This is a genomic window from Lichenicoccus sp., from assembly GCF_965277665.1.
Taxonomy (GTDB): Bacteria; Pseudomonadota; Alphaproteobacteria; order Acetobacterales; family Acetobacteraceae; genus Lichenicoccus.
In genome coordinates this window covers 2,167,652-2,277,309 of the sequence record NZ_OZ255835.1, presented here as the reverse complement: position 1 = coordinate 2,277,309, position 109,658 = coordinate 2,167,652, and the positions used below count along the sequence as shown (strand labels likewise).

General features: G+C 69.1%; 111 protein-coding genes, 1 other RNA gene and 1 pseudogene (1 of these 113 cut by a window edge). 57 read left to right on the top strand and 56 right to left on the bottom strand.

Features of this window, described 5'->3' with window-relative positions; translation table 11 throughout:
• Positions 1–37 carry the 5' portion of a tRNA guanosine(34) transglycosylase Tgt gene (gene tgt / locus ACQY4O_RS10470; protein ID WP_428376325.1) on the bottom strand. Its footprint begins 1,085 nt before the window's first position, so only the first 37 of its 1,122 coding nucleotides appear in the window; the start codon lies at positions 35–37; its stop codon lies off the left edge, out of view.
• Positions 34–1,167, bottom strand: coding sequence for a tRNA preQ1(34) S-adenosylmethionine ribosyltransferase-isomerase QueA (queA, locus tag ACQY4O_RS10465; RefSeq protein WP_428378166.1), 1,134 nt, complete (start codon positions 1,165–1,167; stop codon positions 34–36). The genes tgt and queA overlap by 4 nt, the downstream gene beginning before the upstream one ends.
• A 113-nt stretch (positions 1,168–1,280) precedes the next feature.
• Here queA and ACQY4O_RS10460 point away from each other — a divergent pair, with 113 nt between their 5' ends.
• The 4 genes from ACQY4O_RS10460 (at position 1,281) to ACQY4O_RS10445 (ending at position 3,010) form a co-directional block, all read left to right on the top strand.
• A complete protein-coding gene (locus tag ACQY4O_RS10460; protein ID WP_428376324.1) occupies positions 1,281–1,838 on the top strand; it encodes a hypothetical protein in 558 nt (185 codons plus the stop codon).
• A gap of 67 nt (positions 1,839–1,905) precedes the next feature.
• Positions 1,906–2,154, top strand: coding sequence for a FitA-like ribbon-helix-helix domain-containing protein (locus ACQY4O_RS10455; RefSeq protein ID WP_428376323.1), 249 nt, complete (start codon positions 1,906–1,908; stop codon positions 2,152–2,154).
• Positions 2,151–2,579: a type II toxin-antitoxin system VapC family toxin gene (locus ACQY4O_RS10450; RefSeq protein WP_428376322.1), complete on the top strand. Its 429-nt coding sequence runs from the start codon at positions 2,151–2,153 to the stop codon at positions 2,577–2,579. The genes ACQY4O_RS10455 and ACQY4O_RS10450 overlap by 4 nt, the downstream gene beginning before the upstream one ends.
• 239 nt (positions 2,580–2,818) lie before the next feature.
• Complete coding sequence (locus ACQY4O_RS10445) at positions 2,819–3,010, top strand: hypothetical protein (protein WP_428376321.1); 192 nt, start codon at positions 2,819–2,821, stop codon at positions 3,008–3,010.
• 51 nt (positions 3,011–3,061) lie between these two features.
• Here the strand turns inward: ACQY4O_RS10445 and ACQY4O_RS10440 are convergent, their stop codons facing one another.
• From ACQY4O_RS10440 to ACQY4O_RS10425, 4 genes are all read right to left on the bottom strand, one after another.
• Positions 3,062–4,117, bottom strand: coding sequence for an FUSC family protein (locus tag ACQY4O_RS10440; RefSeq protein WP_428376320.1), 1,056 nt, complete (start codon positions 4,115–4,117; stop codon positions 3,062–3,064).
• A gap of 142 nt (positions 4,118–4,259) precedes the next feature.
• A complete protein-coding gene (locus tag ACQY4O_RS10435; protein WP_428376319.1) occupies positions 4,260–5,849 on the bottom strand; it encodes a DegQ family serine endoprotease in 1,590 nt (529 codons plus the stop codon).
• An 88-nt stretch (positions 5,850–5,937) separates the two neighbouring features.
• The gene (locus tag ACQY4O_RS10430; protein ID WP_428376318.1) at positions 5,938–6,666 is read right to left on the bottom strand and encodes an SGNH/GDSL hydrolase family protein; all 729 of its coding nucleotides are present in this window, start codon (positions 6,664–6,666) and stop codon (positions 5,938–5,940) included.
• Positions 6,667–6,670: 4 nt separating this feature from the next.
• Complete coding sequence (locus ACQY4O_RS10425; protein WP_428376317.1) at positions 6,671–7,939, bottom strand: OpgC family protein; 1,269 nt, start codon at positions 7,937–7,939, stop codon at positions 6,671–6,673.
• 141 nt (positions 7,940–8,080) lie between these two features.
• On the opposite strand from ACQY4O_RS10425, the gene ACQY4O_RS10420 reads away from it, so the two are divergent.
• Entirely contained in the window at positions 8,081–9,166 is a 1,086-nt protein-coding gene (locus tag ACQY4O_RS10420; protein WP_428376316.1) for a P-loop NTPase, read from the top strand.
• A gap of 10 nt (positions 9,167–9,176) precedes the next feature.
• Here ACQY4O_RS10420 and ACQY4O_RS10415 read toward each other — a convergent pair whose 3' ends face one another.
• Entirely contained in the window at positions 9,177–9,374 is a 198-nt protein-coding gene (locus tag ACQY4O_RS10415) for a hypothetical protein (RefSeq protein ID WP_428376315.1), read from the bottom strand.
• Positions 9,371–10,309: an FAD-dependent thymidylate synthase gene (thyX, locus tag ACQY4O_RS10410; RefSeq protein ID WP_428376314.1), complete on the bottom strand. Its 939-nt coding sequence runs from the start codon at positions 10,307–10,309 to the stop codon at positions 9,371–9,373. Before thyX ends, ACQY4O_RS10415 begins: the two co-directional genes overlap by 4 nt.
• 95 nt (positions 10,310–10,404) lie before the next feature.
• Here thyX and ssrA point away from each other — a divergent pair.
• The 4 genes from ssrA to ACQY4O_RS10390 all read left to right on the top strand — a co-directional run bounded on the left by ssrA (position 10,405) and on the right by ACQY4O_RS10390 (position 13,566).
• Positions 10,405–10,739, top strand: a transfer-messenger RNA (tmRNA) gene (gene ssrA, locus ACQY4O_RS10405).
• Between the two features lie 146 nt (positions 10,740–10,885).
• Entirely contained in the window at positions 10,886–11,488 is a 603-nt protein-coding gene (locus ACQY4O_RS10400) for an SspB family protein (protein ID WP_428376313.1), read from the top strand.
• A 30-nt stretch (positions 11,489–11,518) separates the two neighbouring features.
• Positions 11,519–13,174 (top strand): fumarate hydratase, encoded by a 1,656-nt coding sequence (locus tag ACQY4O_RS10395; RefSeq protein WP_428376312.1) that lies wholly within the window; start codon positions 11,519–11,521, stop codon positions 13,172–13,174.
• Positions 13,174–13,566 (top strand): VOC family protein, encoded by a 393-nt coding sequence (locus ACQY4O_RS10390; protein ID WP_428376311.1) that lies wholly within the window; start codon positions 13,174–13,176, stop codon positions 13,564–13,566. Before ACQY4O_RS10395 ends, ACQY4O_RS10390 begins: the two co-directional genes overlap by 1 nt.
• A 162-nt stretch (positions 13,567–13,728) precedes the next feature.
• Here the strand turns inward: ACQY4O_RS10390 and ACQY4O_RS10385 are convergent, their stop codons facing one another.
• On the bottom strand, positions 13,729–15,480 hold the full coding sequence (locus tag ACQY4O_RS10385) for a hypothetical protein (protein ID WP_428376310.1): 1,752 nt from the start codon (positions 15,478–15,480) through the stop codon (positions 13,729–13,731).
• A 254-nt stretch (positions 15,481–15,734) separates the two neighbouring features.
• Between ACQY4O_RS10385 and ACQY4O_RS10380 the strand changes: the two genes are divergently transcribed.
• From ACQY4O_RS10380 to ACQY4O_RS10365, 4 genes are all read left to right on the top strand, one after another.
• Complete coding sequence (locus ACQY4O_RS10380) at positions 15,735–15,893, top strand: hypothetical protein (protein WP_428376309.1); 159 nt, start codon at positions 15,735–15,737, stop codon at positions 15,891–15,893.
• Positions 15,894–16,014: 121 nt separating this feature from the next.
• Positions 16,015–17,604, top strand: coding sequence for a glucan biosynthesis protein (locus ACQY4O_RS10375; RefSeq protein ID WP_428376308.1), 1,590 nt, complete (start codon positions 16,015–16,017; stop codon positions 17,602–17,604).
• Complete coding sequence (gene mdoH / locus ACQY4O_RS10370) at positions 17,580–19,748, top strand: glucans biosynthesis glucosyltransferase MdoH (protein WP_428376307.1); 2,169 nt, start codon at positions 17,580–17,582, stop codon at positions 19,746–19,748. The genes ACQY4O_RS10375 and mdoH overlap by 25 nt, the downstream gene beginning before the upstream one ends.
• Positions 19,749–19,756: 8 nt before the next feature.
• A complete protein-coding gene (locus ACQY4O_RS10365; protein WP_428376306.1) occupies positions 19,757–20,239 on the top strand; it encodes a TspO/MBR family protein in 483 nt (160 codons plus the stop codon).
• Here the strand turns inward: ACQY4O_RS10365 and ACQY4O_RS10360 are convergent.
• Positions 20,209–21,195: an NAD-dependent epimerase/dehydratase family protein gene (locus tag ACQY4O_RS10360; RefSeq protein WP_428376305.1), complete on the bottom strand. Its 987-nt coding sequence runs from the start codon at positions 21,193–21,195 to the stop codon at positions 20,209–20,211. The two genes, ACQY4O_RS10365 and ACQY4O_RS10360, sit on opposite strands and share 31 nt — an antisense overlap.
• A 119-nt stretch (positions 21,196–21,314) precedes the next feature.
• On the opposite strand from ACQY4O_RS10360, the gene ACQY4O_RS10355 reads away from it, so the two are divergent.
• On the top strand, positions 21,315–22,202 hold the full coding sequence (locus ACQY4O_RS10355; protein WP_428376304.1) for a LysR family transcriptional regulator: 888 nt from the start codon (positions 21,315–21,317) through the stop codon (positions 22,200–22,202).
• Here ACQY4O_RS10355 and ACQY4O_RS10350 read toward each other — a convergent pair.
• Together ACQY4O_RS10350 and ACQY4O_RS10345 are read right to left on the bottom strand one after the other, a co-directional pair.
• Positions 22,196–22,894, bottom strand: a complete 699-nt coding sequence (locus tag ACQY4O_RS10350; protein WP_428376303.1) for an NnrU family protein — start codon at positions 22,892–22,894, stop codon at positions 22,196–22,198. The genes ACQY4O_RS10355 and ACQY4O_RS10350 overlap by 7 nt on opposite strands.
• Before the next feature lie 28 nt (positions 22,895–22,922).
• Positions 22,923–23,948, bottom strand: a complete 1,026-nt coding sequence (locus ACQY4O_RS10345; RefSeq protein WP_428376302.1) for a PQQ-binding-like beta-propeller repeat protein — start codon at positions 23,946–23,948, stop codon at positions 22,923–22,925.
• Positions 23,949–24,108: 160 nt separating this feature from the next.
• On the opposite strand from ACQY4O_RS10345, the gene ACQY4O_RS10340 reads away from it, so the two are divergent.
• Genes ACQY4O_RS10340 through ACQY4O_RS10325 form a run of 4 tightly spaced genes read left to right on the top strand, consistent with a single transcriptional unit; the run spans position 24,109 to position 26,556 of the window.
• Complete coding sequence (locus ACQY4O_RS10340; protein WP_428376301.1) at positions 24,109–24,669, top strand: NifU family protein; 561 nt, start codon at positions 24,109–24,111, stop codon at positions 24,667–24,669.
• A gap of 9 nt (positions 24,670–24,678) precedes the next feature.
• Positions 24,679–25,353 carry a malonic semialdehyde reductase gene (locus tag ACQY4O_RS10335; protein WP_428376300.1) on the top strand — a complete coding sequence of 225 codons (675 nt, stop codon included), beginning with the start codon at positions 24,679–24,681 and terminating at the stop codon, positions 25,351–25,353.
• Positions 25,354–25,366: 13 nt separating this feature from the next.
• The gene (gene tsaB / locus ACQY4O_RS10330) at positions 25,367–26,101 is read left to right on the top strand and encodes a tRNA (adenosine(37)-N6)-threonylcarbamoyltransferase complex dimerization subunit type 1 TsaB (protein ID WP_428376299.1); all 735 of its coding nucleotides are present in this window, start codon (positions 25,367–25,369) and stop codon (positions 26,099–26,101) included.
• A complete protein-coding gene (locus tag ACQY4O_RS10325; RefSeq protein ID WP_428376298.1) occupies positions 26,101–26,556 on the top strand; it encodes a GNAT family N-acetyltransferase in 456 nt (151 codons plus the stop codon). Before tsaB ends, ACQY4O_RS10325 begins: the two co-directional genes overlap by 1 nt.
• 48 nt (positions 26,557–26,604) lie before the next feature.
• On the opposite strand, the gene ACQY4O_RS10320 is transcribed toward ACQY4O_RS10325, so the two are convergent.
• A complete protein-coding gene (locus ACQY4O_RS10320; RefSeq protein ID WP_428376297.1) occupies positions 26,605–26,832 on the bottom strand; it encodes a sulfurtransferase TusA family protein in 228 nt (75 codons plus the stop codon).
• 117 nt (positions 26,833–26,949) lie between these two features.
• On the opposite strand from ACQY4O_RS10320, the gene ACQY4O_RS10315 reads away from it, so the two are divergent.
• The 5 genes from ACQY4O_RS10315 to ACQY4O_RS10295 all read left to right on the top strand — a co-directional run bounded on the left by ACQY4O_RS10315 (position 26,950) and on the right by ACQY4O_RS10295 (position 31,016).
• Entirely contained in the window at positions 26,950–27,360 is a 411-nt protein-coding gene (locus ACQY4O_RS10315; protein ID WP_428376296.1) for a MucR family transcriptional regulator, read from the top strand.
• 137 nt (positions 27,361–27,497) lie between these two features.
• Positions 27,498–28,022, top strand: a complete 525-nt coding sequence (locus ACQY4O_RS10310; RefSeq protein ID WP_428376295.1) for a Fur family transcriptional regulator — start codon at positions 27,498–27,500, stop codon at positions 28,020–28,022.
• A 2-nt stretch (positions 28,023–28,024) separates the two neighbouring features.
• Positions 28,025–28,867 carry a GNAT family N-acetyltransferase gene (locus ACQY4O_RS10305; RefSeq protein WP_428378165.1) on the top strand — a complete coding sequence of 281 codons (843 nt, stop codon included), beginning with the start codon at positions 28,025–28,027 and terminating at the stop codon, positions 28,865–28,867.
• A 46-nt stretch (positions 28,868–28,913) separates the two neighbouring features.
• Entirely contained in the window at positions 28,914–30,434 is a 1,521-nt protein-coding gene (gene lnt, locus ACQY4O_RS10300; RefSeq protein WP_428376294.1) for an apolipoprotein N-acyltransferase, read from the top strand.
• 72 nt (positions 30,435–30,506) lie between these two features.
• Entirely contained in the window at positions 30,507–31,016 is a 510-nt protein-coding gene (locus ACQY4O_RS10295; protein WP_428376293.1) for a helix-turn-helix domain-containing protein, read from the top strand.
• A gap of 154 nt (positions 31,017–31,170) precedes the next feature.
• Here the strand turns inward: ACQY4O_RS10295 and ACQY4O_RS10290 are convergent, their stop codons facing one another.
• The 8 genes from ACQY4O_RS10290 to ACQY4O_RS10255 form a co-directional block, all read right to left on the bottom strand.
• Complete coding sequence (locus ACQY4O_RS10290) at positions 31,171–31,833, bottom strand: tyrosine-protein phosphatase (RefSeq protein ID WP_428376292.1); 663 nt, start codon at positions 31,831–31,833, stop codon at positions 31,171–31,173.
• A gap of 201 nt (positions 31,834–32,034) precedes the next feature.
• Positions 32,035–32,817, bottom strand: coding sequence for a succinate dehydrogenase iron-sulfur subunit (locus ACQY4O_RS10285; RefSeq protein ID WP_428376291.1), 783 nt, complete (start codon positions 32,815–32,817; stop codon positions 32,035–32,037).
• A gap of 71 nt (positions 32,818–32,888) precedes the next feature.
• Positions 32,889–34,724, bottom strand: coding sequence for a succinate dehydrogenase flavoprotein subunit (sdhA, locus tag ACQY4O_RS10280; protein ID WP_428376290.1), 1,836 nt, complete (start codon positions 34,722–34,724; stop codon positions 32,889–32,891).
• Between the two features lie 21 nt (positions 34,725–34,745).
• Positions 34,746–35,138, bottom strand: coding sequence for a succinate dehydrogenase, hydrophobic membrane anchor protein (gene sdhD / locus ACQY4O_RS10275; protein WP_428376289.1), 393 nt, complete (start codon positions 35,136–35,138; stop codon positions 34,746–34,748).
• Positions 35,139–35,161: 23 nt separating this feature from the next.
• Positions 35,162–35,602: a succinate dehydrogenase, cytochrome b556 subunit gene (gene sdhC / locus ACQY4O_RS10270; RefSeq protein ID WP_428376288.1), complete on the bottom strand. Its 441-nt coding sequence runs from the start codon at positions 35,600–35,602 to the stop codon at positions 35,162–35,164.
• A 276-nt stretch (positions 35,603–35,878) separates the two neighbouring features.
• Positions 35,879–36,910, bottom strand: a complete 1,032-nt coding sequence (locus ACQY4O_RS10265) for an aspartate-semialdehyde dehydrogenase (protein WP_428376287.1) — start codon at positions 36,908–36,910, stop codon at positions 35,879–35,881.
• Between the two features lie 96 nt (positions 36,911–37,006).
• Complete coding sequence (locus ACQY4O_RS10260; protein ID WP_428376286.1) at positions 37,007–37,891, bottom strand: helix-turn-helix transcriptional regulator; 885 nt, start codon at positions 37,889–37,891, stop codon at positions 37,007–37,009.
• A 329-nt stretch (positions 37,892–38,220) separates the two neighbouring features.
• Positions 38,221–38,982 (bottom strand): SDR family NAD(P)-dependent oxidoreductase, encoded by a 762-nt coding sequence (locus ACQY4O_RS10255; protein ID WP_428376285.1) that lies wholly within the window; start codon positions 38,980–38,982, stop codon positions 38,221–38,223.
• Positions 38,983–39,088: 106 nt separating this feature from the next.
• Here ACQY4O_RS10255 and ACQY4O_RS10250 point away from each other — a divergent pair, with 106 nt between their 5' ends.
• Positions 39,089–39,985, top strand: coding sequence for a LysR family transcriptional regulator (locus tag ACQY4O_RS10250; RefSeq protein WP_428376284.1), 897 nt, complete (start codon positions 39,089–39,091; stop codon positions 39,983–39,985).
• A 186-nt stretch (positions 39,986–40,171) separates the two neighbouring features.
• On the opposite strand, the gene ACQY4O_RS10245 is transcribed toward ACQY4O_RS10250, so the two are convergent.
• Genes ACQY4O_RS10245 through ACQY4O_RS10220 form a run of 6 tightly spaced genes read right to left on the bottom strand, consistent with a single transcriptional unit; the run spans position 40,172 to position 46,361 of the window.
• Entirely contained in the window at positions 40,172–41,203 is a 1,032-nt protein-coding gene (locus ACQY4O_RS10245; RefSeq protein WP_428376283.1) for a hypothetical protein, read from the bottom strand.
• Between the two features lie 29 nt (positions 41,204–41,232).
• Positions 41,233–42,006, bottom strand: a complete 774-nt coding sequence (locus ACQY4O_RS10240; protein ID WP_428376282.1) for an SDR family NAD(P)-dependent oxidoreductase — start codon at positions 42,004–42,006, stop codon at positions 41,233–41,235.
• Positions 42,007–42,024: 18 nt separating this feature from the next.
• The gene (locus ACQY4O_RS10235) at positions 42,025–42,849 is read right to left on the bottom strand and encodes a carbohydrate ABC transporter permease (RefSeq protein WP_428376281.1); all 825 of its coding nucleotides are present in this window, start codon (positions 42,847–42,849) and stop codon (positions 42,025–42,027) included.
• Between the two features lies 1 nt (position 42,850).
• The gene (locus ACQY4O_RS10230) at positions 42,851–43,798 is read right to left on the bottom strand and encodes a carbohydrate ABC transporter permease (protein WP_428376280.1); all 948 of its coding nucleotides are present in this window, start codon (positions 43,796–43,798) and stop codon (positions 42,851–42,853) included.
• A 5-nt stretch (positions 43,799–43,803) separates the two neighbouring features.
• Entirely contained in the window at positions 43,804–45,126 is a 1,323-nt protein-coding gene (locus ACQY4O_RS10225) for an ABC transporter substrate-binding protein (protein ID WP_428376279.1), read from the bottom strand.
• Positions 45,123–46,361, bottom strand: a complete 1,239-nt coding sequence (locus ACQY4O_RS10220; protein WP_428376278.1) for an ADP-dependent glucokinase/phosphofructokinase — start codon at positions 46,359–46,361, stop codon at positions 45,123–45,125. Before ACQY4O_RS10220 ends, ACQY4O_RS10225 begins: the two co-directional genes overlap by 4 nt.
• A gap of 187 nt (positions 46,362–46,548) precedes the next feature.
• Between ACQY4O_RS10220 and ACQY4O_RS10215 the strand changes: the two genes are divergently transcribed.
• The 14 genes from ACQY4O_RS10215 (at position 46,549) to ACQY4O_RS10150 (ending at position 62,148) form a co-directional block, all read left to right on the top strand.
• Positions 46,549–47,355, top strand: coding sequence for a DeoR/GlpR family DNA-binding transcription regulator (locus ACQY4O_RS10215; RefSeq protein ID WP_428378164.1), 807 nt, complete (start codon positions 46,549–46,551; stop codon positions 47,353–47,355).
• Positions 47,356–47,382: 27 nt separating this feature from the next.
• Positions 47,383–48,339, top strand: coding sequence for a dihydrodipicolinate synthase family protein (locus ACQY4O_RS10210; protein ID WP_428376277.1), 957 nt, complete (start codon positions 47,383–47,385; stop codon positions 48,337–48,339).
• Positions 48,339–49,754, top strand: a complete 1,416-nt coding sequence (locus ACQY4O_RS10205) for an FAD-binding oxidoreductase (RefSeq protein WP_428376276.1) — start codon at positions 48,339–48,341, stop codon at positions 49,752–49,754. Before ACQY4O_RS10210 ends, ACQY4O_RS10205 begins: the two co-directional genes overlap by 1 nt.
• A gap of 113 nt (positions 49,755–49,867) precedes the next feature.
• Positions 49,868–50,821, top strand: a complete 954-nt coding sequence (locus tag ACQY4O_RS10200) for a sugar-binding protein (RefSeq protein ID WP_428376275.1) — start codon at positions 49,868–49,870, stop codon at positions 50,819–50,821.
• 22 nt (positions 50,822–50,843) lie between these two features.
• On the top strand, positions 50,844–52,367 hold the full coding sequence (locus tag ACQY4O_RS10195; RefSeq protein WP_428376274.1) for a sugar ABC transporter ATP-binding protein: 1,524 nt from the start codon (positions 50,844–50,846) through the stop codon (positions 52,365–52,367).
• Positions 52,368–52,389: 22 nt separating this feature from the next.
• Positions 52,390–53,406 (top strand): ABC transporter permease, encoded by a 1,017-nt coding sequence (locus tag ACQY4O_RS10190; RefSeq protein WP_428376273.1) that lies wholly within the window; start codon positions 52,390–52,392, stop codon positions 53,404–53,406.
• A 125-nt stretch (positions 53,407–53,531) separates the two neighbouring features.
• On the top strand, positions 53,532–55,085 hold the full coding sequence (gene zwf, locus ACQY4O_RS10185) for a glucose-6-phosphate dehydrogenase (protein WP_428376272.1): 1,554 nt from the start codon (positions 53,532–53,534) through the stop codon (positions 55,083–55,085).
• Between the two features lie 190 nt (positions 55,086–55,275).
• Positions 55,276–56,127 carry an ABC transporter permease gene (locus tag ACQY4O_RS10180; RefSeq protein WP_428376271.1) on the top strand — a complete coding sequence of 284 codons (852 nt, stop codon included), beginning with the start codon at positions 55,276–55,278 and terminating at the stop codon, positions 56,125–56,127.
• Between the two features lie 28 nt (positions 56,128–56,155).
• Positions 56,156–56,896 carry an ABC transporter ATP-binding protein gene (locus ACQY4O_RS10175; RefSeq protein WP_428376270.1) on the top strand — a complete coding sequence of 247 codons (741 nt, stop codon included), beginning with the start codon at positions 56,156–56,158 and terminating at the stop codon, positions 56,894–56,896.
• A gap of 53 nt (positions 56,897–56,949) precedes the next feature.
• Positions 56,950–57,768 carry a diaminopimelate epimerase gene (gene dapF, locus ACQY4O_RS10170; RefSeq protein WP_428376269.1) on the top strand — a complete coding sequence of 273 codons (819 nt, stop codon included), beginning with the start codon at positions 56,950–56,952 and terminating at the stop codon, positions 57,766–57,768.
• Positions 57,765–59,042: a tRNA (N(6)-L-threonylcarbamoyladenosine(37)-C(2))-methylthiotransferase MtaB gene (gene mtaB, locus ACQY4O_RS10165; RefSeq protein ID WP_428376268.1), complete on the top strand. Its 1,278-nt coding sequence runs from the start codon at positions 57,765–57,767 to the stop codon at positions 59,040–59,042. The genes dapF and mtaB overlap by 4 nt, the downstream gene beginning before the upstream one ends.
• A 105-nt stretch (positions 59,043–59,147) precedes the next feature.
• On the top strand, positions 59,148–60,110 hold the full coding sequence (gene ftsY, locus ACQY4O_RS10160) for a signal recognition particle-docking protein FtsY (protein WP_428376267.1): 963 nt from the start codon (positions 59,148–59,150) through the stop codon (positions 60,108–60,110).
• A 3-nt stretch (positions 60,111–60,113) separates the two neighbouring features.
• Positions 60,114–61,151: a zinc-binding alcohol dehydrogenase family protein gene (locus ACQY4O_RS10155; RefSeq protein WP_428376266.1), complete on the top strand. Its 1,038-nt coding sequence runs from the start codon at positions 60,114–60,116 to the stop codon at positions 61,149–61,151.
• 13 nt (positions 61,152–61,164) lie between these two features.
• Entirely contained in the window at positions 61,165–62,148 is a 984-nt protein-coding gene (locus tag ACQY4O_RS10150) for an MDR family oxidoreductase (protein ID WP_428376265.1), read from the top strand.
• A gap of 6 nt (positions 62,149–62,154) precedes the next feature.
• On the opposite strand, the gene ACQY4O_RS10145 is transcribed toward ACQY4O_RS10150, so the two are convergent.
• On the bottom strand, positions 62,155–62,349 hold the full coding sequence (locus ACQY4O_RS10145; protein ID WP_428376264.1) for a hypothetical protein: 195 nt from the start codon (positions 62,347–62,349) through the stop codon (positions 62,155–62,157).
• Positions 62,350–62,382: 33 nt separating this feature from the next.
• Here ACQY4O_RS10145 and ACQY4O_RS10140 point away from each other — a divergent pair, with 33 nt between their 5' ends.
• Positions 62,383–62,823 carry a cupin domain-containing protein gene (locus ACQY4O_RS10140; protein WP_428376263.1) on the top strand — a complete coding sequence of 147 codons (441 nt, stop codon included), beginning with the start codon at positions 62,383–62,385 and terminating at the stop codon, positions 62,821–62,823.
• A 10-nt stretch (positions 62,824–62,833) separates the two neighbouring features.
• Here the strand turns inward: ACQY4O_RS10140 and ACQY4O_RS10135 are convergent, their stop codons facing one another.
• From ACQY4O_RS10135 to ACQY4O_RS10110, 6 genes are all read right to left on the bottom strand, one after another.
• On the bottom strand, positions 62,834–63,232 hold the full coding sequence (locus ACQY4O_RS10135; protein WP_428376262.1) for a hypothetical protein: 399 nt from the start codon (positions 63,230–63,232) through the stop codon (positions 62,834–62,836).
• Positions 63,233–63,249: 17 nt separating this feature from the next.
• Entirely contained in the window at positions 63,250–63,846 is a 597-nt protein-coding gene (locus ACQY4O_RS10130) for an NUDIX domain-containing protein (protein ID WP_428376261.1), read from the bottom strand.
• A 101-nt stretch (positions 63,847–63,947) separates the two neighbouring features.
• Positions 63,948–64,139: a hypothetical protein gene (locus tag ACQY4O_RS10125; protein ID WP_428376259.1), complete on the bottom strand. Its 192-nt coding sequence runs from the start codon at positions 64,137–64,139 to the stop codon at positions 63,948–63,950.
• Between the two features lie 76 nt (positions 64,140–64,215).
• A complete protein-coding gene (locus ACQY4O_RS10120) occupies positions 64,216–65,475 on the bottom strand; it encodes a phosphoglycerate kinase (RefSeq protein ID WP_428376257.1) in 1,260 nt (419 codons plus the stop codon).
• Complete coding sequence (gene gap / locus ACQY4O_RS10115; protein ID WP_428376255.1) at positions 65,475–66,494, bottom strand: type I glyceraldehyde-3-phosphate dehydrogenase; 1,020 nt, start codon at positions 66,492–66,494, stop codon at positions 65,475–65,477. Before gap ends, ACQY4O_RS10120 begins: the two co-directional genes overlap by 1 nt.
• Before the next feature lie 13 nt (positions 66,495–66,507).
• On the bottom strand, positions 66,508–68,568 hold the full coding sequence (locus ACQY4O_RS10110) for a transketolase-like TK C-terminal-containing protein (protein ID WP_428378163.1): 2,061 nt from the start codon (positions 68,566–68,568) through the stop codon (positions 66,508–66,510).
• Between the two features lie 134 nt (positions 68,569–68,702).
• Between ACQY4O_RS10110 and ACQY4O_RS10105 the strand changes: the two genes are divergently transcribed.
• Both ACQY4O_RS10105 and ACQY4O_RS10100 read left to right on the top strand, forming a co-directional pair.
• Positions 68,703–69,197: a hypothetical protein gene (locus tag ACQY4O_RS10105; RefSeq protein ID WP_428376253.1), complete on the top strand. Its 495-nt coding sequence runs from the start codon at positions 68,703–68,705 to the stop codon at positions 69,195–69,197.
• Between the two features lie 10 nt (positions 69,198–69,207).
• A complete protein-coding gene (locus ACQY4O_RS10100) occupies positions 69,208–70,242 on the top strand; it encodes a methyltransferase domain-containing protein (RefSeq protein WP_428376251.1) in 1,035 nt (344 codons plus the stop codon).
• On the opposite strand, the gene ACQY4O_RS10095 is transcribed toward ACQY4O_RS10100, so the two are convergent.
• From ACQY4O_RS10095 to ACQY4O_RS10060, 8 genes are all read right to left on the bottom strand, one after another.
• Positions 70,243–71,208, bottom strand: a complete 966-nt coding sequence (locus tag ACQY4O_RS10095; RefSeq protein WP_428376249.1) for a 3-hydroxyacyl-CoA dehydrogenase family protein — start codon at positions 71,206–71,208, stop codon at positions 70,243–70,245.
• A 12-nt stretch (positions 71,209–71,220) separates the two neighbouring features.
• Positions 71,221–71,976, bottom strand: coding sequence for a triose-phosphate isomerase family protein (locus ACQY4O_RS10090; protein ID WP_428376247.1), 756 nt, complete (start codon positions 71,974–71,976; stop codon positions 71,221–71,223).
• A gap of 6 nt (positions 71,977–71,982) precedes the next feature.
• Positions 71,983–73,713, bottom strand: coding sequence for a dihydroxyacetone kinase family protein (locus ACQY4O_RS10085; protein WP_428376245.1), 1,731 nt, complete (start codon positions 73,711–73,713; stop codon positions 71,983–71,985).
• Positions 73,714–73,720: 7 nt separating this feature from the next.
• Entirely contained in the window at positions 73,721–74,695 is a 975-nt protein-coding gene (locus tag ACQY4O_RS10080) for a sugar phosphate isomerase/epimerase family protein (RefSeq protein WP_428376243.1), read from the bottom strand.
• 118 nt (positions 74,696–74,813) lie between these two features.
• Entirely contained in the window at positions 74,814–75,749 is a 936-nt protein-coding gene (locus ACQY4O_RS10075) for a dihydrodipicolinate synthase family protein (RefSeq protein WP_428376241.1), read from the bottom strand.
• Positions 75,746–77,278, bottom strand: a complete 1,533-nt coding sequence (locus ACQY4O_RS10070; RefSeq protein WP_428376239.1) for a UxaA family hydrolase — start codon at positions 77,276–77,278, stop codon at positions 75,746–75,748. Before ACQY4O_RS10070 ends, ACQY4O_RS10075 begins: the two co-directional genes overlap by 4 nt.
• Before the next feature lie 97 nt (positions 77,279–77,375).
• Complete coding sequence (locus ACQY4O_RS10065) at positions 77,376–77,885, bottom strand: DUF5384 family protein (RefSeq protein ID WP_428376237.1); 510 nt, start codon at positions 77,883–77,885, stop codon at positions 77,376–77,378.
• Positions 77,886–77,894: 9 nt separating this feature from the next.
• A complete protein-coding gene (locus tag ACQY4O_RS10060; RefSeq protein ID WP_428376235.1) occupies positions 77,895–78,368 on the bottom strand; it encodes a hypothetical protein in 474 nt (157 codons plus the stop codon).
• Between the two features lie 319 nt (positions 78,369–78,687).
• Between ACQY4O_RS10060 and ACQY4O_RS10055 the strand changes: the two genes are divergently transcribed.
• Positions 78,688–80,190 (top strand): NCS1 family nucleobase:cation symporter-1, encoded by a 1,503-nt coding sequence (locus ACQY4O_RS10055; RefSeq protein ID WP_428376233.1) that lies wholly within the window; start codon positions 78,688–78,690, stop codon positions 80,188–80,190.
• Here the strand turns inward: ACQY4O_RS10055 and ACQY4O_RS10050 are convergent.
• From ACQY4O_RS10050 to cysQ, 5 genes are all read right to left on the bottom strand, one after another.
• Positions 80,158–81,798 (bottom strand): amidase, encoded by a 1,641-nt coding sequence (locus tag ACQY4O_RS10050; protein ID WP_428376231.1) that lies wholly within the window; start codon positions 81,796–81,798, stop codon positions 80,158–80,160. The genes ACQY4O_RS10055 and ACQY4O_RS10050 overlap by 33 nt on opposite strands.
• 22 nt (positions 81,799–81,820) lie before the next feature.
• On the bottom strand, positions 81,821–83,263 hold the full coding sequence (locus ACQY4O_RS10045; RefSeq protein WP_428376229.1) for an FAD-binding oxidoreductase: 1,443 nt from the start codon (positions 83,261–83,263) through the stop codon (positions 81,821–81,823).
• Positions 83,264–83,489: 226 nt separating this feature from the next.
• Positions 83,490–84,047 carry a hypothetical protein gene (locus ACQY4O_RS10040; protein WP_428376227.1) on the bottom strand — a complete coding sequence of 186 codons (558 nt, stop codon included), beginning with the start codon at positions 84,045–84,047 and terminating at the stop codon, positions 83,490–83,492.
• Complete coding sequence (locus ACQY4O_RS10035) at positions 84,044–85,051, bottom strand: L-threonylcarbamoyladenylate synthase (protein ID WP_428376226.1); 1,008 nt, start codon at positions 85,049–85,051, stop codon at positions 84,044–84,046. Before ACQY4O_RS10035 ends, ACQY4O_RS10040 begins: the two co-directional genes overlap by 4 nt.
• 97 nt (positions 85,052–85,148) lie before the next feature.
• A complete protein-coding gene (gene cysQ / locus ACQY4O_RS10030) occupies positions 85,149–85,919 on the bottom strand; it encodes a 3'(2'),5'-bisphosphate nucleotidase CysQ (protein WP_428376224.1) in 771 nt (256 codons plus the stop codon).
• Between the two features lie 120 nt (positions 85,920–86,039).
• On the opposite strand from cysQ, the gene ACQY4O_RS10025 reads away from it, so the two are divergent.
• Complete coding sequence (locus tag ACQY4O_RS10025) at positions 86,040–87,542, top strand: leucyl aminopeptidase (protein ID WP_428376222.1); 1,503 nt, start codon at positions 86,040–86,042, stop codon at positions 87,540–87,542.
• Positions 87,543–87,547: 5 nt separating this feature from the next.
• Complete coding sequence (locus tag ACQY4O_RS10020) at positions 87,548–88,009, top strand: DNA polymerase III subunit chi (protein WP_428378162.1); 462 nt, start codon at positions 87,548–87,550, stop codon at positions 88,007–88,009.
• Here ACQY4O_RS10020 and ACQY4O_RS10015 read toward each other — a convergent pair.
• The 3 genes and pseudogenes from ACQY4O_RS10015 to ACQY4O_RS10005 all read right to left on the bottom strand — a co-directional run.
• Positions 88,006–88,387: pseudogene (locus ACQY4O_RS10015) on the bottom strand (IS630 family transposase); the annotation flags it as partial. The gene ACQY4O_RS10020 and the pseudogene ACQY4O_RS10015 overlap by 4 nt on opposite strands.
• 752 nt (positions 88,388–89,139) lie before the next feature.
• On the bottom strand, positions 89,140–90,009 hold the full coding sequence (locus ACQY4O_RS10010; protein ID WP_428376221.1) for an alpha/beta fold hydrolase: 870 nt from the start codon (positions 90,007–90,009) through the stop codon (positions 89,140–89,142).
• Positions 90,010–90,636: 627 nt separating this feature from the next.
• Positions 90,637–91,104, bottom strand: coding sequence for a MarR family winged helix-turn-helix transcriptional regulator (locus ACQY4O_RS10005; RefSeq protein ID WP_428376219.1), 468 nt, complete (start codon positions 91,102–91,104; stop codon positions 90,637–90,639).
• Positions 91,105–91,221: 117 nt separating this feature from the next.
• Here ACQY4O_RS10005 and ACQY4O_RS10000 point away from each other — a divergent pair, with 117 nt between their 5' ends.
• The 6 genes from ACQY4O_RS10000 (at position 91,222) to ACQY4O_RS09975 (ending at position 96,467) form a co-directional block, all read left to right on the top strand.
• Positions 91,222–92,613, top strand: a complete 1,392-nt coding sequence (locus tag ACQY4O_RS10000) for an FAD-dependent oxidoreductase (RefSeq protein WP_428376217.1) — start codon at positions 91,222–91,224, stop codon at positions 92,611–92,613.
• A 225-nt stretch (positions 92,614–92,838) separates the two neighbouring features.
• A complete protein-coding gene (locus ACQY4O_RS09995) occupies positions 92,839–93,381 on the top strand; it encodes a carbonic anhydrase (protein ID WP_428376215.1) in 543 nt (180 codons plus the stop codon).
• A gap of 94 nt (positions 93,382–93,475) precedes the next feature.
• Positions 93,476–93,682 (top strand): hypothetical protein, encoded by a 207-nt coding sequence (locus ACQY4O_RS09990; RefSeq protein ID WP_428376213.1) that lies wholly within the window; start codon positions 93,476–93,478, stop codon positions 93,680–93,682.
• Positions 93,679–94,524, top strand: a complete 846-nt coding sequence (locus ACQY4O_RS09985; RefSeq protein WP_428376211.1) for an aldo/keto reductase — start codon at positions 93,679–93,681, stop codon at positions 94,522–94,524. Before ACQY4O_RS09990 ends, ACQY4O_RS09985 begins: the two co-directional genes overlap by 4 nt.
• 72 nt (positions 94,525–94,596) lie before the next feature.
• Positions 94,597–95,292: a DUF1223 domain-containing protein gene (locus ACQY4O_RS09980; protein WP_428376210.1), complete on the top strand. Its 696-nt coding sequence runs from the start codon at positions 94,597–94,599 to the stop codon at positions 95,290–95,292.
• Positions 95,293–95,309: 17 nt separating this feature from the next.
• A complete protein-coding gene (locus ACQY4O_RS09975) occupies positions 95,310–96,467 on the top strand; it encodes an MFS transporter (RefSeq protein ID WP_428376208.1) in 1,158 nt (385 codons plus the stop codon).
• 33 nt (positions 96,468–96,500) lie between these two features.
• Here the strand turns inward: ACQY4O_RS09975 and ACQY4O_RS09970 are convergent, their stop codons facing one another.
• On the bottom strand, positions 96,501–97,376 hold the full coding sequence (locus ACQY4O_RS09970) for a CDP-alcohol phosphatidyltransferase family protein (protein WP_428378161.1): 876 nt from the start codon (positions 97,374–97,376) through the stop codon (positions 96,501–96,503).
• 126 nt (positions 97,377–97,502) lie between these two features.
• Positions 97,503–98,195 (bottom strand): phosphatidylserine decarboxylase, encoded by a 693-nt coding sequence (locus tag ACQY4O_RS09965; protein ID WP_428376206.1) that lies wholly within the window; start codon positions 98,193–98,195, stop codon positions 97,503–97,505.
• 98 nt (positions 98,196–98,293) lie between these two features.
• Here ACQY4O_RS09965 and ACQY4O_RS09960 point away from each other — a divergent pair, with 98 nt between their 5' ends.
• Positions 98,294–98,758: a hypothetical protein gene (locus tag ACQY4O_RS09960; RefSeq protein ID WP_428376204.1), complete on the top strand. Its 465-nt coding sequence runs from the start codon at positions 98,294–98,296 to the stop codon at positions 98,756–98,758.
• A gap of 93 nt (positions 98,759–98,851) precedes the next feature.
• Here ACQY4O_RS09960 and ACQY4O_RS09955 read toward each other — a convergent pair whose 3' ends face one another.
• Together ACQY4O_RS09955 and ACQY4O_RS09950 are read right to left on the bottom strand one after the other, a co-directional pair.
• Positions 98,852–99,613 carry an SDR family oxidoreductase gene (locus tag ACQY4O_RS09955; protein WP_428376202.1) on the bottom strand — a complete coding sequence of 254 codons (762 nt, stop codon included), beginning with the start codon at positions 99,611–99,613 and terminating at the stop codon, positions 98,852–98,854.
• A gap of 29 nt (positions 99,614–99,642) precedes the next feature.
• The gene (locus ACQY4O_RS09950) at positions 99,643–100,830 is read right to left on the bottom strand and encodes an MFS transporter (RefSeq protein ID WP_428376200.1); all 1,188 of its coding nucleotides are present in this window, start codon (positions 100,828–100,830) and stop codon (positions 99,643–99,645) included.
• A 110-nt stretch (positions 100,831–100,940) separates the two neighbouring features.
• Here ACQY4O_RS09950 and ACQY4O_RS09945 point away from each other — a divergent pair, with 110 nt between their 5' ends.
• Positions 100,941–101,858: a LysR substrate-binding domain-containing protein gene (locus tag ACQY4O_RS09945; protein WP_428376198.1), complete on the top strand. Its 918-nt coding sequence runs from the start codon at positions 100,941–100,943 to the stop codon at positions 101,856–101,858.
• Between the two features lie 59 nt (positions 101,859–101,917).
• Here the strand turns inward: ACQY4O_RS09945 and ACQY4O_RS09940 are convergent, their stop codons facing one another.
• Positions 101,918–102,616, bottom strand: a complete 699-nt coding sequence (locus ACQY4O_RS09940; RefSeq protein ID WP_428376196.1) for a methyltransferase domain-containing protein — start codon at positions 102,614–102,616, stop codon at positions 101,918–101,920.
• Between the two features lie 121 nt (positions 102,617–102,737).
• Here ACQY4O_RS09940 and gloB point away from each other — a divergent pair, with 121 nt between their 5' ends.
• Positions 102,738–103,475 (top strand): hydroxyacylglutathione hydrolase, encoded by a 738-nt coding sequence (gloB, locus tag ACQY4O_RS09935; RefSeq protein WP_428376194.1) that lies wholly within the window; start codon positions 102,738–102,740, stop codon positions 103,473–103,475.
• A 39-nt stretch (positions 103,476–103,514) separates the two neighbouring features.
• Here the strand turns inward: gloB and ACQY4O_RS09930 are convergent, their stop codons facing one another.
• Positions 103,515–104,573 (bottom strand): NAD(P)-dependent alcohol dehydrogenase, encoded by a 1,059-nt coding sequence (locus ACQY4O_RS09930; protein ID WP_428376192.1) that lies wholly within the window; start codon positions 104,571–104,573, stop codon positions 103,515–103,517.
• A gap of 242 nt (positions 104,574–104,815) precedes the next feature.
• Here ACQY4O_RS09930 and phaR point away from each other — a divergent pair, with 242 nt between their 5' ends.
• The 4 genes from phaR to ACQY4O_RS09910 all read left to right on the top strand — a co-directional run bounded on the left by phaR (position 104,816) and on the right by ACQY4O_RS09910 (position 109,563).
• The gene (gene phaR, locus ACQY4O_RS09925; protein ID WP_428376190.1) at positions 104,816–105,487 is read left to right on the top strand and encodes a polyhydroxyalkanoate synthesis repressor PhaR; all 672 of its coding nucleotides are present in this window, start codon (positions 104,816–104,818) and stop codon (positions 105,485–105,487) included.
• A gap of 184 nt (positions 105,488–105,671) precedes the next feature.
• Positions 105,672–106,346: an aldehyde dehydrogenase iron-sulfur subunit PaoA gene (paoA, locus tag ACQY4O_RS09920; RefSeq protein WP_428376189.1), complete on the top strand. Its 675-nt coding sequence runs from the start codon at positions 105,672–105,674 to the stop codon at positions 106,344–106,346.
• The gene (locus tag ACQY4O_RS09915; protein ID WP_428376187.1) at positions 106,343–107,311 is read left to right on the top strand and encodes an FAD binding domain-containing protein; all 969 of its coding nucleotides are present in this window, start codon (positions 106,343–106,345) and stop codon (positions 107,309–107,311) included. Before paoA ends, ACQY4O_RS09915 begins: the two co-directional genes overlap by 4 nt.
• Positions 107,312–107,316: 5 nt before the next feature.
• Positions 107,317–109,563: a molybdopterin cofactor-binding domain-containing protein gene (locus ACQY4O_RS09910; protein WP_428376185.1), complete on the top strand. Its 2,247-nt coding sequence runs from the start codon at positions 107,317–107,319 to the stop codon at positions 109,561–109,563.
• The last annotated feature ends 95 nt before the right edge of the window (positions 109,564–109,658 follow it).

Below are 109,658 nucleotides of genomic sequence, written 5' to 3'. Positions count from 1 at the left end.
CGGCATCCGAGCCCGCGCTGCTCCAGGCGAAATTCATGCGTCGGCAGCCGGGTCGCGGTGCAGCAGGCAGGCGTCGCCATACGAATAGAACCGGTACTTCTCCCGCACCGCATGCGCATAGGCCTCGCGCATGCGGTCATGGCCGGCAAAGGCGCATACCAGCATGAACAGCGTCGAACGCGGCAGGTGGAAGTTGGTCAGCAGCAGGTCGGCGGTGCGAAACCGGTGCCCGGGCCGGATGAACAGCCTGGTTTCGGCTGCCATTGGCCGCACCCGGCCGGTCTCGTCCACGGCACTCTCCAGAAGTCGCAGGCTGGTGGTGCCGACGGCGACGATCCGGCCGCCAGCGGCCCGGGTGCGGTTGATCGCGTCCGCCGCCTCCGCGCTGACGATGCCGCGCTCGGGATGCATCGTGTGGCTGGCGACATCGTCGCCGCGCATCGGCAGGAAGGTGCCGGCGCCGACATGCAGCGTGACCGTGGTGCGCGCAATGCCGGCCGCCGCCAGCGCGTGGAGCAGCGCGGGCGTGAAGTGCAACCCGGCGGTGGGGGCGGCGACGGCGCCGTCATGGCGCGCGAACACGGTCTGGTAGTCCTGGCGGTCGGCCTCGGTCGGACCCGCCGGCCGCTCGATATAGGGCGGCAGGGCCAGCGCGCCGGTCTCGCGCAGGAAGCGGTCGAACGCCTGACCCGCGACCGAGAAGCGCAGCACCGCGCCGCCCTCGTCGTCGCGCGAGACGATGCGGGCGGTGACCGGAGCGCTTCCAGGGCTGGCTTCGAAGTGCAGGTCCTCGCCGGCCTGGGTGCGGCGGGCATTGCGCAGCAAAGCGTGCCAGCTGCCGTCCGGCAGGATACGGTCCAGCGTGATGCCGATGCGGGCGCCGGGAATGGCAAGGCCGCCCATCACGGCTGCGGCGCCCAGGCTTGGAGCCCGGCGGGCAGCGAGCTGCGCCGGGATCACCGCGGTGTCGTTGGCGACCAGCAGGTCGCCCGGTCGCAGCAGCCCGGAAAGGTCGCGGACCACAGTGTCCGACAGCCCGTGCGGCGACACCTCGAGCAGCCGCGCACTCTCGCGCGGTCGCGCCGGCGTCTGGGCGACCAGCGCGTCCGGCAGCGCGAAGTCGAAGTCCCTCGTCAGGAGGGTAGGTGACGGGACGGGATCGGGCATGGCGCGGACCATGTGCCGTCCGGGCACCCGGAAGTCGAGGGGCAAGTAGCGCTTGATCCGGTGGTCCCGTGCATGGTTTCTCGCTTCGGTCCGGCAACCGGGGATTGCGTGCCTTGATCCAGATGCGCGTGCGGAGCCTGTTGCTGTGCGGAGTGGTCGGCCTCGCCGGCTGCGCGGTCGATGATTCCGTGGTCGCGCACCGGGCGCAGCGTGTGCTGGTCGGGCTGCGCGAGGTCGACCTGGTCGCCTGCCTCGGCAGCCCCGACCAGCACACCAGCTTCCCGGGCACGGACGTGCTGACCTGGTACAGCGCCTCGAGTTCCGCCGTCAGCCTGGCGCCGCCCATCGTCGGCGGCATCTCGCTCTCCTTCGGCGGCAACTGCCACATCACCGCGCGCGCCGACGACGGCATCGTCACCAACGTGCTGTATTCCGGCGAGAAGAACGCGATCTTCGCCACCGACGCGTTCTGCGCGCCTTTGGTGACGACCTGCCTCGGCTATCTCGACGCACATCCGCCGGTGCGGCCGGCGAGCGCCCACCGCATTGGTGCTTCAGGCACCATGTCGGGTGCGCAGCCGGTCGCGGCCGGCGCCGTCAGCGCAGCACCACAGCCAGGCGTCTCGCACGGCTCGCTGCCCTCGAACACCCCGACCTCCGCGCCGAACTGATGCATCGTTTTGATTGTCGGTTCTGAGATCATCGATTAACTTGCAATCATTGATGACAGGACGACTGATGGCCAGTATCACGATCCGCAACATCGAGGATGCGCTCAAGTCGCGTCTGCGCGTCCAGGCGGCCTTCCATGGGCGCTCGATGGAGGACGAGGCACGCGACATCCTCCGCTCGGCCCTTAATCGAGAGCCGGCCCGGCCCGGCAGTCTCGTCGCTTCGATCCGCGCCCGCTTCAGTCATCTCGGTGGGGTCGAGCTGCCTGCGATGACGCGCGAGCCGATGCGCGAGCCGCCGTCCTTCGGACCGTGATCTTGCTCGACACCAACATTCTATCCGAGTTGATGCGTGTGGTCCCGAGCCCCGCAGTCGAAGAGTGGCTCGCAGGACAGCCGGACGCCAGCGTGTTCATCTCCGCGATCACCGAGGCCGAGCTGCTTTATGGCGTGGCGCTGCTGCCGGCTGGCAAGCGCCGCGCCGCGCTCACGGCCGAGGTCAGGGGAATGCTGGAGGAGGATTTCGGCGGCCGGGTCCTCCCCTTTGACAGCCTGGCAGCGCAGGCTTTTGCTGTCCTTGCAGCGGAGCGGCGGCAAGCCGGCAAACCCATCTCGCAAGCCGACGCCCAGACCGCCGCCATAGCGCGCTCACGCGGCGCTTCGCTTGCCACGAGAAACGTCTCCGATTTCCACGGCTGCGGCATCGAGATCATCGACCCGTGGAAAGCGGCCAACGGATGATCAGAATGACGCAGAATGCCCATCCACCGAAGCCTCGGGGTGGCACGGGCGTAGCTGCCGACCGCCTGAATGCGGCGATCGTCTGATGCCCCGCGTGACGCGCTCTCCGTCCCGCCGTGCTGCTACCACGGGAGCAGACCCCGCCGTTTCCACCAAAGACTACCGCCATAAGCAGGAAGCGGTAGCGCGCCCCGAAGTCGGAGCGGCGCCCCGGTTCCGAGCAAGGAAAGCTGGCACGAATGGCGTGCGAAGACGATCGCTACCTGATCACAGAGATCAAGGGCGCTGACTGGGAAGGCACTGCCGACATCAAAGCGCAGGCGGCGGTCCGCTGGTGCGCCGCGGTAAACGCAACAGGCCGCTTTGGAAAGTGGAACTATCTGCTGGCGCGAAATGGAAGCGAGTTAGTCGCCTACCTGAACTCGCTGTGACCAGCACCACCCCGCAAACCACAGGTTTCAACAGCGTCTCCCAACCAGAAATCAGGCAGCCACACCAATCGGTACGCCCGCAGCCCCCTCCTGGCCATCCTGCAGGATCGCGGTCTCCATGTCGTCGAGGTCGCGGCGCAGCATCTGCAGGGTGAAGCGCAGCGGCACCCCGGCGGTATCCCCCAGCGAGGCCAGCGTGTCGTCGAGATTGGCGATCTCGGCGGCACCGTCGCCCGGCGCCTGGACGCTGCGCGCACCCTGCTCGATGGCCTGGCAGCGCCGGGCGAGGCCGTCGAACACCTCCGTCAGCGCCTGGCTGGCACAGGCCAGGGTGTCACGCAGCCGGGTCGCATCGGGAAGCTCGTCCATCGCGCGGGTCACGAACAGCACGTCGCTCTGCAGCCGGCGCAGCATCGGCACCAGGCGGACCAGCAGCGGGTCGGCCTGCTCGAGCGCGCTGACATGCTCGCGCCGGGCCTCGAGCACCGCATCCGCGAGGCCGCGCAGGGCGGCGATGGCGGTGTCGTTCAGGGCGTCGCGCGTGGCCGCCGGGCCGCGGCCGCTCATAACCTCCTCGAGCAGTTGCCGCAGGACGCCCAGCATCTCGCGGGCACTGCCGAAGGCCTGCGCCCGCGCCCGCGAGCGGAACACCACGAACGAGACCACCAGGGACACCAGCGCGCCGGTCAGGATCGCCGCGACGCGGTCGATCGGCCGGTCGAACGGATGGCCGGGCGACGGAAACAGGAACACCACCACCAGCGTCACGCAGCTCAGCCGCAGCGTCGGCCGGGCGGCGGCCAGCAGGGCGAGCGGCGCCAGCATGACCCAGAACACCGGCATCCTCGGGTAGCCGAGCAGTTCGAGGCCAATGGCGCTGGCCCCGGCGGCCGCGCCGATCAGGGTGCCCGTGATCTGGTCGCGGCCGGCGGTCCAGGTGCCGGTGACGCTGCTCGAGGTGACGATGGCCGCGGTGATCAGCGCCCAGGGTGCCTCGCGCAGGCCGAAGAGTTGCGAGACTGCCGCGGACAGGAACACCGACACCAGGGTCCGCGCCGCCTGGCGCAGCCACGCCCGATGCTGTTGGCTGACAGCCTGGAAGATCATGTCCGGACCCCCCGGCAGGCTTAGCCCTAGAGCAGCATGACGTTAGTTGGAATCGCTCTGCGATGCCAACTAACTCATGAAGCTGCTCTATTTCACTCTCTAGCGGAGCATGATGTATGCATCATGCTCTAAGCTGATTTGGTCAGCCCTTATCCTTCAGGCCGCCGGACTTGCCGGACCCGACCGGCAGCGGCACGAAGCGGATCGCATCGCCATCCTGCACCAGCATCAGCACCGAGGCGCGCTTCGCCCGACGCGCGCGGTCGATCTGCTCCTGCAGGGCGGCCGGCGTCGCGACATCGGTCTGCTGCACCTCGACCACCACGTCGCCCGGCCGCAGACCGCGGTCGGCGGCAACGCCATCCTGCGACACGTCGGTGATCACCACGCCCTTCTGGCCATCGGAGAGCTGGTATTTCTGGCGCAGCGCCGGCGTGATCGGCGCCACCTTCATGCCGAGCGACGGCAGCGTCATCGAGGTGGCGGGCTGCGGCTTCGGGCTAGGCTTGCTGGCGGCCTGGGCCGGCTGCTCGGGGAACTCGCCGATCGGGATGGTCAGCGCCTGCCGGCGGCCGTCGCGCCAGATCGCGAACTGGCCGGCATCGCCGACCGGGGTCTCCGCCACCCGCCGCGGCAGGCTGCGACCGTCCACGTCCTTGCCGTCGAGCTGCAGGATCACGTCGCCGCTGCGCAGGCCGGCCTTTTCCGCCGGCCCCTTCGGCTCGACGCCGGCGATCAGCGCGCCGTGCGCGGTCTTCAGGCCGAGGCTGTCGGCGATGTCCTGGGTCACGTCCTGGATGCGCACGCCGATCCAGCCGCGCTTGGCATGGCCGAAGCGACGCAGCTGCTCGATGATCAGCCGCGCCTCGCTGGCCGGGATCGCGAAGCCGATGCCGATCGAGCCGCCCGACGGCGAGTAGATCGCGGTGTTGATGCCGATCACCTGGCCGTCCATGTTGAACAGCGGGCCACCCGAGTTGCCCTTGTTGATCGGGGCGTCGGTCTGGATGAAGTCGTCGTACGGGCCCTGCTGGATGTCGCGCCCGCGCGACGAGATGATGCCGGCGGTGACGGTGCCGGACAGCCCGAACGGGTTGCCGATCGCCAGCACCCAGTCTCCGACCCGCGACTTGTCGCTGTCGCCGAAGCTCACCGCGGTGAGCTTGTGGTCGGTATGGACCTGCAGCACGGCGAGGTCGGTGCGGTCGTCATGGCCGATCAGCTTGGCCTTCAGCACCGTGTTGTCCTGCAACGTGACGGTGATCTCCTCGGCGCCGCTGATGACATGGTTGTTGGTGACGATGATGCCGGACGGATCGACGATGAAGCCGGAGCCGAGCGCCTGCATCTTGCGCGGCGGCGCGTTCGGGCTGCCCTGGTTCTGGCGGTTCATGAAGTCGTGGAAGAACTTCTCGAACGGCGAGCCGGGCGGGAATGCCGGGATGTTCGGGCCCGGTCCGCCGCCGCCGCCGCCGCCTTGGTCGCCACCGCCGCCGCCGCCCTGGTCGTCATTGTCGTCGTCCGGGGTGTCGCTGGTGACCGTCTCGGTCGAGGAAATGTTGACCACCGCCGGCAGCAGGCTGGCCGCGAGGTCGGCGAAACTGTCGGGAGCGCCGCGCGCCACCGCCGGCGCGGGCAGCCCGGCCACGGTCGCCGCCGGCACTCCGGCCTGGAGCAGGGCCGCCGCGAGGCAGGCAAGACCCAGGCGGGCGGGACGGGGGGCAGGGCGCATATAACGGGTGTCCTCAGGGATCGGGAGGGCCATTCTCTAGCCGAAGCGGCGGCGTTTCCATAACGCCGCCGTCGTGGAAAAGCCGCAGTCACGCTGTCGCAGGGGCATCCGGGTGCAGCAGGGCGAGGCGGAGCCAGCCGGCCAGCGCCTCGCCCAGCAGCCGGTAGCCGGCATCGCCCATGTGCAGCCCGTCCGGCGACAGCCGGTCGCGATCCATGCCGGGCGTCATGCTCCAGCCCTGCATCATCTGGTAGCGCGGGAACACCGGCACCCCGGTCGCGGCACCCGCCTCGTGCAGCGCGGTGAGATAGGGCGGGAAGGCTTCGCACTCCTCCAGCATCCGGCAGAGCTGCTGGTCGACCAGCACGAGGTCGGCACCGGTGTGTGCGCGCAGCGTGAGCAGGTCCGCGCGGGTCAGCCGCGCGAACTCGCTCGCGGGAACCTCCTGCAGCGGGTCGTTGCTGCCGGTCTGGAACAGCACCAGGTCGGGCTCGCCCGCGATCACGTCGCCGAGCCGCGCATGCAGGTCGCGCGCATTGTTGCCGCCGACCCCGTGATTGGCGAGCGACACCGGCGCGATCCCGGACGCGACCAGGCTGGCCCGCATCACCTGCGGGAAGCTGTGGATCGGGGCGGACGCGCCGATGCCTTCGGTGGTCGAGGAGCCGAACACGGTGATGCGCAGCGTGCGGCCCGCCGCCACTGCACCCCGCGAGCGCGCGACATGGCCGGGCGACAGCCCGAACCCGAAGGCGCCAGAGAAGGCGGCGGAGTCGGTATCGTGGGCGCGGGCAGGATTCGGCGTGGTCTCGGGCATGAAGTCAGGATGCGGCGACGGGATCTTGATGGGAAGCGCCGCGGGCGCTCGCATCCGCCTGCTGGCGCTGCTCCGCCTTGCGTTCGGTCGTGCGTCCGGTTGTGCGTCCGGTTGTGCGTCCGGTTGTACGTTTCTGGGCCTGCTTGCGCAGGGCCTTGCGCCGGTCCAGCGCGCGCGCCAGCAGGTACAGCGTGCCCAGCCCGACCACGTTGATGCCGATCTGCAGCGCCCAGTGGGAGCCGAAGGTGGCGAACAGCAGCTTGGCGAGCAGGTCGAGCAGGGTGCCGGCGGAGAACACCTCCAGCGAGTGCCGGCCCAGCACCGCCAGCACCTGGCCGGCGCGGCCGGAGGCGAAGCGCTGCATCAGCGGGCTGCTCTGCACCAGGTAGAAGATCGAGAGCACGTCGATCAGGCGCAGCGGCGAGAGCGGCGTCTTCAGCGGCGGGTCGATGTCGAACGGCGCGAGGTTCGGCAGGTGCCATTGCGCCCACGGGAAGGCCTGCACGGCGCTGAAGCCGAGGTAGCCCCAGCAGAACGCCACCAGCAGGCGGTATCGCGGCAGGTCGCCGCCGCGCGCCTGGGTCACGCTCGCCGCGAGTGCGCCCAGCGTGAACAGGAACTGCCAGGCGAACGGGTTGAAGTACCAGCCGTCCGGGTCGAGCCAGTTCGGCAGGTTGAGCGCCGGATCGAGGTTGACCATCAGCCAGGCGCCGCCGCTGAGCGCCAGCGTCAGCCATCCGGAGCGCCGCGACACCCAGTAGATCACCGGGAACAGCAGCAGCAGCAGGATGTAGAGCGGCAGGATGTTGAGGTTGCCGGGCAGCGCCATCAGCGTCATCGCCCGCCACAGGCTGGTCCAGCCATGCGCCAGCTCCGGCTCCAGGAAGTCGACCGGCACCCAGTGGATCAGCCGCCACTGGGTGATGACGCCGATGCTCACCAGCAGCATGCCGACCTGGTAGAGGTAGAGCTTGCCGCAGCGCCGCAGCAGCCTGGACATCGCCGAGCGCACGCTCTCGCGGGCGAAGGCGCGGCCATAGGCCAGCATCGAGGCGAAGCCCGCGAGCAGCACGAAGATCTCGGCGGCGTCGCAGAAGCCGAGATTGCGCAGCGTGATCCGGTTGAGCACGTTGTCGGGGATGTGGTCGACGAACATCATCGCCAGCGCCACGCCGCGCAGGGCGTCGACCCGGTGATCGCGGCCCGGGCGCGGGGCCGCTCCGGGAGCGACTGCGGGCGCGCCGCCGGAAGCTGGGGCGCTGGATTGCGTCATCCGTTGTCCGGCTCCTGCATGCATCGCAACTCAGATAGGGAAGGCGGTGCGTCCGCTTCCAGTGCGTCGCTGGCCACCTTACCTTAAGTCACATCCGGCGGCCGGGTTGTTTCATCCGGCGCACCGCCTCAGGGGAAAAACATGGCCGAACTCGACGAGGCAACGGTGCTGCGCGCCCTTCAGGCGGTGATCGATCCCGCCAGCCGGCGTCCGCTGCCGTCCAGCGGCCGCATCGACAGCCTGGTCGTGCGCGGCGGCCTGGTGCATCTGGCGCTGCTCGCCGCGCGGGAGGAACAGCCCGCAATGGAGCGTGTCGCGGCGGCGGCCGAGGCGGCGGTGCGCGCGGTGCGCGGGGTCGTGAATGCGACCGTGCTCCTCACTGCACATCGCCCAGCGGCTGCCGCGGCTCCCGCTCCCTCGCATGCGCCGCTCAAGCTTGGCGCCGCCGCGCCCGAGGGCAAGCTGCTACCCGAGGTGAAGCGGATCGTGGCAGTCGCCTCCGGCAAGGGCGGCGTCGGGAAGTCCACCACCGCGGTCAACCTCGCGGTCGGGCTCGCCCGGCGCGGCCTCGCGGTCGGGCTGCTGGATGCCGACATCCACGGCCCGAGCCTGCCGCGCATGCTGGGCATCACCACGCGCCCCGAGCTGCAGGACAAGCGCATGCTGCCGATCGAGGCCTGGGGCATCCGGGCGATGTCGATGGGGTTCCTGGTCGAGGAACGCACCGCGATGATCTGGCGCGGGCCGATGGTGATGGGCGCGCTGGTCCAGCTCATCGGCGAGGTCGCGTGGGGTGCGCTCGACGTGCTGGTGGTGGACATGCCGCCCGGCACCGGCGACGCGCAGCTGACCATGGCGCAGAAGGTATCCTTGGCGGGGGCGGTGATCGTCTCGACGCCGCAGGACATCGCGCTGCTCGATGCGCGCCGCGGGGTGGCGATGTTCGAGAAGACCAACGTGCCGGTGCTGGGCATCGTCGAGAACATGTCGTTCTTCTGCTGCCCGGCGTGCGGCCATCGCACCGAGCTGTTCGGCCATGGCGGCGCGCGGCGCGAGGCGCAAGCGCTGGGGGTGCCGTTCCTGGCCGAGATCCCGCTGCTGCTCGACATACGCACCAGCTCGGATGCCGGCACCCCGATCATGGCCTCGGCGCCGGACAGCGACGCAGGCCGCGCCTACGCGGTGCTGGCCGGCAGGGTGGCGGCGGCGCTGCGGCTCGAGACCTGATCCCGCGCGCTCAGCGACTGGCGCAATCGACCCGCCCGCTGCCGACGCAGTCCTGGTAGTTCATGTACGACTTGACCATCGGGAACAGATAGAGGCCGAGCGCCATCAGCCCGAGCAGTGCCACAAGCACGATCCAGGGGGTGAAGTCCGGCAGCCGCCGCCCGGAGGTCAGCGGCGGCGGTGGCCGGCGTTCCGGATCGTCTCTCACCCGGGCGCCGGCGGGACCGCGGCCAGCACGGCCTGCATCTCGTCCCACTCGCGCCGGCTGAGGCCGCTCTGCGGCTGCGCCACCGTCTCGCCGGCGAGCTGGCGCCGCAGTACCGCCAGCATCGAGGCGGAGAACGTAAAGGCGCCGAGCCGGTACTCCTCGAACGCCGCGCAGGCGACCGGCACCCAGGCGCGGACGGTCTGCAGCATCGCCTCCGCATAGACCCGGATCTCGTACTGCGCGTGCGCATCGAGTCGCAGCGACAGGAAGCCGAGCAGATTGTGCAGGTCGGCCTTCCAGTACCACTGGGTATAGGTGTTGAGCGTCAGGTTCATGCGTGCCAGTTCGCGCGCCAGGCCGTAGCCGACCTCCGGGGCCTCGGGGGAACCGCCCTCGCCGAGCATCAGTTCGTAGTGGTCGTGGCAGCGGCCGGCATCCTCGCGCAGCAGGTCGAGCACTGCTGCGGCCGCGTCCCCTTCGAGCACAGATCCGCGGCCCTGGCGGTTGCTGACACTCTGGGCGGCGAGGTGCCGCGGCTCGGGGATGTAGAATTCGCGGTCCAGCACGGAGTAGCGCGCCGAGACCTCGTTCACGCTGGCCATCCGGTGGCGGATCCACTGGCGCGCCACGAAGATCGGCAGCTTCACATGGTACTTGATCTCGCACATCTCGAACGGCGTCGAGTGCCGGTGGCGCATCAGGTAGCGGATCAGCCCGGCATCCTCGCTCACCTTGCGGGTGCCGCGCCCGTACGAGACGCGGGCCGCCTGCACGATGGCGCCGTCGTCGCCCATATAGTCCACGACCCGCACGAAGCCATGGTCGAGCACCGGCAGCGCCGTCTGCAGCATGGCCTCAAGCGCCGGCACGGTCGCCCGGCGCGTCGGCTGGGTGGCGTCGCGGGCGTCGGCGGACAGGTCGTGGTCTGGCGTCATGGCGTCCGGTCTAGCATCGGGGCGTCCGGTCTAGCATCGGGGGCAGCGCCTCACCACGCCGGTCTGCGCGGCTGCTGCAAATCGGGGTTCGTTGAACCCTTCCCTATTGCACGGGACGCGCCTACATTCGAACCGTTGCGCCTTCGGGCAAGACTATGGCGATAAACGGTGCGTGGAATAATCGTTGTGGACCCGGGGGCAGTGCCCGGCGCCTCCACCATCTTACCTCCGGGATCGGGCAACCGGGCCGGGGATCATGGGGGCGACACAGGCTCGACACGCGTGGTAAAGACCCATCTTTTGCTCGGCATTGTACCGCCGTTATCGGGCTAAAACACAGGTGCCAACGATAACTTCGAGGCGCTCGCTGTCGCTGCATAAGTGACAAGCGCGGTACGGGGGGGCACCGGGCAACAGAAGCCCCCCCACTGTTCTTGCCGTCGTGAGAGGCTACGGCGAACCCCGGGGCTGTTGCGAACCCGGCCCCTTTCCTGGCGGGACCACCGGCCTTGTGGTCGCAAGGGGGGCATGGCAACAGATGAAGGTCCCGGAGCGGTAGCCACCACGGAGAGGCCGATGAGCGACGAATTCGACGGCGACGGCCCGGCCGGTGCGACCGGGGGCGAGGACGATCCGGGGCTGCCGCCGAGCCTGCTGCCGTACGAGCGCTGGGTCGAGGACGCCTACCGCCAGGTCATGGTCAACGCGCTGGCCTTCGCGCGCGACGAGGGGCTGCCGGGCCAGCACCATTTCTACCTCACCTTCCTGACCGCGGCCCCCGGCGTGGCGATTCCGGACCGGCTGCGCGCGCAGTATCCGCAGGAGATGACCATCGTCCTGCAGCACCAGTTCTGGGACCTCAAGGTGGATGCGGCGGACGCGGTGATGAGCGTCGGCCTGTCGTTCGGCGGCATCCCCTCGACGCTGGTGATCCCGTTCACCGCCATCACCGGCTTTGCCGATCCGCAGGTTCGCATGGTGCTGCGCTTCACCCCGCCTGGCGACGCGGCGGCATTGGTCAACGCCGGCTCGAAGCCGGCAACTTCGGCCGACCGCCAGCCCGAGCCGGCGCTGGTGCCGGCGGCCGAACCCGCGGACACCGAGGCAGCGGAGCCGGACGCGACCCCGCAGGTGGTCAGCCTCGATGCCTTCAGGCGGCGCGGCCCGACCGGCAGTTGAACCGGCCTGGACGAGGCCCAGGTGAATGAGATGAACGCGATACCGCCCCGGGGCGCCCCTCGCGACTTCGCCTACACGCCGATGTTCCCGCTGGCCGACGATGCGACGCCGTGGCGCCGGCTCGACCTCGCCGGCGTCTGCACGATGCAGGTGGCCGGCCGCACCGTGCTGCAGGTGCAGCCCGAGGCGCTGACCGAACTCGCGGCACAAGCGTTCCGCGACGTGAGCCACCTGCTGCGGCCCGGCCACCTGGCCCAGCTGCGACGCATCCTCGATGATCCGGACGCGTCGGCGAACGACCGTTTCGTGGCACTGGATCTGCTCAAGAACGCCGCGATCGCCGCCGGCGGCGTGCTGCCGATGTGCCAGGATACCGGCACCGCGATCGTGTTCGGCAAGAAGGGCCAGCGCGTCTGGGTCGAGGGCGACGAGGAGGCGGCGCTCTCGTACGGCGTGCACCGCACCTATACCGAGACCAACCTGCGCTACTCGCAGATGGCGCCGCTGACCATGTTCGACGAGGTCAATACCGGCAACAACCTGCCGGTGCAGTTCGACATCGCGGCGGCTCCCGGCGAGCATCATGCCGACGAGCTGCACCTGATGTTCATCGCCAAGGGCGGCGGCTCGGCCAACAAGACCTTCCTGTTCCAGGAGACGCGGGCGCTGCTGGCCTCTCCCGCGAAGCTGCTCGACTGGCTGGGGACCAAGATACGCACGCTGGGCACCTCGGCCTGCCCGCCCTACCACCTGGCGATCGCGATCGGCGGCACCTCGGCGGAACTCACGCTCAAGACCGTCAAGCTCGCCTCGACCAGGTGGCTCGACGGATTGCCGCGCGAGGGCAGCAAGCTCGGCCACGCCTTTCGCGATGTCGAGCTCGAAGCCGAGGTGCACCGGCTGACCCAGCGGCTCGGCATCGGCGCGCAGTTCGGCGGCAAGTATTTCTGCCACGACGTGCGGGTGATCCGGCTGCCGCGGCACGGCGCCAGCCTGCCGGTCGGCATCGGCGTGTCGTGCTCGGCCGACCGCCAGATCAAGGCCAAGATCACCCCCCAGGGCATCTTCCTCGAACAGCTCGAGGCCGACCCCGCGCACTACCTGCCCGAGGCGACCGACGCGGCGCTCGGCGGCGAGGTGGTCGCGGTCGATCTCAACCGGCCGATGCGCGAAATCCGGGCGCAGCTTTCGCGCCATCCGGTGAAGACCCGGCTGTCGCTCACCGGGACCGTCGTGGTGGCGCGCGACATCGCGCACGCCAAGTTCAAGGAGCGGCTGGATCGCGGCGAGGGCGTGCCGGACTATCTGCGCGACCACCCGGTCTATTATGCGGGACCGGCCAAGACGCCCGAGGGCATGCCGACCGGATCGTTCGGTCCGACCACGGCCGGACGCATGGACAGCTACGTGGCCAGCCTGCAGGAAGCCGGCGGCTCGTTCGTCATGCTGGCCAAGGGCAACCGCTCCAATTCGGTCAGGGAGGCCTGCCGGCGCTTCGGCGGCTTCTATCTCGGCTCGGTCGGCGGCGCGGCGGCGCGCCTCGCGCAGGACTGCATCCGCCGCGTCGAGACGCTGGAATATCCCGAGCTCGGCATGGAAGCGGTCTGGCGGATCGAGGTCGAGAATTTTCCCGCCTTCATCGTCATCGACGACAAGGGCAACGATTTCTATGACGGTTTGACCTGATGCGCTTCACCGTCGACCGCCTCGACCACATCGTCATCACCTGCCGCGACGTCGAGATCACCGCGTCATGGTACCAGCGCGTGCTCGGCATGGAGCGCGAGGAGTATGGCCGCAACAACCGGTGCGCGCTGAAGTTCGGTGGCCAGAAGGTCAACCTGCGGCCCTATGGCACCGAAGGCTGGATCACCGCCGACGACGCCATTCCGGGCTGCCAGGACCTGTGCTTCGTGACCGCGGTACGCACCGAGGACATCATCGAGCACCTGCAGATCTGCGGCGTCACCGTGACCGAAGGCCCGGTCGAGCGCCTGGGCGCGCTAGGCCCCACGGTGTCGGTCTATTGCCATGACCCGGACGGCAACCTGATCGAAATCTCCTGCTACGCCGGCTGAATCCATCTACTCGCTACTGGCCCCCAGGAGGCTGCTCGAAAACGCCTGGTGCTGGATGAGAGCGGCCGCTTGAGGCCGCGCCCGGCGTGACTTTCCGAGCACCGCAGCGGAGCGCAGGAAAGGCGCGTCGGATCGCCAGCAATAGGTGTTTGCGAGTAGCCTCTACTGGAACGGCAGGTAGCGGAAGCTGAGAAAGATCATGTTGTCGTCGGTGCTGGGGCTGCCGCCGACGCCTTCGAACGCGGTCTTGCGGGTGTAGGAATACTGGATGCCGGTCTGCATGGTGCCATAGTCGCCGCGCAGGAACCGCCACCAGGCGCCGAGCGTGCCCTGCACCACGCCCGAGGTGTTGGCGGTGCAGGGTTGCGCAAGCGGGCTGGTGATCGGCTGCTCGGTGTCGCAGCCGACATTGCTGTACAGCGGACTGCCGTAGCCGTACCCCTTCTTGCCCTCGGTGTAGCTCTCGCGGTGGGTGATCTGTTCGGTGCCGACATAGGCGTAGAGGTCGAACCGGGAGGCCGGGTGCGCCACCAGCCCGGCCAGCGCGATGATCTCCGGCAGCGGCTGGGGCGCCCCGGTACGCGAGAAGGTGGCGTCCGGTAGCTGCGCCGAGCCATACCGGCCGATGCCTTCGCCGGCCAGGACGCTGGCGGTCAGTTCGAGCTTGCCCGGGACCAGCGGCACGATCGCGTCGCCGCCGCCGCCGCCCGCCAGCACGGTGTGGTTGTCGCCGCTGCCGATCACGCTGGTGCGGTCGTGCAGGAAGCGGGCAAGCCCGTACAGCTCGTAGTGTCCCAAGCCCGGATCGGCCGTCGCCTTCAGGATCACGTCGGGCGCGATATCGTCGGAATAGCTGGTGTCGGGGTTCAGCGTGCCGCTGCCGGTGTTGGTGGCATCCACGGTGCCGTCGAGCGAGCCGGTGCCGTTGCCGCCGGTGAAGTAGCTCGCCTGCGGGCTCTCGAACGACAGGCCGAGATCGAACCGGTCATCGTCGAAGCCCTTGACGAAGCGGATGCCGACATTGCGGGTCCAGACGAAGCCGGGCACGAACTGGGCATCGATGGTGAGCGGCGTGTTCTCCTGGCGCGGTATGATGCCGATGCGGTTCTGCGTCAGCAGCGAATAGGACTGCCCGCCGAGCACGTAGAAGTCCCAGTCGTTGCGGGAAATCTGCGCGTAGAGCTGGCGTTCGCGCAGCACGTAGCTGTTGCTCTCGCCCGAGTTCGAGCTGGAGCCGGCGCCCTGGAAGTCCGCCTCCCAGTATGCGGTGAGCTTGGTCACGGGGTCCGCGTCGGCTTCGACCAGCAGCGAGACGCGGCTGGCGCGGCTCGACTCGCGGAACTCCGGCGTGTGGTAGTTCGGGCTGCTCGCGTACGGGATGGTGTTGTTGAAGTTGCTGGCGATGTCGAGGGTCTCGTTGCGCGACCGGATGATGCTGTCCGCGGTGATGAAGCCGCCGAGCGTCACCCGCACGCCCAGCAGCTCGAACTGGCCCCGGTTCAGCTTCGGGCCGGGATAGATCACCGGCGTGGGCACGCCGCCGACATTGACGTAGGGACCGTATTTCGGAATGCCCCCGGGTCCGGCCGGCCCCAGCATGTAGCCGGGCGGCGCCGATAGCGGCTGCGGCGCCAGCGGCTGGCCGGTGCCGTTGGTGATGCGTTGCGACACCGACATCGCCTGGCGGTTCGCGGCCTCGGCTTCCGCGCGGGCTGCGCGCACATCGGCGTCGCGCTTCGCCAGGCTGCGCTTCATGCGGCCGAGCTCGCCCTGCAGGTTGCGTATCTGCTTCTCGATCGCGCTGATTTGGGCACCGGTATCGTCGGCCCGGCTCGGAGCCGCATGCGCGAGCGCGGCGCCGGCCAGCGCAGCGCCGGCCAGCAGGGAGGCTCTCGAGGCGTTGTTTCTGCGCATACCGAAATCCACGGTGTCCGTATGTGAATGGGCCATTGAACAGCCCGGTCGACATTTCGTAGTCGGACCGGCGTCGATTTATCAAGACGTCCTTTCACGGCCGCGTGTCCGATGATGCAATAATGACACAGGACCAATGGAAATGGCGTTCGGCGGCCGATCGCGCGCGGTGGCGGCCGGCATGTCTGGACCGGCCTCGGCTTGTCGTTTTGAATGGCTGCACTGGAACCACTGGTTCCGACAGGAGAACCGCAGTGAAGATCGTTGCCTTGATGCTTGGCCTCGGCTTGCTTGCCGCGTGTACTCCGAACACGCCGCCGAGGCAGATCTCGAACGATCGGCTGCATAACGGCAACCCGCCGCTGACCGGCACGCTGCCGAACGGCGTGATCGGGGATAACGTCACGCATTAACGGTGTGGCGTCCGGCCTGGTGCCGGCCTCGCCGGCAAAACGTTATTCTTCGGCCATTGTGATGGCATAAGGCGGTGCGACGCTCGCGCCAGCGCGGTCCGGGCGCACCGGCCCGCCTCCGATGAAGGACGTCCGCTTGCCGCCTCTGCCGCCATCTCCGCTCGCCGCTCTGCTTCGTCGCCGCACCATCATCGCAGCAGGTGCCGGAGCGTCACTCGCCGGCGCCCTGGGCACCGTGCCCGCTTTCGCCGCCGATGCGTCCGCCAAGGCGGCGCATCCGCAGCCCGGGCCGTTCGATGCCGCAACCGTACGTCGGCTGGCGCAGGACCTCGCGCGCCGGTCCTACCAGGCGCCGGATACCAGGCTGCCGAAGCCGATCGATGCGCTGAACTTCGACCAGTATCGCGGCATCCGCACCCAGAAGAGCCGGGCGCTCTGGCAGGGCCTGAACCTGCCCTTCAAGGTCGAATTCCTGCCACGCGGCTTCCTGTACCGACCCCGCATCGACATCTTCGAGGTGGCGGGCGGCCGGGCGGAGCGTGTTCCGTACGACCCCGACCTGTTCAGCTACGATGACCAGTCGCTTCGCGTCACCGAGGATATCGGCTTCTCGGGCTTTCGCATCCACGCGCCGCTGAACCGGCCGGATTATTTCGACGAGCTGTGCGTGTTCCAGGGTGCGTCGTATTTCCGCGCGGTGGCGAAGGGGCAGGCGTACGGCCTGTCGGCGCGTGGCTTCGCCAACGGCACCGGGAGTGACCGCGGCGAGGAGTTCCCGCTCTTCACCGCCTTCTGGCTGGAGCGGCCGCAACCCGGCAGCCCGTCGGTGGTGGTGCACGCGCTGCTCGACAGTCCGGGCCTCGCCGGCGCGTTCCGGTTCTCGATCAGGCCCGGGGACGAGACCATCTTCGATGTCGAGAGCACGCTCTACCCGCGCCACGACCTGCATGAGAGCGGCATCGCGCCGCTGACCGGCATGTTCTATTTCGACGCCAACGACCGCTCCCGCGTCGATGACTGGCGGCCGGCGGCGCATGACAGCGAGGGGCTGTCGGTGTGGACCGGGCATGGCGACCAGCTCTGGCGTCCGCTGGTCAATCCGGTGGACCTGCAATTCTCGGCGTTCGATGCGAGCAGTCCGCACGGCTTCGGCCTGATGCAGCGCAAGCGCGCGTGGGCCGACTTCCAGGACCTGGCGCTGAACTACGAGCGCCGCCCCAGCCTGTGGATCGAGCCGATCGGCGACTGGGGCGAGGGCGCGGTGGACCTGGTCGAGCTGCCGACGCCGAACGAGGTCAACGACAACATCGTGGCGTTCTGGCGCCCCAGGGAGAAGCTGAACGCCGCCGGCGAATACGCCTTCACCTACCGGATGCACTGGTGCTGGGACAATCCGTGGGCCACGAAGCGTGCCCGTGTCGCGCAGACCCGGGCGGGAGCCGCTGACGATCATAAGGGCCGGATCGTTGCGATCGACTTCACCGGCGACGCGTTGAAGTCGCTGCCGCCGGATGCCAAGCTGCATGCCGAGGCCGGGAGCAGCGCCGGGTCGATCCGCAATGTCGTGGTGGAGCCGAACCCGGAGATCCATGGCTGGCGCATCATCTTCCAGTTCGACCCCGGCGACGCCAGGAGCGCCGAGCTGCACTGCACCCTGAACAGCGACACCGAATCACTGTCCGAAACGTGGCTGTCGCGCTGGGTACGTTAACCGTGGCAGGCCAGGCGCCGTTCCTGCCGCCGGCGGCGCCGCTGGCGATGCAGCCGCAGTCGCTCGGCCACGCGCCGCCCCGTCCGCCGCACCCGGCCACCGCGCCGCGGCTGATCGGGTTGCGACGGTTGCTGGTGATCGGCAGCGCGATCCTGCTCACCCTGGCCGCGGCCCGGGAGATGTATCTGGTGCTCAACGGCGCCGGGCCCTCGGTGCTCGGCATCGTCGTGCTGCTGCTGTTCGTGGTGCTGTTCGCCTGGATCGCGCTCGCCTTTACCAGCGCGGTCGCGGGCTTCGTGGCGCTGCTCGGGCGCGGCGGCGGCCTTGCTCTCGGAATCACCCGGGACGGGCCGCTGCCGGACCTCGCCGTGCGGACGGCGCTGCTGATGCCGACCTACAACGAGAACCCGGCGCGGGTGATGGCCGGCCTGCAGGCGATCATCGAGAGCCTTGACGCCACCGGGCGGCTCGACGCCTTCGACGTCTTCATCCTGTCGGACACCACCGACGCCGATGTCTGGATCGCCGAGGAGGCCGCCTTCCTGGGGCTGCGCCGGCGGATCGCCGTCGCCGGGGACCGGGTGTTCTACCGCCGGCGCGCCAGCAACACCGAGCGCAAGGCCGGCAACATCGCCGACTGGGTGCGCCGGTTCGGGGCGGCCTATCCGCAGATGATGACGCTGGACGCCGACAGCGTGATGGATGGGGGCACCATCGTGCGCCTTGCCGGCGCCATGCAGCGTCATCCCGGGGTGGCGCTGATCCAGACGCTGCCGGTGATCGTCAATGGCACCACCCTGTTCGCCCGCATGCAGCAGTTCGCCGGCCGGGTGTACGGCCCGATGATCGCCGATGGCATCGCCTGGTGGCACGGCTCGGAGGGCAACTACTGGGGCCACAACGCCATCATCCGCACCCGCGCCTTCGCCGAGCAGGCCGGGCTGCCGACGCTGCCGGGGCGAAAGCCGTTCGGCGGCCATATCCTGAGCCACGACTTCGTCGAGGCGGCGCTGCTGCGCCGCGCCGGCTGGGCGATCCACATGGTGCCCGGGTTGCCGGGTTCCTACGAGGAGAGCCCGCCCTCGCTCACCGACATCGCCATACGCGACCGGCGCTGGTGCCAGGGCAACCTGCAGCACGCCCGCGTGCTGCCGGCGCGCGGGCTGCACTGGGTCAGCCGGCTGCACCTGATGATGGGCATCGGCTCGTACGTGACCTCGCCGCTCTGGCTGGTGTTCCTGCTGTGCGGCATCGCGATCTCGGTGCAGTCGCACTTTGTGCGGCCGGAATATTTCGGCGCCGGCAAGTCGCTGTTCCCGAACTGGCCGCGGGTCGATCCGGTGCTGGCGCGATACGTGTTCATCGGCACCATGGCGATCCTGCTGATGCCGAAGCTGCTCGCCTGGATCGCGCTGCTGTTCGACCGGGCGGCCCGGCGCGGCACCGGCGGCGCGTGGCGAGCGCTGGTCTCGCTGCTGCTCGAGACCCTGATCGGCGGGCTGATCGCGCCGATCGCCATGCTGATCCAGACCGGCGGCGTGGTCTCGATCCTGGCCGGGCGAGACAGCGGCTGGAACGCCCAGCGCCGCGACGACGGCCGGGTGCCGCTCGGCGACGTGTGGCGGGCGTACTGGCAGCACATGCTGTTCGGCGTGTGCCTCACCGCGATCGCCTGGACGGTGTCACCGGCCTTGTTCCTGTGGATGACGCCGGTGCTGCTCGGGCTGGTGCTGGCGGTGCCGCTGGCTGCCGTCACCGCCGACCGCGCCCCGGGCCTGGGGCTGGCGCGGCTCGGCTTGCTGCGCATCCCCGAGGAGGTCGCGACACCGCCGATCCTGGCGCGGGCGAATGCCCTCGCGCGCGAGCTGGAAGGCTGCACTCCGGCCGATCCGCTTGAGGTGCTGCTGCGCGATCCGGCGCTGCTGGCGGCCCATCGCGCGATGCTGCCGCCGCCAAGGCAGCGGGGCGAAGGGGCGCCGGACGCCGATCTGTTGATGGGACTCGCCAGGCTGGCCGAGGCGGACACGCTGGTGGCGGCGCTCGCCGGGCTCGCGCCACGCGAGCGCGCGGCGGTGCTGGGCGATGCCGGTGGCCTCGACCGCCTGCTGGCGCTGCATCGCGCCCCGGCGGAGGCGCTGGTATAAGCCGCCGCATGCGCAAAGTCTCAGCCAGCCTGTTCTCGTCCAGCGCCGTCGCCATCGCCCAGATGAGCGGCCGCCGCTACAGCCCGACCCCCGACCACCCTCGCACCGCGGCCTGGTATGCGGCGCTGCGTAAACCGTCGGCGACGCCTCCGGGACCGGTATTCGGCGCGGTCTGGACCGGGCTCGACGGGCTGCTCGCCTATAGCGGCACCCGCCTGCTGGCCGCACCTCCAAGCCTGCAGCGCACCGTCGCACTCGGCTTCTGGGGCCTGAACGTCCTTGGCGTCGCCGGCTTCCCCTGGGTGCTGTTCGGCCAGAAGCGGCTCGGTGCGGCAACCGGGGTCACGGTGGCGATGCTGGGAAGCGCAGGTGGTGCGGTGACCACGGCAGCGGCCGTTGATCGCCGCGCCGCCTGGGCCGGCGTGCCGCTTGCCGCCTGGGTCGTGTTCGCATCGTTCCTTCAGGAAGAGGTCTGGCGCCGCAACCGCTGAGGCAAAGCGGGTTTCGCCGGGACAGCGGCTGCCGCGGCGAATGACTTGGCGGTCGCCGGGGCGCCGACCTCGAACGGGGTCACGTCGGACCAGAAGCGCCGCTCGAACTTGCGGGCGTCGATGATGTAGGGCCGGTTCCAGGTGAAGCCGACATCGGCCACCTCCTTCATGAAGCGGACGAAGATCCCGAACAGCGGCAGCAGCCGGAACGGCACCCGGGTCAGCCGCAACGGCCGGCCGATCGCCTGGGCTCCGAGGGCGAGGATCTCTCGCGAGGTGCGGGTCCGGGCGCACGGCATGTTCCATACCTGCCCGAAGGCATCGTCGGGCGCATCGAGCAGGGTCACCGCCGCGCGGGCGATGTCCGGGACGTAGGCGAAGTCGTGCGGCATGTCCGGCGGCACGACCATCAGCGCCGGCTTGCCGCGGGCCAGCCGGCCGAAGCTGGTGGCTCCGAGATGCGCCAACGGGACGTCGGGTCCGTAGAAATCCGGGCAACGCAGCGCCGCCACCCGAACCCGGTCGCGGGCACGCATCCAGATACGCGTCACCTCCGCCAGCACCGGCGGCTTGGCGCCGCGGCTGCTGAGCGGCATGTCCTCGTGCCGCGGCCGGTCCTGAGGTCCGAGCTGGTAGAGGTTGTCAATGAACACGATCCGCGCGCCGCTCGCGGCACACGCCTCGACGACATTGGTCATCGCGGCGGGCCAGGCGGTCCGCCAGACCCGCGCGTCGTAGGCGAAGCCGACCGCAAACAGGACCTGCGCGGCGCCGGCAACCGCGCGCCGCACTGCGTCCGGCTGCAGGATGTCGCACGCGAGGAAGTCGGCGCCGACCGGGAGTTCGGCCGGCCGCTTCCGCTGGGCGACGATGACGCGATCCCCGCGCGCCACGAGAGCCGCCGTGACCAGGCGCCCGACCGGGCCATAGCCGAAAATGACTGTTGCTGCGTGCATGTCTGCCTCCTGCCTTGGCCGCACCCCGGTTGGTGCCGGCTGCCTGGCGAGACCGAGGATCGTGGCAATGTATGCAAAAGAGAATTGCCTGGATATGTAGGCCCTCTATACGGAAATAGATGAACACGGATCCGGACTGGGGCCTCTACCGGAGCTTCCTCGCCGTGGTCGAGGAGGGCTCGCTCTCGGGGGCCGCGCGCCGGCTCGGACTGACGCAGCCGACCGTAGCCCGGCATGTCGATGCCCTGGAGCAGGCTCTCGGTGGCGATCTGTTCCTGCGCTCCCAGCGTGGGCTGATCCCGAGCGAGATGGCGGTCGATCTGAGGCCCTATGCGGAGCAGCTGGCGCTGACCGCGGCGGCCTTGCTGCGGACCGCTGGAGGCCGTCACGGCGAGGTGCGCGGCAGCGTGCGGGTCAGCGCCAGCGAGATGGTCGGCGCGGCCCACCTGCCGCCGATCCTGGCGGGCCTGCGCCAGCGCCATCCCGGTCTGGTGATCGAGCTGGCTCTGTCGAACGCCGTGCACGACCTGCTGCGGCGCGAGGCGGACATCGCCGTGCGCATGGTCGAGCCCACCCAGGACGCGCTGGTCGCGCGGCGGCTGCCGCCGATCGAGATCGGGCTGCACGCCCATCGCGCCTATCTTGACCGGCGCGGAACACCTGCCTCGGTGGCGGATCTCGCCGGGCACGACCTGATCGGCTTCGATTGCGAGACGCCGCCGCTGCGCGCCTTCGTGGCAAGGTTCCCGAGCCTCGGGCGAAGTGCCCTTGCGCTGCGGACGGACAGCGACGTCGCCCAGTTCGCGGCGATGCGCGGCGGGTTCGGCATCGGCATGTGCCAGGTGGTATTGGCCCGGCGCGATCCGGACCTGGTGCGCGTTCTCGCCGATACGGTGTGCATCGAGCTCGGCCTCTGGATCGTCATGCACGAGGACCTGAAGACCAGTGCGCGCTGCCGCGCGGTGTTCGACGCGATGGCGGCGGGGCTGGCAAGCTTGCGTCAGTAGGGCAGCGGGGAGACGCCGAACAGCCACGGGTGCGACAGCAGCAGCGCTACCCAGAGTGCCAAGCCGGCGACCGGCGCGATCCAGCCGATCTCGCGCAGCACCAGCCGGTTGCGTCCGGCGAGGATGGCGCCGAACGGCAGGATCGAGGTCGCCGAAGCGAGCCGGCCCCAGCCTGCCGGGTCGCGGGTCGCGAGCTTGCGGTCGATCGAGGGCATGCCGGCCAGCGCGGTGACGCCGAACGCGCCGAAGAACAGCAGCGATACTAGGTCGCCGTTTCCTGCGACATGCACCGCAGACCAGGTCGCGAACGACCACAGCATCGGATGGCGGGTGATGCGCAGCAGGCCGCGCGGCTCGCGATCGAGCAGCCGCTCGCCGCCGACGGCAGTCGGGTTCGGCGTGGTGGCCGAGCCGATCAGCAACACGAAGGCCGGCGCCATCAGCAGGACCAGCAGCCAGCCCAGCCAGTCCGGGATGGTCCAGAGCCGGACCGACCCCGCAGCGCGGGCGCTGCGATAGCTGATCACCAGGGCCGCGATCGCAACCACCGACAGCAACGAGAACAGCACCCTGAAGCCGGTATCGCCGATGCGCCGGGCCAGCGCGCCGCGCAGGGCGGTGCCGGCGATGCCGACATGCACCGCGACCCAGGCGCACGCCGCCAGCACGAGCAAGTCCAGCCCCGTGGTCATGCGTGTGTGCCCTCCGGTACCGGCCTGCCTAGCGCATGGGGGTTGCGGAACGACCTATCAGCATACTGATCCTCCGCCCGGGCAGCGCGGTGTTGAGCCAGATCCCGTGCGGCGAGCGGCCGGTGGCGATCGTGGTGTAGCGGCCCGAGGCGAGATCCAGCACCGCGACATGCTGGCGCCAGCGCAGCGTCGCCCACATGCTGCCATCCGGGCCGAACACGATATCGTCCGGGCCGCCGGGCAGGCGGTAGCTGCGCACCACGTCCAGGCTGTTCCAGTCGAGCTGCTCGATGGTGCCGGAGACGCGGCAGGTCACGTAGAGCCGCTTGTGGTCGGGCGTGATGAACAGGTTGTGCGGGCCGGCCGCCATGTGGATCTCGCGCTCGACATGGCCGTCCGCGGGATCGACGACGGCCACGAAGTCGGTGCCCATGTTGGCGACCAGGACATGCCCTTCGTGCCAGAGCACGCCGGCCGGCGTCGAGCCGACCTTGCTGTCCCACCGCACCCGGCCGGTCGCGGTCTCGATCGCCATCAGCCGGCCGCTATCCTGCAGGCTGACATAGACGGTCGAGGAGTCCGGGGCGTAGTTGATGTGGCTAGGCATCGCCTTTGCCGGCACCCGGTGCGCCAGCGTCATGCTGGCCGCGTCGTAGATGTCGACCTGGTTGCGGGCGAGGCCGGCGACTGTGAGCCAGCGGCCGTCCGGGCTGTACGAGATCTGGTACGGGTCGCTGACGGTGATGCGTCGCTGCATGGCGCCGGTGACCGGGTCGAGGAAGAACAGCGCGTTGCCGGCGGTATCGCCGACCACCAGCGAGCGGCCGTCCGGCGTGGTCGCCATGTGGTGCGGCTCGCGCAGCACCGGGATGCGCCGCACTTCCTGGCGGCTGTCGATGTCGATCTCGCTGATCGAGGCGTCGGCCGAGTTCAGCACGAAGGCGAGGCGCTCGGGATGCGGCGCCGGCTGTGCGCGGGCGCCCGGTGCCAGCAGAGTGGGTGCCAGCAGGGCGAGCGCAACGCAACTGGTGGCGACGCGAAGGATTCTGTTCATTTGCAACTCACTGCCAGCGCCTGCTTGGCCAGAGCATGAGCCGTGCTGTCAAATGGAAACAGCACTCCGACGCCAAGCACTTGCCTGCCGGGCGCTTCTTGCCACATGAGAACCCGACACGCTTGCCTCTCATCCGGCCCGTCACAGGATCGCAGTCAAAATGTTCATCGAGACCGAGGACACCCCGAACCCCGCCACGCTGAAGTTCATTCCGGGCGGCCGTGACGTGATGGGCACCGGCACCGCCGATTTCTCCGGCCCGGAGAATGCCGCGCGCTCGCCGCTGGCGGCCGCCCTGTTCGAGCTGGACGGCGTGGCGCGGGTCTTCCTCGGCGGCGACTTCATCACCGTCAGCAAGACCGACGCGGTGGATTGGCTGGCACTCAAGCCGATGGTGCTTTCGGTGATCGTCGATCATGTGGTGTCCGGCCGGCCGGTGATCGAGGGGCAGGGCGACCTCGCCGAGGAGGACGTGCTGCCGGAGGACAGCGAGGTGGTGGCGCAGATCAAGGAACTGCTCGACACCCGTGTGCGGCCGGCGGTGGCCAGCGACGGCGGCGACATCGTGTTCCGCGGCTATCGCGACGGCGTCGTCCGGCTGCACATGCAGGGTGCCTGCTCGGGCTGCCCGTCGTCCCGCGCCACGCTGAAGCACGGCGTCGAGAACATGCTGCGCCACTACGTTCCGGAAGTGCAGTCGGTCGAGCAGGTCGAGGCGTAACGGGCGGCCATGGCGGTGGGCACGGAGCCGTCCGAAACGATCCGGCTGCCCGCCGACGAAGCCGGCGAGGCCGCGCCGCCGCCTGGGCCGCCGCCTGCGCCCGGCGTCGACGAGGCGGTGCTGGAGCAGGTGTTCCGCACGGCGCGCACGCCGCGACGCTGGCGTGACATCCCTGTCGCCGAGGCGATGCTGCACGCGCTCTACGACCTGGTGAAGCTCGGCCCGACCTCCGGCAATTGCTCGCCGGGGCGGTTCGTGTTCCTGACCAGCCGGGACAGTCGCGAGCGGCTGCGGCCGGCGCTCTCGTCGGGCAATGTCGAGCGCACGATGGCAGCCCCGGTCACCGTGATCGTGGCGCAGGACCCGCTCTTCTACGAGCAGTTGCCGCGGCTGTATCCGGATGTCGAGGCGCGGTCGTGGTTTGCCGCCGATATCGTGCTGGCCGAAGAGACCGCGTCCCGCAATTCCAGCCTGCAGGGCGGCTACCTGATCCTGGCGGCCCGCATGCTGGGTCTCGACGCGGCCCCGATGTCCGGCTTCGACGCCGACAAGGTCGACGAGATCTTCCTCTCCGGCCAGGGCTGGCGCTCGAACTTCCTGCTCAATCTTGGCTATGCCGACGGCGAACCGTCGCATCCGCGTCTGCCCCGGCTGGCCTTCGACGAAGCCTGCCTGCTGCTGTAGCGCGCGTTTCGTCATGCACATCCTGGTGCTCGACGGCTCCGGTGCGGATGGCAGGCTGGCGCTGGTGAGCGCCGTCGCGGAGCGACCGGTTCTGCTGGGCGATCTGTGCGTTCCGGGACGCGGCGGGGCGGAGCGGTTGGCGGGGCAGTTGCGCGACCTGGTCGCCGGCGCAGGCTGGACCATGGCGACGATCGACCTCATCGCCGCCATCGTCGGACCCGGCAGCTTCACCGGCCTGCGCGCGACCCTGGCGCTGGCGCATGGCCTGAGCCTCGGCAGCGGCGGCAGGCTGATCGGGGTGACGACCGGCGAGGCGTTGCGGCGTACAGCCGCAGAGCAGGAGTTGCGGCGTACAGCCGCACAGCAGGCGTTACGGCATACTGCCGGGGCGCAGGCACCGCCAATATGGTGCGTGACCCAGGCGCGACGCGGACGCATCTTCCTCGACCGCGATCCGGGCGGACCCGTCGGCTGCATGCTGGCCGACCTGCCGCGGCCGGAGCGCGGCGCAGAGAGCGGTTTCGTGCTGCTGGCCGGCGACGCGAGCGAAACGGTCGCGGCAACGCTGGCTGCGGCAGGAGTGGCGGCGCAGGCACTCGGCATCGCGCATCCCGACCCGCTGGCGATCGCCGGCGTGGCACTCGACCGTCTGGCCGGCCGCCTGCCGCCGCTCGTCGTCCAGCCGCTCTATGTCGATCCGCCCGAGGCGAGGCCTCCCGCCAGCGGATTGCGCCCGGCGCCGGCGTGATGCGGGCAGGGATCGCCACTGTCGCCGGCCGGCACTGGGCCGCGATCCTGGCACCCCTGCATGCGGCCGCGTTCGCCGGCGGCGAGACCTGGGATGCGCTGGCCTTCGCCGGCCTGCTCGACCTGCCCGGCTGTTTCGCCGTCCTCGCGGACGCGGCCGGGCTGGCCCTGTTCCGGGTTGCGGGCGACGAAAGCGAGGTGCTGACCATCGGCGTGCGGCCGGCGGCGCGCGGCGCCGGGGTGGCGGGCGGGCTGCTCGATGCCGGAATGACGGAGTGCGCCGGGCGCGGCGCCCGCCTGATGCTGCTGGAGGTCGCGGACGGCAATGCGCCGGCGCTGGCGCTCTATCGCCGCCGCGGCTTCGTCGAGGTCGGTCGCCGGCGCGGCTACTACGCCGATGGCGCCGACGCCCTGCTGCTGTCGGGTGCGCTCGCCTGCAATAGAACATTGATATAGCGCAGCTTTAACCCAAACAGACCGGTTCGGTCTGTTTGGGTTGCTGCACTACAGGCGGCGGATCGATACCAGCCTGATCCCGTCGGCGCGCGGCTCGTCGGCGATCACCGCATGGCCGAGGCTGCTTGCGTTGCCGACCACGTTGCGGTGCGGCTCGCCGCCGGAGAGCAGCACATGCAGGACCTCGCCCGGAACGATGCGGTCCAGGGCCAGCCTGGTGCGCACGAACGTCATCGGGCAGGTCTCGCGGGTGATGTCGAGATGATGGTCAGGCATAGCGGCGGGGAAGCTCTTCGAGGTAGCGTTGTCAACGGAGTAAGGCGGAATACACATTGCGGGAATCGGAATAACATTTATATGGATTGCGAGTATTGGTGGCCAAGGGGCACGGACATGACCGATCAGGTGGGGCAACCGGGCGTGCTGGGACTGACCGCCCAGATCGTCTCGGCCCATGTGTCCAACAACCCTGTGCAGTCCGATGCACTGCCGGGCCTGATCGCCGACGTCTATCGCACGCTCGCCGATGTCGGCCGCGACAGCGCCCCGGTGGACAAGCCGCAGCCGGCGGTCGCGGTCAAGAAGTCGATCTTCCCCGACCACATCATCTGCCTCGAGGACGGCAAGAAGCTCAAGATGCTCAAGCGGCACCTCAAGACCGCCTACAACATGACGCCGGAGCAGTATCGCGAGCGCTGGAACCTGCCGGCCGACTACCCGATGGTGGCGCCGAGCTATGCGCGCCATCGTTCCTCGCTGGCCAAGCAGATCGGCCTCGGCACCAAGCGCCGGGTTGCGCGCTAAAGTCCGGGGCCGCCGCCGCCGCGGCGGAGTTCGGTCACGATTCGACAAGGTCGAGGGTCTTGGGATACGCCGCCTCAGATGAACGGTCGCCTTTATCTCCCGGACCGCCCTGGTGCAAAGGACGGGGGCGTGGTGCGATGGCATCCCGCATAGAGCGGCTGTGCGTCGATCGCGGCCTGAAAATGACCGGCCAGCGGCGGGTGATCGCCAAGGTGCTGTCCGAAGCGGAAGACCATCCCGATGTCGAGGAGCTGTATCGCCGGGCCGCCGCACTCGACAGCCGCATCTCGGTGGCGACGGTGTACCGGACGGTGCGCCTGCTCGAGGAGAAGGGCATCCTGGAACGCCGCGATTTCGGCGGCGGCCGGGCGCGCTACGAAGCCACCGAGCACGGGCACCACTACCATCTGATCGATATCGAGACCGGCCGCGTGATCGAGTTCGAGGATGCGGAGCATGAGCAGTTGATGCGACAGATCGCGGCCCGGCTCGGGTTCGACCTCGTCTCCCATCGCATGGAACTGTTCGGGCGCCGGCGGATCGCGGCCGGTGCTGCCGATCCCGCTCGCTTGCCGGAGGCGGCCGACACGGTCGCCGCGCCGGATCAGGATGGCGCGCGACATGAGGCACCTCTGCGCAACCGGGACGGAGCGATGCGGTGAGCCTGACCACTCCGATCGCAACGCCGACGCTGTCGGCGCCGAAGCACGATGGCGGATTCGGCGAACTGCGCGCCGGCAATCTCGGCGTCCGCATCGCCGTCAGCGCCGCCGAGCGCGATGCGGCGCAGGCGCTGCGCTATCGCATCTTCTACGAGGAGATGGGCGCGCAGCCCGACGACACGGCGCGGCGCCTGAAGCGGGACATCGACGCGTTCGACGAGGTCGCCGACCATCTGCTGGTCATCGACCACGCGCTCGGCTCGGGGCCGCGTGGCGTGGTCGGCACCTATCGCCTGGTGCAGAACGAGGGTGCCGAGCGGGTCGGCCGGTTCTACACGTCCGACGAGTACGACATCAGCCGCATCACCGGCTTTCCCGGACGCCTGCTTGAGCTCGGCCGGTCCTGCGTCGATCCGGCCTATCGCGGGCGCGCCGCCATGCAGCTGCTGTGGCGCGGCATCGCCGCCTACGTGTTCCTGCACCGCATCGACGTCATGTTCGGCTGCGCCAGCCTGCCCGGCACGGATCCGGACCGGCTGGCGCCCGAATTGACCTATCTCTACCACAACCACCTCGCCCCGCCGGCGCTGCGGCTGCGCGCGGTGCCCGAGCGGCATATCGAGATGCGCCGCTGCGATCCGGCCGGCCTCGACCACAAGCGCACGCAGCAGCAGCTGCCGCCCTTGATCAAGGGCTACCTGCGCCTGGGAGGCTTCATCGGCGACGGGGCCGTGGTCGACCGGCAGTTCAACACCACGGATGTCGCGGTGGTGGTCAAGACCGACCTCATCACCGACAAATACTACCGCCACTACGAGCGCCAGCTGCGCGACGCGCTCGACTGAACCGGCTCGCCGTCTGCATCGCGACCCTTCTGCAACGCTGCCCGCCATGCTGCTCGCAATCCTGCTCGGTGCCCTGTCGGCGCTGGCGCTGCCGCCGTTCGGCCTGACCGGCATCCTGTGGCTGACCCTGCCCTGGCTCCTGGCGCGGCTGGGCCGGAGCAATGTCAAGGGCGCCCTGCTGCAGGGTTTCGGCTTCGGCTTCGGCTACTACTGCGCCGGCCTCTACTGGATCACCAACGCCATCCTGACCCGGCTCGACCTGTTCTGGTGGGCGGTGCCGCTGGCGACCCCGCTCTGCGCCATCCCGCTGGCCTGCTGCACGGCGGTGCCGTGCGCGCTGGCCACCCTGGCGCCAGCCGGCTGGCGCCGCGTGGCCGCATTCGCCGGGCTCTGGACGCTGTCGGACCTGGCACGCGAGTTCCTGTTCACCGGCTTCCCCTGGAACCCGCTCGGCAGCAGCTGGGAATGGCCATCGCATGCCGGCGACGTCATGATCCAGCCCGCTTCGTGGATCGGCGTGCCCGGGCTGACCCTGCTGACCGTGCTTGCGGCCTGCCTGCCGATCCTCGGACGGCGCGGGGTTGCGGCCAGCCTGCTGCTGCTGGCGCTGTGGGCGGCGGCCGGCACGCTTCGCCTCGGCCACATCCGGCCGGTGGGAGCTCCCGGTCCGATCGTGCTGCTGGTCCAGGGCAACATCCCCGAGAGCGAGAAGCTCGACCGCGATACCGCCGTGCAGGCCTTCCGGACCACCCTGCGCCTGACTGCCGAAGGGGCCGCCGGGGCAAGCGCGCAGGCGCGTGTCGCGGGGCGCGCGTGGGTGTTCGCCTGGCCGGAGAGCGCCTTTCCCGGCCTGCTCGACGAGGACGCGCAGGCGCGCGCGATCATCATGGCGCAGGCGCCGTCCGCAGCGGCGGGGCTGATCGGCAGCGTCCGCTTCGGCGCCGACGGCCGTCCGCGCAACAGCATGGTGGCACTCCGGCCCGATGGCGGCATCGCGGCCCTCTACGACAAGGCGCATCTGGTGCCGTTCGGGGAGTACCAGCCCGCCGGCCTGCCCTTCCAGGTCGTCCCCGGCGGCGGCTTCGTGCCCGGCCCCGGCCTGCGCACCCTGCACCTGCCGGGGCTGGCCGGGTTCGGCACCCTGATCTGCTACGAGGTGATCTTCCCCGGCGCGGTGGTGGCGGCAGATGACCGGCCGCGCTGGCTGCTCAACATCACCAACGATGCCTGGTACGGCGACAGCGCCGGTCCGCACCAGCACCTGCAGTCGGCGCGTATGCGCGCGGTCGAGGAGGGGCTGCCGCTGGCGCGAGCCGCCAATACCGGCATCTCCGGCGCCTATGACGGCTATGGCCGACGGCTCGGCGAACTGGGATGGGGACGGGCCGGCAGCCTGGCGGTGGCGTTGCCGGCGCCGCTGCCGCCGACGCTGTTCGCACGCCTGGGCTTGTGGATGCCGCTGGTCGCAGCCCTGCTGGCTTGCAGCCTTGGGTTGAGGCCGTTCCGAGCCGCGCATCGCGGCAGGGCCCGGAACACCCCGAAAGTCAGCGACAAGTCTCAAGTATAACGCGAACCTGTTAAGCTTGACAGCTTAGGGTTGCGCGTTTACCTATCAAGACACCGTTAAGTCGAGGGATCCATGTCGCGAATCGCTGCTGCCCGAGACCCTTCCTTGCCTGCCGGCGAAGCCGGTGCCGGTTCCGGAGAGCGCGACTCGCGCCCGAGCCCGATCGATGTGCATGTCGGCAGCCGCATCCGGCTGCGGCGGACACTGCTCGGCATGTCTCAGGAACGGCTCGGTGACAGCCTCGGCCTGACCTTCCAGCAGGTGCAGAAATACGAGCGCGGCGCCAACCGTGTCGGCGCCTCGCGGCTGTTCGACCTCTCGCGCGTGCTCGACGTTCCGGTCAGCTTCTTCTTCGACGACCTGCCGGCGCCCTATGCCGCCAGCGGTGCCCGTTCCAGCCTGCAGCAGGCCACCGGGTTTGCCGAGAGCCAGGAAGGCTTCGGCGGCAGCGACGACCTGTTCACCCGCAAGGAGACGGTCGACCTCGTGCGCGCCTACTACCGGATCAGCGAACTGCCGGTGCGCAAGCGGGTGCTTGACCTGGTTAAGTCCATGGGGCCGCCCCCAGAACGCACAGAGTAGGAGGCTGTCTGCAAACGCCTGCTGCTGGCGATCCGACGCGGCTTTCCTGCGCTCCGCTGCGGTGCTCGAAAAGTCGCGCCGGCCGCGGCCCTGCGGGCCGCTCTCATCCAGCATCAGGCGTTTGCAAACAGCCTCTGATGCCTGACGAAGCACGCTATTCGCGGCGCAGCACTTTATCGTTGACGAAGCTCGCCAGGCTGCCGGAGACGAAGTCGCGTTTCAGGGCGGCCTCGTCATAGTCGTCACGCACCCAGTCCAGGAAGGACAGCCTGCCTTCCGCCTCGCGCTGGTAGCGCAGGAAGAACGCGTCCAGGATCCCGGTGCGTGAGCGGTTGAAGTGGCCGAACCGCCAGGACAGCTGTTGCAGCGCCTCGGCCGCGGTGCCCCCCTCGAACATGATCACCAGCCCGGAGGCGAGGCCGGCCCGGTCGGCGCCGGACTTGCAGTGCATCAGGATCGGGAACGCGACGCTGCGATAGATCTGCGCGAAGCGCAGGATGCGCTCGCGATGCGGCGCGCCGCGGCTTTCGAACGCCATGTCGACATGCGCCAGACCAAGCTCCCGGGCCGCCTCGCGCGAGAGCGCGTCGGAGCCGCAGCGGCGGTGCCCGCGCAGGTTGATCAGCGTGCGGATGTGGTAGCGCGAGGCGAGGTCGGAGAGCCGCGCCGGGGTCGGATGGTTGCAGCGATACACCCGCCCCGCCAGCACCGGCGCGAAGTTCGACCAGACGGTGCGGAAGATGCCGTGATCGACCAGCAGGCTATCGCGCCACGCCGCCTTGCGACCGGCGCGACCATTCAGAACGTCGTCAAACATGGCGCAACGATAGCACGCGGCGACCGTCGATCAGAGACTGCCTGAGAATGCGCTACGGCGAGTCAGAGGCGCCACCTTGGCGCCGGCCGGCGTGGCGTTCGAGAACCGGAGCGAAGCGGCCTTTTCGGCCGTGAGCACCGGAAGCGCAGAACGCCGCGCTGGATGACCGCCGTAGTAGCATTATCAGGCAGTCTCTCTCTCTCAGCCCTTCCGTTGGAGTTGCAGCTGCTTAATCTTGCCGATCGCCTGGGCCGGGTTCAGCCCCTTCGGACAGGTCTGGGTGCAGTTCATGATGGTACGGCAGCCATACAGCTTGAGCGGATCCTCCAGCGCGTCGAGCCGCTCGCCGGTGAACTCGTCGCGGCTGTCGGCAATCCAGCGATAGGCTGCCAGCAGGGTGGCCGGACCCAGATAGCGGTCGCCGTTCCACCAGTAGGACGGGCAGGCGGTGGTGCAGCAGAAGCACAGGATGCACTCCCACATGCCGTCCAGCACCGCACGCTCCTCGATGCTCTGCCGGCGCTCGCCGTCTGGCGGCGGCGCGGTGTCGGTCTTCAGCCACGGCTCGACCGAACGCAGCTGCGCGTAGGCCTGGGTGAGATCGGGAACCAGGTCCTTGACGACGGGCATGTGCGGCAGCGGATAGACGCTGACCGCCTTCTTGACCTCCTCGATCGGCTTCAGGCAGGCGAGCGTGTTGGTGCCGTCGATGTTCATCGCGCAGGAGCCGCAGATGCCCTCGCGGCAGGAGCGGCGGAAGGTCAGGGTCTGGTCGACGTCGTTCTTGATGTGGATCAGCGCGTCCAGCACCATCGGACCGATCGCGTCTAGGTCGAGCTCGTAGCTGTCCAGCACCGGGTTCTCGCCATCGTCCGGATTCCAGCGATAGACCTTGAATTCCTTGACCCGTTTCGCGCCGGCCGGAGCCTTGAAGGTGCGGCCGCGGCCGATCCTGCTGTTCTTCGGGAGAGTGAGTTCAACCATCGGCTTGGCTCCGGCGTAAGGCCAGGGCGCTGCCCTGGACCCGCTGGGGCCTTAGGCCCCAGACCCCAATTCTAATACACGCGCTTCTTGGGTGGAAACACCGACACTTCGTTGGTCAGGGTCTGCATCCGCACCGGGCGGTAGGTGATCGCGACGTCGCCCTTGGCGTCGAGATGCGAGACGCTGTGCTTCATCCAGCCGGCATCGTCGCGCTCGGGGAAATCGTCATGCGCATGCGCCCCGCGGCTTTCCTCGCGGTTCTCCGCACTCGCCATCGTCACGGTGCCGTTGGCGATCAGGTTCTCGAACTCCAGCGCCTCCATCAGGTCGCTGTTCCAGATCAGCGACCGGTCCGACACCGACACGTCCGAAAGTCCGGTCCAGAGGTTGCGTATCTTGCCGACGCCCTGGGTCAGGCTGTCACCGGAACGAAACACCGCCGCGTGCGCCTGCATGGTCCGCTGCAGCTCCTCGCGCAGCGTGGCGACCCGGGTGCCCCCCTCGGCGTGGCGCAGCTTGTCGAAGCGCTCGAGTGTCGCCTGGCCGGCGCCGGTCGGCAACGGCGCGATCGCCGCCCCCGGCTTGACGATGTCGGCGGCACGCAGTGCTGCCGCACGGCCGAACACGACAAGGTCGAGCAGCGAGTTGGTGCCGAGCCGGTTGGCGCCGTGCACCGAGACGCAGGCGGCCTCGCCGACCGCCATCAGCCCGGGCACGATCGCATCCGGGTTGCCCGGCGTCGGGCGCAGCACCTCGCCGTGATAGTTCGTGGGAATGCCGCCCATGTTGTAGTGCACGGTCGGCAGCACCGGCACCGGCTCGCGGGTGACATCCACGCCGGCGAACACCCGCGCGGTCTCCGAGATGCCGGGCAGCCGTTCGTGCAGCAGGTCAGCGCCGAGATGCTCGAGATGCATCATGATGTGGTCCGCATTTGGTCCGCAGCCGCGCCCCTCGTTGATCTCGATGGTCATCGAGCGCGACACGACGTCGCGGGACGCAAGGTCCTTGGCGGTGGGCGCATAGCGCTCCATGAACCGTTCGCCCTCGCTGTTGGTGAGGTAGCCGCCTTCGCCGCGGCAGCCCTCGGTCAGCAGGCAGCCGGCCGGGAAGATGCCGGTCGGGTGGAACTGCACGAACTCCATGTCCTGCGTCGGCAGCCCGGCGCGCATCGCCATGCCGCCGCCATCGCCGGTGCAGGTATGCGCCGAGGTGCAGGACTGGTAGGCGCGGCCGTAGCCGCCGGTCGCCAGCACCACCATGTTGGCGCGGAAGCGGTGCATCTGGCCGTCCTCGAGCGACCAGGCCATGACGCCGCGGCAGGCGCCGTCCTCGTCCATGATCAGGTCGAGGGCGAAGTATTCGACGAAGAACTCGGCGTTGTGCTTGAGGCTCTGCTGGTAGAGCGTGTGCAGGATGGCGTGCCCGGTGCGGTCGGCGGCGGCGCAGGCGCGCGGCACCGGCTGCTTGCCGTAGTCCGACATGTGGCCGCCGAACGGGCGCTGGTAGATGCGGCCATCCTCGGTGCGCGAGAACGGCACCCCGAAATGCTCGAGCTCATGGATCGCCGGCACCGCCTCGCGGCACATGTACTCGATGGCGTCCTGGTCGCCGAGCCAGTCCGAGCCCTTGACGGTGTCGTACATGTGCCAGCGCCAGTTGTCCTCGGCCATGTTGCCGAGCGAGGCGCCGATGCCGCCCTGCGCCGCCACCGTGTGGCTGCGGGTCGGGAACACCTTGGTGACGCAGGCGGTCTTCAGGCCGCTGGCCACCATGCCGAGGGTCGCCCTGAGGCCGGAGCCGCCGGCGCCCACCACCACCACGTCATAGGCATGGTCGACGACCTTGTAGGCGCCGTTGGACAGCGACGCGCTGGGGGGCATGGAGCCGGGAGGCATGGCGTTCATCGGCAGGTCGATCCCGGCGTCTCAGAACGCCATCTTGAGAATTGCGACGATCGAGAACAGCCCCAGCAGCAGGGCCGCGCCCTTGTTCAGCAGGGTCACCGCGAGGTGGCTCTGCTTGACGTAGTCGTCAATGACCACCTGCAGGCCCAGCTGCATGTGATGGAAGGTCATGATCACGGTGGCCAGCAGCAGCACCGTGTTGACCGGGCGCCCCGCCCAGTGCAGCACCGCGGGCTGGTCGGCATGCAGCAGGGTCAGCACCGAGACCACGAACCAGACGGTGAGCGGTACCAGGGCGATCGCGGTGACCCGCTCGACCCACCAATGCTCAACGCCCGACTTCGCCGATCCCAGCCCGCGCGCGCGCCCGAGTTGCGAGCGCATCACCTCGACGCGCCCCGGCTGGTTGCTCATGGCCCGACCTCCCGAACCATCGCCTAGGCCCCGAGCCACAGGCTCAATCCGATCGCCCAGACCAGCAATGTCGCGACCATCGTGGCCGCCACCGTGAGCCAGCCGCTGCGGTGGGTCGCCGGCAGGCTGAAGCCGTGCCCGCTGTCCCAGACCAGGTGACGGATGCCGGCAAAGAAGTGGTAGGCCAGCGCCAGGGTCCAGCCGAACAGCACCAGCAGCCCGATCGGGTTGGCGATCACATGCTGCACCGTCCGGAACGGCTTCGGCCCGCTGGCCGCCGCGACCAGCCACCACACCAGCAACAGGGTGCCGGCCGAGATGGCGACCCCGGAGGCGCGGTTCAGGATCGAGAGCACCGAGGTGAGCTGCGGGCGATAGACCTGCAGGTGCGGGGACATCGGGCGGCGGACGATGGTGCCGTCGCTACGGTGCGCCACGTACTGGGCGTCGCGGACATCCTTCATGAGGCAGTCGGCTGCTTTCCTGCGAGGCGGCTCCGGAGCCCGGGCCGGCAAGTCGTCCTACGCCCGGGCAGAACACCGGTCAATGAAACGGCCTGCATAATTTTGCCATGCAGCAATTCTGGTCACGAAGGCTGCCTGCGAATGTTCTACGCTGAGCGAGAGGCGCCGAAGGCGCCCCCCCGGCGTGGCTTTACGAGCACCGAAGCGGAGCGGCCTGATTGGCCGTGAGCATCGGAGCGCAGGAAAGGCGCGTCGGATCGCCAGCGTAGGGCATTCTCAGGCAGCCTTCCGGTCGAATAGGTCGAAGGCGATCATGGTCTCGGCAATCTGCACCGCGTTCAGCGCCGCCCCCTTGCGCAGGTTGTCCGCCACGCACCAGAACGCCAGGCCGTTCCTGACCGAAGGATCGACCCGCAGCCGGCTGACATAGACCGCATCCTCGCCGACGCATTCCACCGGGGTCACGTAGCCGCCATCGTCGCGATGGTCGTGCAGGATCACGCCGGGGCTGTCGCGCAGCACCGCGCGCGCCTGCTCCAGATCCACCGCCTCCTCGAACTCGACCACCACGCTCTCGGCATGGCCGATGAACACCGGCACCCGCACGCAGGTGGCGAAGACCGCGATGTCCGGATCGAGGATCTTGCGTGTCTCGACCGCCATCTTCCACTCCTCCCTGGTGGCACCATCCTCCATGAAGCGGTCGATATGCGGGATGCAGTTGAACGCGATCTGCTTGGTGAACTGCTCCGAGGTGACGGCGTCGTTGACGAAGCTGCCCTTGGACTGGGTGAACAGCTCGTCCATACCCTCCGTGCCGGCGCCGGACACCGCCTGATACGTCGAGACCACCACCCGTTTCGCCGTGAACAGGTCGTGCAGCGGCTTGAGCGCTACCACCAGCTGGATCGTCGAGCAGTTCGGGTTGGCGATGATGCGCCGCCTGAGGTTCTTCTTCAGCGCGTCCGGGTTCACCTCGGGGACCACCAGCGGCACGTCATGGTCCATGCGGAACTGGCTGGTATTGTCGATGACCACGCAGCCGGCCGCCGCCGCCCGCGGCGCATGGATCGCCGAGACCGCCGCACCCGGCGAGAACAGCGCGATGTCCCAGCCCTTGAAGTCGAAGGTCTCGAGGTTGCGCACCTTGAGCACGGTCTTGTCGCCGAAGGATATTTCCTGACCAGTGGAACGCGGCGACGCCAGCGCCACGATCTCGTCGACGGGAAACTCGCGCTCGGACAGCGTCTTGATGATCTCGCGCCCGACCGCCCCGGTGGCGCCGACGACGGCTACCCGATACCCCATGATGTTCCCCTGCTGCGCTTGCGCCCGAACGGCAGAGATGGGCGGCGTGGGTGGGGGTAGCAAGCGGCACCGGGCCGCGGCAAGCATCCGCGATGATCAGGCGGCCCCGGAAGCCTGCGCGGCCCCGGAAGCCTGCGCGGCCCCGGGAGCCTGCGCGGCATCGACCAGTGACCTGATCTTGTCGCGATCGGCCGGCGTCGCCGGATTGTACACCACCATGCTCAGGTCGGGCCGGCCATCGACTGCGAACGCCGAATGGTCGAAGGCGATCGGGCCGAGGATCGGATGCCGGATGTGCTTGGCGCCCTCGCCGTTGCCGCGGACGTCGTTGTCGCGCCACATCGCCTTGAACTCCGGACTGAGCCGGCAGAGTTCCTCGACCAGAGGCTCCACCTCCGCCGCCGCCCCGGCGCGTGCCGCATCCACCCGGAAGGCGCCCACCACCAGGCGCGCCACACTCTCCCAGTCGTACTGGGCGGCGCGCACCTTGGGATCGAGGAAGATGAAGCGCAGGACGTTGCGCTGCTCCGGCGGCATTGCCGCGTAGTCGGCCAGCATCACGGTGGCGGCCCGGTTCCACGCGACCACGTTCCAGGTGGCGGTCCGGATGAGGGCGGGGCAGGGGTCCAGCGCGTCGAGCACACGTTGCAGCCGCGGGGTGACGCCGTCCTCCTTGCGGTAGCGTACCTCCGGCGGCCGACCGAGACCGAGCAGGAAGACATGCTCGCGCTCGACATCCGTCAGCATCAGGGCGCGCGAGATGCGGTTCAGCACGTCGGCGGACGGGGCACCGCCACGCCCCTGCTCGAGCCAGGTGTACCAGGTCGGACTGATGCTGGCGCGCTGCGCGACCTCCTCGCGACGCAGGCCCGGTGTCCGGCGCCGCTCCGCCGGCAGCCCGAACGCCGCCGGATCGAGCCGCCTGCGGCGATCCTTCAGGTAGGTGCCGAGCCGATGCCCCGGCGTCACGACGTCGCTCATCCTGGTAGCCACCATACCCCGATAGTTTTACTACTTTACCATGAAGCCGCCGGGGGCGGACGGTGCGATTGATGCTGCTGTAACAGGCTACTGTAACAGGCTGCTGGAAAGCTCGGAAACGAGTCATGCTTGGCGCAACGAACGAAGGCCAAGGGCTTTGCCCCCTCGATCCGCTTCGCGGCTCAAGCCCATCAAAGGCAAGCCTGTGAAATCCTTGAACTTAAGAATCAGGGTCTGGGGCCGCCACTGCTCCAAGACGGGGCCCCAGCGGGACCAGGGCAGCGCGCTGGCCTTGCTTTTTCAGCACCCTACCAGCGTATCCACGCCGGTCAGATCGACAGGCCGCCGGAAACCTCGATCCGCTGGGCGTTGATCCAGCGATTATCCTCGGACAGCAGGGCGGCGATCATCGGGCCGATATCGTCGGGCAGCCCGACCCGGCCCAGCGCCGTCATCTCGGCGACCTGCTTGTTCACCGCCGGATTGTCGCGAACCATGCCGCCGCTGAAATCGGTGGCGACGGCGCCGGGCGCCACCACATTGACGGCGATCCGGCGCGGCCCGAGTTCCTTGGCCAGATACTTCGTCAGCACTTCCACCGCTCCCTTCATCGCCGCGTAGGCGGCGCTGCCGGGGAAGATGATGCGGGTCAGTCCCGACGAGACATTGACGATCCGGCCACCATCCCTGATCAGCGGCAGCAGCGTCTGCGTCAGGAAGAACACGCCCTTGAAGTGGACGTCGTAGAGTGCGTCGAACTCGTCTTGCGTCGTGGTCTCGATGCTGTTGTGGTGCGAGATGCCGGCATTGTTGACCAGGTAGTCGAACCGGTCGGTCCCCCACTCGGCCAGCACATGCCGCAGGCGGCCGGCGAAATCCCCGAAGCTGGCGATCCGGCCGACATCGAGTGGCAAGGAAGCGGCCCGGACCCCGGCCGCTTCGGCCAGTGCCACGACCTTGTCGGCCTCGGCCCGGTTCGAGTTGTAGGTGAAGACGGAGCTGACGCCGCGCGCGGCGAGTGCCAGCACCGTGGCACGGCCGAGGCCGCGACTGCCGCCGGTTACGATCGCGATCCGGTTCTGCTCGGGCATGGGATTACCTTCCTGTCATTGAACATCCGGTACCTGGGCGCCCGGCGGAGGCCTTGGCAGGGTGCCGCGACGGACATCATTGTTTCGCGGGACGGAACGGACTGCCATGGACCGGCTTGCCACTCTCGAGCTCTTCATCCGCATCGTCGACCGCCGCAGCTTCAGCGCCGCCGCGGCGGACCTGCATATCTCGAGACCGGTCGCGACAGCCGCCATCAAGCGGCTCGAGCAGAGGCTGGGGACCCGGCTGCTGCAGCGGTCCACGCGTCATGTCTCGCCGACCATCGAGGGCGAGGCGTACTACCGGCACTGCGCGACAATCCTGAACGACCTCGAGGCGGCGGACCGGGGCGCCGGTGGCGTGGTCAGCGGGCTCCTCAGGGTCGACGTCGCCGGCAACCTGGCACGCACGCTCATCCTGCCCGAACTGGCCGCCTTCCTGGCGCGCCACCCTGCGCTCACCGTCCAGCTCGGCGAGGGCGAACGGTTCGTCGATCTCGTGCGTGAAGGCGTCGACTGCGTGGTGCGCGCGGGCGAGCCGGTCGACAGCACCCTGATCGTGCGCCGCCTTGGGCTGCTGGAGGAGACCACCTGCGCCAGCCCTGCCTACCTCGCAAGCCACGGCATCCCGGCCTCGCCCGACGCACTGGCTGGACATGTCATGATCGGGTTCATGTCCTCGCGCACCGGCCAGGTCCTGCCGCTCGAATTCACCTATGACGGTCGGACGATCGAGCGGGTGCTGCCGGCGCGTCTCCTGGTCAGCGGTGCGGACACCAGCGCCGCGGCGGCGTTGCTCGGGCTCGGCCTGGCGCAGGCGCCGCGGCACCGCTTTGCCGCGGACCTTGCGACAGGCGCGCTGGTCGAGGTGCTTGCCGACTATGCGCCCGCCCCGACTCCGGTCTCGGTCCTCTATCCCAGCAGCCGACAGCTATCGCCGCGCGTGCGCGTCTTCGTCGATTGGCTGATCGGCGTGCTCGGTCCGCACATGCGGCCGGCCTGACAGCCTGTTTGCAAACGCCTGCTGCTGGCGATCCCCCTGCTTTCAAGGTTGGGCGCCTTTCTTGCGCGCCGATGCTCACGGCCAGACGGCCGCTCCGCTTCGGTGCTCGGAAAGACGCGCCGGCCGCGGCCCCGTGGGCCGCTCTCATCCAGCAGCAGGCGTTTTCAAACAGGCTTTGGAGCGCCGCTAGCTTTTCGCGTGCTGCAACGGCGCCTCGGTGATCGCGAGGTCCTCCTGCAGGGATCGTGTCGGCGTGATGCCGCTCTCCTGCAGACCACCATGATAGGCCCGCACCGCCTCCTGCGGCGAGAGGGCCTGATCGACCACCTGACGCATCAGCGCGATCAGCGCCAGCGGGTCCTCCGCGAGATTGATCTTGCGGCCGAACAGCGCCAGCCGCGCACCGTGGCGTTCCGCCTGGTGCACCAGCTCGAAGGTGTCGCGCGTGGTGCCGGCGCCACCGCCGAGCACGCCGACGACGAGCGAGGGATCGAAGGTCGCGAGTTCCTCGAGCGCCGCCGGCCCGTTGAACGGGATCTTGAGGAATAGCGGGCGGTCGGCCTTCATCACGCCGGCCAGGCAGCGCACGATATGGTCGTTCAGCAGGCAGCCGATGGCGTCGCGGTCTAGCCCGGTCGCGGTGTTCGGGTTGAACACCTCGAGGAAATGCCGGAAGCCGATCTGGCTCGCCTCGGCGCGGAACGTCTTGTACGCCTCCAGCGACGCGAGGTCGGCGGCAAGGTCGTTATTGATCGTCATCGAATACAGGCCGAGATCGGTGCCGGTGACTGGTGCGTCCGGCGTCGCTGTTGCGGTGCCGTACATGATGCGTGGCAGCACCGCGGAACTGTGCGGGATCGACCTGTGGGTGACGTAGTTGCCGTGCCGCAGGCCACCCCAGACGTCGGTGGTCTCGTTGGCGCGGATCGCGGTCTGCACTTGGCTGTTGCGGAAGGTGCCCTCCTCGGTGAGCACTTCGAGGTTCGACGCCGAGACCAGCATGATGTCGACGATGTCCTGGGCCACGACGGCCTTGATGCTGTCGAGGAACTCGCGCCGGGTGCGCCAGCCGTCGGTGCTGCCATCCTTTCGGCGGCGCGGGCCGCCCATGCGGATACCGCCGCCCATGTCGGCATCCTTGGCGTCGGCGATCATGAAGTCGGAGTGCGTGTAGCGTCCCGCGCGAATGTTGCGCAGCTTCTGGTCCATCCGGGTCATTGGTGTTGTCCTGTCGGTGAAAGGGGTCATTACCAGACGCAGTAGCCGGCGTCGGCGACGATGACGGCGCCGGTCAGCAGGCTCGATGCGTCCGAGGCGAGGAACAGCGCCACCGAGGCGATCTCCTCGGCGGTTCCGGCGCGGCGCATCGGGGTGGCCTCGAGCCAGACCTCGCCGAGGCCGGCGGTGCGCAGGCCGCCGCCGGACATCGCGGTATCGATGTAGCCCGGAGCGATGCTGTTGACGCGTACGCCGCGCGCGGCCCATTCGCCTGCGAGCGACCGGCTCAGATGGTGCACGCCGGCCTTGGCGGCATTGTAGTGCGCCTGCCTTTGCGGGCGGTTGCAGATCAGGCCGGACATCGAGCCGGTGGTGACGATGCTGCCGCGTCCGCGCTCCAGCATGTGCGCGCCGAAGGCGCGGCAGCACCAGAACACGCCGTTGAGGTTGACGTCGATCACCCGAAGCCAGACCTCGTCGGTCATGTCCTCGCCGCCGGTGTCGGGCCAGGCGATGCCGGCATTGGCGAACAGGATGTCGACCGGGCCGAATTTCTGTTCGATGTCGTCGGCAACCCGCTTCACGTCATCGGACCGGGTGACATCGAGCACCACGCCGTGCGCGTCGCGGCCGGCTTCGCGCAGGGTGGCGACGCCTTCCGCAAGCAGTGTCTCGGAATGATCCGAAATCACCACCCGCGCGCCGGCCTCGCTGAAGGCATGCGCCGCGGCCAGCCCGATGCCGCGTCCGGCGCCGGTGATGAAGGCGGTGCGGCCGTGCAGCCGGTATTTCTCCAGGTACATCGTATTCTCCTGCTGCGCTTACTTGACGGCGCCGAAGGTGAGGCCGCGCACCAGTTGCCGCTGCGTCATCCAGCCGAGTGCCAGGATCGGCGCGATCGCCAGCAGCGAGGCCGCCGACAGCCGGGCCCAGAACAATCCCTCGGGACTGGAGAACGAGGCGATGAAGGCGGTGAGCGGCGCCGCGTCCGACGAGGTGAGGTTGATCGACCAGAAGGTCTCGTTCCAGCTCAGGATGATCGAGAGCAGCCCGGTGGCGGCGATGCCCGGTGCGGCCAGCGGCAACAGCAGCCAGAGCATCTGCTGCAGGAAGCCGGCGCCATCCATGCGCGCCGCTTCGAGGATCTCGTGCGGCACGTCGCGGAAGAACGAGTACAGCATCCATACCGCGATCGGCAGGTTGGCGAGCGTGTCGATCCCGACCAGGCCGATGCGCGTGTCGAGCAGACCGCCGTCGCGGAAGATCAGGTACACCGGCACCAGTACGCCGACCGACGGCATCATCTTGGTGGACAGCATCCACAGCAGCAGGTCCTTCGTCCTGTGCGACGGGTAGTACGCCATCGCGTAGGCGGCCGGAATGCCGAGCAGCAGGGCTGCGAGCGTCGAACCGATGCTGACGATCGCGCTGTTGGTCGCGAAGTGCAGGTAGTCGCCGCCGGTGAGCATGGTTTCGAGGTTCTCGAAGGTCGGCCGGAAGAAGAGCAGCGGCGTCGAGGAGATCGCCTGCGCCTCGGTCTTCACCGAGGTGATCGCCATCCAGAAGATCGGAAAGAACGTCAGGCCGCCGACGATCCAGCCGAGCACCGACAGCGCGACGCGCTTGGCCTGGGGGGAGTGTCGCATGTCAGCGCTCCATGCTGGTGGCGACGCTGCGCACCAGGAAGAAGGCCACGATGTTGGCGAGCACCACGGCGACGATGCCACCCGCCGAGGCGCCGCCGACATCGTAGCGCAGCAGCGCCGTCTTGTAGACCAGGTAGGGCAGGTTGGTGCTCGCACTGCCCGGGCCGCCGCTGGTGGTGACCAGGATCTCGGCGAACACCGACAGCAGGAAGATGGTCTCGATCATCACCACGATGCTGATCGGCCGCGCGAGATGCGGCAGCATGATGTAGCGCAACCGCCCAAGCGGACCAGCGCCATCCATGTGCGCCGCCTCCATCTGCTCCTGGTCGAGCGACTGCAGCGCGGTGAGCAGGATGAGGGTGGCGAACGGGATCCACTGCCAGGCAACGATGATGCCGATCGCGAGCAGCGGCACCTGCGAGAACCAGTCGATCGGTGTCGCATCCACCAGATGCGCGAGCCAGGCGAACAGGCCGGTCACCGGGTTGAGCAGCAGGTTCTTCCAGATCAGCGCGCTCACCGTCGGCATCACGAAGAACGGCGCAATGCACAGCAGCCGCAGGATGCCACGCCCGATCAGAGGCTGGTCGAGCAGTATCGCGGTCAGCGTGCCGAACACGATGGTGGCCGCCAGCACGCCGCCGACCAGCAGGACGGTGTTCCAGATCGAGCGCCACAAATCGTGGCCGCCCAGCAGGTAGGTATAGTTGTCCAAGCCCGCGAACCCGGTCGCCGGGCGCAGCAGGTTGTAGCGCTGGAACGAGAACCACAGCGTGAGCGCCAGCGGCACGATCATCCAGACGAGCAGCACCGACACCGCAGGGGCCAGCATCAGCCGAGCCTGCATCGCGGTCCGCGCCTGCGCGCGGCGGCGCGGAGTCGCTCCGGCGGCGGCGCGCCCGCCGCCCCCGGCCGCAAGATCGGGCAACCTGCCTGCGACGTTCATCGTCGCTACCGCAGGTAGCCGCCCTGTGTCATCGCGCGCACGGTGTCGTCCTGCGCCTGCTTGAGCGCGGCATCGACGCTCTCCTGTCCCGAGAGCGCGGCGGCGATCTGCTGACCGACATCGGTGCCGATATCCTGCCATTCCGGGATGCCGACATAGCTGATCCCGGTATAGGGCACCGGTTGGTCGACCGGATGGGTCGGATCGGCGCTCTGCATGGCGGCGAGCACCGCCGGCGCGTACGGCGCCGCCTTCAGATAGTCCGCGTTTTGGTAGGTCGAGGTCCGGGTTCCGGGCGGCACCGAGCCCCAGCCGTTGGTCTTGGCGACCAGCGCGATATAGGCGGGCGACGTCGCCCAGATCGCAAAACGCTTGGCGGCATCGGCCTTGCGCGAGGTCTTCGGCACCGCGAGCGTCCAGGCCCACAGCCAGTGCGAGCCGACGGCGGTGGTCTGGTACGGCGTCGCGGCATAGCCGACGTGGCCCGCGACCTTGCTCTGCGACGGGTTGTCGAGGAAACTCGCCGAGACCGTGGCATCGACCCACATGGCGCACTTGCCGCTGGCGAACAGCGCCAGCGTCTCGTTGTAGCCGTTCGAGACCACGCCGGGCGGCCCGGAATCGTGCAGCAGCTTGACATAGAAATTCACCGCCTGTTTCCAAGGCGCAGAGGTGAATTGCGGGTTCCATTTCATGTCGAAGAAGCGGCCACCGAAGCTGTTGGCCATGTCGGCGACCGGTCCCATGTTCTCGCCCCAGCCGGGTTTGCCGCGCAGGCAGATCCCATAGACGCCGTGGCCCGGATCGCCGACCTTGCCGGCCAGATCGGCGATCTGGCTCCAGGTCGGATGCGCCGGCATGGTCAGGTTCCTGGCGCGGAACAGGTCGGTCCGGTAGATCGTGAACGTGCTCTCGCCATAGAACGGCACCGCATCGAGCTTGCCGTCGATGGTGAGCGCGCTGCGGATCGGGGAGAGCAGGTCGCCGGCGTTGTAGCTCGCCGGGAGGTCGGTGAAGGGCGACAGCCAGCCGAGCTTGCCCCAGATCGGGACCTCATAGACGCCGACGGTGATGAGGTCGAGCTGCCCGGAATGGGTGGCGATGTCGGTGGTCACGCGCTGGCGCAGCACGTTCTCCTCGAGCGTCACCCAGTGCAGCTTGATGTCGGGATTCTGCGCCTCGAACTGCGACGACAGGTGCTCCATCACGATCATGTCGGCGTTGTTGACGGTCGCAATGGTGATCGTCGTCGCGGCCTGTGCGACGCCGGCACAGGTCAGCGAAGCGGTGACGGTCAGGGTGGCACCGAGCTTCTGTGTGAATTTCATGCTGACGTTCCCCGTTCTATTTTGTCTTGTTCTGAAGCGCCTTGGCCGAGCACCAGCAGGCATCCGGCCATGAAGGTGTCACCGAGCCCCAGGGTGGTCGCAGGACTGGGCAGGTATGGCGCGGAGACACAAACGAATTGCCAGTTTCCCGTCGGTGCCGCCGGCGCCGGGGGAGCCTCGAACTGCGCATCGGGATGCGCGCCCGTCGGTCTGGCGACGGTGCCCGACGCCGCCCTGCCGCCGGCCAGCAGGCAGCCGGTGATCAGCGCCTGGCGTTCGCGGTCCGCATCCCCGGTGGTCACCGCGGCGGCCCAGTTGTCGGCATGCACGCAGACCCGCCGCAGGCCGAGGCGCTGCGCCAGGGCGGACATGCCGTCAGCGAGCGGTGCCGGCGCGGGCATCAGCGCCTCGTATTCGGACAGGCTCAACCCGAGCGACGTGATCTGCCCGGCGAGACCCTCCAGCACCGCATCGCGATAGGCCGCACGATCGTAGCCGGCCAGTTCGAGATGGATCAGCAACGGCTCGTGGCACTGCCATCCTGCGATCAGCGACCGGGTGAGGGTCAGCGCGCCCCGCATGTCGCCGCCGCCGATGCCGTTATAGCCGGACAGCACCGCGGCGCCCGCCTGGGCGGCAAGCCGGGCGCTCAGGGCGGCAAACTCGGTGTCGTCCTCGAGGCCGGGATCGTTGAACCGCACGATGATGCGCGACGACCGCGCGAGCCTGGCCGCGCCGAGCAGGCGCCCGGCGGTGAACTCGAAGATGTAGATCTTGGTGACGTTCGGCCTGATCGGCGACAGGTCCGCGACCGCGATCGCCCGGCCAGCGTGAGCAAGGCGCATCCGGGGCTCCAGCACCGCCATCTGCTCGGGGCTGCGGGTCGCGAGCGCCAGCAGCGCCGGTGCGCCGAGATGGGTCAGCACCCGGGCTGCGTGCGGCCCGGTGCCGCCCAGCGCATGCCGGAACGCCAGCCGACGGTCGAGCCAGTCCGGGCCGTCCGGCCAGTCCACGCGCACCTCGCCGCCGATCCCGGCGGTGGCGCGGGCGAGCAGGAGTTCGCCGAACGCCACCGCCTGCGGATTGCTAGCGCCGAGGAGTGCCGGCAGCGCGTCATGCAGGGAGCAGGTCGCATCGACGCAGGCGGACAGCCCGCACAGCGTCAGCCGCGCGCGCGCGACCAGATCGTCGAGACGCAGCGCGGCCTGATGATACTCGCTGGCCCAGTCGACCATACACCCTCCCTGGGCACCCTCCCCGGGGTCCGCCGCGTGACGTCCTGCGTCATCTTGCCGCGAAACATGCGGGCTTATGCCGGTATCTGCGACATCGTGCATGTCGTCAAGCCATGCGGTTGGTTTCCCGTGCGGGGTGGTGCTAAGCGTACGGTCGAAGCGGCGAGGAGGATGCCGGGTGGACGACATGCTGCTCAGGGCCGGTGAGCCAGACGAGGCCAGCGCCAACCTGCCGGCGGCCCGCCAGACCAAGCTGGTCGAGCTGGTCCTGCAACGCGGCCAGGTCTCGGCCGGCGAGCTGGTCAGCCTGTTCGGCGTCTCGCGCGACACCATCCGGCGCGACCTGACCCTGCTCGAGGAGCGCGGCCTGCTGGTCCGTACGCATGGCGGCGCGGTGCCGCGCGAGCGTCTGGTGACTTCGTCGCTGACCACCCTGGACAGCCGCATGAACCGGCACCGGCACGCAAAGGAGCGCATCGGCCGCGCGGCGGCACGCCTGATCCGTGACCGCGAGACCCTCATGCTCAACGGCGGTTCGAGCATCGCCTGCTTCGCCGATGCGATACGCGACCTGCGCGATCTCACCATCGTCACCAACAGCGTGCACATCCCGACGCTGCTGCCGGACGCGGCGGTGCGGGCGGTCTATGTGCTCGGCGGCACCTACATCGCGTCGTCGAAGGTCATGGTCGGGTTCGCCGGCTTCGCCGCCATGCCGCAGATCTCGGTCGACACCGCGGTGATCGGGGTGTCCGGCCTGTCGGCGAAAGGCTGCTCGATCAGCAAGCTGGAAGAGGCGACGGCCACCAAGGAAATGATGGCAGCGTGCGAACGGACCATCCTGCTCGCCGACAGCAGCAAGTTCGACATCCAGGCCTTTGCCCTGGTGGCCGATTTCGATCGTGTCGAATATCTCGTCACCGACGCGCAGCCCGCGGGCGAGCTGGCGGCGGCGCTCGAGGAAGCGGGCGTCAAGATTGTCGTGGCGAGCTGAAGCAGGGAGGCGATTATGCCGGATCAAATGCCGACGAACGACAGGCCGCGCGCCGGAACCGGCGACTGCATCGAGGGGCACTGGGTTGCCTCGCCGACACCGCTCGATGCGCTCGGCGGGGTCGACGAGGGCCGTCTCGCGGATCACGCAGCGTCGCTGGTCGCGTCCGGCTGCGACGGCGTGCTGTTGTTCGGCACGACCGGGGAGGGCACCGCGTTCTCCGCCGCCGAGCGGCTGTCCGCCGCACGCGCGCTGCTGCGGCACGGCATCCCTCCCGCGCGCATCGGCCTCGGCGTCGGCATGCCGGCCATCCCGGATGCGATCGCCCTGGCCCGCCAGGCGCTCGGCCTGGGCCTGAGCCACCTGCTGGCGCTGCCGCCCTACTACTATCGCGACGTGACGCCGGAGGGCCTGACCGAGGCCTTCTCGACGTTGATCGACGGCATCGATGATCCGCGGCTGCGGCTGACGCTCTACAACATTCCGCAGGTGAGCGGTGTCGCGCTGCCTCCCGCCACCGCGGCGGCGCTGCGCACGCGCCACGGCGCGCTGGTCGCCGGCGTCAAGGACAGCAGCGGCCGGTTCGACAGCGTGCTGGCCTACCGGCAGGCGGCGCCGGGCTTGGCCATCCTGGTCGGGCACGAGCCGGACATCGCGCGCAGCCTGCAGGCGGGCGCCACCGGCACGATCTGCGGCCTGTCCAACATCGCTGCCGCCGCGGTGCAGGCGATGTTCGCGGGCGCGTCCGCGGAGGCCACCATGCTCGAGGTCGCCGGCCTGATACGCGGGCCGTTCGTGCCGGCGCTGAAGTCGATCATGGCGGCCCAGCGCGGCGACGAGGCCTGGCGTCGGGTGCGGGCGCCGCTGGTCGCGGCACCTGCCGGCTATGGCGCCGAGGCGTTCGACAGGTTGCGCCGCCTGGCGCCGGCGACCTGGCGCCAGCAGCCTGGGGAACATCGCCAGCAGCCCGGGGAACAGCCCTGATGCCGGACGATGGTCTCGCCCGCGACGCAACCCGGGCCGGCCGCGACGTCGTGGCCGCCCTGCAGGCGGCGCTCGGCGACGCCGTGCTCGCCGGCGACGCAATCCCGCTCCGCAACCTGTGCGACTGGAGCTCGCTGGACGCGGTGCGGCCGCTGGCCGTGGTGCGTCCCGACACCACCGCGGGCGTCGCTGCCGCGATGCGCCTCTGCGCCGAGCACGGCGTCGCGGTGGTGCCGCAGGGCGGCCTGACCGGCCTGTGCGGCGGCGCGTTGCCGATCGCGGGCGGCATCGCGCTGTCGCTCGAGCGTCTGGTGGGCGTCGAGGAGATCGATCCGGCGGCCGCCACCATCACCGTGCGCGCCGGCACGCCCCTGGAGACGGTGCAGCAGGCCGCGGCGGATGAGGGCTACCTGATGCCGCTCGATCTCGGCGCACGCGGCTCGTGCGCGATTGGCGGCAACCTCGCGACCAACGCCGGCGGCAACCGCGTGCTGCGCTACGGCATGGCGCGCGAGCTGGTGCTCGGGCTGGAGGTCGTGCTGCCGGACGGCACCATCATGACCAGCCTCAACAAGATGCTGAAGAACAATGCCGGCTATGATCTCCGGCAGCTGTTCATCGGCAGCGAGGGCACGCTGGGCATCATCACCCGCGCCGTCCTGCGGCTGTTCCCGCAGCCGGCCTGCGTCTCGGCGGCGATGTGCGGCGTCGGCAGCTACGAGCAGGTGCTGGCCCTGCTGCACGCGGCGCGCCGTGAGCTGGGCGCGCAGCTCTCCGCCTTCGAGGTGATGTGGCCCGACTACTGGGACGTGGTCACCGGCATAAGCGGGGTGCGCAACCCGCTGGCCGGCCGTCACGCCTTCTACGTGCTGGTCGAGACGCATGGCAGCGATGCCGCCATCGACCCCGAACGCTTCCAGTCCTGGCTGGAGCGCCAGGCCGAGGCCGGTCTCGCGGAGGATGCCGCCGTCGCGCAGTCGTTGGCCGAAATGCAGGCGTTCTGGCGCACCCGCGACGCGGCAGGCGAGTTCGTACAGCTGCTGGGCATGCACGAAGCCTTCGATATCGGCCTGCCGGTCGGCGCGATCGATGCCTTCGCGCAGGGCTGCCGTCGGGCCCTGGAGCAGCGCCTGCCAGGAGTGGTCGCCCTGTTCTACGGCCACATCGCGGACGGCAACCTGCATATCGTCGCCTGCCTGCCGGGTGCGGTGCCGCCGCCGAAGGAGGCGATCCAGGCGGCGGTCTATGAGACGGTGCAGCAATTCGGCGGCACGGTGTCCGCCGAGCACGGGATCGGGCTGAGCAAGAAGCGCTGGCTGCCCTTCACCCGCAATCCGGTGGAGCTCGCTTTGATGCGCACGATCAAGCACGCGCTCGATCCGCGAAACCTTCTCAACCCCGGCAAGGTGCTCTGAGGGGAGGTCATAGACGCAAGGACGCCCTGTGCAACTCCGAGGAAACCATACTAACATGAAAGGGAGCGCTACCAAGGGCGCCCCAAAAGAACACAAGCGCACCCGGAGGAAACATGCTTCGACTGATCCAGGCCACCCTCATCGGAGCGGCCAGTCTCGCCTTGCTCGGCGCGCCGGCCACGGCCCAGCACAAGAAGTCCCTGGCCCTGGTGACCAACGTCTCGGCCGATTTCTGGACCGTCGCCCGCGCCGGCGTCATGAAGGCCCAGGGCGAGCATCCCGATTTCGCGATGCAGGTGATCGTGACCGGCCAGGCGACCGCCGCCGAGCAGCGTCGCGAGCTCGATGACCTGCTCGCCTCCGGCGTCGCCGGCATCTCGATCTCCGCCATCGACCCGAAGAACTCGACCGAGGAATTCAACAAGGTCGCGAGCCACGCGGTCCTGTTCACCACCGACAGCGACGCGCCGAACTCCGCCCGCGTGGTCTATATCGGCACCGACAACAAGGCGGCCGGCCTGCAGGCTGCCGGCGAGATCAGGAAGGCGTTGCCGCAGGGCGGCAAGCTCATGGCCTTCGTCGGCACCATGGACGCCGACAACGCCCGCGAGCGCGTCGAGGGCATCAGGGAAGGGCTGAAGGGCAGCAACATCCAGATCGTCGACATCCGCACCGATGGCGGCGATTTCGCCAAGGCCAAGGCGAACGTCCAGGATGCGCTGGCCAAGGGCGGCCTGGACCTCCTCGTTGGCCTCTACAACTACAACACGCCGCAGATCTATTCCGCGGTGAAGGATGCCGGCCAGTCCGGCAAGATCAAGGTGGTCGGCTTCGACGAGGACGCCCAGACGCTGCGCGGCGTGGCCGACGGCACCATCCAGTCGACCATCGTCCAGCAGCCGTTCCAGTTCGGCTACCAGTCGATGACCGACCTGGTCAAATACATCAACGGGGACAAGTCCTTCATCCCGGCGAACCACCTGATCATCATTCCCACGCGCGTCATCCAGAAGGACAACGTGCACGAGTTCCAGCAGAGCATGCGCCGGATGCTGGCCGCCAAGTAGTCCCGCGCGGAAACCCACGCCGGTGGCCGCGTCCCCGCTGCTGTCCTTGGCCGGGATCAGCAAGTCGTACGCCGGTGTGAGAGCCCTGGTCGATGTCAGCCTCGGCATCGAGGCGGGCACCGTGCTCGGCCTCATCGGAGAGAACGGCGCCGGCAAGTCGACGCTGATGAAGATCCTTGGCGGCGTGGTCCAGCCCAGCGCCGGCAGCATCGTCATCGACGGCGTCGGCCACAGCACCATGACGGTGGCCAGCGCGGCCCGGGCCGGGATCGCCTTCGTCCACCAGGAACTGACCGTGCTCGACAACCTCGATGTCGCGGCCAACATCTTTCTTGGTCGTGAACCGGTGACCGGCGGCCCGCTCCGGCTCGTCCGCAACCGGACCATGCACGACCTGGCCCGCCCGCTGCTGCGGCGGCTCGGCGCCGATTTCGGCCCCGAGACCAGCGTGTCGAAACTGCTGATTGCCCAGCGCCAGCTCGTCGAGATCGCCCGGGCGCTGTCGGTCGATGCCCGCGTCATCATCATGGACGAGCCCACCTCCAGTCTCACCCTGCAGGAAACCGAGCGCCTGCTCGCCGTCATCGCCGAGCTCCGCTCCTCCGGCGTCTCGGTGATCTATATCAGCCATCGTCTGCACGAGGTGAAGGCCTGCGCCGACCGCGTCGTCTGCCTGCGCGACGGTCGTGTCGCAGGCGCGCTGGACCGCGACGGGATCGAGCATAACGCCATGATCCGGCTGATGATCGGACGCGAACTGCGCGCGCTCTACACGCCGCCGCGGGCGCCCCCCGGCGGCGAGATCTGCGTTGTCGACCGCGTCGTCACCGGCGCCTTTCCCGATCGCCACGTCTCGCTCGATGTCCAGCGCGGCGAGATTTTGGGGATCGCCGGTCTTGTCGGTTCCGGCCGCACCTCCCTCGCACGCGCCCTGTTCGGAGTCGACCCGATCCTGTCGGGCGAGGTGCGGCTGTCCGGAGAGAAGGTCGCGGTGCGCTCGCCCAGGCAGGCGATCGCCCAGGGCATCTACCTGGTGCCCGAGGATCGCAAGGGCGAGGGCCTTGTCCTCGACATGGCGCTGTCGGAGAACATCTCGCTCGCCAGCCTGCGTCGCTATGCGCACTTCAATCTCATCGACCGCGAGGCCGAGGCCGTCACGGCCCGGGCGCAGCAAGCGGCGCTCAGGATCAAGACCCCGAGTGTTGCGGTCCACGCCGCGACCTTGTCCGGCGGCAACCAGCAGAAGGTGGTGCTCGCCAAGTGGCTGTCGATGGCGCCGCGCCTGATGATCTTCGACGAGCCCACCCGGGGTATCGACGTCGGCGCCAAGGGCGAGATCTACGCCTTGATGCGCGCGCTGGCGGATCAGGGCGTCGGCGTCATCATGATCTCGAGCGACATGGAAGAGGTCATCGGCGTGTCCGACCGCGTCGCCGTCATGCATGAGGGCGAGATCAGCGGCGTGCTCGACCGGGCCGATTTCTCCGAACTCAACGTCCTGCGCCTGGCCATCGGCCAACCCGCCGAGCATCTGGAGACTGTGTGATGGCCACTAAGGATCGGGGCTGATGGCCCGCAAGGATTGGGGCCTGCTGCTGCTGCTGCTCGTCGTGGGCGGCATCACCGCCATTCTCAATCCGCGGTTCCTGTCCGCGGTCAATCTGCTCGACATGGCCAATCTCATCGGCCTGTTCGGGATCTTCTCGATCGGTGTGGGCATGGTGATCATCACCGGCGGCATCGACCTGTCGGTCGGATCGATCTTCGCGCTGCTCGGCGTCGTGTTCATCGACCTGCTGGTCAATCGCGGCGTGCCCTGGCCGCTGGCGATCCTCGCCATCGTGGCAGGCGGCGTCGTGCTCGGCGGGCTGCAGGGCCTGCTGGTGACCAAGGCGAAGCTGCAGCCCTTCGTCGTCACCTTGTGCGGCCTGCTGATCTACCGGGGAGCCGCGCGCTACTACACCACCGACGCGACCATGGGCTTCGGCTATTCCGACGATTTCGACTGGCTCGCCTGGCTCGCCTCGGGCCGCAGCTGGGGGATCCCGCACCCGTTCATGCTGCTGGTCGTGGTCGCCGTCGTCATGGGCGTGCTGCTACACCGCTCGGTCTTTGGCCGCTACCTGTTCGCGATCGGCCGCAATGAGGAGGCCGCCCGCTTCTCCGGCATCCGCACCGATGCGGTGATCACCGGCGCCTACATCATCAGCGGCGGCCTGGCGGGCGTGGCCACGATCTGCCTGGTGTTCTACACCAATTCCGTCTCGCCGTCGTCGTTCGGCAACTTCTACGAGCTCTACGCCATCGCCGCCGCCGTCCTGGGCGGCTGCAGCCTGCGTGGTGGCGAGGGCTCGGTCATCGGCATCGTGCTGGGCACCGCGCTGCTCCAGGTGCTGCAGAACCTGGTCAACATCCTCGGCATCCCGAGCTCGCTCAACTTTGCCGTGATGGGCACCGTCATCCTGCTCGGCGTCCTGGCCGACCAGCCCATCGTGCGGCGCGCGATCCCGTCGTTCCGCGCGCGCCACGCGGCCCCCAGCATCTCCAAGGCAGGCTCGACCTCTAAAGCGCCGGATCGATCCTGAGCAGCCGCCGTGATCTGAGGCCAGCCGCGGCTCCGTCACGGAAACTGGTCGCGGGATTCGCGTTCACCACCCGGTGAGCCATCATGCCCGGATCTGGGGCCGGGCACGGAACAGGAGCAGCACGCATGGAAAAGATCGCCGAGGTCTCGTCACCGGCGCAGGCCGACCAGAAGATCCCTCCGGCGGCCGCCCAGCCGGCGCCCCCCTGCACCCTGATCATCTTCGGCGCGCACGGGGATCTCACCAAGCGGCTGCTGATGCCGGCCCTCTACAACCTGACCTCGGCGCACCTGCTCGACGATCGCTTCACGGTGATCGGGGTGGACCGGGTGGACAGCGACGACGACCAGTGGCGCAAGTCGCTGGCCGACACCATGCAGGAGTTCACCAAGGACCCGGACGCCGAGTTCTACACCCCCGAGATCAACCAGGACTGGTGGGGTTGGCTGAACCAGCGACTGCACTACCACAAGGCCGACTTCACCGATGTCGGCCAGATGCAGGGGCTCGCCGAGCACGTCAACCAGACCGGCAATGCGGTGTTCTACCTCGCGGTGGCATCGCGCTTCTTCGGCACCGTGGTCGAGAATCTCGGCAAGGCGGGCCTCACGAAGCAGGAGGACGGGCATTTCCGCCGCGTCGTGATCGAGAAGCCGTTCGGCTCCGACCTCGAGAGCAGCAAGGCGCTGAACGCGGCCATCCTGAAGGTGCTCGACGAGAGCCAGATCTACCGGATCGACCATTTCCTCGGCAAGGAGACGGTGCAGAACATCCTCGCCTTGCGCTTCGGCAACAGCGTGTTCGAGCCGCTCTGGCGCCGCGAGCATATCGACCATGTGCAGATCACCGCCGCCGAGACCGTCGGCGTCGAGGGCCGCGGCGCGTTCTACGAGCCGACCGGGGCGCTGCGCGACATGATCCCCAACCACCTGTTCCAGCTGTTCGCGATGATCGCGATGGAGCCGCCGAACTCGTTCAGCGCCGAGACGGTGCGGACCGCCAAGGAGCAGCTGTTCGAGGCGGTGCGGCCGGTGACGCCCGAGGATGCGGTGCGCGGCCAGTACGGCGGCGGTTCCGTCCAGGGCAAACCGGTCACCGCCTACCGCGACAGCCCCGGTGTTGCGCATGACAGCGACACCGAGACCTATGTGGCACTCAAGCTGCATGTCGATAACTGGCGCTGGGCCGACGTGCCGTTCTACATGCGCACCGGCAAGTCGCTGACCGGGCGGCGCACCGAGATCGTGGTGCATTTCCGGCACGCGCCGTTCGGCATGTTCCACGATACCCCGATGGACAAGCTGCCGCAGAACACGCTGACCCTGAACATCCAGCCGGCTCAGGGCGTCACCTGGAACGTCGCCGCCAAGATCCCCGGGCCGCGCATGGAACTCTCCGGCGTCGAGATGAAGTTCCGCTACGAGGACGCCTTCAAGCTCACACCCAATGTCGGCTACGAGACGCTGCTGTACGACTGCCTGACCGGGGATGCGACGCTGTTCCAGCGCGCCGACAACATCGATGCCGCCTGGAAGGTGGTGGACCCGGCGCTGAAGGCGTGGGCGGCCGACAAGGGCGGTCCGGAGATCTACGAAGCCGGGAGCCCCGGGCCGAAGGGAGCCGATGAGCTGCTTGGTCGTGACGGGCGGCACTGGGCGCCGCTGACGCGTCCGGAGTAACAACCAGAAGATTCCGTAGAACTATTTTGTGGCCCTGAAAGCACGACCGGCTGCGGTGTTGTCCTTGACATCCGGACGTCAGTGATGATCTCTCTGCGGTAATTGACGAAGCTTTCCGTCGTCAGTCTGCCTTTCCACGTATCCCGGCGTGGATCATCTCTGCCATTCGGATGCCATCAGGGATACCGGCATGCTCGACACGACACTGCGACCGACGCTCGACCAACGCGCCTCGTCGCGCAGCACCCTGCGTCCCCGGCGCTCGGTCGTCGGTCGGGCCGCGCATCGCACCACCTCCTGGCGCCGGCTGGTCGCTCCCGTCGTGGCGCTCGCGGTCTGGCAGGCTGCCTGCTCGGCCGGGCTGATCTCGCCACAGACATTGGCCTCGCCCTGGCAGATCCTGCAGACCGCGATCGCGCTCACCCGCGACGGCACGCTGCCACGCAACCTGCTGGTCTCGCTGGGTCGCGCGCTCAGCGGGCTGGCGATCGGCACCGTCGCAGGCGTGATCCTGGCGCTGGTCGCCGGCCTCTCGCGCCTCGGCGAGGATGCGGTCGACGCGCTGATGCAGATGGGCCGCACACTGCCGGTGCTGGCGATGGTGCCGCTGTTCATCCTGTGGTTCGGCATCGGCGAGACGCCCAAGATCGCGCTGGTCTCGCTCGGCGTGCTGTTCCCGATCTACCTCAACCTGTTCAAGGGCGTGCGCAACGTCGACCCGAAGCTGCTCGAAATGGCGCGCACCCTCGGGCTGTCGCGGGCGCAGACCATCCTGCAGGTGATCCTGCCCGGCGCGCTGCCGGATCTGCTGCTCGGCCTGCGGTTCGCCGTCGGCATCTCCTGGCTGATGCTGGTGGTCGCCGAGCAGATCAACGCCAATAGCGGCATCGGCCACATGATGATGGATGCGGAGGATTTCCTGCGCACCGACATCATCCTGGTCGGCCTGTTCATCTATGCGGCGCTCGGGCTGATCTCCGACCAGATCGTGCGCAGCATCGAAAGCCGGCTGCTGGCCTGGCGGCCGTCGAACGTACTTTGATCCCAGCCGTGCCGCGAGGACCCACCCCATGAACATGGAATACCGTCCGGAGCCGGCGATCCGCATCGAGGGCCTGACCCGGCGCTTTGCCGGGCCCGCGGTGCTCGACCAGCTCGACCTCACGGTCGGGAAAGGCGAGTTCGTGGCGCTGCTCGGGCGCAGCGGCTCGGGCAAGACCACGCTGCTGCGCACGCTGGCGGGCCTCGACCAGGTCACCGAGGGCCGCGTGCAGGTGCCGGGCGACGTCGCGGTGGTGTTCCAGGAGAGCCGGCTGCTGCCATGGAAGCGGGTCTGGCAGAATGTCGGGTTGGGCTTGGGGCAGCGCGGGGGCCTCGGCCAGCGCGACGCCCGCGCCCGTGCGGTGGCCGCCCTCGGCGAGGTCGGGCTCGATCATCGCGTCGATGCCTGGCCGCTGACGCTGTCGGGTGGCGAGGCGCAGCGCGCCGGCATCGCGCGCGCCCTGGTGCGCGAGCCCGAATTCCTGATGCTGGACGAACCCTTCGCATCGCTCGACGCGCTCACCCGCCTGAAGATGCAGGCGATGGTGGCCGAACTCTGGCAGCGGCATCGCTGTGCGGTGCTCCTGGTGACCCACGATGTCGACGAGGCGCTGCTGCTGGCCGACCGTGCGGTCGTGCTGGAGGAAGGCCGCATCCGGACCGAGGTCGCGATCGACCTGCCACGTCCGCGCGATCATGGCGACGCCGAATTCAACCGCCTGCGCGGCGTGTTGCTCGCGGCACTCGGGGTCGAACAGACGGCGCACTGACGGGATCCCGGCAGGCCCTCGCGGGAGCGCAACACCCGGCCTATAAGGCGCGCATGCGCATCCCGTTCACCAAGATGCATGGCGCCGGCAACGACTTCGTCGTCATCGACGAGCGGTCGGGTGCATTCGGGCTGACGCCCGCGCAATTTGCGTGGATCGCGGACCGGCGGCGGGGGATCGGCTGCGACCAGGTCATCCTGCTGCAGGCGGATCGCCAGGCCGAGGTTTTCGTGCGGTTCGTCAACAGCGACGGCAGCGAGGCTGGGGCGTGCGGCAACGGCTCGCGTTGCGTGGCGGCACTGGTCTCGGCCGAAACCGGGCGCGGCGAGGTCTCGATGCGAACGCTGGGCGGCCGGCTCACGGCAAGCATGCTCGGACCCTACAGCGCGCGCGTCGATCTCGGCGAGCCCAGGCTGGACTGGCGCGACATCCCGCTGTCGGAGCCGGCCGATACCCTTCATGTCGAGCTTGGTGGCCAAGAGGCCGTCGCCTGCTCGATGGGCAACCCGCATGCGACCCTGTTCGTGGACGATCTCGACGCGGTCGATGTCGCAGGCCTCGGCGCGCGGCTGGAGTGGCACCCGATGTTCCCGCAGGGTGCCAATATCGGGTTCGCGCAGCGCCTGTCCGATACCGCGTTGCGGCTGCTTGTCTGGGAGCGCGGCGCCGGCCTGACCCTGGCCTGCGGGTCCGGCGCCTGCGCGACCCTGGTGAACGCGCACCGGCGCGGACTGGTCGGCCGGCGGGCCGAAATCGAGATGCCGGGCGGCGTGCTGGAGGTGGAGTGGACCCAGGCGGGCCGCGTCCTGCTGACCGGCCCGGTCGCCAGCGCATTCACCGGCAGTCTTGCGCTCGGGGATCTTCCGGCTTGACCTCGCCCGAGATCCTCACCTTCGGCTGCCGGCTGAACAGCTACGAGAGCCAGGTGATGCGAGGCCATCTGGCGGCGTCGCGCGATCCGCACCCGGACGGGCTGGTCGTCGTCAATACCTGCGCCGTCACCGGCGAGGCCGAGCGCCAGGCACGCCAGGCGATCCGCCGCGCGCATCGCGAGCGGCCCGGCGCCCGCATCGTGGTGACCGGATGCGCAGCCCAGATCGACCCGGCGCGCTGGGCGTCGCTGCCGGGCGTCTCGCGGGTGCTCGGCAACAGCGAGAAGCTGCGCCCGGAGCAGTGGACGGCTGCAGCGCTCGCGTCGGACGATGCGGTGTCCGACATCATGCAGGCGCTGGAGACGCAGGTGCGGGAGGTTGGGCCGCATCTGGTCACCGACTTTGTCGGCAGGACGCGGGCGTTCCTGCAGGTGCAGCAGGGCTGCGACCACCGCTGCAGCTTCTGCATCATCCCGTTCGGGCGCGGGCCGAGCCGCTCGGTGGCGATGGGTGTCGTGGTCCGGCAGGCGCAAGCCCTGGTGCGGGCCGGCTACAACGAGATCGTGCTGACCGGCGTCGACATCACCTCGTATGGCGCCGACCTGCCGGGACGCCCCGCGCTGGGCCAGCTGGTGCGCCGGCTGCTGGCGCTGGTGCCCGAGCTCGCGCGGCTGCGGCTGTCGTCGCTCGATCCGGCCGCGATCGACGACGATCTGTGGCACCTGGTCGAGCACGAGCCGCGGCTGATGCCGCACCTGCACCTCTCGCTGCAGGCGGCCGCCGACCTGGTGCTCAAGCGGATGAAGCGGCGGCATTCGGTGCAGGATGCGGCGGCGGTGATCCGGCGCGCGCGCCGCCTGCGGCCCGGCATCGGCATCGGCGCCGACCTGATCGCAGGGTTTCCCACCGAGGACGCGGCGCTGTTCGAGCAGACGCTGGCCTTCGTGCGCGAGCATGCGGTGCCGTACCTGCATGTCTTCCCGTACAGCGAACGCCCCGGCACGCCCGCCGCACGGATGCCGGCGATCCCGGTCGACGAGCGTCGCCGGCGTGCGCAGCGGTTGCGCGAGGCAGGACGCGAGGCGGCGCGCGCCTTCCATGCCGGCCTGCTCGGGCAGCAGATCGCGGTGGTGCTGGAAGCGGGCGGCCGAGGCCATTCCGAGCATTTCGCGCCGGTGCGCCTGCAGGGTCCGCCGGCGGCGTGCGTCGGCGCCGTGATCGCCGCCCGCGTCTTAGGTGTCGTCGAGGACGGCCTGCTGGCGGAGCCGACCTGAATATGCCCCAAAGAATGGGGGTCTGGGGCCTCCACTGCTCCAAGACGGGCCCCCAGCGGGCTCAGGGCAGAGCCCTGACCTTGCGATGTTCCGGAGACTGCTAAGATGGCGCTGGGCTTTTTCGGCCGGCTCAAGGAAGGCCTGTCGCGCAGCACGCAGAAGCTCGGCGGCAACCTCGCGGCCGTGTTCAACCGGCGCCGGCTCGATGAGGCCGCACTCGAGGAGCTCGAGGAGCTGCTGATCGCGGCCGACCTCGGGCCCGCGGTCGCCGGACGCGTGATCGACGAGTTCCGCCGTACCCGGTTCGGTAACGAGGTCACCGACGAGGAGGTGCGCGTGGCCCTCTCCGCCGAAATCGCGCGCGTGCTCGAGCCGGTGGCGATCGGGTTCGTGCCGGACCCGGCGCACAAGCCGCATGTGGTGCTGGTGGTCGGCGTCAACGGCACCGGCAAGACCACCACCATCGGCAAGATGGCGCTGCAGTACCGGCGTGAGGGCCTGCGGACGATCCTGGTGGCGGGCGACACCTTCCGCGCCGCCGCTGTCGAGCAGCTGCAGATCTGGGGCGAGCGGGTCGGGGCACCGGTGATCGCGGGGGCGCCGAACGCGGACGCCGCCGGCCTCGCCTACCAGGCCTTCGAGCGCGCCCGCGAGCAGGGCGCGGACCTGCTGCTGATCGATACCGCCGGGCGCCTGCACAACAAGGGCGCGCTGATGGAGGAGCTCGCCAAGATCATCCGCGTGCTGCGCAAGTTCGACCAGACCGCGCCGCATTCGGTGCTGCTGGTGCTCGATGCGACCACCGGCCAGAACGCCATCGAGCAGGTGCGGGTGTTCAAGGAGATGGTGAATGTCAGCGGCCTGATCGTGACCAAGCTCGACGGCAGCGCCCGCGGCGGCATCGTGGTGGCGCTGGCCGAGGCCTTCGGCCTGCCGATGCACGCGGTCGGCGTCGGCGAGAAGGCCGAGGATTTGCGTCCGTTCCGCGCGGCCGATTTCGCCCGCGGGCTGGTCGGCGATAGCGTGCGGCTGACAGAACCACAGAAACCTGAGCAGGCGGAGACCTGAGCCATGCGCGCCATCGGCTACCAGCATCCCGGCCCGATTTCGGCGGCGGCGTCGCTGTGCGACATCGAGCTGCCGCGGCCGACGGCGTCCGGGCACGACCTGCTGGTGCGGGTCCGCGCGGTCTCGGTGAACCCGGTCGACGTCAAGATCAGGGCCTCGGCCAGCCCGGAGGCCGGCGGCTGGAAGGTGCTCGGCTGGGACGCCGCCGGCACGGTGATCGAGGCCGGCCTGCAGACCATGCGCTTCAAGACCGGTGACGAGGTGTACTATGCGGGCGCGATCGGCCGCTCCGGCACCAATGCCGAATATCATCTGGTCGATGAGCGCATCGTCGGCCGCAAGCCCGCCTCGCTCGATTTCGCCGAGGCGGCGGCGCTGCCGCTGACCGCGATCACTGCCTGGGAGACCCTGTTCGACCGGCTGGAGGTCCGTCGGCCGGTGCCGGGCGGCGCTCCGGTGCTGCTGGTCATCGGCGGCGCCGGTGGGGTGGGGTCGATCGCGATCCAGCTCGCCCGCGTCCTGACCGGCCTGACTGTTGTGGCCACCGCATCGCGGCCGGAGACGATCCGGTGGGCCTGCGGGCTCGGGGCCAACCATGTGATCAATCATCGCGAGAAGCTGGCGCCGCAGATCGCCGAACTTGGCCTGGGTGCGCCCTCCTTCGTGTTCTCGACCACCAACACCGGCGAGCACGTGGCCGACATCGCGTCGCTGATCGCGCCGCAGGGCCGCTTCGCGCTGATCGACGATCCGGGCTCGCTCGACATCGTGCCGTTCAAGCGCAAGAGCGTGTCGATCCACTGGGAGCTGATGTTCACCCGCTCGATCTACGACACGCCCGACCTCGAGCAGCAGGGCAGCCTGCTGCACGAGGTGGCGCGCCTGGTCGACCAGGGGCGACTGCGTACTACGTTATACCAGCAGTCGGGCACGCAGCACCTCGGCACCATCAACGCTGCCAACCTGAAGCGCGCGCACGAGCTTCTTGAAAGTGGCCGCTCGATTGGAAAGATCGTGCTGGCAGGCTTCGAACTCGGCTGACAAGGAAGCGCACATGGTCAAGGGCTGGCTGATCGAGAAGACCACCACAGGCACGTCGGCGGCACTCGCCAGCCTCGACGAGGCCGACCTGCCGGACGGCGACGTCACCGTCGCGGTCGCGTTCTCCTCGATGAACTACAAGGATGCGCTGGCGCTCACCGGCGCCGGTCCGGTGGTGCGGACATTCCCGATGGTGCCGGGGGTCGATCTGGCCGGGATCGTGCTGGACAGCACGCGTGCCGGGATCGCGCCGGGCGACCGGGTGATCCTCAACGGCACCGGCATCGGCGAGACGCGCTGGGGAGGCCTCGCGCAGAAGGCGCGGGTGCAGGGCGAGTGGCTGGTCCCGCTGCCGCACACATTCTCTATGGCGCAGGCGATGGCGGTCGGCACCGCCGGCTTCACCGCCATGCTGTGCGTGATCGCCCTCGAACGGCACGGCGTCCGGCCGGGCGACGGCGAGATCCTGGTCACCGGCGCTGCCGGCGGCGTCGGCAGCGTCGCCCTCGCGCTGCTCGGCCGGCTCGGCTACCGGACGGTCGCCTGCACCGGCCGCGTGGCCGAGGCTGCCTACCTGGAGCGTCTCGGCGCCGGCGCGGTCATCGACCGGGCGACCCTGTCCGCACCCGGCAAGCCGTTGCAGACCGAGCGCTGGACGGCCGCGATCGATACCGTCGGCAGCCACACGCTGGCCAATGTCTGTGCCGGGCTGCGCAGAGGCGGCATCGTGGCGGCTTGCGGCATGGCGCAGGGGCTGGATTTTCCCGCCTCGGTGGCGCCGTTCATCCTGCGCAACGTGACGCTCGCCGGCATCGACAGCGTGAAGAGGCCGATCGCGGACCGCCTTGAAGCCTGGGACCGGCTGGCGCGCGACCTCGATCCCGCGCTGCTCGACGCCATGACCACGACGCATGCGCTGGAGGACGCGCGAACTGTCGCCGAGACAATGTTGCGTGGAGCGGTGCGCGGCCGGGTGGTCGTCGATGTCAACCGGTGAGCCGGATCAGCTGTTCCGCTCGCCGGCGCCGGGCTTCATGACGCCGAGTCCGGTATTGCCCTCATCGGTGAGCGTGCGGCTCAGCATCCATTCGTCCGCTTCGCGCTGCGTGTCGAAGACGCCGAGGACATCGTCGAGCGACCGGCCGCCGATGTCCCGCACCGCGAACCGGCCATCGGCCTGTTGAACCACCTCGAGCATTGCCAAGTGTCTCCCGAACCGAGCGAGTGTGCCATGCAGATACCGGACAAACCGCTGCCGGACAACAACACCGGATTTTCGAGCTTCGACGTGACGGCGCTGGCCGCCGGCTTTCCCCAGACCGCGCAGACCCTGCTGCTCGACCGCTACCTGGTCGATCGCGAGAGTGCCAGCGCGCGGCTGTTCCGGGTCTATCGCGGGACGCCGCCGCACTACCACGTGCATAGCGACGAGTATCTCTACGTGCTGTCCGGGCGGGGGACGTTCTGGATGGGCCAGGCTGCCAACCAGGCCGAGTTCGGCCCCGGCACGCTGCTGTTCTTCGAGCGCGGCACGGTGCATGCGCTGCCCGACATCCTGCAGCCGCCGGTGGTGTTCCTGTCGTTCGACGCGCCGCGCCGCGACCCGAAGGACATCGTCTTCGTCAATCCGGAGGATGGCACGCCCGAAGGCTTCATCGAGCGGCAGCCGTAGGCTCGGCTGCCTACTGTACTGGGATCGACAGGCTCATGCCGCCGCCGGTGGAGTGGCGGTTGTTGTGGTCGGCATCGATCGACGACCCGGAAGCGTAGCCGTCGCCGGCGACATGCGCCTGCGGGTTGAACAGATCAGGGGCCACGCTGGGAGATGCCTGCGCCTCGAGCGCGTCGCTGCTCGGACCGGGGGCGGAGACATCGAGATCCGGCAGCGGCGCCGGCCGCAGCACCTCGGCATGCGCCTGCACCACCAGCCCGTTGGAGAGGGCCACGTTGTCCAGCGGGATCGCGCTGACGGTGCGCGGAGCCGGTTCCTGGCCCTCGGCGGCGCGAACGGCGGCGATCGGCAACAGGCAGGCGGCGGCCAGCAGCATGCCGGCCAGGCGGACCGGGTGGCGTTCGAGCATCGATGGGTGCCCTCTTCTCATCGCGTCGTCATCAGGGAGTGGGCGTGCAGGGGGTCGGCACGATCAGGCAGGCCGGGGAGCGAGACGTCACCGCGCGGGTCGGACGCGGGATTGCCGTAGGGTGCCTGCAACGGACCGCTGCCGGCATCGGCCCAGGCTTCAAGCGCCCAGCGCACGGTCGGGAAGGCGAGGTCGCTCCAGGGAATATCGGACCAGCCGAACAGGCCGACCTCCAGGCTTTCCTCGCCGGCCGCAAAGACCGGACGGCCGTCCTCGACGAAGCGTCCGCGATAGATGATCTGGATCTGGCCGATCCGGCTGATGCTGAACAGCGCCAGGATGCCGTCGGTCTCGATGACCGCGCCGGCCTCCTCCTGCACCTCGCGACGCGCACCCTCCTCGGCGGTCTCGCCGAGTTCCATGTAGCCGGCCGGCAAGGTCCAGTAGCCGCGCCGCGGCTCGATCGCGCGTCGGCACAGCAGCACGCGGCCGTCATGCGAGACCACCGCGCCCACCACGGGCTTCGGGTTCTCGTAGAAGACGTGACCGCAATCGAGGCAGGAGACCCGCTCGCGATGGTCGCCGTCCGGCACGCGACGGGAGAAACGTGACATCGAGCGAACGTGAACGGATCAGCCCGTCACATCAAACGATTTTCCCGCAACGACATAAACCGTTACCGAACTTGAACCGTGCAACTGATCGGTCGGGTGGCTCAGGCCATGCGGTCGAGCAGGCTGCCACGCCGCGCGGTCGGGTCCGGCTGCGCCGGGCGCTGGCCGGCAGGCGCCATCGGCTGTGCGCCGGCAAGCTGCACGGTGCGCGTGGTGGCGGCCCCGGCCGCGGCACCCGGGGAGGCGGCCGGTCGCGACGCCGAGAAGGCCGAAAGGCTGCTGGGGCTGATCATCGTGCGACCATCGGCCCGCGCTGGTTAAGGAGCGGTAAAGGCGGCACAGGAAAACCAGACGCAGCGCGACTGATCCTCAGCGCGGCAGCACGATGCCGGCCAGCGCGTCCAGCGCCTGGATGCCCGGCAGGATCTTGCCTTCCAGCCATTCCAGGAAGGCGCCCCCCGCCGTCGAGACATAGGACATCTTGTCCATCACCCCGGCCTGGCGCAGCGCCGACACGGTATCGCCGCCGCCGGCCACCGAGCGCAGCGTGCCGGCCTCGGTGAGGGACGCGACCACCTGCGCCAGCGCGTTGGTGCCGGCGTTGAACGGCGGCGTCTCGAAGGCGCCCATCGGGCCGTTCCAGACCAGGGTCCGCAACCCGCCGAGCCGCCGGCTCAGCAGCGCCACCGTCTCCGGCCCGCAATCGAGGATCAGCGCATCCGCCGACACCTCGGCGATCGGCACCGTCCGGGTCGCGGCGTGGGCCTTGAACTCGGTCGCGGTGACGGCGTCGATCGGCAGCAAAATCTCGCAGCCCCGGGTGCGCGCCTGCTCCAGGATCGCGCGCGCGGTGTCGTGCATGCCCGGCTCCTGCAGCGAGCGCCCGACCTCGAGTCCCTGGGCGGCGAGGAAGGTGTTGGCCATCGCGCCGCCGATGATCAGCACGTCCACCTTCCCAAGGATGTTGCCGATCAGGTCGAGCTTGGTGGAGACCTTGGCACCACCGACGATGGCGCCGACCGGCCGCTCGGGATGCTCCAGCGCCAGGGTCAGCGCCGTCAGCTCGGCCTGCATCAGCCGGCCGGCATGCGCCGGCAGGTGGCGCGCCACCCCCTCGGTGCTGGCATGCGCCCGGTGCGCCGCCGAAAAGGCGTCGTTGACGTAGATGTCGGCGAGCGACGCCAATGCGCGCGCCATCTCCGGATCGTTGGCCTCCTCGCCGGCGTGGTAGCGGGTGTTCTCCAGCACCAGGACCTCGCCGTCGTGCAGCGCCGCGACCGCCGCCTCGGCCTGCGGCCCGATGCAGTCGGCGGCGAAATGCACCGGATGGCCGAGCACGCCGGCCAGCGCCTCGCCGATCGGGGCCAGCGACATCGACGGCACCCGGACCCCCTTCGGGCGGTCGAAATGGCTGACCACGATGACCCTGGCACCCTGGTCGGCGAGTTCGCGGATCGTCGGCGTCAGCCGGTCGAGGCGGGTGAGGTCGGTGATCCGGCCGTCGCGCACCGGCACGTTGAGGTCGGCGCGCAGCAGCACCCGCTTGCCCTTGCAGTCGAGCCGGTCGATGGTCCGGAACGCGGCCTGCTTCTCCTCCGGAACAGCGGGAGTGGCAGGATCAGACGCCATCAGAGGCTGCCGAACACCGCGGCGGTGTCCGCCATGCGGTTCGAGAAGCCCCACTCGTTGTCGTACCAGCCGCACACCCGCACTAGCTTGCCGCCGTCGATGAGCGCGGTCTGCGTGGCATCGAACGAGCAGGATGCCACCACATGGTTGAAGTCGCTGCTGACGCAGGGGTCGGTGCTGTACACCACGATGCCCTTCAGCGCGCCCTCGGCGGCGTCGCGGAACAGGGTGTTCACCTCGGCCACGCTGCCCGGCACGGTGCGCGGCACGAAGTCGAGCGACACCAGCGAGACGTTCGGCGTCGGCACCCGGATCGCGGTGCCGTCCAGGCGGCCCTTGAGCTGCGGCAGCACCAGGCCGACGGCGCGGGCGGCGCCGGTGCTGGTCGGGATGATGTTCATCGCCGCCGCCCGGGCGCGGTGCGGGTCCTTGTGCAGCGTGTCGACCGTGCGCTGGTCGCCGGTGTAGCTGTGGATGGTCACCATGTAGCCGCGCTCGATGCCGAACGCGTCATCCAGCACCTTGGCCATCGGCGCCAGGCAGTTGGTGGTGCACGACGCATTGGAGATGACCGTCATCTCGCGGGTGATGGTGTCGTGGTTGACGCCGAACACGATGGTGGCGTCCACCCCGTCCGCCGGCGCCGAGACCAGCACCTTGCGCGCACCCGCGGCGATGAGCTGCGCCGCGGCCTCCTTCTTGGTGAACAGGCCGGTGCATTCCATCGCCACGTCGACGCCCTGGTACGGCACCTTCAGCGGGTCGCGCTCGGCCGACACCTTGATCGGGCCGTAGGTGCGCCCCTGCGCCTCGATGGTGATGGTGTCGCCCTCGGCCGTGACCCGGCCCGGAAAGCGGCCATGCACGCTGTCGTAGCGCAGCAGGTGGGCGTTGTCCGCGACCGACCCGAGGTCGTTGATCGCGACCACCTCCACATCGGTGCGGGCGCTCTCGACGATGCCGCGCAGCACCAGACGGCCGATCCGTCCGAAACCGTTGATGGCAACCTTCACGGGCATTGCATTGAACCTTTCACTGCTGGTCGAACTGGACTGGGTCGACGCTCTGTGTCCTGCGGCCATCCGGCCGTCCGGACGCCCTCAGCCGGCGATGCACGCGCTCTGCCACCGCCTCCGGGGTGATGCCGAACTGCCGGTAGAGCTCATCCGCCGGCGCCGCGATGCCGAACTCGTCCATGCCGATGAAGACGCCGTCCGCCCCGAGCCAGCGTTCCCAGCCGAAGCCGGACGCGGCCTCGATGCCGATCCGCGGCGCCGTGCCCAGGATCGCGTCACGATAGGCCGGGCCCTGGCGAGAGAACAGCTCCCAGCAGGGCAGCGAGACGACGGCGGCCGCGATCTGCCGGCGCGCGAGGCGCAGCCGGGCAGCCAGCGCCACGGCCAGCTCCGGTCCGGTCGCAATCAAGGTCACGTCCCGGCGCGCGGCATGCGCTGCGGCCGGCCTGCCGGTGTCGCGCATGTCGGCCTCCGCCACCACGTAGCCGCCGCGCCCGCAGGCATTGCCGGCGCCGCGTCGCGGCGTCGCCGGTGGCGGGATGTGCGCCGGCACCGCGATCACGCTCGGTCCGTCGGTGCGGTGCAAGGCGAGATCCCAGCATTCCATCAGCTCGATCGTGTCGGCGGGACGGAACACCGCCACGTTCGGCATCGCGCGCAGGCTGGCCAGCTGCTCCACCGGTTGCCAGGCGGCGCCATCCTCGCCCAGCGCCAGCCCGTCATCGGTCAGCAGGTGGATGACCTGCCGACGCATCAGCGCGCCGAGCCGGAGCGCCGGGCGCATGCGATCCACCGAGATGAAGGAGGCGGTGCCGCAGGCGATCAGGCCGCCATGCAGCGCCACCCCGTTGAGCAGCGCCGCCATCGCATGCTCCTGGGTGCCGAAACACAGGCTGCGGCCGATCTGCAGGCCCGGCTCGGCGCGCTGGCCGCCCGGCGCCGAGGAGACACCGACGAATTCCGGCAGCAGGTCGAGCAGGGCATCGACCGCGCCGCGGGCCGAACCGGGGCAGGGAGCGAGGCAAGCAGGGTCGGGGGCGCGCTCCTCCAGCAGCCTGAAGCTGCTGCGCCAGTCGCGTCGCCAGTGCGGCGGCAGCTGCCCGGCGATGACCCGGTCGAACTCGTCGCGCTGGCGGTGCCGCACCAGGCGCTTGAGCCAGCTTCGCCGCGCCGTCGCCCCGCGGCTGCCGCACTCGCGCCAGGCGCGGGGTGCCAGCGGCATCTCGAAGGGCTCGCAGGCCGCGGCTGCCCCCCGGCCTGCATGCCCCCGGCCCGCATGCCCCCGGCCTGCAAGATCGTGCTGCACCCGGCAGGCGATCAGGTTCGGCCGCCGGCTGCGCATCGCACCCGCCAGCGCCTGGGCCAGCGCCTCCGGATCGTGCGCATCGACGCCGCGCACCGACCAGCCGCAGGCGGCAAAGCGCGCCATCGGGCCGCCGGTCTCGCCGCCGGACGCACCGAGAGCATCCATCTCGAACAGCACGCACAGCCGGTCCAGACGGAGCTGGCCCGCGAGTGAAGCGGCTTCGAGGGCGACGCCTGCGGAAAGGTCCGTCTCGCAGGCCAGCACCCAGGTGCGATGATCGACCAGCGAGTGGCCGAAGCGGGCGGCCAGCAGCCGTTCGGCCAGCGCCATGCCGGCGCCGGTCGCGATCCCCTGGCCGGCCGGTCCGACCGCCATCTCGACCCCCGGATGCTGGCCGAAGCCGAACAGCGGTCCGTCCGGCGCAAGCTGATCGCCGGTCAGGCCGAGCAGGGCGCGCAGCAGGGGGGCAAAACGGGCGCCCGACACGACGAAGCGGTCGCGGTCCGGCCAGTGCGGATCGGCGGCATCGAACCTGAGAACGCGGCTCCAGAGCAGGCTCGCGGCCTCGACCATGGCGAGACCGGGCCCGGCATGGGCCTGCGGCTGCCGCGCGACAGCCAGCCGCAGGGCCGCCGCCAGGGCGCGCGCCGATGCTCCGGACGATCGGGCGATCCTGTCGCCGAACGCGTCGCCGACCTCGCTTGGCGTCTTCGAACGGTGCTCCAGGAGCAGGTCTGCATCCATGCGTGTCGTATAGTTGGCCCGCGCCACGCCCGGCAAGCCGGGCTCCGGTAGTTGGCCCGCGCCACCCCCGGCAAGCCGGGCTCCGGTAGTTGGCCCGCGCCACGCCCGGCAAGCCGGGGCCCTTGTGACGCGATGCGGCTTCCTGCAACGTCTGCCGCGACATGCCTTGCATCCAGCGTCCATGCGCACGCCTTCGCTTCCTGGCCGCCGGCCTGCTTGTGGCCAGCCTGCCGGCCCTGAGCCTGCTGGGAGGCTGCAAGCTGGTCGACCAGCGCACCTTCGACCGAAATGCCGGCCGCAAGCCGGTGGCGCATGCGCCGGCAGTGGCCAAGGCCGGTCCGCCGCCGGTGCCACCGCTGCTGGTGGTGCCGACCCGCCAGGCGCCGGACGACTGGCAGCCCCGCCTGAGCGCTGCGGTGCACGAGGCACTCGCCCGCAAGCCGAACGTGCTGTTCACCGTGCAGAGCATCGCCCGGGCCGAGCCAGGCGCCGATGCGCAGGCACAGGCAACCGCGCTGCGGGCGGTGATCGACAGCGAGGGCAGGGCGGTGGCGCAGGCCATCACCGCCGACGGCGCCTCGGCGCTGCAGGTCGAGATGAGCGCGTTCGCCGATCCGGCGGCCAAGGATGCCGAGGTCCGGGTGTTCGTCCGGTGAGCCGGTCCGGGTGAACGTCCCGGCCGCGCTGCCGCGCACTGGCGTCCAGCATGCGCTGCCGCGCACTGGCGTCCAGCATGCGCTGCCGCGCAATGCGGCGCTGTTGTCCGGTCTCGACATCGCGCGCCTACAGGGGGTCGAGATCGGCCCGCTCGACCGCCCCGTGGTGACGCCGGCGCAGGGCCGCATCCTCTATGTCGACCACGCCGACACCGAAACGCTGCGCGCCAAATATGCCGGCGATCCGGGCGTGCGGACCGCGGCGCTGGCCCCGGTCGGCCATGTCTGGGACCGCGGCGGCGCCGGGCTGGACGCATGGTGCGTGGCGTACGGGCCGGTCGACTACGTCGTGGCGGCGCATGTCGCCGAGCACGTGCCCGACCTGATCGGCTGGCTGCGCGCGCTGGCCCGGGCCTTGTCGCCCGGCGGGCAGATCAGGCTGGTATTGCCCGACCGGCGCTTCTGCTTCGACCACCACCGCGCCGAGAGCCGTCTTGCCGACCTGCTCGCGGCCGAGGTGGCCGGCTGCACGCGGCCGCCGCCGGCGCGTGTCGCGGACCAGTACCTGACCGTCGTGGCGGCGGACCCGGCTTGCATCTGGCGCGGCGAGGTGCCGCCGCCGCCGCCGGTCGATGCCGCGCGCTACCGCTGGGCGGAGGCCGCCTGCCGGGCTTCGCTGGCGCCGGGAGCGTACGAGGACGTGCATTGCTGGGTGGTGACGCCACGCAGCTTCTGCCTGCTGCTCGCCGACCTGGCGGCGTTCGGCGTGCTCGCCTTGCGCTGCAGCCTGTTCCGCGACACCCAGCCGGACGGGCTGGACTTCATCGTCGGGCTGGCGCCATGCGACGACCGGGGGGTGGCTGCGTCGAGCTGGCGGGACGCAGCCGCGCAGTCGGTGGCAGCGCCGCGCGCCGCGAATTCCGTCTCGGGTGCGTATCGGCTCGGCGCGCGGATCGGCCGCTCGCTGCCGCGGCTGGGCCGCCCGCTGCCGCCGCCGCTGCGCCGCCTGCTGGCCGGACTGGCAGACGGCGCCGCGAAGACCTGACTACTGACGCAGCGGCGACGGGCCGAGCTCGTCCATCAGCTGGCCCATGCGGGCATAGGCCTTGTTGCGGTAGGCGATCAGGCCGGCGAGCTGCTCCGGGGTGAACTTGCCGGTCAGGCCCTCGCCGCTCTTGGTGCCGAACTTGCCTTCCGCCACCAGCGACTTCAGGATCTCGGGGGTGGCGAAGCGGTCGCCGAACGCATCCTCGAAGGTCTTGAAGCAGTTCGCATAGACGTCGAGTCCCGCCATGTCGGCGATCGCGAACGGACCGAAAAACGCGAGCCGGAAGCCGAACGTGGTGGAGACGATGGTATCGACATCCTCGGGGGAGGCGATGCCCTCCTCGACGATCGACATCGCCTCCTTGAGCAGCACGTATTGCAGCCGGTTGAGCACGAAGCCCGGCGTGTCGGCGACCTCGGCGCCACGGCGCCCGGCACGCGCCAGCATGTCCTTCACCACCGGCACGATGGCAGGATCGGTGGCCTTGCCGGAGACCAGCTCCACGCCCGGGATGAACGGCGCCGGGTTGCTGAAATGCACCGTCAGGAAGCGCTCGGGATGGGTCACCGCGGGGGCCAGCGTATGCACCGGCAAGGTCGAGGTGTTGGTGCCGATGATCGCCTCGGCGCGCGCCGCGGCACAGATCCGGTGCAGCACCTCGTGCTTGATCGCGGGTATTTCCGGCACCGCCTCTTCAATGAAATCGACGCCGGCGACGGCCGCCTCGATCGAGTCCGCCGCCGCCAGGTTGGCGCGGATCGTCTGCGTGGCGCCCCTGGGGAACAGGCCCTGCTCCTCGAACTGCGCACTCTCCTTGAGCAGGCGTTCAAGTGCCGCATGCGTCGCCGAGGCCGAGACGTCGGCCAGCGTCACCTGCATGCCGGCGAGTGCGAGCGACTGCGCGATGCCGCCGCCCATGTAGCCGGCACCGACCACGGCGACGGTGTTGATCTTCTCAATCATGGCCTGTCCCTGTCATTCGCAGTTGTTGGCGCGCGTTCCGGCTTCCATGAGCACCTCCCTGAGGGCGCTGATATCGTGGGCGAACCGGCCCAGAAACAGCCCGTCGACCGCACCGTCCAGCCTGGACAGCAGGCCGGGCCCGGCGCTGCCACCATAGATCAGGCGCGCATTCCTGTTGGCTTCGAGATGCCGGCGCAGACCCTGCGCCACCGCGCGGATGTAGGGTGCGCCGGCTGGCTCGGGTGCGCCGATCGCCCAGACCGGCTCGTAGGCGATGACGACCTCGCTGTCGGCGGGGATGCCGTCGAGCGCCGCGTCGATCTGCACCGCACAGGCGGCGATGGCCTCCTCCGGGCCAGCCTCGACGACCTCGCCGACGCACAGCACCGGGATGAGCCCGGCGCGCACGCTGGCCTTCACCTTCAGCGCCACATCCGCGTCGGTCTCGCCGAACAGCGCGCGCCGCTCCGCGTGCCCGATCTCGACATAGGAGCAGCCGGCCTCGACCAGCATCGGCGCCGACACCTCGCCGGTATAGGCGCCGGCATCCTCCCAGAACACGTCCTGCGCCCCCACCGCGACACCGACGCCATCGAGGACCTGCACCGCATCGCCGATCGACAGGAAGCTTGGGATCACGAACAGCTCGAACGGCATGAGGGGCAGCGATCGCATCATCGCCGCAAGCTCGGTCATCCAGGCCCGCGTGCGCGCCAGCCCCATGTACATCTTGAGGCTGACGCCGATGAGCGGCCCGGCTTGCGCCATCACGCCTTAGCCATCGTCTTCCGGGAGCCGGTCGAGCACCGCGCGCGCCGCCATGGCAAGCGAGACCGCGCCGGCATCCGGGTGCCCCTTCGACCGTTCCGCCAGCGGCCGCGCCCGCCCGAGCCGCGGCACCAGGTCCGCGGTCCGCTTGGCCGCCTCGGTCGCGGCCTCGGCCGCCGCCATCCAGGCTTCGCGGAGCGAAGCGCCCTTCGACACCGCGGCCTCGAGCGCGCGGGCGAACGGGTCGAGCGCATCCACCAGCGTCTTGTCGCCCGGCTTGGCACCCCCGAGGCGGGTCACGCCGGCCAGCGCCGCGAGAGCGCCGGCGGCCAGGCGCTTTGCATCGATGGCGGCATCGTCGCTGAGCGATTGGCTCCAGGACCGCAGGCCGACGCCCCAGATCGCGCCCGAGGTGCCCCCGGCGCGATCCGCCCAGGCATCGGCGGCGGCGGCCAGCACGCTCGACGCGCCGGCGCCGGCTGCTGACGCTGCCTTTGCCGCGGCGGCGGCGGCGGCCGAGCCGCGCGCCATGCCCTGGCCGTGATCGCCGTCGCCGGCCTGCGCATCGATCCGGCCGAGCTCCGGCTCGGCGTCGCGCAGGATGTCGGCGAGATGCGCCATCACGCCGGCGATGCAGCGTCCGCCGGCGTGGCCCTCGGGGCCGGCCTGCGGCCAGCTTTCGGCTGCGGCGAGTGTCTCGTTCGCGACCGGTGCCGGTTCGGCCTCGATGGTGGCGCCGCGTCGCAGCACCGCCGTGGCGCAGGGTGCCAGCCAGCAGGCCTCCAGCTCGTCGTCGAGCCAGGTCAGCGTGAGCGAGCAGCCTTCCATGTCCAGGCTGGTGACGAACTCGCCGACCTCGGGCGCCACCACGACCAGGCCCGCATCGCGCAGCCGGGCGCCGACCGCGGCCCACAGCACGAACAATTCCTCGTACTTGGTGCTGCCGAGACCGTTCAGGATCGCCGCCACCCGGGAGCCGCCACCGGTCGCGCTGCCATGGGGCGCCTCCGACAGCAGGCGGTCGACCAGGAGTGCGGCGAGATCGGCGGCCGGCATGATCGGCAGCTCGTCGATGCCGGGCTCGCCATGGATGCCGAGCCCGATTGCCATCCGCCCGTCCGGCACCGAGAATAGCGGCGCCTTGGCACCCGGCAGCGTGCAGCCGCCGAACGCGACCCCGAACGACCGCGTGCGTGCGTTGGCGAGGCGGGCTAGACGCTCGACCTCGTCGAGCGACTTGCCGGCTTCCGCCGCTGCGCCCGCGATCTTGAAGACAGCGAGGTCGCCGGCGACGCCACGCCTGCGCTCGTGCTCGGCGGCGGACGCGCTGGCCACGTCGTCGCTGACCGCCAGCACCCGCACGTCGATGCCGTCGCCGCGCAGCCGCTCGGCGGCGAGGCCGAAATTCAGCACGTCGCCGGCATAGTTGCCGAAGCCGAGCAGGATGCCGCCGCCACGATGCGCGCGCACGCCGATGTCGCGGATCGCCCGCGTCGAGGGCGACGCGAACACGTCGCCGGCGACCGCGGCGTCCGCCAGGCCCGGACCCACATAACCGGCAAAGGCCGGGTAGTGGCCGCTGCCGCCGCCGATGACCAGGGCCACCTTGCCGTCCGGGGTAGCGGTCGAGCGCACCACCCCGTCCGGCACCGCGCGCACGAACTGCGCGAACACGTCGCAGTAGCCCGCGAGTGCGGTGGCCGCGAACGCCGAGGGATCGTCATGCAGATGGGTCATGGTGTGCTCAGGTCGGCGCTATCGACTTCGGCAGGATGCGGCGGAGGTATTCGCGGTTGCTGGCGCACACGCTGAGCCCGTCGCCGCCATAATGCTCGACGCAGAACGCGCCGCGGAAGCCATGCGCGATCGCGGCTTTGACCGCCACCCGGTAGCTGATCAGCCCGAGTTCCAGCGGCGCCGGCGAGGTGGCGATGAAGCCCTCGGCCTCGACCTCGTCGCGGAAGTAGTTCTTGGCGTGCCAGTACTTCACAAAGGGCATGGTCTTCTCGACCATCGACTGCCAGCGCTCGATCGGGCGGTGCAGCCGGATCAGGTTGCCGAGATCGGGGTTGAGGCCGACCGCCGGATGATCGATGTCGCGCAGGAACCGCACCGCGCCGTCGGCCGAGCCGACATAGGTGTCCTCGTACATCTCCAGCGCGATATCGACGCCGACGCTCTCGGCATGGCGGCCGAGCTCCTGGTAGCCCTGCACCGCACGCCGGTAGGTCGCCGGATCGTCCGGGTTCTTCACCCCGTCCACGGTCCAGAACCAGGTCACCGTTTTCTGCGCCTCGGTCAGCGGCCCGAACAGCCCGAAGCTCACATGCGCGGCCCCGATCTCGGCGGCCACGTCGAGCAGGCGATGGCTGTATTCGAGGTAGGCGGCGCCGTGCTCGGGATCGATGATGCTGCGGCGCGCGGTCGAGATCGCCGGGATGGTCAGGCCGGCATCCCTGAGCACAGCGAGGAACTCGCGTCGCCGGGAGGGTGCGAGGTCGGCGATGCGTATCCAGCTGTCGGTCGGATCGATCTCGGTGAAGCCGGCGCCGCTCACGTCCGACACCGTCTCGGCCCATTGCTCGGCGGACTGGTCCTGCACCGAGCTGCCATCCGGCAGGATGTTGGCATACTGGATCATCGCGGCCGCGATCGGCCAGTTCAGGTTGGTGAGCGTCGGCGACGTGTCCGTGGGCGACGGCGTTGCGGGCATCGTCATGGTCCTCCCGAATTCAGGCTGCGGTTCGCATCTCGTTTTGGGCTGGAAGCGCCGGCCGGCAGAGCTGCTGGTCTAGACAGCGCTACCATAAGCGTCCAGTCACGATTCCCGGCCCGGACTACCGGCCCCAGCGCAGGACCAGCGGATCCAGCCGCCGGGCGATCTCGATCAGGCCGGCCCGGGTCTGCGGGTGCAACGAACGCAGCGGCAGGCGCGGTGCCTCGCAGGCGATCACGCCACCCTCGCGCATCAGCGCCTTCGCCGCCAGCAGGCCGCATTGCCGGTTCTCGTAGTTGATCAGCGGCAGCCAGCGCTCGTAGCCGGCGATGGCGGCATCCCGGCGTCCGGCCAGGAAGTCGTGCACGATGGCGCCGATCGCGTCCGGGAAACCAGCCCCGGTCATGCTGCCGGTGGCGCCCGCGTCGAGATCGGCGAGCAGGGTGATCGCCTCCTCGCCGTCCCAGGGTCCTACGACCGCCTCGCCGCCGAGGGCGATCAGCTCGCGCAGCTTGCTGGCCGCCTGCGCGGTCTCGATCTTGAAGTAGGAGACGTGGTCGATCTCGCGCGCCATGCGGGCCAGCAAAGCCGCCGATAACGCGGTGCCGCTGACCGGCGCGTCCTGGATCATGATCGGAATGCGGGTAGCATCCGACAACACCCGGAAGAACGCCTCGATGCCGGCCTCCGGCACCCGGATGGTGGCGCCGTGATAGGGCGGCATCACCATCACCATCGCGGCCCCCAGCGCCTGCGCCTCGCGCGATCGCTCGGCGCAGATCTGCTGCGAGAAATGCGTCGTGGTGACGATCACCGGCACGCGTCCGCGCACATGCTCGAGGATGGTGCGCGTCAGCAGGGCGCGCTCGTCGTCGGACAGCACGAACTGCTCGGAGAAGTTGGCGAGGATGCACAGCCCGTCCGAGCCCGCGTCGAGCATAAAGTCGGTGCAGCGGCGCTGCCCGTCGAGGTCCAGCCGACCGGCCTCGTCGAAGATCGTCGGCATGACCGGGAAGACGCCGCGATAGGCAATCTTGTCGAATGTCGTCACAGTCACATCACCGCGCCGAGCTGCCACGGCACGAACTCGTTGCTGCCATAGCCGAGATCCTCGCTCAGCGTGTGCTGGCCGGACGCCACCGCCAGGATGCTGCGGAAGATGCGCTCGCCGGCCGCTGCGATGGTGTCGCTGCCGTCGATGATGCCGCCGGTATTGACGTCCATGTCCTCGGCCATGCGCTCGTACATCGGCGTGTTGGTGGCGATCTTGATGCAGGGCGCCGGCCGGAACCCCGACGTCGAGCCGCGCCCGGTGGTGAAGCAGATCACATTGCAGCCGCCGGCGACCTGGCCGGTCACCGCGACCGGATCGTAGCCGGGCGTGTCCATGAACACGAAGCCATGCGACGTGATCGGCTCGGCATATTCATACACCGCCTCCAGCCGGGCGGTGCCGCTCTTGGCCACAGCACCCAGCGACTTCTCCAAGATGGTGGTGAGACCCCCCGCCTTGTTGCCGTGCGAGGGATTGTTGTTGAGCTCGGCTTGGTGGCGCTGCGCGTACTCGCGCCACCAGTCGATGCGCGCGAGCAGCTTCTCTGCGACCTCGGGACGCGCCGCGCGACGGGTCAGCAGGTGCTCGGCGCCGTAGATCTCCGGTGTCTCGGCCAGCACGGTGGTGCCGCCATGCCGCACCAGCAGGTCGGAGGCAAAGCCGAGCGCCGGATTGGCCGAGATGCCGGAATAGCCGTCCGAGCCGCCGCATTCGAGCGCCAGCACCAGGGCACTGGCCGGTTGCGGGGTGCGTTGCACGGCCCCCACCACCGGCAGCATCTCCTGCAGGATCGCGATCGCCGCCTCGATGGTGCGCCGGGTGCCGCCGGTCTCCTGGATCGTCATGGTGCGCAGCGTCGCGCCCTCCACCAGCCCGTGCGCCTGCATCAGGGCCGGGATCTGGTTGGTCTCGCAGCCGAGCCCGATCATCAGCACGCCGCCGACATTGGGGTTGGTGGCGTAGCCGGCGATGGTGCGGGTCAGGAACCGGTAGCCCTCGGTCTGCGTGTTGAGCGCGCAGCCGCCGCCATGCGTGAGCGCGATCACCCCGTCCACGCTCTCGAACCCGTCCAGGGCCCCCCTCTGGTTGAAGTGCTGCGCCACCGCCTGGCAGACGGTCGCCGAGCAGTTCACCGACGAGATCACCGCGATGAAGTTGCGGGTGCCGACGCGGCCATCCGGCCGCAGATAGCCCTGGAAGCGGGCTTGCTCGGCCTCGGGCAGCAGCTCGGGGGCCGCCGCATCGACGCAGAACTCGTGCGTCAGCGAGAGGTCGCTCATCGCCATGTTGGCGGTGTGGACATGGTCTCCCGCTGCGATCGGCGCGGTCGCGAAGCCGATCACCTGGCCGTATTTGCGCACCGGCTGCCCCGCCTCGATGGCCTGCAGCGCCACCTTGTGCCCACGCGGGACCGGCATCCTTATGGCGAGCCCTGCCGGTGCCAGCCGCTCGCCGTCCGCCAGCGGTCGCCGCGCCACCGCGACATTATCGCGCTCGTGCAGCAGGGTGATGGCGGGGACGACACGATCCATGGCTCGGCAGGTTCCAGGTACCGGGGGGAAGTTATTCCCCCCGACCGGCGGGTGCAATCCGGCGGCATCGGCCGGCGCCCGCGGCCGCCCCGCCCGATCAGCGGAACAGCCCGGACTGCGCCTTCACCTCGGCGTCCCCGGTCTTCTCGAGCAGTGTTTTCTCGCCGGAGGAGAGGTTCCTGACGGCATCCGCCTGCGACTTGATCACGTCGTTCTCTGCGGATTGCTTCTGCAGGTCACGGTCGATGAACTCGTTCTCGCGAGCCACACGCGCCTTTGCCGCCTGCAGCCGAAGCAGCTTCTCCTGCACGTCGATGGCACGAAGCTGGTCCTGGTAGCCCTGGTCGCGGGCCTTGTCGGCATGTGCGTCGGCGAGGCGCGCGCGCTCGCGCTCGGCCGCGGCGGCAACCCGGGCCCGCTCGATGCCGGCCTGATGTTGCTGGGCCTGTTCCACCGCGGCCTGCTGCGCGAGTGCGGCGTCACGCTCCGCCGCCTCCTGCTGTTGCTGCGCCGCATAGACGGCGTCGATCTGTCCTGCGCTGACCTGGCGGGCGCATGCCGGTCCGAGCGGCGCCATCACCAGCAGAAGTGCGAATGAGCGTTTCATCGCGGGGGCTCAGGCCTTCTTGAGGACCGGGCAGGTCGTGTTGGCCTGGATCCGGGTCGTCGTCGGCGTGGTCTCGATCATGATCGCATGGCCTGGCATGTACTCGCAGGCCGCGCCGACCTGGGTCGAGCTGTAGGTCTGGCCATGGTCCACGTAGGTCAGCGAGACACCATCCACCAGGATCGTACCCGGAACCAGCGAACCGGCACCGGCGCCGACGAGACCACCGCCCACGGCGCCGACCGTTCCCGACGCGAGAACGTTGTGACGGGCCAGACCGCCGCCGAGGAAGCCGCCGGCCGCGGCCCCCATCAGGCCGCCGATGATCTGCGCCGATTGCTGGTTGCGGGTGTTGTCGACCTGGACGCGGGCCGGGAGCACGGCCAGGATGTCGACCACATTGGCGGCCTGGCGCGAATTTACCTGGTCAGCGGTATAGACGTTCGCCTTGAGGTCCTCGCCGGGCGTCTCGCACGCCGACAAGGAAGTTGCGATAGCAAAACAAAAACCGGCACGGAAAATCCAGGAGGTGTTCATGGCGGTGAACTTCAATGAGGTTGTCGGGAAATGAATTTCGTTCGTGTATCGAACTGATGCGACCCTATTTGCGCTCGAAGTAAACTGTCACTAACAATTTGATGGTTAACGAAGAATTAGCGTTCGCGTGCTGGTCCCGGTTCGCGCCAGCGATGAACGGCGTCGCGTCTGCACCCTGGCGGCCAGGCTGGTCTGGCATCGAACTTGCTCCGCGATGCCGCACCGGCAGCCTGCCGCAACGGCCGAGCCCCGGAGGGAGCGCCCGATGTCGTCCAACAGCCGCCGCGTGCCGACCCTGGTCATCACCGGGGCGCATCCGCGCCTGATCAACGAGGATTTGGCCCCGACCGCGCCCGCGGGACGCACCTGGGGCGCCTTCAGCCTGTTCGCGATGTGGATGTCGGACGTGCATTCGGTTGGCGGCTACACCTTCGCCGCCAGCCTGTTCTTCCTCGGCCTGACCGGCTGGCAGGTGCTGATCTCGATGCTGGTCGGCATCCTCGCGGTCTATGGCCTGATGAACCTGATCGGGCGCCCCTCGCTCCGCTACGGCATCCCGTATCCGGTGGTGGCCCGCATCGCCTTCGGGGTCATGGGCGCCAACCTCGCCGCCGTGGTGCGCGGCATCGTCGGCATCGTCTGGTACGGCGCGCAGACCTATTTCGCGTCCAAGGCGGTCGAGGTGCTGGTGGTCACGCTGGTCCCGTCATCGGCCAGGCTCACCCACGACAGCATCATCGGGCTTTCGACGCTCGCCTGGGGCAGCTTCCTGTTCATGTGGCTGTTCCAGCTGGTGATCTTCCTCAGCGGCATGCAGCGCATCCGCCGCTTCATCGATTTCTGCGGGCCGGTGGTCTATGTGGTGATGATGGCGCTCGCCGCCTGGATGCTCTGGCAGACCGGCTTCTCCAGCCTCGCGCTGCCACTCAGGCCGCCGGCCGCGACAACCGCCGCCACCATCGGCACGATGGCGAACGCCGCCATGCTGATCGTCGCCTACTTCGCAGCCCTGCTACTGAACTTCGGCGACTTCGCCCGCTTCGGCCGCGACGAGGCGGCGATGCGGCGCGGCAACTTCCTCGGCCTGCCGGTCAACTTCCTGGTGTTCTCGGTCATCACGGTGATCGTCACCGCCGGCACTTTGCGCGTGTTCGGCACCGCGATCATGGACCCGGTGCTGATCGTGAGCCGCATCGGCAACCCGGTGGTGGTGGTGATCGGCTCGCTCACCTTCATCGTCGCCACCATGGGCATCAACATCGTGGCGAACTTCGTCTCGCCTGCCTACGACATCGCCAACCTGTATCCCCAGCGCATCAATTTCAGGCTTGGCGGCCTGATCACCTCGATCCTGTCGGTGCTGGCCTGCCCCTGGCTGTTCGTCGCCAGTCCGCAGGCGATCACCCTGTTCGTCAGCATCTTCGGCGCGGTGCTCGGGCCGATGTTCGGCATCATGGTCGCCGACTACTACCTGGTGCACCGCCAGCAGGTGGTGGTCGAGGACCTGTATACCCTGTCGCCCGACGGCGCGTTCTACTATGACCGCGGCTGGAACCGCCGGGCACTGGCGGCCCTCGGCATCGCCGGCCTGCTCTCGATCGGGCTCGCCCTGCTCGGCGCCCACGGGGTGATCCGCGATTGTGGTGCCTGGGGCTGGCTGATCGGCGCCGGTGCCGGGGCGCTGGTCTATCGCGGGCTGGCCGGCGGGCTGGTCATGCCGCCCGCGTCCGTGCGGTCAGGATGGCCCGGATCCGCGGCCGGCCGGTAGCAGCAATGCCCGCTGCGCCGGTGTTTCCGGCAGCGTCGGCAGGTAGCGCGGCTGCTGCCTGATCCGGGCCGCCGCCTCCCAGGCGGCGCCGAACTCCAGCAGGCGCTGCTCGGACCAGCGCGGCCCGATGAAGGAGAGCCCGATTGGCAGCCCGTCCACATCGCCCATCGGCACCGTCAGGTGCGGGTATCCCGCCACCGCCGGCAGCGTCGAGGCGCTGCCGCCGTCATGGTCGCCATTGACCAGGTCCACCACCCAGGCCGGACCGCCGGTGGGTGCCACCATGGCGTCGAGGTTGTTCTGCGCCTGCAGCTTGTCGAGCCCGTCGGCGCCGGCCATCCGGCGCGATTGCGATAAGGCCGTGCGGTAGCCCGCATCGTTCAGTCCCGCGGTTGCCTGGGCGCGGACCATCAGGTCCTGGTTGAACAGGCCGAGCTCGCGGTCATGCTGCGCCTCGTTCAGCGCGATCACGTCGGCCATCGTGCGTGTCGTCACCACCGGTGGCGTGCTCGCGAGGTAGAGGTCGAGCCCGGCCTTGAACTCGGTGAGCAGCACGGTCATCTCGGCGTTGCCGATGGCGTCGAGGTCCGGGCCGTCCTTGATCTCGACCAGGGTCGCACCCGCCTCGCGCAGCCGGTCCAGCGCGCGGCCGAAGACGAGGTCGGTCGCCGCGTGGTGGCCGGCCAGGAAGCGCAGCACGCCGATGCGCTTGCCCTGCAGCGCGTGCGCGGTGTCCGGCAGCACGGCCGCCGGCCGATGCGCGTCGGCATCCTCCGTCGCCGGATCGGCCGGATCGTGGCCCGCCAGCACCGAGGCCAGCAGCGCCGCGTCCGCCACGGTATGCGTGATCGGCCCCGCCGTGTCCTGGCTCGCCGAGATCGGCACTACGTGGGTGCGCGACACCAGCCCCACCGTCGGCTTCAGCCCGACCAGTCCGGTCAGCGAGGCCGGGCAGGTGATCGAGCCGTCGGTCTCGGTGCCGATCGCGGCCGGCGCCAGCGAGGCCGCAACCGCCGCGGCGCTGCCCGACGACGAGCCACAGGCGGAACGGTCGAGCGCATACGGGTTGCGGGTCAGGCCGCCGACGCCGCTCCAGCCGCTGATCGAGGCGGACGAGCGCATGTTGGCCCACTCCGACAGGTTGGTCTTGCCCAGGATGATCGCGCCCGCGGCGCGCAGCCGCGCCACCAGCGGCGCATCGCGATGCGTGACGTTCCCTGCCAGTGCCAGCGAGCCGGCGGTGGTCGGCATCGCATCCTCTGTCTCGATATTGTCCTTCACCAGGATCGGGACGCCCTCCAGGGCGCGCGGCGGCGCTCCCGACCGGCGGCGCCGGTCGCTCGCCGCGGCCTCGGCCTCGGCCTGCGGATTGAGCGCGATCACCGCATGCAGCGACGGCCCGGCATGATCGACCGCCGCGATGCGCGCGAGATACGCCCGCACCAGGGCCGCAGCGCTCACGTGCCCCGCCTGCATGTCGCCGGCAACATCGGCAATACCCTTGTGCTGCACATCGTAGTTCGTCGGCGGCATGGCGGCTCCTGTCAGGGCGATGGCGCCGAGCAGCAACAGCGCGCGCGGCAGCGTGGCTAGGGATGGTCCTTGCATCAGGCCTCGTCGAGATCCGGAGTTAGGGCAGCAGCTTGCCGGGATTGAACAATCCGAGCGGATCGAGCGCCTGCTTGATCCGCCGCATGGTGTCGAGCTCGGCGCCGCCGCGCCAGTCGGGCATCATGTACGGCTTGAGCCGCCCGACGCCATGCTCGGCGGAGAACGATCCGTCCAGCGCGCGCACCACCGCGCCCACCGTGTCCATGATCTCGTGGTCCCGCGCCAGGAACACCTCGCGCGGCATGGCTTCGGGCTGGACCAGGTTGAAATGGATGTTGCCGTCGCCGAGATGCCCGAACGGCGCGATCCGTATGCCCGGCATCAGCGCCGCGCACGCCTCGGTGGCGCGCGCGATCAATTCGGGCACGCGCGAGACCGGTACCGAGACGTCGTTCTTGACGCTGGCGCCGGCGCGCTTCTGGGCTTCCGAATGCTCCTCGCGCAGCCGCCAGATCGCCGCCCGCTGTACCCCGCTCTCGGCCACCACCGCGTCCAGCACCGAGCCGTCCTCGAGCGCCTGCGCCAGTACCTCCTCGAGCAGCTCGCGCAGGCCGGCGCTCTCCCGGCCGGAGGCCAGCTCGACCAGCACATAGTGCGGCGCCGTCCCCTCCAGCGGCAGGCTCGCACCCTCGATCAGCCCGGTGACCAGCGCCATGCCGGTGCCGGACATGAACTCGTAGGCCTGGATCGCCGACGGATCCCGCCTGCGGAACTCGGTGAACAGGGCGAGCGCCGCCTCGGGGGACGCGACCCCGCACAGCGCCACCTCGAGGCTGTGCGGCCGCGGTGCAAGCTGCAGCACGGCGGCGGTGATGATGCCGAGCGTGCCTTCGGAGCCGACCAGCAGGTGGCGCAGCGCGTAGCCGGTATTGTCCTTGCGCAGTCGCCGCATGCCGCTGAGCACGCTGCCGTTCGGCAGCACCGCCTCGATGCCGAGCACGAGTTCGCGCGCGTTGCCGTAGCGCACGGTGTTGTTGCCGCCGGCGTTGGTTGCGAGCACGCCGCCGATCTGCGCCGAGCCTTCCGCCGAGATCGACAGCGGCAGCAGGCAGCCGGCCTCGCGCGCCGCGTCCTGCGCCGCCTTCAGCGTGACGCCGGCCTCGACCGACAGCGTCATGTCGATCGCATCGATGCCGCGTACCCGTGTCAGCCGTGACAGGCTGAGCACGATCTCGCTGCCATCCTCGTGCGGCGACGCGCCGCCGACCATGCTGGTGTTGCCGCCCTGCGGCACGATCGCGACCCGGTGCTGCACGCACAGCCGCACCGCGTCGGCGACCGCCTCGGTGTCGGCCGGCCGGACCACCGCCATCGCCCGGCCGTGATACAGCCCGCGCCAGTCCTCGCAATAGCCGTCGGTATCGCGGCCGGTGAGCACGGCGGCCTCGCCGAGCCGTTCGCGCAGGGCGGCGAGCAGGGCGGTGTCGGGCGGACGCAGTGGCGGGATGGCGTGCTGTTGCATGACGGCCAGAGTACCGGCTCCGATGTTCTATTTCACCCTCAAGCAGAGCATGATGCCAGCATCATGCTCTAAGACCGTTTGAGAATGCGCTATGCCGAGCGAGAGGCGCCAACGGCGCCGGCCGGCGTGGCTTTCGAGAACCGGAGCGGAGTGGCCGTTGGGCCATGAGCACCGGAAGCGCAGGAAGGCGCGTCAGATCGCCGGCATAGTAGCATTATCAAACGGTCTAAGGCGACTGCTGCAGCGGTGAGCTGTCGGTGCCGCGCGCCGGCATCAGGTCGCCCACCACGGCGCTGCCGGCGATGCCGACCAGGATGCCGCAGATCAGCGTCAGCACCAGCAGCAGCACGCGCGGCCGGCTGCTTTCGGCGTGTGCCTGCAGCATCGCCTGCTGCGCCTCGGCGCGGGCCCGCCTGGTCAGGTTGAGTTCCGCGCGCATGGACTCGTTGCGCGAGCCGGCTTCGCGCAGTTCGAGGTCCAGGCGGTTCAGGTCGGCGGTGAGCTGCGAGATACGCGTGCGCGCCGCCTGCATCTCGGCCGGCCCGGCGGCGGTCTTGGCGGACCGGCTGCGCGGCGCGCGTTGTGTCGAGGGGTTGGGGGCCGGCGGGTTGGGCGCGATGGCGACGAACAGGTTCTTGAGCGCGCCGCCGGTGACCGCGTTCTTGCGCGCCCGCGCGCGGATCGCCTCCAGCGCGTTCGCGGACTGCCCCGGCTGGTCTTCCAGCACCAGAGCGAGGATGTCCGAGAGCGTCTTCAGCTCCTTCGGATCGATCGCCGGGCTCATCCTTGACCCGGGCGCGCATCGCGCGGCGCCGCGGCGCGGGCCAGCCGGTCGCGTATCGCCGGACCCAGGCCGCCTCCCGGCACCGGCATCGCCGCGATGCCGCGCAGGCCGAGCCGGATGCCCTGGTCGTCGAGCGCGCGCAGGCCGGCGAACAGGCGAGTGGCCGCCTCGCCGGTATCCCCGGCGGCACTCAGGTTCCAGGTCAGCGCCGCCCCCGGCAAGGCAGCGCCAAACGCCAGCAGCGCCTCGTCGGATGCGACCGATCCCGCGTCGAGCCGCAGCGGCAGCAGCGGCGCATAGTGCGAGGCCAGCATCCCGGGCGACGCGGGGCGCGCGCCGGGTGCGGCCACGTCCCCGTCCGGCGCCGGCAGCCCGGCTTCTGCCAGTACCGCGGCGATCGCCTCGATCGGCACCCCGCCGGCGCGCAGCAGGCGGGGGCGGCCGCCTGCGAGATCCAGCACCGTGCTCTCCAGCCCGAGCGGGCACGGCCCGCAATCGAGCACCGCGTCGATCCGGCCGGCGAGGCCATCCAGCACGTGGGCCGCCTCGGTGGGCGAGAGGCGGCCCGAGCGGTTCGCGGAAGGGGCCGCCACCGGCCGCCCGACCGCGCGCAGCAAGGCGAGCGCCGTCGTCGCCGCCGGCACCCGGAGTGCGATCGTCGGCAGGCCGGCGGTGGCTTCGGCGCAGACGGTGCTGTCGGGCCGCCGTGGCAGCACCAGGGTCAGCGGTCCGGGCCAGAAGGCGGCGGCGAGCAGTTGGGCGCAGCCCTTCGGCACCCCCTGCGCAAAGGCCGCATCGGCGTCGGCGACGTGCGCGATCAGCGGATTATGCCCCGGCCGCCGCTTGGCCTCGAACAGCGCACGCACCGCTTCGCGATTGCAGGCATCGGCGCCGAGCCCATAGACCGTCTCGGTGCCGAACGCGACCAGCCGCCCGGCCTGCAGCAACGCCGCAGCTCGGGCCACGCCTTGCGGTCCGGCGGCCAGGCTCTCGGTTACCAGCATGCGTCCTGCCCGCCATCCCTTCCGTTCGCGAACCGATCGAATCGGCTGATCGCGGCCGGATGATAGCAGGATGCAGCCTTGTGGCCGGAATAGGGTCTCAGGGGCCGCCCCGGCAGATGAAAAACGGGTTCTCCCAGCCCGGCTTGGCGTAGCGCAGCGGTTGGCCGTCGAACCGGCAGACGCTGCCGCCCGCCGCTTCCACCACCGCCTGCGGCGCCGCGGTGTCCCACTCCATCGTCCGGCCGAGCCGCGGATACAGGTCGGCGCGGCCTTCGGCGACGCGCACGAACTTCGCCGCCGAGCCGATATTGCCGACGCTGGCGACGCGCTGGCTGCCCAGCCAGGTGCGCAGGCGCTCATCGTTGGCATAGTGCCGCGACGCCAGCACCGCGAGGCCGTCCGCCGGCGGCGACCGCACGTGGATGGCGTGTTCCCCGGCGGCATCGCGCCGGGTCGCCCGTCCGGTGCCATCGGGGCCGGCAAGGCCGAGATACAGCTCGCCATGCGCCGGCAGCGCCACTGCGCCAAGCACCACATGCCCGTCGCGCACCAGGCCGATATTGACGGTGAAGTCGTCGCGCCCGGCCGCAAACTCGCGGGTGCCGTCCAGCGGATCGACCAGCCAGAAGCAGCCGTCATGCTGCACCGACCGCCCGGCCGCCACCTCCTCCTCGGCGATCACCGGGATGCTGGCCGCGGCGCGCAGCCCGTGCAGGATCAGCGTCTCGGCGGCGTGGTCGGCCTCGGTGACCGGGCTGTCGTCCGGCTTGGTGACGGTCGAGAAGCCACGGCTGCGGATTTGCATGATGGTGTCCGCCGCCTGTTGCGCGAGGCCGGCGGCAAGGGCGAGCAGATCGGGATCATTCATCCGCGATGACGTAGCGGCCTCTATCTCCCGAGGCAAAGGGGCCCTGGCGATCAGCGCCGCTATCACATACCTACTGCAGCACTTGCCATACTACGCCAGACCAGCCGGAGACAGCGCCGCATGCTCGAGATCACGTTTGCCGAAGGCCGGCTGGAGGTAGTGCCCGAGGGTGCCTCGGTGGCACTGCTGGTGGCCGAGGAGGCGGCGCGGCCGGCCCTGTTCACGACGATCGACGAGGCCACCGGCGGGGCGCTCACGCGCGGCCTGCAGGCGGCCGAGTTCACCTTTGCTCGCAGCAAGACCTGCGTCCTGCTCGGCCCGGGCGCCGGATTGTCCCGGGTCGTTCTGGTCGGGCTCGGCAAGCGCGCCGATCTCGACATGCGTGCGCTCGAGGCGGCCGGGAGTGCCGCGGCCGGCGCCCTGGGCCGCGCTCCCGCCGGGTTCCTGGCGGTGGACGCACTCACCGGGGAGCAGGCGGCGCATGCGGCGCTCGGCGCGCGGCTCGGGGCCTATCGCTTCGACCGCTACCGCACCCGCGAGAGCGCCGAGGACAAGCCGCGCCTGGCCACGCTGACCGTGCTGGCGGGCGAGCCCGACATCGCACGCGCGGCGCGCGCCGCCTGGCCGGCGCTCGAGGCGGTGGCGCACGGCGTGGCCCTGACCCGCGACCTGGTCAGCGAGCCGGCCAACGTGCTCAGCCCGCCGGTGTTCGCCGAGCGGATCGCAGCACTCGCGTACCTCGGCCTGGAGATCGAGACGCTCGGACCGGCCGAGATGCAGCGGCTCGGCTTCGGGGCGCTGCTGGGCGTCGCCATGGGCAGCGACAAGGAGCCCCGCACCGTCATCATGCGCTGGAACGGCGGCGCTGCGGACGCGGCCCCGGTCGCCTTCATCGGCAAAGGGGTGACCTTCGATTCCGGCGGCATCTCGATCAAGCCGGCCGGCGGCATGGAAGACATGAAGTGGGACATGGCCGGCGCCGGCACCGTGGTCGGGCTGATGGCGGCCCTCGCCGGCAGGCAGGCCCGGGTGAATGCGATCGGCGTGGTCGGGCTGGTCGAGAACATGCTGTCGGGCGGCGCGCAGCGGCCGGGCGACGTGGTGACCAGCCATTCCGGCCAGACCATCGAGGTGCTCAACACCGATGCCGAGGGCCGGCTGGTGCTGGCCGACATGCTGTCCTACACGCTGGAACGGTACAAGCCGCGCTTCATGGTGGATCTCGCGACCCTGACCGGGGCGATCATCGTCGGGCTTGGCCACGAGCATGCCGGCCTGTTCTCCAACGACGAGGCGCTGGCGCAGCAGCTGCTCGAGGCGGGGCTCGCCACCGGCGAGGCGCTCTGGCGGATGCCGATGGGCGACGGCTACGACAAGCTGATCCGCTCCGACATTGCCGACATGAAGAATATCGGCGGCCGTCCGGGCGGCTCGATCACCGCCGCGCAGTTCCTCAAGCGCTTCGTGGGCCCCGGGCCCTGGGCGCATCTCGACATCGCCGGCATGGCCTGGAGCAGCAAGGACGCGCCGGGCGTCCCGAAGGGTGCCACCGCCTTCGGCGTGCGGCTGCTCGACCGGCTGGTGGCGGCCCGATACGAGGATGGCGCTTCCGAAAGCGGCTGACGCCGCTGGCCGAGATCGGTTTCTACCACCTGACCCGGAGCAGCGCCGAACAGGCGTTGCCGCGCCTGCTCGGCCGCACGCTGGAGGCCGGGCGACGCGCGCTGGTGCTGTGCCGGGACGAGGCGCGCGTCCAGGCGCTCGACGACTCGCTGTGGAAGGCACCCGATCCGGTCTGGCTGCCGCACGGCTCGGCGAAGCTCGGCCACGCGGCGCTGCAGCCGATCTGGATCGCCGCCGCCCCCGAGGCCGATCGCCCGGCCCAGGCGCCGAATGCCGCGAGCTACCTCTTCCTGCTCGATGGCGTGACGACCCGGCTCGACGGCTACGAGCGGGCGTTCGACCTGTTCGACGGATCCGACGAGCAGGCCGTCGCGACGGCCCGGCAGCGCTGGTCCGGCCTGAAGACGGCCGGTCATACGCTGGCCTACTGGCGGCAGGACACGAAGGGCTGGACACGCGCCGGCTAGTGCATAGAACACAGGAGTTGGCACCGGCGTTTGACGGTGGCTGCGATCTTGTCCGGTGCCTTGGTCCAGTGGAAGGGCCGAGGCTCTGGGTTGCTGTCTTTGCGGAAGCCACGGATTGCGGCCTGCAGTTCTGCAACAGAGCGGAAGACACCGCGCTTGAGGCGCTGCCGGGTCAGCTTGGCAAAGAAGCCCTCTACCGCATCGAGCTACGAAGCCGAGGTCGGCGTGAAATGGAATGTCCAGCGCGGATAAGCGACCAGCCCGTTTGCGCACCTCCCGGTGCTTATGGGTCGCGTCGTTGTTGGCAATGGCGTGGGTCTGCTTGCAGGATGGGACACTTGCGTCGATGGCGTTGAGAAAGCTGATGAACTCCTGATGCGGCGCGATACGCGGCGACCGCGTCTTGTCGCGCAACCGGCCTGCGATCCCCTTGATCATGAAGCGCTCCTACCACCGACTTACTGCGGTCTTGCTCAGGCCGGTGCCGCCCATGCGGGCATCAGCATTGCCAGCTACAAGCTGAAGTGCCCTCAAGGACATCGCACTGCCCCAGCTTTGGCGGGCTGGCCTGACAAGCCGTGACTAAGCTCTCATCATTGGCGTACCGCGAAGCGAAGCTGCGAGCGTGATGGCCCCTATCATCGACCATGTTTTGCTGGAGGCTTTTCCGCTAGCAGCAGGTGATTATCCTGATGGGGACCCAAGTAGAGCGCGCAGAGGGCTGAGTGGGCCAAGCGGAATCAGCTGGAACCGCATCTGGCCCGCAACACCAAGGGGGAGTCTCTCGAGCAACTCATGGGCCTCAGAGGCTGTTGTCACGTTCATGATGAAAACAACACCACTCTGGTCGGGCTTGACATACCATTGGTCAATCTTGCCGTTTAGATAAAGCTCCGTAGTTTGCCGCATTTCCTTTGGCACAAGAGGCCGCCAAGTCGACGGGCTCGACTTGTCCGTCCAGCTCCCGATAGCAAGGACCTTCGTTGTCGGCACGCGAAAGCTTATCGCGGGCGAGGCTGCGAGTCCGACGTCCGGGTCGGTCAGGACGACCGCCCCTCCGGCAAGTATAGCGGCGATCGCGCCAAAGCACGGCGCGGCTGATTTGACGTGGTTTAGTCGAGAGACGGGCTTCACGATAGCATCGATTTCGCGACGAGCGCCGGTTCGTCAAGCTGCAGCCAGTGGCCCGCAGGGAGAACAATGAGGGCCCCATGTTTCAGCTGCGTCAGACGACGTTCCGCCATCGCAAGTGTAAGATAGGGGTCACGCTCGCCCCAGATCAGCTTGAACGGCACGTCGAGCTTCTGCAGCTCTGGGACATGCCCTGCATTTCTCCGCAGCTCCTCAAAGAACTGATCGGCAATCTGGAGGAACGCCGGCCCGGAGCTAGGATGCTCAGTGAAAGCTCCGGTGATGATAGGCTGAAGAATACGGCCGAACTTCTCACGCTGCGATACCGAAAGTCGCTCCTCGAACTTCTTTTGCTGCCAGTGTAAGAGCCAACCGAACTGCTCCGGGCTCTGTGCGATCGCAAGGGACAGGTCTTGCATTTTCTTTGTCGCAAAGAGCGTGATCATTTCGGGCCAGATCACTGTATCATCGTCTGCGTAGGCAGAGTTCAGCATGATGACAGAGGCGACGCCATCGGGGCGTGCGAGGGCGTAGTTGACAGCCGCCATTCCGGACGCATCGTGTGCGACTGGTACGATCTGACCCAGATCGAGACCGTCGACGACGGCCTCGAGATCACCGAGTTGTTGGGCAAAGCCGTACGCAACGCCAGACCGTTTCTCAGACATACCGAAGCCCAAGAAGTCGAACGTGACAACACGGCGGCCTGCCGCGACAAGCAGCGGAACCAGGTCATCATAGATCCGGTGATCATCGGGAAAGCCGTGCATAAGGACGAAGGCCGGCCCCTGGCCGGAGTAGTCCCGCGCATACACATACCCCTGCTCTCGAACCACTCGGTGCTCGATATAATCCGTCGCCTGAACCATGCTGGCTCCCTTTAACAGGTTACGATGACGCTTCTTCTCGGCCGCGGCTGCATCGTGCGCGCTATTAGTCTGGCCTTGCGTCCACATCTGCCGTCGTGCAGCAGCAGCATCCCCGGTGTGCGAAGCAGAATGTCCGCGGAGAGGATCATGACGCCGACGCCTTGACACAGAGCGGCGCAGTGTTCGCGAGCGATATCATCAACATGGCACTATTCAGCGGCCTTGCGCTATAATACCGCTAGGCGAGGCTGTATTTAGCCAACCGTCGTGGAGTAGGTCAGAGCCGATCTCATACGAGGACAAATCTTTACGGCGCGGAGATGTGACGAGTTGTTAGCGGCCTGCAAGGCAGCGAACCGGGAGTCCATCCTGTCGACCCGCGGCAGAGCACTCTGAGGTCGGGTCGCTTCTGCTGAACACTGACATGGTGCATATGCACCATTATGTCAACCCGAAAAGTCATCTGGTTGAGTGCTGCGCCAGCTGCGGCTTCCTCGTAAGACAGGCTACGGACTATTCAACGATAATTCCTCAAGCCTAGCGACCGCCATGGTTCACCGCGGGCCCTTTAACCGAAGCAGGGCCTCCAACCATGCGGTGCACGTACGGTTTCGGCTCAATGCACCTTCACTTCATAGCTGAAGCCAATATACGGTCAGCCACCTCCATGATGATGTCTGTGCCGCCGGTGCCGAGTATAGATTTTGCCTGCCGCTGCCCCCTCTCCCATGCCGGTTTAACACGAAGGAGGAGGTCGATCCCGGTCGCTGACAACAGTAAGGGTCGGGCGCGTCCCTTAATGGCTGCTCGATCCTCTTCGATCCAGCCCTCCTTGATCATGATCTTGAGATTTCGGGTAAGGGTCGACCGGTCCTGATGATAGTATCGAGCAACATCAGCGCGCGACGATGGACCCAGCTTATGCATGACGATGAGCAGGGAGAACTGAGAGGAATTCACGCCGAACGGCCTGAGCTCCTGATCGTGGATACTGCTGATGACGCGGGCGATGAGACGGCTTCGCGCGAGAAGGCAACTGCTTGCCATGTCCAGTATCACCTCACGGGCCGCCGTTGGCTCTTTCCCCGGCTTCATTGATCCGCTAGGTGTTGCATATACATCCTACTCTCATTCTACAAAATGCCCACGGCTCTGCTGTCCTTCGTTAAGGCGCCCCATCGAACGGCTTTTTAAAGACGAGCAGGAGGTATCATGAGTAGCCGACATTACGATGCGGTTGTGCTTGGAAGTGGCGAGGGCGGCAAGTACATCGCTTGGCACCTCGCGCGGAGCGGTCGCCGGACGGCTGTGGTCGAGCGGCGCCTGATCGGCGGTTCGTGCCCTAATACAAACTGCCTTCCAACCAAGAACGAGATCTGGAGCGCCAAGGTCGCCTTCCTCGCCAGGAATGGTAGAGAGTTCGGCACGATGACGGGCGGAGTGTCCGTCGACATGGCGCAGGTCCTGAAGCGGAAGCGCGACATGGTCGATGGGCTCGTCGCCATGCACCTGGAGAATTTCAGGGAGAGTGGCGCTGTGCTGATTATGGGGGAGGGCCGCTTCGTGGCGCCGCGCACGCTCGATGTCTCGCTCAACGAGGGCGGCTCGAGCCGCCTCACCTGTGACCAGCTTATCCTCAGTGTCGGTAGCCGGGCCGCATTGCCAAGCGTGCCAGGATTGGCTGAATCCACTCCGCTTACAAATCTGGAGATCCTTGAGCTGGATGCGCTGCCGCAGCACTTGATTGTGCTGGGCGGAGGCTATGTGGGCCTGGAGCTTGCACAGGCATTCGGCCGGTTCGGCAGTCGTGTGACGATCGTTGAGCACGGTCCGCAGCTTGCTGGACGCGAAGACCCCGACATCGCGGAGCAGATCCAGCAGGTCCTGGAGGAGGAGGGGCTCGAGGTCCTCCTGTCGTCGACCGTCCTCAACGTCGACGGGACATCCGGTCAAACCGTAGAGCTCACGATACAGACCCCAACGGGAATGCGCTCCATAGCCGGTAGCCATATCCTTGTGGCCGCCGGCCGACGACCAAACACCAGTGGCATCGGGCTTGACCTCGCTGGTGTGGAGCTCGAGGCGAACGGGTATATCCGGGTGGACGAACATCTTGCCACGACCGCGACCGAGACATGGGCAGTGGGTGAATGCGCGGGGAGTCCTGCCTTCACACACGTGGCGTTCGACGACTTCCGGGTGGTTCGCGATCGGCTCGCAGGGGGGTCACGCAGCACGAAGGGGCGGCTCGTGCCGTACTGTATGTTCACGGATCCCCCGCTTGGCCGAGTGGGCTTAAACGAGACAGACGCGCGGCGGCAAGGCATCGACGTTCGGGTGGCCCGCATCCCGATGGAAGCGATCCTCAGGACGCGGACCATCGGCGAGACCACTGGCTTTGCCAAGGTACTCGTCTCGGCGCACAGCGACCAGATCATCGGCTTTTCTATGGTCGGTCCAGACGCGGGAGAAGTGGTCGCAGTCGTACAGACTGCGATGCTGGCGCAGATGCCGTACACGGGACTGCGCGACGCACTCCTCGCGCATCCCACGATGGCGGAAGGTCTTGGCTCCCTTATGACGCGAGTTCCTGTCATCGGATAAAGCGGAGGCCAAGGTTCCGTGGCGCAGTGTTGATGTTTCGAATTGTTGCCGCGCCCGAACTTTATAGGATCTAGACGCCTGCAGCACTGCCGCGATCGCCTGGAGGCTACATCGTCGCGCATCGGGCGAAGCAATGCCCTAAGAAAAGCCCAAGTTGCTGTCACCCTTGATGTTTTGCCTTGTCAGCTGCTTCGCGGTCTTTCCTCTAACCCGCATGAGAAATCAATGAACGTCATAGAGAGCCTGACAAACCGAAACCGGAGTTTCGCTGAAGGTCACGCCTTTGAAGACCTGAGAATTATGCCCTCAAAGAAGACCATGATTCTCGGATGCGTTGATCCTCGCGTAGATCCCGCCGAGATCTTCGACCTTGCACCAGGCGAAGCAGCGGTAATTCGGAACGTTGGAGGTCGCGTCGACCCTTCGGTACTTCTAACGATGGGACTGCTCCGCTCGGTGGTGAAAGCCCGTGGGAGCGATGTGGGGCTTGGGTGGCACCTCGTTGTGTTGCACCATACCGACTGTGGCATCATCGATTGTCATCACCACGCGCCGGCCCTCCTCGCCAAGCAGCTCGGTATATCGGTCGCTGAGCTTGATGAGGCTGCGATCAATAACCCTCATGCGGCGGTCGCTCTCGATGTTGCCGCGCTGAAAGCGAACCCGAACCTGCCCGGCGGCCTCGCCGTCAGCGGCATTGTATACGATGTCGCAACGGGACGAGTAGAAGTCGTTGTTCCCGAGACGCTACTGCGGTCTGACGATTAGGGCTGGAGGTCGCTCAAACCGACCAACAAGTCCAGCTCGCTGCGCAACCGGTGTTGCATCGGCTGGTTGAGGACACTGAACGGAGAGCGCCCGCATGAGCGACAAAGCGTCGAAGCCCGAAGGTCCTGATACCGATCGCCAGCAGCCGCCAGAAGAGCCGGGCGGCCAAGAGGAGACCAACCGTCCCGGCATGACCAATGGCGTGCCGGACGACATTGGGCAGGGCAGCTCCACCGCACATCCGACCAGCGACCGCGAGCGGAGCGAGTCCGCGGCGGGACAGAGCCCGCCCAAGCCATGAGCGGCATCCGGCAGGCGCGGCTGTCCTGCGGCGTCGAGGTTCCGGTGCTCGGTCAGGGCACCTGGAACATGGGCGACAGCCGCGCGGCGCACGCCACCGAGCTGAAGGCGCTGCGTCTCGGGCTCGATCTCGGCATGACCCTGATCGACACCGCCGAGATGTATGGCGACGGCGCGTCCGAGCGCCTGGTGGGAGAGGCCATCGTTGGCCGCCGCGACGAGGTGTTCCTGGTCAGCAAGGTGCTGCCGTCCAACGCGAGCCGCCCCGGCGTCGCCCGCGCCTGCCGCGACAGCCTCAAGCGGCTGGGAACCGACCGGCTCGACCTCTACCTGCTGCACTGGCGCGGCGGAATTGCCCTCGGCGAGACCATCGACGCCTTCGAGATCCTGCGGCGCGAGGGACTGATCCTGCAGTGGGGGGTGTCGAACTTCGATGTCGACGACATGGCCGAGTTTGTCGGCCGCGCCCGCCCGGGCGGCTGCCTGGTGAACCAGGTGCTGTACAATCTCGAGCATCGCGGCATCGAGCACGACATGATCCAGTATGGCGTCGAGCAGAATGTCAGGCTGATGGCCTACTCGCCGGTGGGCCAGGGCGGCCCGCTGCTCCGCCATCCGGTGCTCAACGCGGTGGGCGCCCGGCATGGTTGCAGCGCGGCCCAGGTCGCGCTGGCCTGGACCATCCGCCATCGCGGCGTGATCAGCATCCCCAAGGCCGCCACCGAGGCGCATGTGCGCGAGAATGCCGCCGCGGCCGCCTTGACGCTAGCCCCCGAGGATCTGGCCGAGCTCGACGCGGCCTTCACGCCACCGCGGCGCAAGCAGCCGCTCGCGATGCTGTAACCTGGGACGTCCGCCGGACGCATGATCCGGTGCGGGCCGCCGCTGCGACGGCTCCAGGCACAGGAGCAACGAATGACGTCGCGATCGGGTCCGCGTGGCTGCCTCGTGATCCTGCTTGCCCTGGCCGGTCCGCCCCGGGCGCTGGCCGCCGACGTCGCCCATCCCACGGTGGTCGAGCTGTTCCAGAGCCAGGGATGCTCGTCCTGCCCACCTGCCAATGCCAACCTGCTGGCGCTGGCGAGCCGGCCGGACGTGCTGGCGCTCTCCTGGCAGGTCACCTACTGGGATCATCTCGGCTGGACCGACACCTTCGGCAAGCCGGAATTCACCGAGCGCCAGCGCGACTATGCCCGGGCGTTCCACCGCGACCAGGTCTTCACCCCAGAGATCGTGGTGAACGGCCAGGCGGACGTGGTGGGCAACCGGCGCGATGAACTGGACCGGCTGATCAGCCGGGCCGATCGCGGCAATGAAGGGCCCTCGATTGCCCTGGCAGGATCGGCGGTCACCGTCTCGGCGGCTCCGGGGGCAAGGGTGCTGCTGGTCCGCTACGATCCCGCCCTGGTGCAGGTGCCGATCGCGCGTGGCGAGAATGGCGGCCTGACCCTGCCGCACCGCAACGTGGTGCGCGAACTGGTGCTGCTCGGCGTCACCGACGGGCAGCCCGGCCGCTTCCGGCTGCCGCCGGCGAGCCGTCCAGGCCTGCGGTCGGCGGTGCTGGTGCAGGCCGGTCTGGGCGGTCCGATCCTGGCCGCCGCCCGCGAGTGACCGCGCCGGCCGCAGGCGTGAGCGGCAACGCGGCCCGTGGTGGTCTGCGCCCGGTGGCGGCCCTGCTGCTGGCCGTCCTGTTCCTGGTGTTCGGAACCAACCTGCAGGGCATCCTGCTGCCGATGCTCGGCCATGCCCGCGGGTCGAGCATGATCGCCATCGGCCTGTTCTCGGCCGGATGGTCGGCCGGCTTCGTGCTGGCCTGCCTGTGCATCGGCCAGGTGCTGGCCCGGCTCGGCTACGCTGGCGCCTTCATCGCCCTGGCTCTGCTGTCGGCCGCCGCCGCTGCCCTGCTGTTCGCGCTCCCCACCGATCGCGCCTGGATCGCTCTGCGTGTCGTCACCGGTTTCTGCTATGGCGGCCTGTCTGCGATTGTCGAAGGCTGGCTGGTCGAGCGGGCCGGCGCCGGGATCGCCTTTGCCGGCTACATGATCGTGAACCTGCTGGCGTCGCTCGGCGGCACCTTGAGCCTGAACTTCATCCGTGCGACCGGTCCGGCGCCGTTCGCGGTCGCGGTCGCCGCGACCGCGCTCGCCATCGTGCCGATCGCCCTCGGCGGCATCCCGAGCCCACCTGCGCCGCCACCGTTCCGGCCACGCCTGGGATCGCTGATCCGCGGCTCGCCGGTCGGCGCGCTCGGCTGCGTCGGTGTCGGCATCATCACCGGCGCCATCGGCGGGCTCGGCCCGGTGTTCGGCATGATGTCCGGCCTGACCATGCACGACACCACCTTGATGCTGGCCGCCAACTCGGTGGGCGGCGCGCTCGCCTATCTGCCGCTGGCGGCGCTGGCGGAACGGCTTGATCGCCGGGTGCTGCTGAGCGGCGTGATCCTGCTTGGCCTGCTGCTCTGCGCGCCGATCGTCCTGCTGACGCCGTCCCCGCCGCTGCTGATCCTGCTGCTGGGCGCGTTCGGCTTCGTGCAGTACCCGCTCTACGGGTTGTGCGTCGGCATCGTGAACCGCGCCTGCCCCGAGCGGCCGTCCTCGCACGTCGCCGGCGAACTGGTGCTGCTGTTCGGACTCGGCACCATCGCCGGGCCGCTGGCCGGGTCGCAGTTCCTGCAGCTCGGCACGAAGCTGCTGTTCACGTTCATCGCCATGGTGCTGGCCTCGATGCTTGCGCTGAACTCGATGGGCAGCCAACGATCGCCCGCGCCGACCTTGGCAATCTAGCGAGCCCTTGATGGGCTTGAGCCGCTGAGCGGATCAAGGGGGCAACGCCACTGGCCTTCCTGCCGATATCGGCTCTCCGGCAGGGTCCTCGTCCGGGACCTCCTCCTGCAGGGCCTCGGCATCGGCCTTCAGCCGGTGGAAGCTGCGCCGGCTGAACGGCAGCATGACCAGGTAGATCAGTCCGGCGCCGGCCAGCGCCGCCCAGGGGTCGGCGACCAGGACGGCGGCGAACCCGCAGGTCCCGAGCAGCAGCGGCAGGACGAATTCGGCCGGCACCTTGAAGTTCTTGAACGACCAGACCGGCAGGGTGGAGACCAGCAGGAACGCAATCCCGGTCAGCATCACCGCCACGAAGGCGGGGTGGTTGACCGTGGTGTAGAGCCAGAGCCAGTCGGTCTTGCGGGCTTCGAGGCCGACGAACAAAGGGAACAGGGCGAGACCGGCACCGGCCGGTGCCGGCACGCCGGTGAAGAAATTATAGGCGTAGGTGGGCGTCTCGGAAGGTCCCTCGATCGCCGCGTTGAAGCGCGCGAGGCGCAGCGCCATGCAGACCGAGAACAGGATGCAGGGCAGGAAGCCGTAGCGGCCGCCATTATGCAGCGACCACATGTACAAAATGAACGGCGGCGCCACGCCGAAGCACAGGAAGTCCGACAGGCTGTCGAACTCGGCGCCGAACGGACTGGTGGCGCGCAGCAGGCGGGCGATCCGGCCGTCGAGTCCGTCGATGCCGGCCGCGAACAACAGCGCCACCACGGCGCGGCCGAAATGCCCGTCCAGTCCGAGCCGCATCGAGGTCAGCCCGGCGCAGAGCCCGACCAGGGTCAGCAGGTTCGGGATCAGGCGGTTGAAGGACTGCCCCCTGAAGCGCGGCCGGGCGCGGCGGCCAAGCCGGCGCAGCCGCTTCAGCCGCCGCCCCGGTGCCTGCGCGCTGGGTGCCTGCGCGCTGGGTGCCTGCGCGCTGGGTGCGCGCTGGGTGCCTGCGCGCTGGGTGCCTGCGCGCTGGGTGCCTGCGCGCCCTGGGGCGGCCGCGGATCAGAGATGGGCAACTACCGTCTCGCCGCCGATCATGGTCTGGCCGGTGCTGACCAGGGGGGCCACGTCCGGCGGCAGATAGAGGTCGGTGCGGCTGCCGAAGCGGATGATGCCGAAGCGCTCGCCGGTGGCAAGCCGGTCGCCCTCGCGGACGCTGCACAGGATGCGCCGCGCGATCAGGCCGGCGATCTGCACGACCGCCATCGTGCGGCCGTCGGCAAGGCGCAGGCCGATGGCGTTGCGCTCGTTCTCGTCGCTGGCCTTGTCGAGGCTGGCATTGAGATAGCGGCCCTCGTGGTAGGCGATCCGCGTCACGGTGGCGGCCACCGGCATGCGGTTCACATGCACGTCGAGCACCGACAGGAAGATGCCGACACGCCAGCGCGGCTCGTCCCCGATGGCGAGTTCGGCCGGCGGCGGGACGAACGAGATCGAGACCACATGGCCGTCGGCGGGCGCCACCACGAGGCCTTCGCCGGGCGGCGGGACGCGCTCGGGATCGCGGAAGAAATACAGGCAGAACCCGACGAACAGCAGGCCGGCGCGGCTGAGCAGCCGAAAGCCCGACCAGCCGCTGGCACGGCGCAGCAGCCAGCCGGCCAGAACGGCGCCGAAGCCTGCGGCCAGGAAGGGGCGCGCGGCCGGATGCGGCGGCGCGAGGACGAGTTTGAGTGACTTGATGATCGATGACATGCGCGCCCGTTCATGGGGGGTTCACCAATTACGGTCAAGCTGTGCGCAGCGGGTGAGCATGATCGGTTGGATCAGGCCCTGGGAGAGCGATACAGGCCATGAGCGAGACTTCGGAGTGCGGCGACCTGTTGGCGTCCCTGATGGGGGATCTCGGCTTCTTCGGCTTCGATGCCTACGGCAGGCTGCGGCCGAACCCGCCCGATGCGAAGCCGGTGATGGCGTGCCGCTGGCGCGGGCGCGCGATCTCGACGACGCTTTGGGAGCTGTCTTCCGGCTCCGGGAGGATCGCCTTGCGCGCGCAGGTCGGCCGGATTCCCAGCAGCGCGCACTCGGCCGCCGCCCGACCCGAGGCGCTGTCCCTGGCGGCGCAGCTGCCGCCACTGCTGCCGTCCGGCTGGACCGTGACCCTGGCCTGCGACCACACCCTGTACATCCATACCGAGCAGGAGGTCCCGATGCCGGCCCTGATCACGGACCTGCTGGTGCCGACGGTGGAGTTCTGCCTGGCCGTCGCACCGTTCCTGGACCTGCTCGACGAGAATGAGCTCGGGCTGGACCGGTAGCTCCGAGACCGTCCGATAGCTCAGGCGGAGGTCGACCGCTCAGATGCTGAGCGCGGTGCGTCGAGGCAAGCGCCCGGCGCCGCACGCTGTCGCTCACTTGCCGCCAGTGACATCGAGGAACGTGCCGGTGATGAAGGAAGCCTCGGCGCTCGCCAGCCATAGGATCGCCCGTGCAACCTCTTCAGGTTGACCGCCTCTTCCCATCGGGATCGAGTCTTTGACGCGATCCACCCGTCCCGGCTCTCCGCCGCTGGCATGCATCTCAGTGTAGATGTGCCCGGGGCGAACGCAGTTGACGCGTATTCCATCCCGCGCGACTTCCCTGGCGAAGCCGGTCGTGAAGGTCTCAACGGCACCCTTCGACGCTGCGTAGTCGACATATTCGTTCGGACTGCCGAGCCGGGCGGATGCCGATGAGATGTTGATCACGGCGCCGCCGCGCTTGCTGTGACGATACGACATGCGCTTCACCGCCTGCTGTGCACACAGGATAGGGCCGATCGCGTTGACCGCGAAAATACGCCGCACACGCTCGAAGTCGAGATCCTCCAGCCGGGACTGCGGCGCCAGTATCGCGGCGTTGTTTACCAGCACGTCGATCCGGCCGAAGGTCCGGTCGATCGCGGCGAATAGCTGAGCGACCTGCCCAGGATCCGCGCTATCCGCGCGCACGGGCAAGGCTCGGCGCCCAACAGCTTCCACATCAGCCGCCACCGCGAGGGCGGCAGACGTGTTGGAGACGAAGCTTATCGCGACATCGTAACCTTGTGCGGCAGCCAGCCGCGCAGTCGCAGCGCCTACGCCACGACCTCCGCCCGTTATCAAAATGAGCGGTGCCTGCGGGACGGTGTTCATTTGGCGAACCTTCATGCGGGAGGCTGGGATCAAACGGACCTCTTGCACGATCCCACGGTGGGGCCGCGCAGATGGGGCCTGAGCGCCAGTACAAGCGGCGCGATCAGCACGGCGGTTGCCGCCGAGGCCAGCACGCCGATGGTCTGGTTGCTGTGATCGGCTATCGCGCCGTAGAGGATCGGCGCGAGTCCTCCAGAGCCGATCACGCTCGTATAGAAGACCGCGAAGGCCCGGCCGGTATCGCCATCGCAAAGCTCCGGCACGGTGCCGTAGAGCACCGAAGACGTGCCGTTGAGCACGATACCGAGTAGCGGCAGCAGGATGAGCGTTGGCGTCAGCGGCGTGAACAAGGTCGCCGCGATCAGCAAAGCCGTTGCGGCCTCGGTCACCATGACGCTGCCCACGACACCCAGCCGCTCCCCGAGCCAGCCGCACGTCGCCTTGCCGAGAGCGCCACCGATGAACAGCAGGGCGAGGGCGAGTCCGACCGAGGGCGAGCCCCCGCCCCGTCCATGGATGAGGAAGGGCAGGAACAGCAGATAACCCATGCGGGTCGCCGTATCGAGCGCGCCGATCGTGGTCAGGATGCGAAAGCCGTCGCGGCCACGGCCAGCCGCCGCCGCCGCCGGGGCATTCCTGATGACGCGCGCCGCCGGTGCCAGTGACACCAGGGCGACCGCCAGAGCGCTTCCCAGCACCGCCATCAGGCCCAGCACCGGTCGCCAGGCGAGGATCGGCAGCAGCACCGCGACCAGCGCCGGCAGCACGGCTTTCCCGAGATCGCCGGAAAAGTTGTAGATGCCGAGTGGACGTCGCGACGCCGCGCCGTAGCTGTCGGTGACGAGCATCGAGCCACGTGGGTGCTGGATGCTCGATCCGATGCCGGCCACGACGAGGCCGACGCAGAGACCGGCAAAGCCGAACGGCAGCGCCATGATCAGCAAGCCCGTCGACGCGACCCCGGTCGACAAGATCAGCGCCGCCCGCGGCGACACGGCGCGAAGGGCCTGGTCGGCCGGGATTTGCAGGCCGCCCATCGTCGCGGAATAGAGGGCGCGAACGACAGCCAGCGCCGCATAGGAAAGGCCGAACTGCACCTGCCATACCGGCATGAAGGCATACAGACCGTCGGTGTAGCCGTCATGCAGCGCGTGGGTGAGGCAAGCGGCCAGCAGGCTGCGCGATTTGGTCGCAGCCGTTGGGCTTGAGTCGCCCACCGTCGCGTGCAGGACGGTCGAAATTGCCATGGCGCGATGATAGATAAGCGAGGAATATTCAACCAGCCACGCATTGCTCACGATATGCGTCAGCTTTACTCAAGGAATTCATGCGTCGCCTGCCACCTCTCAACGCGTTGCGTGTCTTCGAGGTCGCCGCTCGGACCGGGAGCTACGCCGAGGCGGCGACGCAGCTCGGTGTCACCCATGGCGCGGTTAGCCGGCAGATCGCGGCACTCGAAAGCTGGCTGGGGCAGAGGCTCTTCACCAAGGCGGGCCGCCGCATGGTCGCGACGCCGATGGCGAGCATCTTCGCCGCCGAGGTCGGTTCTGCGTTCGACCGCCTGGCTGTTGCGGCGCAGGCATGCGGCCGGCCCGGCGCGCGCCGCATCCTGCGCGTGAGCGCCCCGACCAGCTTTGCGATGCGCTGGCTGATCCCGCGGCTGCATCGCTACCACGCCGGTCATCCGCACGTCGAAGTCGCGGTGACGACGGTATCGACCGTGCTCGAGGAATTGCGCGGTGGCGTCGATGTGGCGATCCGGCGCGGCGTGGCTCGGGAGCATGGATGGCCTCAGCATCGCGTCGTTCCGGTGCTGGATGATGTCGACACCCTGATCATGAGCCCGGCGCTGTTCGCGCATCGGCCGATCCTGGAGCCGGCCGACATCGCGGGACATACGCTGCTCGCGAGCGAGACCCGCGCCGGCGATTGGGCGGACTGGCTCGAGGCGGCAGAACTGCAACAGCTTGCCGGACTTCCCCGCCAGATATTCGATCACTTCTTCGTGACATGTCAGGCGGTGGAAGATGGGCTTGGCATCGGGATCGGCCCGCTGCCGATGCTGGAGATCGACGTTGCCAGCGGCAGGCTGATGACGCCGCTGCCGGACATCCGGGTTGCGCGGACGGGTTATGTTGCGGTCATCCCGCGTCAGGCCGATGCCGGGAACCTGTTTGCCGGCTTCGTTGACTGGCTTGTCGGCGAAGCGCGCGGCCCGGTTGGCGTGACTTCAGCAGGGGGCTGAGCTAGTGGCGCGATCCTGACGCTCGCTACCCGAGCGGCGGGTTCAATCGGCCCATCAAACTAGGCGGCCTGTACCAGCGTCCGGCGCACGGCGCGACGCGCCGTCGGCATCGCGGCATAGACATCCTTGACCGCCTCGATCAGCAGCACGCCGGACAGCTGCGGCGCCAGCCTCGCACCGGTGCGCTCGGTGAAGCGGCCGAGGCGAAGCACCGGCCGGATGTCGGCCGGCGGCATCCAGAGCGCGCCGCTGCTGCGCTCGATGCGGAACAGCGACTGCGCCAGCAGCCGGTCGACCTGGCCGCGCGACCAGGGGGCGCCCTGGCCGAACGGCGTGCTCTCGCGATGCGCCCACAGGCCGCGCCGGTTCGCCACCATCAGCATCAGGCGTCCGTCATCCTTGAGCACGCGCCAGACCATGCGCAGCAGGCGCGGCGCGCTGGCCGACGTCTCGAGGGCGTGGCTCAGCAGGATGCGGTCGAAGCTGAGGTCGGGGAACGGCAGCTCCTGCTCGTCGACGATGCAGGTGGCCGAGGCGAGATGCTGCGTGTCGGCGGGCAGCCGGGTCTCGGCGGCGATGCAGAGCGCCGCATCCTGTTGCCAGAGCGACAGGAAGGGCTGCGCGTGACCCAGCCCGAGCACGTTCAGGCGGCCGAGGTCGGGCCACAGGTCCGCGAGCTGCCGGCGCAGCAGGCGCGCCGCGACGCGTCCACCGCGGCTGGCATAGAATTCCGCTACTACCCGGAAGTCGTCGCTCATAGCATCGTCCATAGCACGGGCCGGCTGCAGCTTCATCGGCCGGGTAGCCGCCCCGGCTTGTAGCAAGTCCGGCTTGTAGCAGGTTATGACGGTGCGAGCGTCGACGGCGGGGAGGCCATCAATGGGACTTGAGATCCGGCCTGTGCCGATCCTGTCGGACAACTATGCGTGGCTGCTGCGCGATCCGGCGAGCCAGGCGCTCGCCATCGTGGACCCGGCCGAGCTGGCACCCGTGCTTGCGGCCATCGAGCAGGCGGAAGCCATCGGCGGCCGCCTGTCGCTGATCCTGCTCACCCACCACCACGCCGACCACATCGATGCCGCCGAGGCCGTGCGCGAGCGGACGGGGGCGGCGATCGTCGGTGCCGGCGCCGATCTCGGGCGCCTGCCCCGGCTGGATCGTGCCGTCGCCGAAGGCGACGCGGTCGCCCTCGGCGACAGCATCGCGCAGGTGATCGAGACGCCCGGTCACACGCGCGGGCACATCTCGTATTTCTTCGCCGCGACGCCTGCCGTGTTTTGCGGCGACACGCTGTTCAGCCTGGGCTGCGGACGGCTGCTGGAGGGCAGTCCGGCCGAGATGTTCGAAAGCATGCGGCGGCTCGCGTCGCTGCCTCCGGAGACGCTGGTGTGCTGCGGCCACGAATACACCGAGGCGAATGCGCGCTTCGCCGTGGCCGCACTTTCCTCTAACCCGGCCATCGCGGAGCGAGCCGCCGAGGTCGCCGCCCTGCGCCGGGCCGGCAAGCCGACAGTGCCGGTGCGGCTGGAGCTGGAGCAGGAAACCAACCCGTTCCTGCTGGCGCCCGACCTCTCCGAATTCACCCGGCTGCGGAGCTGGAAGGACAGGTTTCGCTAGAAGGCCGCCACCGCAGCCGAACTGCGGTGGCTGGCCATATCAGGCTGCGGCGTCGAGCGTCGCCATGTCGATCACGAAGCGGTACTTCACGTCGCTGCGGAGCATGCGCTCGTAGGCGTCGTCGATCTGGTCCATCCGGATCATCTCGATGTCCGAGGTGATGCCGTGCTCGCCGCAGAAATCCAGCATCTCCTGGGTCTCGGCGATGCCGCCGATCAGCGAGCCCGCGAAGTTGCGTCGCGGGTTGATCAGGCTGAAGGCATGCACCGACAGCGGCTTCTCGGGAGCGCCGACCTGCACCAGGGTGCCGTCGCGCTTTAGCAAAGCGAGGTAGCTGTTGATGTCGTGGTCCGCTGCAACCGCGTCGATGATCAGGTCGAAGCTGCGCGCCACGGCCTTCATCGCGCCCTGGTCCTTCGAGATCACCACGGCGCTAGCCCCGAGCCTGCGGCCATCCTCGACCTTGCTCGACGAGGTGGTGAACAGGGTGACATCGGCGCCCATCGCGTGCGCCAGCTTGACCGCCATGTGGCCGAGGCCACCGAGGCCGACCACCCCGACCTTCTTGCCGGGCCCGGCGTTCCAATGGCGCAGCGGCGAATAGGTGGTGATGCCGGCGCAGAGCAGCGGTGCCACCGCGGCCAGCTCCAGGTTGGGCGGCAGGCGCAGGACGAAGGACTGGTCGACGGTCACCGCCCGGCTGTAGCCGCCATAGGTGCGCAGGCCCGGGGTCTTGCGGTCCGGATCGTTGTAGGTGCCGGTGAAGCCGTTCTCGCAATACTGCTCGAGGCCCTCCTTGCAGCTTGCGCAGTGCCGGCAGCTATCGACCATGCAGCCGACGCCGGCCAGGTCGCCCTCGCGGAACTTCGTGACGTTGGCGCCGACCCTGGTCACCCGGCCGACGATCTCGTGCCCGGGCACGACCGGGAAGACGCTGTTGGACCACTCGTTGCGGGCCATGTGCAGGTCGGAATGGCAGACGCCGCAGAACAGGATCTCGATCTGCACGTCGTCGGCGTCCGGATCACGCCGCTCGAAACGGATCGGCGATAGCGGTTTGTCGGCGGCATGGCTCGCATAGCCGGTACAATCGAACATGGTCTCTCCAGGAGGTGGGGACGGGACCGCTTAGATGCGGTGGCACCGGATGATCGACAAGGTCAGGATCGACACGGCGGTCCGCGGCAGGGCCCGGCGAGGTCAGCACTTTAGGACAGCACTTGGGCTGCCGGGCGATTGGGTGATATGCAACCCCGACCGGGACGCCCGGCTGCCGCGCGTGCTATGTTACGCGCTTATGGTCGCAGCAGACCGCCATAAGTCCCGGATGGGAGGACATCTTGTCGGAAGAGGATCGCCCGCTACCGCCGGTCGTGGTGAAGAAATACGCCAACCGACGTCTCTACGACACCGAGAGTTCGATCTACATCACCCTGGACACGCTGGCCGACATGGTGCGGCGAGGCCGCGACTTCGTGGTCTATGACGCCAAGACGGGCGACGACATCACCCGCGCCGTCCTCACCCAGATCATCATGGAAGAGGAGACCAAGGGCCGCAACATGCTGCCGACCTCCTTCCTGCGCCAGCTGATCGGGTTCTATGGCGACAGCATGCAGGGACTGGTGCCCGAGTATCTCGAGCGCATGATGGAGCAGTTCGCTGCCCAGCAGGCCCAGGTTCGCGCGTCGGTGGAGCGGACCATGCAGGCGCTGGTGCCGACGGGCAGCCCGGCGGCGCTCGAAGAGGTCGGACGCCAAGCTGTCCAGAGCGTTGCCGCCCAGAATGTCGCGGTGATGGAACGCGCGACCCTGTACTCGCCATTCTACCGGCCGGGGCAGGAGGGGAGCACTGTTGCGGGACCTACGCCGGCGCGCCCGGCGGGCGATGTCGCGGAGCTCCTGGCGCTGCGAGAGGAGGTCGCCCGACTCCGTGAGGAGCTGGCGCAGGCGTCCGCCAGTCTCGCCGAGATGCCGGTGCGCTCGCTCGCCCGCGGCGGCGCCCGGCACTGAACCGCGCCCAGATCCGCGCCGGGTCCGGGCCGGGCGTTGCTTGCAAACTGTTACGGGTCTCCGAAAAACCCTCCCTCGGCCGCCGTCCGGCTTGATCTGGCCCCGGCGCCGCACACGTCTGGGACAGGCCGGCCAGGCCATTGGCTGGCTGTCGGGGGCCGGCGAACGGGCCTGGAGGGGCGGCATGGCGGACGGTGACCGGAATTCCCTGCCGACGCGGCGCGGCGTGCTCAAGGGTGGCGCCGCCAGCCTGACCGCCGGCGCGGTGGTGGCCCTGGAGGAGCGGCCGGTCGCGGCATCGGCCCGTGCCGGTCTTTCCCACGCGGCGCCCGCCGAGCCCGGCGCGGCGCTAGCGGTCGATCTGCAGGTCAACGGCGTCCATCACGCGCTGATGCTGGATCCCCGCGTCACCCTGCTCGACGCGCTGCGCGAGCACCTGATGCTGACCGGCACCAAGAAGGGCTGCGACCACGGCCAGTGCGGCGCCTGCACGGTGATGCTGAACGGGCACCGCATCAACTCCTGCCTGTCGCTCGCGGTGATGCATGACGGCGACGCGGTCACCACCATCGAGGGGCTCGGCCATCCGGACGACCTGCATCCGATGCAGGCGGCCTTCGTGAAGCATGACGGCTACCAGTGCGGCTACTGCACGCCCGGGCAGATCTGCTCGGCGGTGGCCATGCTCGCCGAGCATCGTGCCGGCATGCCGAGCTTCGTCACCGAGGACCTGCGGGCGACGCGGCACGAGCTGACCGATGCGGAACTGCGCGAGCGCATGAGCGGCAACATCTGCCGATGCTCGGCCTATCCCAACATCGTGGCGGCGATCCGCGACGCCAGCGGCGAGATCGCATGAAGGCCTTCACCTACGAGCGGCCGTCGCATGTGGCGCAGGCGGCGCAGGCGACGGCATCGCGGCCGGATGCCGCGTTCATCGGCGGCGGCACCAACCTGCTCGACCTGATGAAGCTCGATGTCGAGCAGCCCGGCCACCTGGTGGATGTGAACCGGCTGCCACTGGACATGATCGAGGTGCTGCCCGGCGATGGGCTGCGGATCGGGGCGCTGGTCCGCAACGCGGCGCTGGCCGCCGATCCGCACGTGCGCCGGCATTATGCGGTGCTGTCGCGGGCGCTGCTCTCCGGCGCCACCGGGCAGCTCCGCAACAAGGCCACCACTGCGGGCAACCTGCTGCAGCGCACCCGCTGCTACTATTTCACCGACATCGCGAAGGCCTGCAACAAGCGCGCGCCGGGGTCCGGCTGCGACGCGATCGGCGGCTATAATCGCATCCACGCCATCCTCGGCGCGAGTGCGTCCTGCATCGCGACGCATCCGTCGGACATGGCGGTGGCCATGCTGCTGCTCGATGCGGTGGTGGAGACCGATCGCCGCCGCATCCCCGTGTCGGAGCTGCACCGGCTGCCCGGGCACACACCGCAGATCGAGACCAGCCTGCAGCCGGGCGAGCTGATCGTGGCGGTGCGCCTGCCGTCGCCGCTGGCCGGGCGGCACCTGTACCGCAAGGTGCGCGATCGCGCCTCGTATGCCTTCGCCGCCGTGTCGGTGGCGGCCGTGGTGGAGATGCGGCACGGCCGGATCGCGCAGGCCCGACTGGCGTTCGGGGGCGTCGCGCACAGGCCGTGGCGCGACCGGGAGGCGGAACGGCTGCTGGCGGGCGAGGCACCGTCACGCGCCGTCTTCGAGCGCGCCGCCGACCAGGTGCTGACCGGCGCCGTCGGCCAGGGCGGCAACGACTACAAGATCCCGCTGCTGCGGCGCACGCTGGTGGCGACCCTGCGGCAGGCGACGGAAGGCTGAGCCCGATGCAATCGCAGCCTGCCATCAGGCCGAGCCTGTTCGACAGCCCCGCCGGCCCCAACCCGCTCGACCAGGAGCACCTGCTCGGCCGCGGCATCGCCCGCGTGGATGGCCCGCTGAAGGTGAGCGGCCGGGCGCCCTATGCCTATGAGGTGACCGATCCCGCGGGCCCGGCGCTGGTCGGCGTGCTGGTGCTTGCCACCGTGGCGCAGGGCAGCATCACGCGGCTGGACACGCAGGCGGCCGAGCAGGCGCCGGGGGTGCGGCTGGTGATGACCCACCGCAACGCGCCGCGCCAGGGCGGTCCCGCCTCACAGTACTGCAAGCCGCAGATGGCGGATGCGATCATCCGGCAGAACGGCCAGGTGGTGGCGCTGGTGGTCGCCGACAGCTTCGAGCAGGCGCGCGCCGCCGCCGCCCTCGTGTCGGTCGGGTATGACGCACGGCGCGGGCATTTCGACCTCGCCGCCGGGGTGCCGCAGGCGAGGGTGCCGCCGCAGCGGAGCCCGTCGCAGCCGGTCGACACCCATGTCGGCGACTTCGCGCAGGCCTTCGCGTCGGCTTCGGTGCAGGTCGATGCGACCTACACCACGCCGCACCAGGCGCATGCGATGATGGAGCCGCATGCCTCGCTGGCGGCCTGGGACGGCGACCGGCTCACGCTGCACACCTCGAACCAGATGCTCGCCTCCTGTTCGCAGACGATGTGCGAGACGCTGATGCTGCAGCCGGACCGGGTGCGGGTGCTGTCGCGCTATATCGGCGGTGGCTTCGGCTCCAAGCTGGTCACCTACGCCGATGCCATCGTGGCAGGCATGGCCGCGCGCCAGCTCGCGCGCCCGGTCAAGATCGCGCTCAGCCGGCCGCAGGTGTTCGGGCAGACCACGCACCGCACCGCGACCATCCAGCGCGTCCGGCTCGGTGCCGATGCAGATGGCACCCTGCGCGCGATCGGCCATGAGAGCTGGTCCGGCAACCAGCAGGGCCAGGCGTTCTACGAGACCGCCGCCAACCAGACCCGGCTGCTGTACGCCGCGCATGACCGCATGACCGCGCACCGGCAGGTGCGGCTGGACCTGCCGCTGGCGGCCTCGATGCGCGCGCCTGGCGAGGCGGTCGGCCTGCTGGCGCTGGAATGCGCGATGGACGAGCTGGCCGACCGGCTGCAGATGGACCCGGTGGCGCTGAGGGTGAAGAACGACGTGCAGTACGACCCCGAGCATGGGCCGTCGCGGCCGTTCTCGACCCGGCGGCTCGCCGACTGCCTGCACGAGGGCGCGCAGCGCTTCGGCTGGGAGCGGCGGTCGCCCCGGCCCGGCCAGCGGCGCGAGGGGCAATGGCTGCTCGGCATGGGTGTCGCGTCCGCCATACGCAACGTGGCCCTGCGTCCGTCCGATGCCCAGGCGCACCTGGACGCTCGCGGCATCCTGACCGTGGGCACCGCGATGACCGATATCGGCACCGGCACCTACACCATCCTGACGCAGATCGCGGGCGAGATGCTGGGCCTGCCGCCCGAGCGCGTGGTGATGCAGCTCGGCGATACCGACCTGCCGGAAGCCTCGGGGTCGGGCGGATCGTTCGGCGCGGCGAGTTCGGGATCGGCGGTCTATTACGCCTGCGCCCAGCTGCGCATCGCGCTGGCCCGGCGGGCCGGCTTCGATCCTCAGAAGTCGCAGTTCGCGAACGGCCAGATCATGCAGGACGGTCGCGTGCTCTCCCTTGCGTCACTGGCCGGCTCGGACGGCGTCACCGCCACCGGCGGGATCAAGCCCGGCTCCCTGCTCAAGCGCTATGCGCAGGCCTCGTTCGGCGCGCATTTCGCGGAAGTGGCGGTGGACGCCGATACCGGCGAGGTGCGGGTGCGACGGATGCTCGGCGTGTTCGGCATCGGCCGGGTGCTGAACGCGCAGACCGCGCGCAGCCAGGCGATCGGCGGCATGGTGTTCGGGATCGGGGCGGCACTGATGGAGGATGCGGTGCCGGACCAGCGTCATGGCGATTTCGTCAACCACGACCTCGCGGAATATCATGTGCCTGTGCATGCCGACGTGCCGGCGGTGGAGGCGTATTTCCTCGAGGAGCTCGATCCCATCGCCAACCCGCTCAAGGCGAAGGGCGTCGGCGAACTCGGGATCTGCGGCGCCGGGGCCGCGGTCGCCAATGCGGTCCACAATGCCTGCGGCCTGCGCCTCCGCGACTACCCGATGACCCTGGACAAGGTGATCGCCGGCCTGCCGGTGCAGGCTTAGCCGGGTCCCGTTCAGGCTGCTCCAGGGGATGCGCCCTGCGTCGGAACCGACGTTTGATTGCGCGGGGATACGTTCATCGGGCCTGCCAAAGGATG

What these genes read in the sequence shown, in the direction of transcription:
- queA (WP_428378166.1), bottom strand. Translation starts at nt 1,167, where the DNA reads ATGCCCGATCCCGTCCCGTCACCTACCCTCCTGACGAGGGACTTCGAC.
- ACQY4O_RS10455 (WP_428376323.1), top strand. Translation starts at nt 1,906, where the DNA reads ATGGCCAGTATCACGATCCGCAACATCGAGGATGCGCTCAAGTCGCGT.
- ACQY4O_RS10445 (WP_428376321.1), top strand. Translation starts at nt 2,819, where the DNA reads ATGGCGTGCGAAGACGATCGCTACCTGATCACAGAGATCAAGGGCGCT.
- ACQY4O_RS10440 (WP_428376320.1), bottom strand. Translation starts at nt 4,117, where the DNA reads ATGATCTTCCAGGCTGTCAGCCAACAGCATCGGGCGTGGCTGCGCCAG.
- ACQY4O_RS10435 (WP_428376319.1), bottom strand. Translation starts at nt 5,849, where the DNA reads ATGCGCCCTGCCCCCCGTCCCGCCCGCCTGGGTCTTGCCTGCCTCGCG.
- ACQY4O_RS10430 (WP_428376318.1), bottom strand. Translation starts at nt 6,666, where the DNA reads ATGCCCGAGACCACGCCGAATCCTGCCCGCGCCCACGATACCGACTCC.
- ACQY4O_RS10425 (WP_428376317.1), bottom strand. Translation starts at nt 7,939, where the DNA reads ATGACGCAATCCAGCGCCCCAGCTTCCGGCGGCGCGCCCGCAGTCGCT.
- ACQY4O_RS10420 (WP_428376316.1), top strand. Translation starts at nt 8,081, where the DNA reads ATGGCCGAACTCGACGAGGCAACGGTGCTGCGCGCCCTTCAGGCGGTG.
- thyX (WP_428376314.1), bottom strand. Translation starts at nt 10,309, where the DNA reads ATGACGCCAGACCACGACCTGTCCGCCGACGCCCGCGACGCCACCCAG.
- ACQY4O_RS10400 (WP_428376313.1), top strand. Translation starts at nt 10,886, where the DNA reads ATGAGCGACGAATTCGACGGCGACGGCCCGGCCGGTGCGACCGGGGGC.
- ACQY4O_RS10395 (WP_428376312.1), top strand. Translation starts at nt 11,519, where the DNA reads ATGAACGCGATACCGCCCCGGGGCGCCCCTCGCGACTTCGCCTACACG.
- ACQY4O_RS10390 (WP_428376311.1), top strand. Translation starts at nt 13,174, where the DNA reads ATGCGCTTCACCGTCGACCGCCTCGACCACATCGTCATCACCTGCCGC.
- ACQY4O_RS10385 (WP_428376310.1), bottom strand. Translation starts at nt 15,480, where the DNA reads ATGCGCAGAAACAACGCCTCGAGAGCCTCCCTGCTGGCCGGCGCTGCG.
- ACQY4O_RS10375 (WP_428376308.1), top strand. Translation starts at nt 16,015, where the DNA reads ATGAAGGACGTCCGCTTGCCGCCTCTGCCGCCATCTCCGCTCGCCGCT.
- ACQY4O_RS10365 (WP_428376306.1), top strand. Translation starts at nt 19,757, where the DNA reads ATGCGCAAAGTCTCAGCCAGCCTGTTCTCGTCCAGCGCCGTCGCCATC.
- ACQY4O_RS10360 (WP_428376305.1), bottom strand. Translation starts at nt 21,195, where the DNA reads ATGCACGCAGCAACAGTCATTTTCGGCTATGGCCCGGTCGGGCGCCTG.
- ACQY4O_RS10355 (WP_428376304.1), top strand. Translation starts at nt 21,315, where the DNA reads ATGAACACGGATCCGGACTGGGGCCTCTACCGGAGCTTCCTCGCCGTG.
- ACQY4O_RS10350 (WP_428376303.1), bottom strand. Translation starts at nt 22,894, where the DNA reads ATGACCACGGGGCTGGACTTGCTCGTGCTGGCGGCGTGCGCCTGGGTC.
- ACQY4O_RS10345 (WP_428376302.1), bottom strand. Translation starts at nt 23,948, where the DNA reads ATGAACAGAATCCTTCGCGTCGCCACCAGTTGCGTTGCGCTCGCCCTG.
- ACQY4O_RS10340 (WP_428376301.1), top strand. Translation starts at nt 24,109, where the DNA reads ATGTTCATCGAGACCGAGGACACCCCGAACCCCGCCACGCTGAAGTTC.
- ACQY4O_RS10335 (WP_428376300.1), top strand. Translation starts at nt 24,679, where the DNA reads ATGGCGGTGGGCACGGAGCCGTCCGAAACGATCCGGCTGCCCGCCGAC.
- tsaB (WP_428376299.1), top strand. Translation starts at nt 25,367, where the DNA reads ATGCACATCCTGGTGCTCGACGGCTCCGGTGCGGATGGCAGGCTGGCG.
- ACQY4O_RS10325 (WP_428376298.1), top strand. Translation starts at nt 26,101, where the DNA reads ATGCGGGCAGGGATCGCCACTGTCGCCGGCCGGCACTGGGCCGCGATC.
- ACQY4O_RS10320 (WP_428376297.1), bottom strand. Translation starts at nt 26,832, where the DNA reads ATGCCTGACCATCATCTCGACATCACCCGCGAGACCTGCCCGATGACG.
- ACQY4O_RS10315 (WP_428376296.1), top strand. Translation starts at nt 26,950, where the DNA reads ATGACCGATCAGGTGGGGCAACCGGGCGTGCTGGGACTGACCGCCCAG.
- ACQY4O_RS10310 (WP_428376295.1), top strand. Translation starts at nt 27,498, where the DNA reads ATGGCATCCCGCATAGAGCGGCTGTGCGTCGATCGCGGCCTGAAAATG.
- lnt (WP_428376294.1), top strand. Translation starts at nt 28,914, where the DNA reads ATGCTGCTCGCAATCCTGCTCGGTGCCCTGTCGGCGCTGGCGCTGCCG.
- ACQY4O_RS10295 (WP_428376293.1), top strand. Translation starts at nt 30,507, where the DNA reads ATGTCGCGAATCGCTGCTGCCCGAGACCCTTCCTTGCCTGCCGGCGAA.
- ACQY4O_RS10290 (WP_428376292.1), bottom strand. Translation starts at nt 31,833, where the DNA reads ATGTTTGACGACGTTCTGAATGGTCGCGCCGGTCGCAAGGCGGCGTGG.
- ACQY4O_RS10285 (WP_428376291.1), bottom strand. Translation starts at nt 32,817, where the DNA reads ATGGTTGAACTCACTCTCCCGAAGAACAGCAGGATCGGCCGCGGCCGC.
- sdhA (WP_428376290.1), bottom strand. Translation starts at nt 34,724, where the DNA reads ATGAACGCCATGCCTCCCGGCTCCATGCCCCCCAGCGCGTCGCTGTCC.
- sdhD (WP_428376289.1), bottom strand. Translation starts at nt 35,138, where the DNA reads ATGAGCAACCAGCCGGGGCGCGTCGAGGTGATGCGCTCGCAACTCGGG.
- sdhC (WP_428376288.1), bottom strand. Translation starts at nt 35,602, where the DNA reads ATGAAGGATGTCCGCGACGCCCAGTACGTGGCGCACCGTAGCGACGGC.
- ACQY4O_RS10265 (WP_428376287.1), bottom strand. Translation starts at nt 36,910, where the DNA reads ATGGGGTATCGGGTAGCCGTCGTCGGCGCCACCGGGGCGGTCGGGCGC.
- ACQY4O_RS10260 (WP_428376286.1), bottom strand. Translation starts at nt 37,891, where the DNA reads ATGAGCGACGTCGTGACGCCGGGGCATCGGCTCGGCACCTACCTGAAG.
- ACQY4O_RS10255 (WP_428376285.1), bottom strand. Translation starts at nt 38,982, where the DNA reads ATGCCCGAGCAGAACCGGATCGCGATCGTAACCGGCGGCAGTCGCGGC.
- ACQY4O_RS10250 (WP_428376284.1), top strand. Translation starts at nt 39,089, where the DNA reads ATGGACCGGCTTGCCACTCTCGAGCTCTTCATCCGCATCGTCGACCGC.
- ACQY4O_RS10245 (WP_428376283.1), bottom strand. Translation starts at nt 41,203, where the DNA reads ATGACCCGGATGGACCAGAAGCTGCGCAACATTCGCGCGGGACGCTAC.
- ACQY4O_RS10240 (WP_428376282.1), bottom strand. Translation starts at nt 42,006, where the DNA reads ATGTACCTGGAGAAATACCGGCTGCACGGCCGCACCGCCTTCATCACC.
- ACQY4O_RS10235 (WP_428376281.1), bottom strand. Translation starts at nt 42,849, where the DNA reads ATGCGACACTCCCCCCAGGCCAAGCGCGTCGCGCTGTCGGTGCTCGGC.
- ACQY4O_RS10230 (WP_428376280.1), bottom strand. Translation starts at nt 43,798, where the DNA reads ATGAACGTCGCAGGCAGGTTGCCCGATCTTGCGGCCGGGGGCGGCGGG.
- ACQY4O_RS10225 (WP_428376279.1), bottom strand. Translation starts at nt 45,126, where the DNA reads ATGAAATTCACACAGAAGCTCGGTGCCACCCTGACCGTCACCGCTTCG.
- ACQY4O_RS10220 (WP_428376278.1), bottom strand. Translation starts at nt 46,361, where the DNA reads ATGGTCGACTGGGCCAGCGAGTATCATCAGGCCGCGCTGCGTCTCGAC.
- ACQY4O_RS10215 (WP_428378164.1), top strand. Translation starts at nt 46,549, where the DNA reads ATGCTGCTCAGGGCCGGTGAGCCAGACGAGGCCAGCGCCAACCTGCCG.
- ACQY4O_RS10210 (WP_428376277.1), top strand. Translation starts at nt 47,383, where the DNA reads ATGCCGACGAACGACAGGCCGCGCGCCGGAACCGGCGACTGCATCGAG.
- ACQY4O_RS10205 (WP_428376276.1), top strand. Translation starts at nt 48,339, where the DNA reads ATGCCGGACGATGGTCTCGCCCGCGACGCAACCCGGGCCGGCCGCGAC.
- ACQY4O_RS10200 (WP_428376275.1), top strand. Translation starts at nt 49,868, where the DNA reads ATGCTTCGACTGATCCAGGCCACCCTCATCGGAGCGGCCAGTCTCGCC.
- ACQY4O_RS10190 (WP_428376273.1), top strand. Translation starts at nt 52,390, where the DNA reads ATGGCCCGCAAGGATTGGGGCCTGCTGCTGCTGCTGCTCGTCGTGGGC.
- zwf (WP_428376272.1), top strand. Translation starts at nt 53,532, where the DNA reads ATGGAAAAGATCGCCGAGGTCTCGTCACCGGCGCAGGCCGACCAGAAG.
- ACQY4O_RS10180 (WP_428376271.1), top strand. Translation starts at nt 55,276, where the DNA reads ATGCTCGACACGACACTGCGACCGACGCTCGACCAACGCGCCTCGTCG.
- ACQY4O_RS10175 (WP_428376270.1), top strand. Translation starts at nt 56,156, where the DNA reads ATGAACATGGAATACCGTCCGGAGCCGGCGATCCGCATCGAGGGCCTG.
- dapF (WP_428376269.1), top strand. Translation starts at nt 56,950, where the DNA reads ATGCGCATCCCGTTCACCAAGATGCATGGCGCCGGCAACGACTTCGTC.
- ftsY (WP_428376267.1), top strand. Translation starts at nt 59,148, where the DNA reads ATGGCGCTGGGCTTTTTCGGCCGGCTCAAGGAAGGCCTGTCGCGCAGC.
- ACQY4O_RS10155 (WP_428376266.1), top strand. Translation starts at nt 60,114, where the DNA reads ATGCGCGCCATCGGCTACCAGCATCCCGGCCCGATTTCGGCGGCGGCG.
- ACQY4O_RS10150 (WP_428376265.1), top strand. Translation starts at nt 61,165, where the DNA reads ATGGTCAAGGGCTGGCTGATCGAGAAGACCACCACAGGCACGTCGGCG.
- ACQY4O_RS10145 (WP_428376264.1), bottom strand. Translation starts at nt 62,349, where the DNA reads ATGCTCGAGGTGGTTCAACAGGCCGATGGCCGGTTCGCGGTGCGGGAC.
- ACQY4O_RS10140 (WP_428376263.1), top strand. Translation starts at nt 62,383, where the DNA reads ATGCAGATACCGGACAAACCGCTGCCGGACAACAACACCGGATTTTCG.
- ACQY4O_RS10135 (WP_428376262.1), bottom strand. Translation starts at nt 63,232, where the DNA reads ATGCTCGAACGCCACCCGGTCCGCCTGGCCGGCATGCTGCTGGCCGCC.
- ACQY4O_RS10130 (WP_428376261.1), bottom strand. Translation starts at nt 63,846, where the DNA reads ATGTCACGTTTCTCCCGTCGCGTGCCGGACGGCGACCATCGCGAGCGG.
- ACQY4O_RS10125 (WP_428376259.1), bottom strand. Translation starts at nt 64,139, where the DNA reads ATGATCAGCCCCAGCAGCCTTTCGGCCTTCTCGGCGTCGCGACCGGCC.
- ACQY4O_RS10120 (WP_428376257.1), bottom strand. Translation starts at nt 65,475, where the DNA reads ATGGCGTCTGATCCTGCCACTCCCGCTGTTCCGGAGGAGAAGCAGGCC.
- gap (WP_428376255.1), bottom strand. Translation starts at nt 66,494, where the DNA reads ATGCCCGTGAAGGTTGCCATCAACGGTTTCGGACGGATCGGCCGTCTG.
- ACQY4O_RS10105 (WP_428376253.1), top strand. Translation starts at nt 68,703, where the DNA reads ATGCCTTGCATCCAGCGTCCATGCGCACGCCTTCGCTTCCTGGCCGCC.
- ACQY4O_RS10095 (WP_428376249.1), bottom strand. Translation starts at nt 71,208, where the DNA reads ATGATTGAGAAGATCAACACCGTCGCCGTGGTCGGTGCCGGCTACATG.
- ACQY4O_RS10090 (WP_428376247.1), bottom strand. Translation starts at nt 71,976, where the DNA reads ATGGCGCAAGCCGGGCCGCTCATCGGCGTCAGCCTCAAGATGTACATG.
- ACQY4O_RS10085 (WP_428376245.1), bottom strand. Translation starts at nt 73,713, where the DNA reads ATGACCCATCTGCATGACGATCCCTCGGCGTTCGCGGCCACCGCACTC.
- ACQY4O_RS10080 (WP_428376243.1), bottom strand. Translation starts at nt 74,695, where the DNA reads ATGACGATGCCCGCAACGCCGTCGCCCACGGACACGTCGCCGACGCTC.
- ACQY4O_RS10070 (WP_428376239.1), bottom strand. Translation starts at nt 77,278, where the DNA reads ATGGATCGTGTCGTCCCCGCCATCACCCTGCTGCACGAGCGCGATAAT.
- ACQY4O_RS10065 (WP_428376237.1), bottom strand. Translation starts at nt 77,885, where the DNA reads ATGAAACGCTCATTCGCACTTCTGCTGGTGATGGCGCCGCTCGGACCG.
- ACQY4O_RS10055 (WP_428376233.1), top strand. Translation starts at nt 78,688, where the DNA reads ATGTCGTCCAACAGCCGCCGCGTGCCGACCCTGGTCATCACCGGGGCG.
- ACQY4O_RS10050 (WP_428376231.1), bottom strand. Translation starts at nt 81,798, where the DNA reads ATGCAAGGACCATCCCTAGCCACGCTGCCGCGCGCGCTGTTGCTGCTC.
- ACQY4O_RS10045 (WP_428376229.1), bottom strand. Translation starts at nt 83,263, where the DNA reads ATGCAACAGCACGCCATCCCGCCACTGCGTCCGCCCGACACCGCCCTG.
- ACQY4O_RS10040 (WP_428376227.1), bottom strand. Translation starts at nt 84,047, where the DNA reads ATGAGCCCGGCGATCGATCCGAAGGAGCTGAAGACGCTCTCGGACATC.
- ACQY4O_RS10035 (WP_428376226.1), bottom strand. Translation starts at nt 85,051, where the DNA reads ATGCTGGTAACCGAGAGCCTGGCCGCCGGACCGCAAGGCGTGGCCCGA.
- cysQ (WP_428376224.1), bottom strand. Translation starts at nt 85,919, where the DNA reads ATGAATGATCCCGATCTGCTCGCCCTTGCCGCCGGCCTCGCGCAACAG.
- ACQY4O_RS10025 (WP_428376222.1), top strand. Translation starts at nt 86,040, where the DNA reads ATGCTCGAGATCACGTTTGCCGAAGGCCGGCTGGAGGTAGTGCCCGAG.
- ACQY4O_RS10010 (WP_428376221.1), bottom strand. Translation starts at nt 90,009, where the DNA reads ATGGTTCAGGCGACGGATTATATCGAGCACCGAGTGGTTCGAGAGCAG.
- ACQY4O_RS10005 (WP_428376219.1), bottom strand. Translation starts at nt 91,104, where the DNA reads ATGAAGCCGGGGAAAGAGCCAACGGCGGCCCGTGAGGTGATACTGGAC.
- ACQY4O_RS10000 (WP_428376217.1), top strand. Translation starts at nt 91,222, where the DNA reads ATGAGTAGCCGACATTACGATGCGGTTGTGCTTGGAAGTGGCGAGGGC.
- ACQY4O_RS09995 (WP_428376215.1), top strand. Translation starts at nt 92,839, where the DNA reads ATGAACGTCATAGAGAGCCTGACAAACCGAAACCGGAGTTTCGCTGAA.
- ACQY4O_RS09990 (WP_428376213.1), top strand. Translation starts at nt 93,476, where the DNA reads ATGAGCGACAAAGCGTCGAAGCCCGAAGGTCCTGATACCGATCGCCAG.
- ACQY4O_RS09985 (WP_428376211.1), top strand. Translation starts at nt 93,679, where the DNA reads ATGAGCGGCATCCGGCAGGCGCGGCTGTCCTGCGGCGTCGAGGTTCCG.
- ACQY4O_RS09980 (WP_428376210.1), top strand. Translation starts at nt 94,597, where the DNA reads ATGACGTCGCGATCGGGTCCGCGTGGCTGCCTCGTGATCCTGCTTGCC.
- ACQY4O_RS09965 (WP_428376206.1), bottom strand. Translation starts at nt 98,195, where the DNA reads ATGTCATCGATCATCAAGTCACTCAAACTCGTCCTCGCGCCGCCGCAT.
- ACQY4O_RS09960 (WP_428376204.1), top strand. Translation starts at nt 98,294, where the DNA reads ATGAGCGAGACTTCGGAGTGCGGCGACCTGTTGGCGTCCCTGATGGGG.
- ACQY4O_RS09955 (WP_428376202.1), bottom strand. Translation starts at nt 99,613, where the DNA reads ATGAACACCGTCCCGCAGGCACCGCTCATTTTGATAACGGGCGGAGGT.
- ACQY4O_RS09945 (WP_428376198.1), top strand. Translation starts at nt 100,941, where the DNA reads ATGCGTCGCCTGCCACCTCTCAACGCGTTGCGTGTCTTCGAGGTCGCC.
- ACQY4O_RS09940 (WP_428376196.1), bottom strand. Translation starts at nt 102,616, where the DNA reads ATGAGCGACGACTTCCGGGTAGTAGCGGAATTCTATGCCAGCCGCGGT.
- gloB (WP_428376194.1), top strand. Translation starts at nt 102,738, where the DNA reads ATGGGACTTGAGATCCGGCCTGTGCCGATCCTGTCGGACAACTATGCG.
- ACQY4O_RS09930 (WP_428376192.1), bottom strand. Translation starts at nt 104,573, where the DNA reads ATGTTCGATTGTACCGGCTATGCGAGCCATGCCGCCGACAAACCGCTA.
- paoA (WP_428376189.1), top strand. Translation starts at nt 105,672, where the DNA reads ATGGCGGACGGTGACCGGAATTCCCTGCCGACGCGGCGCGGCGTGCTC.
- ACQY4O_RS09915 (WP_428376187.1), top strand. Translation starts at nt 106,343, where the DNA reads ATGAAGGCCTTCACCTACGAGCGGCCGTCGCATGTGGCGCAGGCGGCG.
- ACQY4O_RS09910 (WP_428376185.1), top strand. Translation starts at nt 107,317, where the DNA reads ATGCAATCGCAGCCTGCCATCAGGCCGAGCCTGTTCGACAGCCCCGCC.